The organism is Stieleria neptunia (assembly GCF_007754155.1).
Classification (GTDB): domain Bacteria; phylum Planctomycetota; class Planctomycetia; order Pirellulales; family Pirellulaceae; genus Stieleria; species Stieleria neptunia.
In genome coordinates this window covers 8,130,395-8,245,737 of record NZ_CP037423.1, presented here as the reverse complement: position 1 = coordinate 8,245,737, position 115,343 = coordinate 8,130,395, and the positions used below count along the sequence as shown (strand labels likewise).

The following is a 115,343-nucleotide window of genomic DNA, read 5'->3' as shown; positions in this document are numbered from 1 at the left end:
ATTGACGTCGCCGAACGTGACTCCCTGGGCGAAACCCGTGTCGCCGGCGTCTGTCGTGTGCGTCACGTCGGCAAAGCGGCCCCCCAGATTGCGAAACATCGAATTATTGGGCGAATCGAATTGTCCGGGCGTGCCGCCCGCGGCGGCGACATACAGATCGGGCCATCCGTCGAGGTCGTAGTCGACGGCGCAGCCCCCCGATTCCATCTGCGCATACAAGGGAACCCCGTCCGCTTCGCGACGATGCCACCGGGCGTTGGCTTCGGTGACCAAGCCCAATGCTTCCGTCTCGTCCCGCAATACCGGTTTGACCGACGGTCGGATCAGTGCGTCCGATCGGTTCGACGTCGGACTTGCGATCAGGTCGGTCTCCGGCATCGGATAGTGACGGAGGTCCAGGTTTGCCAGCAGCGGGGGCGGGGCCTGTCGCCAAGGGGTGTCCGCGGTGAGTCGATCGACAATCGATTGCCGCATCGCGCGAACGGACGCGGCGTCGTCATCTGGGATCGTCATCGCGTACGCGGTCCAAGCCTCCGCCTCCCACAAGCGTCCCAGTTCGACGAGCGTCTTGGACATTTGGATGATGATCGCGTTGGAGCGATTTCCGAGTTTGTACAGTCGTTCCTTCTCTTGGCTGAACCGGCTCAGCAGTTGGGCGCGTTGATTGACCGCCGTGATGGTCGCTTTGTCGATCGACGCTCCGCTGCGGCGGAGTTGTTCAAGAGTCCGCGCGAGCTTTGCCAGGACCTCGCCGACATCCGGGTTCTTGCGAACGGATTCCAGGTAGGCCCTGGCGGCCTGTTCACGGTTTCCCCTTCGTCCCGCGACATCGCCAAGCAGTGCCCAGTATTGCCAGCGGTCTTTGGTTTCGTCGGTGACGCACTCCAGCCATTCGCCGATCCGATCGAGTTGATGCGAATACACGATGTACTGACCGAACAGAATTTGGGCGGGCGTGTAATTCGGGCTGTGCCGCAGAATTTCGAGAATCGTCTCTTCGACTTCGTTCCATTTCCCCAAGTCGACGTTTGAACGAACCTCGGCAATTTTCAATCGTGGGTCGTCCGGGTTTCGATTTTGCAACTCCTTCATCGAATGGGTTTCCATGTTGCGTTGCTCGATCGTGGCGAGCGAAAACAACAGGACGCGATCAAACTGGCGCTCGCGAACAAGGATTCTGCCATGCGGGGTTGCGCGATGGTGGTCTTCCGCGTTGACCAAAAAATCAAACAGCAACCGTCGCGATTCATGCCTTTCGGGATACGCGGCGACGACTTGATCCAGCAGCTCGATCAGTTCGAACAACCGCCCCGTTCCCACAAACGCCAGCACGGCGTTTTGGACCAATTGTTCATCGGCGAATCCGTCCGCGACGGCGGCTTCGGCCACCAGCTCCGCGGCGACGGCCGGCTGGCCGGTGGCGAACGCGACGTCGGCAGCCAGGCGAAGGATCGCGACGTCATTGGGATACCGCAGCAACGCGGCGCGGGACAGTTTTTCCGCCGTCGCGTGTTCACGCCTGTCCATGGCATGCCGAATGCGATCGATCGCCGCGTCTCGGGAGTCGCCCTTCGCCATCGCTTCAGGCGACTCTGTCTCCTCCGTCTCTTGGCGTGACAAAGGATCACCCGGTCCGCCGCAGCCCGTCGAGAGCAGCAGCGCGAACGTCAGTGTGACGAGGCCCGGGGGCGTCTCGATGATCGATCTCATGACAGGACCTCTTCGCACTCTGTGCTTAGTAGTCCTTGATCCCTTCCTTGGCTGCCGCTTCCATTCCGGCCTTCATTTGGGCCTGCTCTTCCTGCAGTATTCGGTTGTACTCGTCGACATCCGATTGCTGGGCCCCCTCGACGACGCTGGTGGTGCCTTCGCTCCCGCATCCGACGGCCAGCAAGCACGAAGTCGCGAGGATCAGTCCGTAAAAAAGTTTTGACATGATACGTGGTGTAAGGTTTGAAAATGAAACGTGGATCGCAGCGACGCGGCAGACGCGTGCGCTGATCTGATCTGATTTGATCTGACAGAAAATAGATTGCCGCCCGGGACGCGAGCGGCAATCCACGAACGCGCTGTTACTGATTCAGCTGCTCTTCAATCGTCTCGTTTGCGGCGCGGGTTCCGAGTGCACCCCACAAGCCGTACGGACTCTTGCTGCCTGGATTCCGGTACGCGTTGACGCCGAGCGCATTTTGGTCCCCCGACTCGACCGAGTCGGTCATGAAGATGACCGCACCGTCGGCCATCAGGATATGAGCCCCGCCCTGGTGTCGGCTGGACGCGGTGTACCAACCCGAATTGCCGGAGTTCTGCTCGGTGCAGATCGGGTCGTTGGGAGGCGACGCGGTGAAGAAACCGGACGAGTTGGGGATATGCTCAGCCCAGCGGAATCCGCGGCCGCTGGTGGCGCCGACGGTCGCCGTGGACGGTGCCCAAAAACGCGGGCGTTCGGGATCGACCAATGAATCACAATCGGTCGGCGGGAAGTTGCGGATGAAGGACCACCCACGGTTGGTCGCGATCGTTCGAGTGTCTTTGTCGCCCAGGTCGGTCGCGATCTCGCCGGCCGCGACCGTGTTGGAAAGCCCGTCAAGGATGTCACGGAACTTCGTCGATTTGTGGGTCACGAACACGCCGCGTCCGGCCCCATTGATCTCGATCGAAAGTGTTTGGTTCGGGCGGCCGAGCGGTGCCGAACCGTTCCCCCACGCACCCTGGTGAGCCCGTTCGGCTGAATCGCCCAGGCAAGCGGCGTAGTTGGTCCGTCCCAACGCCGGCAAGCCGACTCCGGGGTCGCTGGGGCATCGAAGCGTTGGAATTTCGCTGGCCCATGGCGTGTAGAGGATCTCATCGGGAGTCGGCCCCATCGGGGAAAAATTGGCACCGTTGCGAAGCGCCTCGGCACCGCCATTGCCGCTCGCATTGGGAGGCGAGTTGCCGAGCGAGTCGCGGTTGCCGGGATTCGAAATCTGATCCCAAATGGCTTGTTGCTCCATGAACGGCGTCAATCCGACCAGATAGCTCAAACGACCGTTGTTCGAAATCTCCGAGGGACGCCAGATGTGCCGGGTGATGTTGTCGGTGGTGCCGCCGCCATGCATCGGTAGGCTCTTGTACGCGGCGTGATAATTGTGCATCGCAATTCCGATCTGCTTGAAATTGTTACTGCAACTCATGCGGCGCGCCGCCTCCCGCGCGGCCTGGACGGCGGGCAGCAGAAGCCCCACCAGAATCCCGATGATGGCAATCACCACCAACAGTTCGACGAGCGTGAATCCCTTGCGGGCAGGTGTCCGAATCATCGTAAAAAGCCTCTGAATGTTACGGAAAGAAGATTGCTGTGGACGCAGGGCGACGCCGCTACAATTGACATCGTGGAAAACGATGTAGTGGAAAGAACAGGGCGTTGATGCGCACAGACAAGATGAGAATGAGCTAATATCACCCCTTGGAGCGTTTTTTACATAGCCAATTTCAACCGGGGATAGCTATTCTTAAACTGAAGAAACGATGCGAGAATGGAGGGATCCGGTCGTCTTTTGTGAACAATTGGAGGTGTCTCGATGGGCAGTGATCCTGAGTTCATCTCGCGGCAGACCAAGGAATCGAAGCGTTTTTACCTCGATTTGAACCCGCCGCCGGACCAGCGGCTGTCGGTGGTTTGCGGTGGCGTGGAGCGGATGTTGCCGGACTACATTGTGGAACGTTCCGGCTTTCCCTACTTCGGGATCGAGCTGGTCACCGAAGGCCACGGATGGCTCAAGTTGCAAGGCAAGCGTTTTCGTCTTTCCCGCGGCGTGGTGTTCGCTTACGGCCCGGGTATCCAGCATCGCATCGAGAATGCACCGCCTGGCGCGATGCGAAAATACTATCTCGACATCTCTGGATGGGAGGCGCCGTCGCTGGTTTCAGCGGCCGGCTTGCTGAGTGGAAAACCGGTGATCACATCCCGTGTCGGAGAATTGACCGAGCTGTGGGACACGATCGATCGTGAAGCGGGTGAGAACACGCGTTTTTCACCCGAGATTTGCCAGCTTGTCACACGCACCCTGCTGATCAAGATTCGCCAGCGGCAGATCACAACCGGCGAAAAGTCTATTCCAAAGTCCTTTCAAACCTACGAGCACGTCCGCGCGTTCATCGAGAAAAACTATCTGGATCTTTCCACGATCGAACAGGTCGCCCAAGCCTGTCAGATCACGCCGATCTACGTGTCGCGTCTGTTCAAGAAACACGCCTCGATCGGAGCGTATCAGTTTCTCATTCGACTGCGGATGCACCATGCGGTCGAGCTGTTGCTGCACGAACAAATGAAAGTCAGGGATGTCGCGGACGTGATGGGCTTTGCCGACCCGTTTCAGTTTTCCAGGGCATTCAAGCGTGTGTATGGAGTCGCGCCGTCAAACCTGGTCAGTCGACATCAGAGTTCATCGCTGCCCGAGCCGCGTTGATTCGCGCGGATCATCGTTTGCAGTGGCGGTGGATCACGTGGACGAAGAATCGAGCTTGGAGGACGTCCTCACCTCGGGTGACTTCGATGTCGCCGCCGCTTCGCAGCGGCCCAGGGCGGCTAAAGCCTGCACATTAGCGCATGTTGGTGTCTAGCCTTCAGGGGCCGTCCAGCTTAGGACGATCACTTTGCGGATGTACGACGGCCCTTCCGGGCCGTCGTCCGCTGGACTCCCGACGACGACCTGGAAAGGACGTCGTACACCCCTCCGCCGACCACCTCTCACCCATTCGGTCAGATCATTCAGATTCGTCACGTTTCGCATCGCTCCTAAGCTGGACGGTTCCTTCAGGCGATTCTCGGAGTCGCAAGCTGGAAGCTTACGCCACGGTCATTCCGTGGCGTACAGGACGCGGTCGGCGCCGGCGGCGCGGGCCGCGTCGTAGGCGGCGACCGTGCGATCCATCGTCACTTCGGCCTCGGGGTCGATGATCACCGGTGGCTGCACGCCCAATGCGATCACTTCGGCCAACCGTGATTGCAACGCCTCGACCGATTCGATCCGCTGGCCGCCGAATTCGATCACGGGCAATCCGTTTCGCACCAACAATTTGACCACGATCTCGTCGAACGCTTCCACCGGAGGCGGCTGGTCGGTGTTGGCTTCGCTGCCGCCGGCGGGGACTTCGGCCAGGGCGCTCGGCAAGTCGTACTCCGGGGTCTCGAAACTGCTGGTCCAGACGAAGAAGATCAACAGCAAAAAAACGACGTCGATCATCGGCGTCATTTTGACTTCCAACGCACCCGTTCGACCATGGCTGGGTAATCGCATGGCGCTAACCCTGTTCCTTGACGGCCAATTTGATGTCCAGCAACCCTAGCTCGGACGATGCTTTCAAGATCGGCTCGATGTTTCCGTACGGGACGGCGCCGTCGGTGCGGATTCGCAGCGAAGCCGATTCGCCGTCACGACGTACGACGTCATTCAGGATCGCGTCGAGCCCGGCTTCGTCCAGGATCTTGCCGCCGACAAGGATTTGACGGTCACGGTTGACGGTGATGGTCACCGAGACCGGATCGATGCTGAGCGGATTGTGCGTCGAGGCAACGGGCAACTCGACGGGCAATCGCGATTCCTGACGCGCCAGATGGCTGGACACCAGAAAGAAGATGATCAGCAGGAATACGACGTCGATCATCGGCGTCATGTTGGCACCGGTGAAGGGTCGGTTCTGCTGATTGGGGATCTTCATCCGCTCGGCAACCTGTTGATTAAAAGCCGAATGGTCACTCGATCAGCCCGTTCGCGTCAACATCCGACCTGCTTCGGAAGTCACCCTCCTGGCAGGAGGGTCGAGCGAAGCGAGGGGAGGTCGATTGGTTGTGACGGAGTGATTTCGAGCAACATAGACCCTCCCCGCGTCGTCGTAAACTCCTCCGCGACCCTCCCAGGGGGAGGGTGACGTCGACTCTTGTGACTGGTGTCGATACCGATGCCCAGGGGGAGAGTGACGACAACCCGTGGAGAACGCATCAACCTCCGGCGGCTGCGATCACGGCGTCTTCGTTGATGCCGAAGTGCTCGTAGACTTCTGAATAAGGTCCGCTGGCGCCGTAGCCGGACATGCCGACAAATTTGCCTTGCAGCCCGATCCAACGGTCCCACGACATTCTCAGTCCCGCTTCAACGGCCACGCGGTTGGTGACTGCCGGCGGCAACACTTGATCTTGGTAGGCTTGGCTTTGCTCGGCAAAGATGTCCATGCAAGGCATGCTGACGACGCGGACCTTCTTGCCGGCTGCGGTCAGTTTTTCGGCCGCCGTGACGCACAATCCGAGTTCGCTGCCGCTGCCCATCAAGATCACATCCGGTGTGCCTTCACAGTCCGACAGCACGTAACCGCCCTTGGCACATCCCGACGCGGCGGCGTACTTGGTTCGGCACAGCGTGGCCATGTTTTGGCGTGACAGCACCATCGCGGCGGGATGATCGGTGATCTCCATCGCGGCTCGATAGCACTCGGCGACTTCGTTGGCGTCACCGGGGCGGAACACATTCAGTCCCGGAATCGCACGGCACGCCGAGAGGTGTTCGACCGGTTGGTGGGTCGGACCGTCTTCGCCGACGCCGATCGAATCGTGCGTCAGGATGTACAGGATCGGCTGGTGCATGATCGATGACAGACGCATCGCACCACGCATGTAGTCGGTAAACACGAAGAACGTCGCCGCATAGCCGCGCAGCCCCGTCAGGCAGATGCCGTTGACAATGCCGGCCATGGCGTGTTCGCGAATGCCGAAGTGCAGGTTGCGACCGGCATACTGACTCGGCAAGAAGTCTCCGGCACCGTCGAACTTCAAATCACTCTTGTTGCTGGGTGCCAAGTCGGCCGAACCGCCGATCATGAAGGGCACGTTCTTGGCGATCGCGTTGAGCACCTTGCCGCTGCTGTTGCGGGTCGCGTCGCCTTTTTCGCTGGCTTCGAATTCCGGGATGTCTTTGTCCCAGCCCTCGGGCAGCTTGCGATCGAAGATCGCTTGCAACTCGGCCGCCTTTTCGGGGTTGGCCGACTGATACGCCGCCCAGGTTTCATTCCATTTCTGGTAATCGGCGGCACCGCGCTGGCCGAGGTTGTTGGCGAAGTGCTCGACCACGCCGTCGGGGATGTGGAATTTTTCTTCGGGCGGAAAACCGTAGGCTTTCTTGGCCAGTTCGACTTCGTCCCAGCCCAGCGGCGCCCCGTGTGCGCCGTGTGTGTTTTGCTTGTTCGGGGCACCCCAACCGATGATCGTCTTGCAGATGATGATGGTCGGCTTGTCGGTGCAGCTGCGAAAGTTTTCGATCGCCTTGGACAGGTTGGACAATTCGTTGACGTCGGAAACGTGGATGACGTTCCAGCCGAGGCCTTCGAATCGTTTGCCGACGTCTTCGGAAAACGACAAACTGGTGTCGCCTTCGATCGTGATGCTGTTGTCATCGTACAGCCAGCACAGGTTGTCCAGTTTCAGGTGCCCGGCGACCGAAGCGGCTTCGCAGGCGACGCCTTCCATCAAATCGCCGTCGCTGCAGAGGGCAAAGACGTTGTAATCGAACAGCTTGTGTTGGTCGGTGTTGTAGTTTTCGGCCAGCCACTTTTGGCTCATCGCCATGCCGACGCTGTTGCTGACGCCCGCTCCGAGCGGTCCGGTCGTGGTTTCGATTCCCGCCGCTTCGGCGTATTCCGGGTGCCCGGCACAAACGCTTCCGATCTGACGAAAGTTCTTGATGTCGTCCAGCTTGATCGACAGTTCGTCCAGGACCTTGCCGTCTTTGTCGGTCGCTTTGACGCCGGCCAGGTGCAGCGTGCTGTAGAGCAGCATCGACGCGTGACCGCAGGAAAGGACAAACCGGTCACGGTTGGGCCAATTCGGATTCGCCGGATCATATTGCATCGTGTGATTGAACAACTGATAGGCGATCGGGGCCAGCGCCATCGGTGTCCCGGGGTGACCGCTGTTGGCAGTCTGGACCGCATCCATGCTGAGGGAGCGAATGGTGTCGACCGCGAGGGTCTCAAGATCAGTCGATGCAACACTCATTTTGCGTGGTCTATTTCGTCGAGAGAGGAAGAAAATTTCGTTTCGGCCAGCCGCAAAAGGTACCGCGTTTGTGGGGATTTCGAAAGGGTCGACGGACAACGGTCGCGTCAACACCCCGCTTTTCCCGGTCCAAACGCGTGATTTTTTTGAAAATCGGACGGAGATTCCGATCCCCCGTTTGCCGGCGAGCAAAGCTTGCGAAACCCCTCCCCCGCTCCCCCCGCGGGCGGAGGCCATCGAGATCACCGAATCACCGTTATGAGAGCTCTCACCATGCGCATCTTGCACTCAGCCATTTTTACGTTCGCCGCCCTTCTCGGTAGTCTTGCCGTTGCCGGTCAACCCTCGATCCTGGTCCCCGCGGATGTCAAATTGTCCGCCAACGTTGACGTCCAACGGATGAAAGCCAACCCGCTCGGCCAGCAGCTGATCGGCGGTTTCCTGCAATCGGTGACCATCGATCGCAGCGGCACGAAGGTGTCGGTCAGCGTGGAGATCACACAAGACATGGTGGCCGAACAACTGTCCGCCGCAATGGGCAACTGAGCGATCCGGTGAGTGATCCAACTCGCTCCGACGCGCTTGCGAACCTGTCGATCGGAGCGAGATTCGCTGGGATCCGACCCGTCCTCTGCTTGTGGACTTGTCGGCCAGTCCCCTCGAGCAACTCAAGGTATTTTGCAAGCGGCCTGCTTTCGCCTCGGGCGTAAGCGACCGGGAACACCATGATTTACGTGGGCCGGCGGGCCGACAGGTTCTTCGCTGTGGTGAGATAACGAGGGCTTTTTCTCGTAGCGATCACACTTCCTGGAAGATCACGATCGGATCTTGGTTGAAGTCCGTGGCCGCATCGATATTCAAGACACCACCGAGCGTGCTGTAGATCGCGGTGCCCAGATTCGCATCCAACGCGAGGTTGTCTTTGAACTTGCTGGCAATGACGTCGACGACGCCGCCCCGATTGAAGATGCCGCCACCACGCATCGCCGCGACATTTTTCGACAGTTTGGTGTCTTCAGTTGTGAGCGTTCCACGGCTATAGATTGCGCCACCATCGCGGTCCGCGGCATTGCTTTTCAAGTCGCTTGCGACGATCCGCACGATCGTGGTATTGTCCAGCGCGGCAATTGCACCACCGTCGCGATCGGATTGATTGTCTTTAATCGTGCTCTCGATCACATCCAGCGTACTGTTGATTCGCATCATGATCGCGCCGCCATCACCGCTTGCGGTATTCCCCTGTAAAGAGCTGTCTTGAATCACAGTGGTGGATGATCTCTCAACAAAAATCGCACCGCCAGACCCGCCGGACCAATTGTCTTTCAAATGGCTGTCTCGAATCAATAGATTGGTTTCACGAGCCCGGATGGCACCACCGCTTAGACCGGAACTGTTTTCCTTGAATGACGTGTCCACAACGGTGAACGCTGAAGTTTCTTCGGAGTAAACTGCTGCACCGCCACCCCTCGCGACGGAATTGCCTACGAAGCTACCGTCATCAATGTCGATCGTCCCAGTCTCATTGCTGTAGATTGCACCGCCGGAAAGACGCGAGGCGTTGTCGCGGAACAGGCTGTCCAGCACGCTTAGGAATTCCGCCTGCGCTGAACCAATGGCTCCGCCTCCGGTGAGAACGGAACGATTGTCCTCGAATTTGCTGTCTTCGACTCTCAGACCGCTCCCAGCTTGCTGATGGATCGCGCCGCCTCGGCCCCTATTGCTCGTATTGCTGGTGAACTTGCTGTCGGTGACCAACAAGTCAGTGTTTTCGCTCTGAATTGCACCGCCCCGATCGTCAGCGAAATTGTCTTCGAACTTACTGTCATCGATTGAACTGGGAAGTGCCGATGTGAGCAGCACGGCGCCGCCATTGCCCGCTTGAGCTGCATTGCCGACGAACTGATTGTCACTGACCCGCAACTCGCTACTAAAAACGAAAATTGCACCACCGGCAAATTGCGTGGTGTTGTTTTCGAACCGGTCATCTTCCGACACCACGGTACCACTACCGGAAAAAATGCCTCCGCCGGCACTGTTGGAACGGTTGTCGATCCAGTGGTTGTCTTCAGAAACGAAGGTGCCTTCGTTATAAATTGCACCTCCATCAACGCCCGCCTGGTTTGACTGCAACGTGCTATCGGTAATGGTGAATTGGGCGAGATTGAAAACCCCACCACCCTGGCTGGACGCACTGTTGGATGTTAACTCGCTCTCCTCGATGCTAAGGGTCCCAAGGTTGAAGATGCCGCCGCCGAGGTTTGAACTGCCGCCCGTGATCTCCAGTTGCTTCATCTCAACAATGCTAGGGGCGTCGATCTGAAAGACGCGACAATTTCCACCCGCATTGATAACTGCCGTTCCTCCGATTCCCTTCAGTTCGACTCTTCCACTCGAGTCAGCAATCGTCAGTGGGCCAAGCGACAAATCATAATTGCCGTCCGGTATCTTAATCGTGTCGTCTCCAGGATTTGAGGCTGCGATCTCGATTGCTTCGCGCAAACTCGTTAATCCGTCTACTGGATTCACAACGTCGTTGAAAGTATCAACGGTTACCGCCAATAGATAGCGGCGTTCCATCGACTCCAGGCTCAATCGACGCGTACGATTTGAACTCGCATGATTGCGGCGACGTGATGAAAGTGTCTGACGAACGATTCCGATACGAAACATAAGTTGTCCCTTCGCTAAAGAATGCCCCTGAACGGGCGCGAGTCCACGTCCATCACTTCCGCTCGAAACGCACGTTCCAGCATCCATAATGTTCGCGCACAGGTTACACATCAGATTAGAAGTCGATGCAATATAGCGAGTGAATCCGACGGCATGTCAAGAACCGAAACTGATTCATCACTTTTGTCTTATGATTCAGCGGGACCGAAAGGATGCCAATAACGCGAACCAACTGTCGAAACATCACGTTGGCGATGATTGGGACAGACGTTCATGTCAGAATCGGATGGACGCAATTTCCTTCATCAATAGTTGCCTGAGTTAGCACCGCCGGAACAATAAGTGTCGGGTTCAAAGGTAGCGGAAGTCGTCGAGACTTTTGCGAGCCGCCGGCCCTCTCTGGCGTTTGCTTGCTGCACAAACGCCATCTCTCCCAGAGGGAGAGAGTCTAATTGGTTGCCAAGAGATGCCGTTATACAATCGATATCCCGAAAGGATCACAGCCAGTAGCCGGAGGTCAGCGCAGCGCCACCTCCGGGCCACGCACCCAATCCTCCCCTCGACCCCGGACGGGGTCGCAGCGAATTCCCGCACCGCCGCACGCAAATCACTTGCACGCAGTTCATCGGCGTCGCGGTGCATGCCGCGTCTTGATCTCATTGGTGCACTTCAAACATCCTAAGACGCTCGACTCCCTTCCTAATGGTCATCCGCATTCATCTGAATGACTTGAATGTGTCGGAGCCAGCTTGCAGCTCAAGACGAACGTTCCAGTCAAGAAAACGCAGGTGCGGAAGCGAGCCATTCAGGGCTGCCGTGATGGAACCGCGGCACCGCGGGATGTCGGTTTAGTCGGGATCAGCTGAGTCCATGGTGAGCCGCTGGCCGTAAGGCCTCGGGCGGGCGTCGCAGTGCCATGGCCGCTTTCCAGTCGCAGTGCCCGGCCGCTTACGCGTCGCGGCTCACGAGAACGACAGCCCGCTCGTGATCTGCCGCTAAAAGATGCTTCGCTGCGCGGTTAGAGCGGCAGGGCGCAAGCCCTCCGGTTCCTCATCTTTAATTCGTGCACCAGCACCAAGGCGTAGCAGGCGATGTGAGCGGCGATCAGCCAGCCGTAGTCGATGCGAAAGCCTTCTGCCAACGCCATGCCGCCGATCCCGATCATCGCACCAAGGATCATCGGGTGGCCGATGGTGCCGTACGGAAATCGGTCCACCCGCTGTGGTGCGTCGAATCCGAGTTCCGCCGAAAACAAGGTCCGCCGCATCCCCAGCACGCGAGCGGCGTAACCGGCCAGTGCGAATCCTGCCACCACCAACGCCAGCGATCCGTAGTGATGGTCAAAGTGCCAAGCGTACAGCCCCAAAAGCTGCGCCATCGCCAGCGTTTTGAAAAACATCGCGTCGCGGCGAAACGTGCCGAAGGAAACCGGTGTCCGTTCTTGCAACGTGCCGACGTAGATCGCGTAGTGCACAAAACTTGTTGCCGCAATCAAGATCGTGGCGTTTCCAAATGCGACACTCAATAACATCGCCGTCGCGACATAGGCCAGATTGGTCCAGCCGCAAAACCGCACCGCCAGTTCGAACAGACGTGTCCAGCCGAGCACCCAGCGGGCTTTGATCGCCAGCAACGTTCCATTGGGATTGATCGTCTGGACGAACAGATTGCGGGCACGGATGTCGTACCAGGTGGTCAATCGCCCCAACAGGTTTCCGTACCAGCGCATGCCGCGAGGGTAGGCGACGAAGTGTAATTTCAGGTTGACCCGGGGCACGGTTTGGCGCGCATCCACCTGACGCGTGATGTAGTGCAATTCGCGATTGAAGTCGAACGCGACCGCGTCGCCGTGTTGCAGACGATGGCTTTCCGGTTCACCGTAGTCTGGATGCGACATCGGAAAGTGGGTTGTCACTTCCAGGTTCTGGTTCAGCGACAACATGCATCGGTACAAGCGTGCTCCCGGAAAGATCGCCCAGGGACCGTCGACATGTCCCATGTAAAAAACGCTGTCCGAAGACGTCGTCTTCGGTGGGCCGGTGACGTACAACTCGTTCATGCCACCGACGGGCTGGACGTCATATCCGCTGCCGTGAAACGAGCGAATCCTTTTCATCAGCGTTTGCGAGTCTCCCAGTCGCCGAAACGACTCGGCCGCACCTTCCGACAGATCGGTGTGCCACCAGTGCGTGCTTTGGGAAACGTTCGGCTGTTTCTCGCGGACCCACTGCAGGATCGTGGCGAAGTCGGATTCATGTTGCCGGCCGGTGAGTTTTGTTTTGAGCACGGCCTTGCGGGCGACCAGCAACCGCAGCGGCGATTGGCGCCAGCGACCGGCAACCGCAATCAAAACTGGCAAGAGCAAGAGCGTGTGCTCGACGAAACGTTTCCACCAGCGGTTCGAATCCCGGTACGTGCTTTGAAACGTCGGCTCTCTGGCAAACCAGTGTGCGAGGTCTTGTCCGATGTAGCCGGCGACGACCGCGGCCACCGCCCATCCGAGAGGCGGCGTGATCAGAACGGCCGACGCGGCGATCATCGAAACGGCGACGGCGTGGATGCCCGCGATCCCCGCAGGCACCAACGCGACAACGACCGCGATTTGGATCGTCGCAACCAGGGCCACCGCGATCGGGGCCACCGCGATCGGGCTGAGCCCTGCGACAAGCGCGTAGACACCGAACAGGCCCAGGGGCGTGGTGAACAGGTGCAACGCCACATTGATCGGACGCCGATGGCAGCGGAGAAACCCACGACACAGTCGCGTCCAATCCGCCGCGACCGTCGATCGATCCGAAGGCCCGCCGCGGGAGGGTTGCAGACGAGACGCTGTGGCCTGATCGTGACAGATGCCATGCGGTCTTGTTGCCGCCGGGACAAGGGTCTCAACGGACATCGGTGCCTCGCTTCGTCCCGACAAACAAATAGTAAGGCGCTCGGATCAACGGCAGATAGGGAACTTTTCCCAGTCGCTCGCTGAAACGCGTGACCTCAAACTTGCGGTGCAGCATCGCGGTGTGATCGGGGCTTAGAAATACATTATCCGCACCGAACCAATGGGTCCAGAACGATCGGCGAAGCCAGTGATGTTGTCGATGCCCGTGGGCGGCGTACTTTCGCGACACATAAAAATCCACGACACCGATCACGCCGCCCGGTTTCAAGATCCGATACGCCTGTTCGATCGCTTCGAACCAGTCGGGGACCATGGTCAGGGAATAGGAAAACGTCACGATGTCGGCGCTTTCATCGGCTTGATCCCAACGCGTCACATCGGCCAGTGCAACCTGGGCATTGGTGATTCCCGCGTCGCTCAATCGGTCGCGTGCGACGTCCAGCAACGACGGCGAAAGATCGACCACATGAATGTGCCTTAAACCCGCGCAGCGATCACCGGCCCGCAGGATGTTCTCGCCGGTTCCGGCCCCCAGGTCGGCCCAAACCCCACCGATCGGAAAATCCAGGCCGTCGATCAATTCGTCACGACCGTGTAGCAGACGTGAACGAAACGAGTCGTAGTCGGACGCCTGGCCGCTGTAAAAACTCTCCAACCGCTCGGCGTGCGTCTTTCCCCGCACCGGATGAGCCAGCAGGTGCCAGATCACGCGCAGGTCGCTGGCCCAGGCCGATTTCTGGGCCACGGTCTGTTGGTTGCCGGTGCCCTTGGTGATGCCCGTGCTGCTCATGCTGCGACACCGTTCAGATCGGCGATGTAGAAGCTGCCGTAGGTGTGGACACGATCGGTGACATGCAACTGAGCCGCCAATTCTTTTTGGTAGCGAAGCAGTTCTCCCAGTTGGACGTGCGCGCCGTTAGCTTGGACCGTCACGGGATCGACGAAGTCAACATCCAGTGCCGCACTGCGCCACAGGATCCGCGTGTGTTGGGCCGATCGGTCGATGATGCTTTGCCATTCCGCGGCCAGCAAATCGGGGTGTCGTTCGTACAACCAATCCATGTGGTCCAGCAAGACGAATCGCGAGACGGGGGCGTCATGGACGCGCAGAAACGATTCCACCGTGTTGTTGTGGGTCGTCACGCGGTCCACCAATCCGCTGCGGAGTTGAGCGAACCCCTCAGGCGTCAGATACTCCGGGCAACAAGACGGCGTGTAGCTGCCGGTCAGATAGACACGCCAAAAGTAGTTGTCCTTCAGCGGGATCTTCTTGAACACCGTCTCGATTCGATCTTGGATAAAACGCCCGATGCCGCCGGGATAGCCGCGGTCGATCTGCATCCGCTGACTTCGCGGGACACCCAGCATCGCCAACGTCGTGTCGCGACGCAGCACCCATCGCATCGGTTTGGAGAACAACTGCTCCGAGACGCCGCGTGCGTCGTAGATCTCGGCTTGCTCCTGGACCGTTTCGGCCGAAAGGATTTCTTGAACGGATTCGCGCAGCCCCTGCGGCCGGTTGAGATAACCGTTGATCATCCAGGCAAAGAAGCCCGACGTTCCCCGAAAATAAAAACTCTTGCGTCGTGCCGACCCGTCAAAGAAGTCGAGTCGTCGATCCCAAATCGCGCGATCGGAACCACGCAGCGCCGGACGCACACGATCGTGGTAGATCGAGTGCCAGTTCGGGTGCAGGCCCTTGCCGAAAATCTCAAAGAAATCTTCGTACTCCAACGTCCGGATGGCGGCCATTTTCAGTTCCAACAGCGCGTTTTGCATCGCGTTCATGTCGACCGCGTGCACCGCCCTGGGGGCCTGTAACGCGTAATCGAGCGCGTTGCAGCCCGCCGACGTGATGACCAGTACCGTGTCCTCGGCGCCGAGGTCGAGCGCGCGACGATCAAGCCGCGGATCTTCCCAGCAGGTGTTGTAAACGAGGTTTCGCTGATGCACTGCGTTGAAGCAGCGTTTTCCAATCCATTCCGTGATCATTCCGGTGGTTTCCGTTGGCAAGGGTGTGTGTTGGGCGACGATTCAGTCGATGGAGGAAACGACACATTCGCGATCGGGGTTCGCTGCCGTGTCGTCAAAAACAGATTCGTTGGTGAGCGGCTCCGGTTGAAACACCGCTCTGGCGACCGGGGCCGACTGTCGTTGCCCGAGTTGCATCACTTGGGAATCGCCGTAGCGGCTGACGAGTTCCAGGTTGCCGTTGTGGCGTTCGACCAGGCCGGTGCAGTTCTCGACCCAGTCACCGGTATTGCAGTACAGCACCGAATCGGACCGTTTCATCACCGGCGTATGGATGTGTCCACAGATCACGCCGTCGCAGTCTTGTTGATGAGCGTGGTGCATGATCTTGTTTTCGTAACGGCTGATGAATTTCACCCCGCGTTTGACGCGGCCCTTGATCACCGCGCACGCACCGTACGGGTTGCGGTCGTGGTGCAGAAATCGATTCTTGACCCAGCGGTTGAAGCTGAGGCAGGCGTCGTAAAAGCTGGAACTTCCTTTGGAAATCCACTGCGCCCGGGTTTCGAAAAAATCAAACAGGTCGCCGTGTGTGACCAGAAATCGCCATCCGTGGAGCGTTTCCAAGATGAATTCGTCGGCGATGCGGACATCGGGAAATCCGGCCGGCATGACGCTGCGAAAGGACGCTTCACGCAGGAATGAATCGTGGTTGCCGGGGGTGTAGTGCAGCTGCGTCCCTTGCTGAACCAAATCCACCAAATGGCGGATGATGGCGTCGCAGGGTTCGGTCCAGTGCCAACCCGAATTGATTTTCCAAGCGTCAAAGAAGTCGCCGACCAGGAACAATTTTTCCGGGCGATAACGCTGGAGAAACGCCAGGCATTCTTCCGTGCGTGCGTGTTTGCATCCCAAGTGGACATCACTGACAAGCAATGTCCGTACTGAAAGCGGTGAGGTCCCACTCATGCCGATAACGCCTCTGCTCCTTGCGGAGTCGATGAACAACCGATTCCTTAGACAGGGGCAGAGCGTATCAGAAGAGTGTTGATATCTTGTTAATGCAGGGCGCAGCTTCGCGGAAGAAGTCATCTATTTTCAAAGCATGACAAGGCACTTGCAGCACGGATGCTCCCGGTTTGATCGCCCGATGGACCGAAGCTTGGTTCACCGCAAGCGACAAATCAAATAGACTTGCAGAACTCTCTGCACTTAGCGTTGAGTGCGGTGCCCTGAACCCTAAGAATTCCTGGGCCAAGTCCGTCATTCGAGTCAAACGCCATAATCGCATGAAACTCTATCAGTACGATCAAGCTGAGATTGAATCCGAGGTTGCAGAGTCTGCTGAGAATTTCGATCCGGCGGACTACTTTGCAGGCCTCCGACTTAGAATCGCGATCAAAACCGGTGTCGGGCAATTGATCGAAAGTGTTTCGGAGTTCAGCTACGACGAGACGAAGCCAGAACTCGAGCAGGGGCTCAAGGCACACGATGACATGGTGACGGCGTTTCTTGAGCGAGATATTCTTCCAGATCGACGACCGTTTGAGTCTGAGTTATGGCAGAACACGACGACGCGAGAACTCGTGCAAACGGCCCTGGTGTACTATCACGCGCGACTCGGAAATGAATCCGCGGTTGAGCGAATCAATCAATTGCTTCGCGATGGACCACACCATCAACGGTATGCATGCTTGGTCCTCTTGGAAGGCTTCGAGCTTCGGGACGTGCCTGATTTGCCGGAGCCATGGGTCGAATCGCTTCAATCGCTGGTTCGGCAGCGACCACACTTGTTGAAATTGCTTGCGAGTATTGCATCTGCAAAGAAGCTTCAGCAGTTGGTGCCAAGCCTTCTGAAGGCGCGCGATGGAATTGATCCTGACCAGGCAAATGAGATTTCTCTGGAAGTCATCAAGGTGTTGTCGGACAAGAATCAGCGACTGGGAATCCTCAACGAGCTATTGACGTCGCTCGATCATCGAGAGCTTCAATCCTGGTTTCGTGAGATTTCAGAACTGCATGATGACGGTGAGGATGCCAACTCGAATTCCGAAGTCATACGGCCAGTCTTGAATCAGATTTTTACAACCTTCTCAGAATCGGAATTTCGTGAGTTTCTGAATTCGTCGCGTGCCACAAATTACCCCCAGTTCGCGGACGAGGATCACCTCGAAATCCTCCGATCCATTGTCGCGACTGCGCAGCCGTCGATCGCAGAAGATCGCGCCGCATCCCGTGCGGCTGAAGCAATTGTACGTCTCGATCCAAAACGTGATTTGAACCTCTTATTCGCATCGAAGAATTGCTTCAACGTCTTCGCGAAGAAATTAATCGGCACTCTATCCGAAGACGAACCGGAGACCATCAACGCGATCGCCGCAGAGTTTCTTTCGAACGATCAACCTTACCACAAGCGACTTGGACGAGAGAGCGTCCTGCTTTTGTGGAATGAATGTGGGCCGCGTGGCAGGGAATTGCTCGTTAAACATCTGAGTTCCGTGTCGCTGGAAGGCCTGCAAGTCTTGGTGTGGCTGGCGGAAGAGTTCACGGTGCAAGACGCGTCGTCCCTGATTTGCAAGTTGGGCTTCGCGGAAATGGATCCCGACGAGCTGATTGAGAGGGCCCAGGGGAAACATCGGCTGACCCCAGGCCCATCCTCCGTCTTCACAATGATGCACATCTGCAATCGTTTGTGCGCGTTCGATGGCGAGTCCGGACAGATCCCTCCCGCCTACGATTTTCTGATCAAGACATTTTGCAGCGCGACGAACGGTCAGTTGTACGCCGACTCGATCGATATCGCTCCCGTGAACGAGGACGACGAGTACAGCGGCTGGAATATCTCGATGGTCTGCAATGGTGAGCCCTGCAAATTCAAGGTCGGCAATACCGGAGACTGTTACGATGTAGCCCCGGTCGAAAAAGAGCTGCATCGCGTTGCCAGAAAGCTAGGCATCAAGGAGCGATTCCACCTTGTGATCATGGAGTCCGGGAGCCAGTGCTGCGAGTACTTTTGGGGCAAGAAAGCAGCGGTGACAAAGCTTGCTGATCGAACTGCGATACCGCGGGCCGCACTGACCATTGATGGAATGGGTGATGTTCGCCAATCATACGTCCAGCGGATCCACAAAGCGATTGATTCTTAAGGATCGCGAAAAATCAATGGGGACGGGCGCAATACGATTGCCTTGGTTCCCTTTTCCCCAGCAAAGCGACCATCAGTCACCACCATTTTTTGACCACTCCACACGGTTAGGACCGTCGGAAGAATAAGTGGCGGGGATTGATTGTGGGATAGGCTTCCAGCCTGTCGTTTTCGCCATGACAGGCTGGAAGCCTATCCCACTTATTCTTCCGACGGTCCTTAGTAGACCTCTTCGCATCTCTTGGCAAGCTGGCACCGCGATTTGATGCCGGAGGCAGCTTCGCGGAAGAACTCATTTGTTTTCCATGAGTCGCTGTTGTGCGATGTCGATCAACGGCTTCAGGTCGGAGTTGTCGCCGTACAGTTCAACCAGGCTGTACCAGATCTTGCGCGCCTCGACGACTTGGTTTTCACTGAGCAATTGATCGGCTTCGTCCAGTCGTGCCTGAACGATCTTTGCCGCATCGCTTTCGACGGCAGATTTTTCTTCCAGGATCGCGATTTGAAACCGCGCCGCATTGACGGCGGTTTCGTATTCCGGATCGTCTCCCAAAACCGTCACCATGCTCCGGTACTTGTCGATCGCTTTGGCGAAATCGCCGTTGGCGGAAAACTCTTGCGCCTGCTTGTGCAACAGTTCGCCTTGGTTTTTGATCGGCAGGTTGTTTTTGATTTTGACCGACAACTGGTGCAAGAACTGTTTGACGTTGATCACGTCGACTTGTTGTTGGGCCCACTCGGCGTTCGGGCCGTCGGGAAAACGCACCAGCAGTTCGCGGAGCGGTTCGTCTTCCGCTTCGGCCAACGCCTTGCGCGTGTCCATCGCGATCAGACGTTCGGCGCGATCGCGGAGGGACTGTTCACTGGCGGGCCAGGCGACGTAGGCCAACAGCATCAACAACAAAACCAGGCCGCCCAGCAAGAACCAGGGCTGGTCGTGCCAAACCGTGTTGTCGGGGACTTCGTCTTCTTCCTCGATGGCATTCAGATCGATGACGCCACGTCCCAGCAACGTGCGGGCTTCGTCTTTGTCTCTTTGGTTGGTGACCTGCAACGGGCTAAATCCGCTGCTGGTGTGTTCGGCAACACTGGTGCGTGAGAGAGATCGTTTGCGGACTTCCACCAACGCCATTTTGACGGCGGTCGCGCTGGGCGGTCGGTTGGCCGGATCTTTTTCCAGCAATCGCATGATCAGCTTGTCGAACCAAATCGGACACTGCAACACGATCGATGCCGGTGTCGGCGGTTGCTCGTGCTGCACGTTCTCGCGGACCTCTTGCATCGTCTCGCCGCTGATCGGCAGGCGTCCCGTGATCGCCTGGTACAGCAACACGCCCAAGGCGTACAGGTCGGCGGAGGGTTGTAGCGGCGGCACCGAGTTGCTGACGACGGTCGCGACGACTTCGGGTGGCTGTCGGGCCACTTGATCGATCGAAGGCGGACGAGGCGTGCGAAACGGTGATCCGAACCGATCCGTGCGGAGATCCAGCAACACCGGTGCGAAGCCGGCAACGATGACCTTGTCAGGACAAATCGCGCCGTGGACCACGCCCTGGCCGTGCAGGTATTCCAACGCATCGGCGATGCCCTGGGCGATTTCCAAGACGTTTTCCCACGACAGTCGTCCCGTCCGCTCGATCTGGCTGGAGAGCGTTTCGCCGTCGACCAACTCATACGCCAGATAAGCGTCGGTTTCCTCAAACCCGCCGCCAAAACATTTTGCGATGCCGGGATGCGAAAGCGTCTTCAATTGCTCCCACTCGTCGGCCAGCGCACGCCTCGCTTCCGGCGTGCCGCCAAAGGGTGCCGAAAAAATCTTGACAGCGATCGATTTCTTCAGCTGCACATGGATCGCACGCCACACCGCACTGGTCGACGGATGGTCGCCAAGTTTCGATTCGATCGCGAGCGGGCCGAGGCGGCTTCGGGGCATCGTGGTAATCGCTGACTGAGGAGACGCAAGAATGGAATTCATAGCATAACCTCTGATGGCAAAATGTGGATGGCGCGAAAGAGGGGCGAGCGGATTGGGGGCAGGGTGACATTGCGTGACGTAAGCTTGGGTTCCGGCCAGCCTCCGATCGATGCGGTCGACGGCTTTGCCGAATCTGCCAGTTCTGACGATCCGATCGCCACCCGACACTTCGCAACACCACATGACGATTCGCCACCGCTCCTTGCGCACGGTCTTGTTTTCTCTGGCTGTCATCACAACGATTTCAGCAAACGCACAAACCAGTTGGGTCTCGGCCCAGCAAAACGATGGTTCGACGACCGCCCATCCTCTGGGGATCGCCACGCCCGCCGATCCCGATCGTGTGGTCGGGAACGACGCCTGCGTCAAATGCCACGCGTCAGAAGTCAAGGTTTGGCAGACGACGCCGCACGCGCTGACCTTTGACCAATTGCATCGCAAACCCGAAGCCAAGCAAATCGCATCCAAGCTGGGCCTCCGTTCGATCAAGCACTCCGGGCGCTGTGTCGCCTGCCACTACACCCAGCAATCTGACGCCGCTGGCCAGTCCGGTTCCGACGCGACGCATCACGTCGTTGCCGGCGTCTCATGCGAATCGTGTCACGGCGCCGCCAAAGACTGGCTGGATCTGCATCACCACTATGGCGGCGAAACGGTCACGCGTTTGACAGAATCTGCCGAGCACCGCGCCGAACGGATCGCGCAAAGTATTCGGGCGGGGATGCGCAATCCCGCCAATGCGTACCTGGTCGCGCAAAGCTGTCTGCGGTGCCACACCACGGCGGATGAGGAGTTGGTCAATGTCGGCGGTCACCCCGCCGGGTCACTGGACTTTGAATTTGTCTCCTGGAGCCAAGGGACGATCCGCCACAACTTTGTTCACAGCGACGGCAAGCAGAACGCGACGAGGACGCCCGAGCAGTTGCGGGTGATGTTTGTCGCCGGCATGATCGCCGAACTCGAGTCGTCGCTGCGGGCGACGGCCGTTGCGACCCAAAAAGCGACCTTCGCCATGACCGTCGCACAGCGCGCCAGCCGCGCCTCAAAGCGACTGCAAAGCGTTGCGGCCAAAGTCGAAGAACCGATCCTGGATCAAATCTTGAAGGTCGTCGCGGGCATCAAGCTGAAGCTCAACAACGAAGCCGAATTGACCGCCGCGGCGGATCAGATCGCCACGCTCGGCTACCGTTTCGCAGCCGAGTGCGACGGCCAAGGACTCGCCAACCTGGACCCGTTCATCCCCACGGCCCGCAAGTAACGCTGTGGTCCAAGCCTCCACAGCTTGCTAAAAGTGGCGTAAGCTTCCAGCTTGCGTCCCGGCAAGCTTCAGCTTGCCCCCCACCTCACGCCAAAGCTTGCGAAGCGGCAAGCTGGCAGCGTGCCCCACTGCAACCTGCAACGTGTTGACTCGTTCCCAGGTTCCGCCTGGGAACGCGATTCAACTCCGGCCCCGCCGGCGGACCGGAGAGGCGGAGCCTCCAAGACAGTGTGTTCCCAGGCGGAGCCTGGGAACAAGTCCGAACGTTAGACGAAGGCGCAACATGACATTCAGCATGCCCTACCGCGGCTGGCTGGGCAGGTTGGTGGCGATGATGCCGTCGTTGCCGTAGTTGTCGACTTCGTTGACGGCCAGGTCTTCGCTGTACTCCCCGGTCTTCACGATCACGATGTCGCCGGCTTCGTCTTCTTCGACCGCCGCACCGTGGTGTCGTGTCAGTTCCAACGTCGCGAGGAACCAGCCGATCAACGCCGACTTGTGGATCCCGCCTTCGACCAGATCCATCAATGCCACACGTTGCTGTGCCGCGAGGTGCGTGTGGATCTTTTGCATGTAGACGTGGATCGGGGTGTCATCGTAGATGACTTCGGTTTGCGGGGGGCCGGCGGATTCGCGCATGATCCGTCCGAAGGCGCTGACCAGGTCCCAGATTTCCAGATCGGCGATCGGTTGATCACCCGGGTCGATGCGGCGTCGCGGCAGATCATCACTCATCCGCTGGTAACGCTGTTGCCAACGGCCCGCCATTTCATCCAGCACCGCCGCCGCGTCTCGGATTTCTTTGTATTGCAGCAGTCGTTCGACCAGCTCGGATTGCGGGTCTTCGATCTGCTCGTCCTGCTCATCGGCGTCGACCGTTTGCGGCAGCACCGCTTGGCTTTTGAGTTCGACCAGGATGCTGGCCAGTTCCAGAAAGTCGCCGATGTCGGCCAGGTCCAATTCCTGAAGCAGTTCCAGGTAGTCGCCGTATTGATCGATCACTTTGGAAAGCGAGACCTCCATCAAACTCACCTCCTGGCGTCGCGCCAGGTAGAGGAGCAAGTCGATGGGACCGTTGTAGACAGCGAGTTCGACGCGGAATGGCATGGCCTAAGTTTAGCCTAAACCGCCAGTTGGACCAAATCTTTCGGCCCGGTGTGGCCGTCCGCCTGGATCGCCTTCTGCTCCAGTTCTTCGTCGACCAGGTTGTAAAACACGTCGCGTTGGCGCGGTTGGAATCCCAATTCTTCGATCGCCTGGCGAATTTGATTCAACGACATGAAGTGGACAGTTCCGGCTTCGGCGACGACGTTTTCTTCAATCATCAAGCTGCCCATGTCGTTGGCGCCGAACAGCATCGCCAGCTGTCCCATCTTCAAACCCTGCGTCACCCAACTGCTTTGGATGTTGGCGACGTTGTCCAGGAACAAGCGGGAAACGGCTTGGGTCTTGAGGTATTCAAATGAGCCCGACGCCGCGATGTGGCTCATGTCGGTGTTGTCCGGTTGGAACGTCCAGCAGATGAACGCCGTGAATCCAGCGGTCTCGTCCTGCAGGTCGCGAATCCGCTCGAGGTGCTCGATCCGTTCGGCCAGGGTTTCGACGTGGCCGAACATCATCGTGGCGGTGCTAATCCCGCCCAGCTGGTGCCAGACCCGCATCACGTTCAACCAATTGTCCGAATCGACTTTGCCGCGGGTCAGTTCATTGCGGACGCGGTCGACCAGGATCTCAGCGCCTCCGCCGGGAATGCTTCCCAGGCCGGCTGCTTTTAGCCGCGACAGGACCTCTTCGATCGGCAGGTTGTTCACCTTCGTGAAATGGTACAGCTCCGGCGGGCTAAAGCCGTGGATATTCACCGACGGGAACGCCGATTTGATGTCCGAAAGTAACTCTTCGTACCAATCGAGTTTGAACTTGGGGTGCAAACCGCCTTGCATCAGGATTTGGTTGCCGCCGACCGCCACCGTCTCTTCGACTTTGCGGAGCAGTTCTTCCCGCGGCAGCACGTAGCCTTCGTCGCTTTTGGGGCCGCGATAAAACGCACAGAAGTGACAGACGGCGGTGCAGATGTTGGTGTAGTTGATGTTCCGATCGACGTTGTAGGTGCGATACGGTTCGGGGTGCATCCGCCGCGAGACCTTGTCGGCGGCCGCGCCGATGGCGGCCAAGTCGTGGCTTTCCAACAGCGCCAGGCCTTCCGATGCCGAAAGTCGCTCGCCGGCAACCGCTTTATCCAGAATGTCCGTGATCATGATTCTTCAATCGATTCAGTAGTTTTCGTGTCCAGCAATCCGAGTTCTTCGCAACCGTCGCGAAACCGCCGCAGTCCCGCCAGCTCGGATTCGCCCAGTTGAAAGTGAAGGTTCTCGGCAAAATAGCGATACAGGTCTTCGTTTGTCAGCCCGTGTGCCGCCGCATGGGTTTGGGCGATCGATTCCATCGCATCCACGCCCGCATCGCGACAACGTTGCAGGATGTCGACCAGATCATCGGTGTTGATCCCGGGTCTGGCCACCCACATGGCGAAAACGAAGGGGGTTTCGGTGTAGCGGCACCAGCGGTCTCCGAGGTCCCAAATCTCATTGTAAACCCCCCGCTCGGGATGCATCGCCCGGTCTCCGATGATCAGCACGGCGTCGGCGTCCACCGATTCCGGTGACTGTTCCATCGACAGAACCGTCGTTTCGGGTTTCAGCCCGTGCATCTGCCAGAGCAACACACGGACCATCGCGGCACTGGTGCGGCTGCCTTCGTCCAGGGCGAGCCGCTTGATCTGCTTGACGGGCACTCGGCTGACCAACCGCACGCTCCAGACCGGCCCGCGACAGGCGATCGCGGCGTCGGAGACGATTCGATAGTCGTCGCCGCGAAAGTATTCGACCGAGGGGATCAGCGCGACGTCCAATTCGCCGTTGCGGAGCTGACTGGCCAATCGGCTGGGCAAGTTCAACGTCAACGAGTCACCGGGGCCAAGGGCGTCTTTGAGCCCGTGGATCAGCGGTTTGGTGTTTAAATAAGAAACGGCGCCCAGGCGAGTCATTGATTCCGACCGAATTTCAGTGGTGACGACGCGAAACGGTAAGTGGACCGTCGTAACGACGCGAGCGCAACACCTTAGCCGATCAATCGCCGCTCGCCGAGGTCATGATGTATTCAACCCTCCCGTGTGGAGGTCCTGCAGTTTGAAAGTCACCCTCCTGGCAGAAAGGACGTCGTGCAACGATCCGCTGAGCGTCTCTCCGTCAAACGACGAAAGCGTCCGTGTCTGTCGCATTTCGCATCTTTCCCAACGTCTACCCGCGAAGCGAATGATGTTGGCAGATTAAAATGGACACGCCGATTCGACTTGGATCAGGCGGCCGTTGGACGGGTCGTGAAATTCTAAGCGATGCGCGTGCAGCAGGATGCGGTCGGTGTGCTGTTTCGTCGCACCGCCCTGTTTCGCACCGCCCTGTGTCGCTCCGTAGGTTTCATCGCCGACGATCGGGTGGCCGCGTGATGCGGTTTGCAGCCGCAGTTGGTGCATGCGTCCGGTGATCGGGCTCAGTTCCATCAGGGTGCGATCGGCGGCCAGGTCCAGCGAAAGCGTTTTGACGACCGTGCTGGCCAGTTTTGCGCCGGGTGCTGCTTCGTCACAGACCTCCGCCCGCGGCTGGTCGTTCACCTTGCGAATGAAATCGTCCCACTGCTGAGGGCCTGTTTGGCCCACCTTGCATTGACCTTCGACCACCGCCAGGTACTGCTTACGAGTCTTGCGGCTTGCGAACTGGGCCGAAAGCAATCGCGCGGCTTTTTTGGTCAACGCGACCAGGATCACACCACTGACGAAGCGATCCAAGCGATGCGGAAAGGAAAGGTAGCGATCGGTGCGTGCGAATTGTCGATGCAGCCGACTTTCCAAGCTATCGATGCCCGCCGGTGCTTGAGTCGATAGACCGGCCGGCTTGTTGACTGCCATCATCAGATCACTTTGCCATAGCAATTCAATGTCCGATTCAGCCATCTGTGATCGAATCCGTCATGGGGAAGTGCGTCGACAGAGATTCAGCGATGCAGGTGCATCGCACGTGGTGGATCAAGCGAACTGTCGCGTTGGTCTCGGAAAAGTGGGATAGGCTTCCAGCCTGTCATTCCAGCATCAGCGATGCTGTGAAGCCCATTGAACCGGTTGAAGCACCGCAAACACAAGACGTTGCTCCGCGCGTGTCACGTTCAGCGCATAAAAAAACGAGAGATCCCGGCCACGACAAAGAGAAGTTTCAATCGGAATCGCAACTTCGCTTCGTACACGAATCTCTCGCTCATTGAAGTTGTACGCGTTGTCGCACATCAGTCAAGAGCGACTGGTGCGATCGGATTAAAAAAAATGAAGCGTTGGTGAGATGATTTCAACGACAATCTTGGACTTCCAACATCACTTCACGCCGTGCCGCGCGCGTGGGCGGCGCGCAACCGGTTAACCTTTATGACGGTGATTCCGTTTGAACGATTCCCGGCGTCCAAACACTTCCTTCTCTCGGCCAACGCGACATGCCATCGGCTCTCGAACTCTCCGAAACATCGCACTTGCACTTTGTCACCGGAACGCTTGCCCAGCATGCTGTCCGCGAGATCGTTGACGCGCTTGCCGGACGGCATGCGTTTGACTATTCGATCGGTGTCATGCCGATCACCGTTGCCGCATTGATGACCCCGAAATGGCTCGCGCGGAAGCTGGATTTGCCCAAGCAAACGACTCATTTGATCGTGCCCGGGTTTTGCGAATCGGGAATCGAAACGTTGCGCGATCACGTGGCGGCCGAAGTCGTTGTCGGACCGAATGATTGTCGCGACATGGCGGAACTGTTTGGGGAATCACGTTCGGAAATCGATCTCAGTCGGTATGACATCGAGATCATCGCGGAGATCAATCATGTGCCGAGGCTGAGCCGGGATCAGTTTTTGACCACGGCATTGCAATTGATCCGCGAGGGTGCGGATCGAATTGATGTCGGGTGTGATCCATCCGCACGCTTTGAATCGATTGCGGACTACATCGGCGCGGTGGTATCGCAGGGCGTTCCGGTTTCTGTCGATACGTTCGATCCATGGGAAGCGGAAGCCGCTTGTCGCGCCGGTGCGTCGTTGGTGTTGAGTGTCAATTCCCAGAACCGGGAGCATGCGGAGCGCTGGGGCACGGAGGTCGTCGTGATTCCTGATTCACCAACCGATTTGGCCAGTCTGGATGAAACGATCGAGTATCTGGCGCGGCGGAACGTCCCGATGCGATTGGATCCGATTTTGGAGCCGATCGGTTCGGGGTTGGCGGCCAGCATCGTGCGTTATTCGGAGGTGCGGCGGCGCTATCCGGAGTTGCCGATGATGATGGGCATTGGCAACGTGACCGAATTGACCGACGCCGATTCGGCCGGCATCAACACGCTGCTGTTGGGGATCTGTCAGGAGCTGAGAATTCAAAGTGTCCTGACCACCCAGGTGATCAATTGGGCGCGTTCTTCGGTGCGCGAGTGTGACCATGCCAGGCGTCTGGTGCACGCGGCGGTCCAAAACGGCATTCCTCCCAAAAACTTGTCCGACGAATTGGTGCTGCTGCGTGACCGAAGGCTGCGTTCATTTCCGCAGGACACTTTGGAGGGGCTTTCCGCGGCCATCAAGGACAATAATTATCGATTGTTCGCCCAGGATGATGCGATCCACCTGGTTTCGCGTCAGATCCATCTTTGTGAGCAGGACCCGTTTTTGCTGTTCGAGCGTTTACTGAACGCGCCGATAGCCGACAACGTGGACCGCGGGCACGCCTTTTACCTGGGGTACGAAATGGCCAAAGCATCGATCGCTTTGACCTTAGGAAAGCAGTACGAGCAAGATCGCGCACTTAATTGGGGGTTCCTGACCCGCCGCGAGGATTTGCACCGAATCGCTCGCACCAGCCGTCATCGCAAGGAGCCATAATTGCATTCACCCGCAACTGCGGGATTTGGGACCAACTCTCGCCTTTTGAATCTGGGCGGGCCGTGTAGACTGTAGTGTCCAAATGTAGCTGGCCGGTCAGGACGGAGAGACCGCAGAACGCTGCGTTTGATTTTGCCCCTCTCGCTATTCATAAAACGACGGACCGTCGCGACGATGGAATCCACCACACGATTCGAACCCAATCCAACGGTTACTTTTCGCGGCACCGTCAACACCAGCGGTGACGCGAAGCTCGTTCATTGGTATGACCACCTGATCGAGCGTCAGAAGGTCAGTTGGACGGGGCACCATCACATGCTTCGCCTGCTCGGCCGTGGCGGTCAGGGCGAGGTCTATCTGACGGAGTATCGCGGGACCGACGGGTTCACCGTCCCGGTCGCGATGAAAGTGTTCTCCCCGGAGCACTATCAAAGCGCCCGCGCCTACGACGAAGCGATGCGGCGGATCGCCACGATCGCCTCCAAGGTCGCGTTGATTCAGCACGACAACCTGCTGGCGGTGCAAAACTTTTTCGAACGTCACCGGATCCGCATCATGATGATGGAATGGGTCGACGGCTATGACCTTCGCCAGCTGCTCGCACCCAGTTGCCTGAAACTGTTGGGCCAGCACTTGGACAACCGTCGATTCAAGTACATCAACGACGTGATCATCACCAAGGGACCCGACCACTCGCGATTCAAGGCCGGCATCGCGGTGGCCATCATGCGTGAGTGTCTGGCGGCACTGGCGGCGTTGCATCGCGAAGGGATCGTGCATGGCGACGTCAAACCCGCTAACATCATGCTCAAACGTAGCGGCCACACCAAATTGATCGACTTGGGTTCAGCGATCGAATACAAGAATCCGCCCCGCGAACGCGAGTGCACCCCGATGTACGCGGCGCCGGAGATCTTGGAAAACGAATTGGCGACCCCACGCAGTGACCTGGCAAGTGTCGGCTACGTGTTGATCGAACTGCTCAGCGGACGAAACATTTTTGCGGGCAAAGAAAGCCTGCGTGATCTGGTGGAAGCCAAACTCACTTTGCCGTCGCGACTGGAAGAAGTGTTGCCGGTGGACATCAGTCGCAACGAATTGTTGATGAATTTTCTGGTCGGATTGATCTCGCCCGACCCGAATTTACGATTCCCCAATGCCGAAGCCGCCGAGCATGTCGATACCGGTGCGGCGGCATTTCATCGACAGTTGGTCATCGGTGACATGTCGACCGAATACAACAATGACATCCGGCTGTGGCTGGAAGAACTCCGACGACTCGAAATCGAATTGTGAATCAAGAACACTTGGACCTGGCGATCACGGCGGCGAAGGCCGGCGCCGTGGAATTGCTGAGCCGATGGGAAAACCGAACCGTCTCGGAAAAAGCCCCCAAAGATCTCGTCACCGATGCGGATCTGGCATCACAGAAAGCGATTCGCAAGATCCTGATGGAGGGTTACGACGGCTATGCGTTCGTCGGCGAAGAAGAGGGTGAAAATGATCCTCCCGCCGCGGTCCGCAGTGGCGACGCCGACGCGCCGCCGTGCTGGGTCGTCGATCCGCTCGACGGAACCGTCAATTATGTGCATCGCTTGCAATCCTTTGCCGTGTCGATCGGCCTGTACCACGCCGGAAAAATGCGGTTGGGCGTGATCCTGGATCCCGTTTCCAACGAACTCTTTTCCGCCGTCGATGGTGCCGGCGCACACCTCAACGGGCGGCCGATCCGAGCCAGCGATTGCGAAGACTTGTCCCAGGCGCTCGTCGCCTGCAGTTTTCCCGCCGGCGTCAAAGGGGATTCACCGGAAGTCACCCGGTTCGTCAAAGTCCTGGAGCGTTGCCGGTCACTCCGCCGCCTCGGCTCCTGTGCACTCAACATGTGCTACGTCGCCGCCGGACGCCTGGACGGTTACTGGGCGACCAACGTCTGCCCCTGGGACTCCGCCGCCGGAACCGTCATCGCACGCGAGGCCGGGGCACAACTGACCGCCTATGACGGATCCGAATTGGACGATTGGTTGCCCAAGTTCTGTGTCACCGCGACCAAGCCGATGCACGAAACCATGGTCGGCCTGCTCGGCAGCGATTGATCGGATTTGACTCTCCGGAGACCGAAATGGAATTTGACGTCGAAAAACTGACGCTGCAAGAAACCTACCTGCGGTTGGTTCAATTGATCACGCCCCGGCCCATCGCCTGGGTGTCGACGCTGTCAGTCGACGGCGTGCCCAATTTGGCGCCGTTTTCTTTCTTCAGCGGCGTCGGCGCCAATCCGCCGACGGTCTGCTTCGCCCCGGCCAACAACGCCCAAGGCCTGCCCAAAGACACCCTGGAAAACGTCCGCCGCACCGGCCAGTTCGTGGTCAACATCGTGACCGAGTCGGTGGCCCAAGCGATGCACCGAAGCAGCGACGAAGTGGGCTCGGAAATCGACGAGTTCCAGCACGTCGGGGTCGAGCCGATCGACTCGGTCAAAGTCCAACCGCCCCGCGTAAAGTCCTCGATCGCCGCCATGGAATGCACCCTGCATTCGGCGATCACCCTGGGCACCGGCCCCGCCGGAGCGAACCTGGTGATCGGTAACGTCGTCTATTTCCACGTCGAAGACAGCCTGGTCGACCAAAAAGCCCTGCACACCATCGCACGCGTCGGACGCCGCGAATACACCAAAGTCGAACAGACCTTCCGTTTAGAGTGAAAACAGCGGGTTGCAAGTACTCAGTACTCAGTACCCAAACACCGGAGGGCTCGCGCCCTGCCGCTAACAAATCGTTCACGGCGTAAGGCGGAGCCTTGGAACGAGGGTCATGCTCCCATCATTCTGCCATCCCTCCCCTGATTCCCGCCGAAGCCACAAACCGAACAATCTGCTCGGCGATCTCGCCGGCTCCGGGCGACTTCACCATGCTGTGATGATGCCCGCTGACCGTGCTCACGGTGACCTCACCGGTCCAACGTCCCCAACCACGATCGGGGCGCTGATCGGCCTTGCCTGGAACATCCCGCGGACGCAACAGCAACACCGGCGCGTCCATCGGTTGAATCTCATACCCTTGGCAAAGCTCCACATGGTGGGCGAACAACCGCTGTAGATCGGCGATGGCTTTCTGGACGACCGCCGTCGGTGTGTCCTCTTGCAGCACGCCCAGTCGCTGCGCGTGTTGATACAAAAACGGCAATTGCTCGTCGGCGGAAAGTTCACTGAGTTCGTCCAGCGACAGATCCAGACCATACTCCAGTCCCGCCGAGGCCGATTCCGGATCGCACCGCTCGGGAACGGTGGAATCCAACAGAATCAATCCGGCCAGATCCGCGCCGCCGGCGGCAAGCTGCCGCGCGACTTCGAATGCGATGACGCCGCCGAGTGACCACCCGCCGATGAAATAGCGACCCGACGGCTGGCGACGCCGGATCGATCGGACATAGTCGCTCGCCATCTCGCTCAACGTGCTCGGCAAACGTTCCGCGCCGTGCAGCCCCCGCGAACGAATCGCCACCAGCGGCTGATCCTCGGGAAGCCTCCCGGCCAATTCGCGGTAACAGACCACGATGCCGCCCGGCGGGTGAATCATGAACACGGGGGCCGCATCATCGGATCGTTTCAGTTCGACCAACAACGCATCCGCATCCTTCTCCGATTCTGTTTCATTCGCCGAAACGGCAGGACGACATTCGCGGATCGATGCGTCTCCGAAACGGTCGCGAAGGCTCGCTTCATGCAGATCCACCAAACGGCTGGCGACCGAACGGATGTCGCCCAAATCGAACAGCAGCGCGGTGGGGATCGAGAAACCGAGCTCATCGGACAGCTCCGACGTCAACACCGCTGCCTGCAACGACGTTCCACCGGCTTCGAAAAAATTGACGTCGATCCCGATTGAATCTTGCTCCAACGCGGCGGCGAACCGACGTTCCAAAAACGTTTCGAGTGCGTTACGCGGTCGCAGCGAATCGTCGACCGACGTGTCGTCGGACACCGGTTCCGTTAGCCGCTTGCGATCAATCTTTCCGTTCGCATTGAGCGGAAGTTGATCGAGCACGTGGATTGTTGCGGGCCGCTTGTACGGGGGCAGGCTGGTCGAAAGGTGACGGTTGAGTGATTCTCGCTGGGATGCATCCACCCCGGCGACGAAGGCGGCAAGGCGTTCGCCCCGCGATCCGGGCCGGATCACTTTGACCGCCGCACGCTCGACGCCGGGGAAACGTTCGATCGTTCGCTCGATTTCTTCCAGTTCGATGCGATAACCGCGCAGCTTGATCTGATGATCGACGCGTCCCAGAAACTCGATCGTGCCATCGCCGCGTCGGCGACCGAGATCGCCCGTCAGATAAACTCGGCTCGGCTTGCCGTCGCCGTCGCGGATCTGTTGCGACGCGAGGAAGGATTGTTCGGTCAATTCGGGTTGATTGAGATAACCGTCCGCCAAGCCGCGACCGCTGATCACGATCTGTCCCGGAACACCCACGGGGACCGGAGCCAATTGCGTGTCGACCAGATGAACGTGCACCCCATCAATCTCGCGGCCGATCGGAATGCGACGATCCGGCGGGACGTGGCTGACGCGATGCGCGGTGACCTGGCATGCGGCCTCGGTCGGACCATAAAAATTCCAGAGTTCACAATCCAGTTTGGAATGAATCCATTCCGGCAACTCGCTCGGCATCGCTTCGCCCCCGGTCCAAATCTGACGCACCGACGTGCACTCGGCAAATCGGGGATGCGCCGCGATCGCCCGCAAGACGCTGGGCACGGTCTGCAGAATCGTGATGCGATCGCGCAAGATCTGTTCGATCAATTGGTCCAGGTCCAGGCGGTCGATTTGATCGGGCCAGACCAGCGACGCGTTCTGTTGGGCGGTGGTCACGACCAGCGGCAACGTCGCATCGAACTGATGGGACAGCAGAACGAGCGCACGGTCGGACGGTGAAAACGGCGTCGCACGCTCTTGCCAACGCATCGCATTGCTGATCGCGGCGTGAGAAACCATGACGCCCTTCGGCCGTCCAGTCGAACCCGACGTGTAGATCACATAGGCCAGGTCGTCGGGCGTACAAGGCAAACACGTCGAAGTGTCCTGGTGATCCACTTGGTCTACCGAAACGATGTCCGCGCCGAATGCGTTTGCCCAAGGATCGTTCGGGGCGGCAACGACCGTTTTAATCACCGCATCGTGTCGGAGCACCTCGGATGAGACCGCCGGTTGATCGGCGTCGATCGGAATCGGCGTCGCTCCGCAATACATCACGCCCAGGATTCCGACCCAAGCATCGCGACCGCGTTTCATGCAAACGGGAACCAATGCACGGGGTTCGACACCACGCCGCTGCAGAAGTGTCGCGAATCGTTGTGCGGCGGCCACGATCTCGTGATCCGAATCGCCCAGCAAGTCGATCAGGGTCTCGCGTTTGTGGTCCGAATCATGTGGGGCCGCGGGCTGGCAACCGGACCAGGGGACATTTTTGACCGGCTGTCGCGGATCGGCGACCAGCTGATCGGACAAGGCAACAAACTGATTTGCCATCGAATCGATCGTGTCGGCGGCAAACAGGTCGCGGCAATAACAGATCATGCCACGCAATTCGTCGCCATGCAGTTCGAAGACAAACTCGACGTCGTAGTGACAGCTCGTGTGCTGGACCGGAAAACTCTCTTGTCGCATGCCGGCGAAGTCATCGAAGACGTGATCGTTGCCGATGACGAAACCCGCACGACCTTGTTCGCTGGCGATCTGTGATTTCTCGAACGTGCAGGAGACTTGGAACAGCGGGTGGCGACGCGGGTCACGCCCGACGCCACTGGCGCGAACGATTTCAGCCAGCGGCAACGATTCGCCCGCCAAGGCGTCGATCATGTTTTGTCCGACCGTCGCGATCAATTGTTCCAGCGTCGGGTTGCTGGACAGATCAACCGTGATCGGAAGCAGGTTGACGAAGAAGCCGACCGTCTTTTCGAACTCCCGCTGGCTCCGGCCCGAAAACGGTGTCCCGATCGAAAACGAATCCTGGCCCGCAAACCGTCCGACCAGCACCTGCAGCAACGCCATCACGACGACGTTTCCGGTCACGCCCAATCGCCGCGAAAGCGCCGTGACCTTGGCGCCCATTCCGGGCGGAAAATTCAGCGGAACCACCGACGCACGGTGCGTGAACGACGCCGGACGTTCAAAATCGGTCGGCCACTCGATCACCGCTGGGACAGCGGCCAATTGAGTTTGCCAATATTCGGCGATCTGCTCGCCACGGTCGCTGGTCACCAGATCGGCTTGGGCGCATACGAAACGTTCGTAGTTGCACGGCGCCGCTGCCAGATTCGGTTGCCGACCGTTGGCCAACGCGGGATACAGTTGACGGATTTCGTCCATGATCAAAACCAACGACCAGAAATCGACCACGATGTGGTGCGTGGTCGCGACCATGACGACATCATCGGCGGCGATTCGAAACGCTGCCAGACGAAGCAGTGGGCCACGTGTCAGATCGAACGGCCGGTTGATCTCGTCGGTCACCCATGCGGCCAGTTCGGCTTGGCTTGCCGACGGCGTCTCCACGACGCGAAACTCCGGCGTCAGCGTGGTCTGGATTCGCTGCACGGGCTGATGCGTCGATTCCGATTCGGCAAACACCGTCCGCAACGCACTGTGCCGATCGACCAACGCTTCGACGGAACGCCGCATCGCATCCAGGTCGATCGCCGAGCGAAACCGCGACGGCAGCGCGACGTTGTACGCGGTGACCTGAGGAGCCCGCTGGTACGCATACCACAACGCTTGTTGACCCGCCGAAAGCGGAAACTCGCCGGAATCATGCGGCTGCCGTTCGCGCTGCGCGGCCGCGTTTTGCTGCGCGGCCGCCTTTTGCTTCAATAAACGGGCTAGCAATTCGCGTTTTTGTTGGCCTGACAGACTGTCCAAAGCGTCATTCACGAGGCTGTCCGGGGGCGGTGCCGTCAAGCAGTTGTGCCAACAAGGCGTCGACGTTGGCATCCGACATCGCCGGTAATTGTTCCAGCAATTCTGCCGCCGTCGCGCCGCTCGTCTCCGCGTCACCCGTCTCTGCGCCATCGGACTCCGCGTCGCTTGTCGCCGCTTCATTCAGCTGCGTCGTGCCTGTCTCGATGATCGTTGAAACGCTGCGGCAGACCTCTCGCAAGCTTTCGCTGCGCATCAATTCGGAAATCGGCAAATCAATCTCCAGTCGGCTTTCGATCCAGTTTCGCATTTCCACGGCCATCAGCGAGTCCAATCCCATCGACAACAAGGGCCGATCCCAGGGCATGTTCTCCAGGGCGATCCCCAGCAACGAGGCCGCCTTGAATCCGATGATTTTAGCAACCATCGCGTACCTGGCGTCGGCCGTCGCGTCGCGAACTTCTCCTGCGGTGGCCAAAGGGTCCCCGTCGCTTGTTTCTTCCGCCATTCCACGCAACAAGTGTGCAAAACGTGGTGACACCTCTCCGGTGATGCCCAGCCCTCGCCAACGCGTCCAATCCATCCGCAACACGCTCTGTTGGACGGCGTCGGTTTGCATCGCCTGTTCCAAACAACGCATCGCCTCGTCGGCGGAGAACGTCAACACGCCCTGACGCTCCAGACGCTCGCTCAGTTCACCGCGCTGGGCCAGATAGCCGACTTGCCCGACGTGCCCCCAGTTGACGGCCAAACCTGGCATGCCGAGTGATCGCCGATAGTGGGCCAGCGAATCCAGGAACGCGTTGGCCGCAGCGTAATTCGCCTGACCGGCGTGCCCGAACACACTCGACAGCGACGAAAAGAGAACAAAGTGATCGAGGTCGTGTTCGCACGTCGCCGCGTGCAGGTTCCAACCGCCCAAGACCTTCGGGCCGAGTACCCGATCCAGCGTGGCGCGGTCCAGATCGACCAACAAGCGATCCTCCAGAATCATCGCCGTGTGAAAGACCCCGGCCAGCGGCGGACAGTCGCGATCGATTTGATCGACCACCGATTGCACCGAATCCGTCGACGTCAGATCCACCGGCATCACCCGGACATCAATCCCAGCCGCCGACCACTCGTCCAATACCGATTGCGTGTCCCCCGCAACGACCGCGCTGCGTCCGCCCAACACCAAGTGCCGCGCACCGCAATCGACCAGCCACTGCGCCACGCGCAATCCGAATCCGCCCAATCCGCCGGCGATCCAGTACGTTCGTTCGGCCGACAATCGGAGTGGCGCGTACTGTCCGGCAAACACGTCCGACGGGGCGTCGCGATAATCCACGACGACCTTGCCGATGTGTTTTCCTTGCTGCATGAACCGAAACGCATCGCGAGTTTCATCGGCCTCAAACGACGTCTCCGGCAGCGGCGCCAGCTCACCGGTATCGAAACGCGGCACCAGGCGACGAAGCATCTGGCCCATCCGTTCGGGTTGCTCGCGAAACAGTTGATCCAGGTCGATTGCGAAGAGGGCGAGGTTGTTTTTAAAGATTTCCAACCCCAGCGAGGCGTCGGCATAGATGTCGCGTTTTCCGATCTCCAAAAAGCGTCCACCGGTTTTCAGAATCGACAGTCCTTTCGTGATCGCTTCGCCGGGCAACGAATTCAGGATCGCATCGACACCTTCTCCGTCGGTCTGTTCCAGCGTCTCGCGGGCGAATTGAAGATCGCGCGAATTCATCACCGTTTCGGCACCGAGCTGTTTCACCAACTCACGCTTTTCATCCGTGCCGGCCGTGGCCAATACCCTGGCGCCGGCCAGTTTGGCCAGTTGCATCGCTGCGATGCCCACGCCACCGCTGGCTGCATGAATCAGAACACGTTCGCCGGGGCGGATGCGGGCGCATTCATTCAACGCATACTCGGCCGTCAAGAACGCGATCGGGATCGTGGCGGCTTGCTGATGCGAGATCGACTTCGGTTTCGCCGCGACCAGGTGTTGGTTGACGATGACATGGGTGGCGAACGATCCCGGCGCGACGGCGATCACTTCGTCGCCGACCTTGAACTCGGTGACACCGGGCCCGACACGTCGGATTCGCCCGCTGCATTCGGCGCCCAGCACGACCGGTCCATCGGGCAATCCCGGATACAGGTCCAACGCCTTCATCACGTCGCTGAAATTCAATCCCGTCGCGAGAACCTCGATCTCAACCTGGCCGTCGGCGGGACGGGCCGCAGGGACGGATTCGTATCGCAGTTGGTCGATCGACGACGAATCGCCCAGCCGCAGGGCGCTCGGGATGCGACGCCGGCTTTCCGGATGAAGCGGTTGTTCCTCGGCCGGGACGAAGCGACGGACCCATCGGATCGAGTCGCGAATCATCACTTCGTCTTCATCGTCGATTCGTTCGACCAACTCCGCCAGCAAGTCATCGGCAATCGGTGACGCGATATTCGGCGATTCGGCGGGTGCTAAATCAATCAGCCGGGTTTTGAAACGACCGCATTCGCTGGCGATCACCCGTCCGAAACCGATCAGCGGACCGGCCGCGACCGAAATCGGCAGCATCGTTTCGTCGGGCGGCTGGGCGCCACAGGTCACGATCGAAAGTCGAGCGATCTTGGATTGTCGGTTCGAATCCGCGGCCGATTGCCAGGCAGCGACCAAGTGCATCGGCGCCAGCGTCGTCAGAACGGTCGACTTGTTCAGCGTGTCGCCGGCGAGTTCAACGTTGTCGGGTGCATCCAGACCCCATAAATAGACCGCATCGGTCACTCCATCACCGACGTCCGTCAGCAATCGATCGAATTGGTCTCGGTTCTCGGGATCGATGATGAACGAGTCATCGCGCAGACGCTTGAAGTTGGCGCCGTGCTGAACGGTGACGATTCTTTCGTCGGCGGGCAATCGGTCCAGCAGTTCATCCGCCAGTCCGCTTTGGTCGCAAAAGACCAGCCATTTCCGATGTTTCGTGTCGGTGTCATGCGGCTGTGTCGGCGCCGCGGGTTTCCAAACGTATCGGTACAACAATTCGTCAACAGAACCTTCCAGGTTGGTTCGCGTCACCGATACCGATTCGAATCCACGGATCGCGACGCAGTGGTTTTGATCGGCGTCGTAAATGTCAATGTCGGCGACCATCCGAAAGTCGTCTTTCGAGATCAGTCGCACGTGCGCCGTCAACGGCGAACACGCTTTGCGGAACACGTCAAACGATGCGATCTGTTGGGGCAGGTACAAGCCGTCGATGACGTCGTCAAAATTCGGGCTGGCGATGATCATGCCGTGAAAGCAACTGTCCAAGAGCGCGGGACCAAACCCGAGCGGATCGGCGACATCCTTCGCATCCTCCGCGGCCGGGAAATCGACCGTGACGATGGCTTCGAATGGGCCACGCCAGCCCCCGGTGACGCCGCGGAAACGTGGCCCGTAGTTCAGGCCCAGCTGATCGCAATAGCGGTAAAGCCGATCGGAGGACACCGACTCGGTGGCTCGCCGCCGGGCATCTACCAAGGCGGAGTGATCCGAACGCCGCGCACCGGCGGTGCTGCTCAAGTCCGCGACGGCTAACGGTTGCCAGTTCGATTGATCGATGCCGCTGCAAGAAAGCGAAATCTGTCGCCGCTGTGTCTGATAGTCGACTTGAATGCGGACCGGAGCGTCCTCGCCGAGCAGACAAGGGTTTTGCAATCGAAATCGTTTCAGCGAGACGGCATCCGATTCCCCGACGATCGTGCCTGCGGCGATGGCCAATTCCAACATCGCTGCGGCCGGCATCATGCACGCGTTGCGAACGCGGTGATCGGCCAACGATTCCTGCAGCCGAAGATCGATGCGGGTTTGCCAGCTGGGGTTCGGGCCATCGATCCGTTGTCCCAAGATCGGTTCACCCGGGTTTGCCTGGCGACTGAGTTTCGATTCGTGCGATTCGAACCAGAGCGATTGCTTGTTCATCGCCATGGCGGGCAATTTGACGAACTCGGCATCGGCCGGCGCGTTCACGTTCCAGTCGATCGGATAGCCCCAGGCATACAGTTGGCCCAACGAGTCTGCGATTTGAACGGCATCGTCTTTCTTTCGACTCAGCGATGCGACTGCCAAGATCGATCGGTGATGTTTGGCAAAGCATTCGGCGATCGCGTAGCGCAAAACGGGATGCGGTCCGATTTCGATCGCCAGCTCGACGCCTTGATCGGCCAGGATGTCCATCGCGTCGGAGAACCGCACGCTCTTGCGAACGTTGTGCCACCAGTACTCTCCGTCGACTTCCGTGCCCGGCATCACGTCGCCGGTCACCGTGGACACAAACGGCGTGTGCGTCGGCTTGGGTTGAATCGTTGCCAACGATCGCAACAGTTCGTCGCGGACGGGATCCATTTGGACGCTGTGAAACGCATATTCGACTTCCAGACGTCGACAAAAGATCCCTGCCTGGTCCAGCCGTTGATAGAGCGCTTCGATCTCGATGGCGCATCCCGACACGGTCAGCGACGCCGGGCCGTTGATCGCGGCGATGGAAACGTTGTCGCCGAGTTTCGCGATCCAGGGCTCGATTTCATCGGGCGATAGTCCCACCGCGATCATCGCCCCCTTGCTGGTCGCGGCGTCCATCGTGCGGCCACGATGAATGGCGACCAAACAGGCGTCGGCAAAATCGAGTGCCCCGGCGACGTGGGCCGCAGCGATTTCTCCCACGCTGTGACCGACGATGATCGACGGGCGAATGCCTTTGGATTCCCACACCGCCGCCAACGCGGTCTGCAGAGCAAAGAGACTCGGCTGCGCGATCGCGGTTTCATTCATCCGCGATGCGTCTTCATCACGGCACAGTTCATCGATCAACGACCAACCGACGTGCTTCGAAAATTCCTGGTCGCAGCGCTCGATCGTGTCGCGAAAGATCGGATCGGATTCCAATAGTCCGCGTCCCATCGCCCACCACTGCGGACCCTGCCCGCTGCAGACGAATGCGATCGGCGGCGGGGTGTCGTCTTGGCCATGGGCATTCAGGTGCGCACGCCGGGCATGGGAATCACAGTCGCCGGCGATGTCGCGAAGCTGCCTCACCCAATCGCGACGGTCGCTGCCCACCACCACGCTGCGCCAATCGTGATGCGTGCGCCGACGCGCCGCGGTTGCCGCGACGTCGGCCAAGCAAACGTCGCCTTGATCCAGCCAGTCGGCCAGTTGCGAAGCGGTCTCGGCCAACGCAGTTTGGTCGTGCGCCGAAATCGGCAACATCAACGGCGGGGTGTCAACCGCTGGTGTTGAACCTTTGGGAACGTCTTGCGGTGGTTGTCCCACGATCACATGGGCGTTGGCGCCGCCGTAGCCGAAACCGTTGATTCCGGCCAACCGAGGTCCGTCACAATCCCACGGTTCGGTCGAACGGGGAACCCGCAATCCGTTGGCGTCGAACTGGATGTCCGAGTTGGGCGTTTCGAAATTCAGGTGCGCCGGGATGCTTTGATGCTTTAGCGACAGCGCGACCTTGATCACACTGGCGATCCCCGCGCCCGCTTCCAGGTGACCGATGTTGGTTTTCACGCTGCCGATGCGGCAGACGTCTGAGCCGGGGCGTCCGTAGCAATGCGAGATCGCGCGGGCCTCGATCGGATCGCCGATCGGGGTGCCTGTGCCGTGAGCTTCGACGTAGCTGATGTCTTGACCGGTCAAGCCCGCCGTTTGTAGGGCGGATTCGATCAAGGATTGCTGGGCCGTCTGGCTGGGCACCGTCATGCCGTCGGTGCGGCCGTCTTGATTGGTCGCCGAACCATGAATCACCGCGTAGATCGAATCACCATCGGCGATCGCGTCATCGAGTCGCTTTAAAAGCACCATCCCGGCGCCTTCGCTGCGGACGTAACCGTTGGCCGAGGCGTCAAAGGTCTTGCAGCGTCCATCGGGGGAAAGCACCCCGAGCTGGCTGAACGCGACAAAGAAGTCGGGCAGAATCAGCGCGTTGACGCCGCCGGCGAGCGCCATGTGGTTGGCACCGGACTGCAAATTCTGGCAGGCCATGTGGACCGCGATCAGCGATGATGAACACGCCGTGTCGATCGCGACGCTTTCGCCCCGCAAGTCGAAACAATACGAGATGCGATTGGCCGCGATGCTGCTGCTGCCGCCGGTGTTGCTGTACGGGCCGATCACACCGCGGTCACGGTAACTGAGCGCACCGACGGCGTAATCGAAACTGGAGATCCCGACGTGAACGGAAATCGGTCGGCCGGCCATCGATTCCAGCGGCACCCCGGCGTCCTCGGCGGCGCGATACGCGGTTTCCAACAACATCCGTTGCTGGGGGTCCATCGAAGCCGCTTCGCGCGGTGAGATCCCAAACAGCTGCGGATCGAATTGGTCGATGCCGTCGACGTAGCCCCCCCAGCGGCTCTGGGTTTTTCCCGGTCGGGCCTGTCCCGGAGCGTAAAACTTCTCCAGACTCCATCGGTCTTGTGGCGTCAATGTGATGGCATCGCGTCCCATTTCGAGCAGCCGCCAATAGCTCTCGGGGGAGTCGCAGCCACCTGGAAATCGGCATCCCATTCCGATGATGGCGATAGGGCGAAAGTCGTTCGTCACGGGTTTGATCAAGGTGCGGAGTCTGGAAATCGTAAGGGCCGATATCGTCGGGGGCATGCCGACCGGGCCACAAAACACTCTCGTCGGATGGCGAGTGGTGTGCCGGCCGCAACAGCCCCTGCGTCGAAAGCGGGGGCATCGCTTAAGTCGTACTGACAAAATTTAAGCGTCGGGGAAGCGCGAGACGACACGATGGTCCGTGAACCCGTGTGCTAACGCTGTGAAGCAATGCTTCACAGCGTAGCCTGTGTGCCTTCCCCCCTCTCCGTGCGACCGCAAGTGCCGTTCCACTCGTCCGAAATCGGTGCCACCGATCATCCGGTGACGCCCGTCAAGAGTTTCGCAATGCTTCGGTCGGCATTACCGAAGCGGCACGTTTCGCTGGCAACAGCGCCCCGAGCAGCCCGATAAAGACCGCCAAAACCGTACCTTCCAACAACGTTGCGGCGTCGATTGCCGGCACCAGCACCCCGCGAACCGCGGGATGTCGGCTCATTGCATCGGTGGCAAGGATTGCGAGGCCGCCGCCAAAAAAACTGGCCAGCAACGCCAGCATGATCGATTCGGAGACGATCATGCCGATCACACGCCGCCGCGGCCAGCCGACGGCGCGGAGCACGCCGATTTCACGCGTTCGTTCCAAAACGCTGGTCATCATCGTGTTGAGCGTCCCGATCGCCCCGATCGCCAGGGCGATGATCGATGTCATCCAGGCCATCGCCGCCGCCAGTTGCATCCGGGTGTCGGTCCCCACGAATTCATCCGTCGTCATGGCGTGAAGCCGGCTGTCGATCCCGTGAATCTGGTCGACAATCGATCGCGCGTCACCACGGTCGACCGCCCGATCCAGCAGCACGTTGATGTACGTCACTTGCCCGTTGCGGTCGGAAATCGCTTGCAGCTGATCCAGTGGCATCACCATCGATCCGTTTTCCCATACGCTCGAACTTTCGAAAATCCCGTCCACGACGTACGGCTCTTCGAAAATCATCACGTTCTGGCCGACCGAAATCCCCGCGCGTTCGGCCAAATGAATCCCCAGGGAAAGCTGCTTCGGCGGCGTGTCCGTCGAGCCAGCTTTCGCTCCGGAACGCCGCTCGCGCCAGCGAAAATCATCGCGCAGCCAGCTGTCCGCCGCGATGCCCATCGTGGGGACGCCGAAAATTTGCTGGTCTTCCAGCGAGAGCGTGTCCAGCAGCACGCCGGCGGCCTTCGCCACGCCGCCGAGCTGCTCGATTTGCACGATCGCCGCTTCGCTCACGCTGCTGCTCAAGCGGTCCGCGGTGCCCTGACGGGAGACGACGATGTCGATCGAGTGGGATTCGTAGATGTCCGCGAACGACTCGGTGAATCCCTTGGCGATCCCCCGCAGCGCGACGACCGACGCGACCGCCATCGTCAACGCGATCAGGGTCAGCGCGGCCCTTAAGGGGCGGCGAGTCAGGTTTTTCAGGATTAACGCGCTAAATCGCATCGTGTCGGGCGAAATCGGGAGATTGGTGTTGCAGCGGACGTCCCGCAACCGGCAAAAGCAAAGTTTGGCCGGCGGAGCCCAGTGCTGCGTCAACTTTTCAACGGAGGGTGCCGCGGAAAAGGGGTCAGGTACCAAAAATGCGAAGCACCCTGCGAGCCATTTGGTTTTTGGTACCTGACCCCTTTTCCGCTCGACAAACGCAACCCGAACATTTGACGCTGACACAGCACTAGTTTCACCGATTTTACCCAGCCTGTCGATTCACCTACACCATGACCCCGCACCCGATCGACAACGCGGAAACGCCAAACAGATCTTCGCCGTCAATGACCGGGGCGTGCAGTTTTGAAAGCCGCGCTCCTGGCAGACCTCGGTGTCGACACAACTCACCATGGCTCCCTTCTCCCCCACAAATCGTAACAAGCTTGCTTGTCGATTTGTGGGGGAGAAGGGCTGGGGATGAGGGGGCTGGTGATCGGTTTTGCAGCCCACATCGATCGTCCCGAAAGTCGCTAAGCCTTTCGGGGCGCCGGCCCTCTCTGGCGTTTGCTTGCTGCGCAAACGCCGTCTCTCCCAGCGGGAGAGAATCTAAATCGGTTGCCAAATCCTGCAGTAATAAAATTGACGTCCTCCGGGGGCGGTTAAACTGTTTTTTAACCTTCCGGCCGTATTCGCTTCGCTCGACCGCCGGCTACTGTCTGCCATCCCATTCGGGATGCAAAAATGAAGGTAACCCGAAGCCCCCGGCCCCTCTCCCCGAAGCGGGGCGAGGGGAGCCAGTGTGTCTCAACGTGACGGGGGTCGATCCCACTGCTTCACCGCGTTCCCGATGGCGGGGCGATCCCACGCTGCTCCTGTTGCTCCTCGCCGTGTTGCTTTGCGGCGGTTGCGGCAGCAAGGTGTTTCGGCACAACGGCGCGGTCAACATGGCCGGCGGGTTCAACATGACCGGCGACATGACCGTCGACGGCAAGATGGACATGGGCGAGTTAAAAACGACGGTCAGCTTGAGTCCCAATAGCCGCGCGACGCCGCTGACTCCCATCGTCGTCTCCGGCCAGCCGAAGCGGACCGGAAAACTCGCCGTCTTGGACGTCGACGATTTCCTGGTCGATCGCAACGTCGGCGGGATCGGATCGATGGGCGAAAACCCGGTCGCGTTGTTCCACGAAAAAATCGACGCGATTCGAAACGACAAAAACATCAAAGCCGTCGTCCTGCGGATCAACTCCCCCGGCGGCGGCGTCACGGCGTCGGACATGATGTGCCATGAATTGGCACGGCTGAAACAAGACCGCGAGCTGCCGATCATCGCCAACATCATGACCGTCGGAACCGGCGGAGCCTACTATCTGGCCAATCACTGTGACGCCATCATTGCGCATCCGACCAGCATCGTCGGTGGCATCGGTGTGATCTTGAACATCTACAACCTGCAAGACACGATGGGCCAGTTCAACGTCCTGGCGTCGCCGATCAAGAGTGGCGAAAAAATCGACGCCGGAACACCCGAACGTCCGATCGAAGCCGACGAGCTGGCGATGCTGCAGCGGATCGCCGATGGATTCCACCAGCGGTTGATCGATCAAGTCAAATCGAAACGCCCGCAAGTGGCCGCGTCCGAGGACCAATGGTCCGACGGCAGCGTGATGACGGGAAGCGAAGCCCAGACGCTGGGGTTGGTCGACGGCGTCGGCTACATCGACACGGCGGTCGAGATGGCCAAACAACGCGCCGGATTAAAACCCGACGACCGCGTCGTGATGTATCGGCGTGAAAACGATCCCGCCTACACGCCGCTTGACGTCTCGCCCAACCAACCCGTCTTCAGTTCGCTGATCCCGCTCCGCGTCCCCGGGCTCGACCGCAGCACCATGCCGACGTTTCTATACCTGTGGCAAAGTGATCCGGCGATGGCGAGCCTGGCGCGACCCTAACGGCGACCGCCTGCGTAGCAAGTCGCTATGTCAACTTCCGATCACAACCCTCCGATCCAAACGCCGAACGCCCCCTCGCTCCTCGGCGACATTCAAAACCCCAAACTGATTTGGGCCAAGGGCGCGCTCTTCCTCGTGTTGGGCATGCTTTCCGCCGCGATTTTGGTCGCCCGAATGCCGGGGCTGACCGAGATCGCGCTGCTGTGCATTTGCATCTGGGCGTTCTGCCGAGCCTACTACTTCGCGTTCTACGTGATCCAGCACTACGTCGACCCGACCTACAAATTCGCCGGCCTCGGTTCCTTCGCAAAATACATCTGCAAACACCGGCGACCAAGCGACAGAGATTCAAGAAACGACCAGTCGATCAAGTGATCCGCGACGCGTAAGCGGCCGGGCATCGAACGTCTCTTCCGTTCGCCCTCGTTGCGAGGCTCCGCCTCGCAACGCAATGTCCGCGTGGCTCGGGACGTCGATTCTTTTGCTGCAGGAGTTTGCATCCATTTAGATTCTCTCCCTCTGGGGGTTCTTCGCGGATTTTAATGGGTGCTCTCGAATACTCGGGGAAGGTTTTTTGAGGGATGACTGCGATGTCCGACGGTTCTGTTCGGTAGGATGGCGAAGCCAGGTGAAGCGGAGGCGGGCTCTGCTCTCAAGGAACTTCCTACCCAGCTAGTTCATTGGGGACCACTCGCAGGTTGAGTGCAGCTGCCCGTTTCGCCAGGTTTTCCATTGCTCGCTTCTTGTATTGCTGTTCGTAATAGTCGTTGCCGACATCGACATATTCCCTCCCGTACTTCAGCATCCCATAAACTATTTTCGCGAGCTTGTGGGCCGTCGCCGTGATCGCTTTGGGTGAACCAAGACGGGAACGGATCCTGCGAAAGAACGCTCCTAAGGCGCAGTTTGATCGTGCCAGGGACGCGGCGGCTGTTCGAAGTGCGGCGGCGGCTCGGTTCGCACTTGTACGTGTTTTACCACTGAGCAATTTCCCACCTGTCTTCTTACTGCCCGGACATAGGCAAAGCCAAGAAGTGAAATGCTTCTCTGTTGCCCACCTACTCATGTCGGTACCGATTTCAGAAATCAGTGTGATTGCGGATTGACCGCTAATCCCATCAATGGTCGTCATGTCGACGCCCAGCACCCGGTAGAGCTGATTGCGCATATCGAACCGGGGGCTATTGCTTCCAGCTTTAGGAGCCTTCAGCTTCGGCAGAATCTCACCGTCACTTCGGTCGGAAAATGTACCCAAATGTTCTTCAAGCTTGGAATCGACTTCCGACAGTTTGGAACCGTAAAAACGGTACAGTTCCAGAGCCTGTTTTAACGCAAATACATGTTCTTCACGCCAATTGCCTTCCAGAGCTTTCGCGATCGTCGACTCGTCATTTTTGCACCTTGGATCGCGAAGTTTTGCGAGTAGGTGAGGGTCTCGACTGCCCGCAACAATGGCATCCAAAATGGCAAGGCCAGTGGTGCCGGTGATGTCCGAAATGACGTGATGGAGCTGGACATTCATTTCCATCATCGCCTTCTGCATCCGTTGGATATGCTCGCTCGCGTTGGCGACGAGCATGGCTCGTTGCCGCATGTAAGAACGCAGAACACAAATTGCCGCACTCTTCCAACCAATCTGCGAGCGACGCCAGATCGGATGTAAAGGTGCCGAAGCAGCGAACGTGTGATGAGTCGCGATCGGAGGGCACGGCAACATAGTGCTGGGTCGAACCAATATCGATGCCGGCAGCGTTCAAGTTGATTGTGTCAAGTGATTGTGGAACGGGTGCGTTGTCAATCGGAAACCCACCACGTGATCGACGCTTAGGTTTCCCAGAGGATTTCTTCTTGGCCATGGCGGAACTCCGAAAGGTGACTTCAACGGAAAAACGCGGCAGGCGCGGGAGTAGGGCTCTGTTATTCTCTCAAACGGGGTCAACGCCGTGAGGCGAGCCACCAATGTCATTTTCAAGCAAACTCCCGGGACCAGGCTGAGAAGCGGGCACGAAGCACCACGTAGAGAACGGCCTCCACGACCCGCCGCGTATCCGACATGATAATCCTCACACCCAGTTCCTCGGAATCATTTGGTCACTTGTGGCCTGCGGCGGCTGAGGAGCAACCCGCCAAGGAATCACCTGGTCTGCGATGCGCCGAAGGTGCTTCGTGCCCTCCGCCGGCCCCCGTGTCGGCGGAGGGTCGTTCGAACCGAGCGTTTGTCCTCGAACCTCCATTCGGGCATCGCAGCAATGCCTCGAAAAACCTGGGTCCTGAGCGATTAGCCACTAAAATCCACGAAGCCCCCACTGGGAGAGACGGCGTTTGCGCAGCAAGCAAACGCCAGAGAGGGCCGGCGGCTCGCGAACGTCTTAGCGCCTTCCGCTACGGTCAAATCCGTCACTGATACAATTGACGTCCCCTGCCACCCGCGGCGCGTTCCACGAGGCGGATGTCGCAGATCCCCTAAAAGCGGAGGGTCTCCAACCCTTTCACGATGCAAGCGTCTCATTGGGACAAGGGATTCGCAGTACGATTTGGGATACGATCCGCTGATCAAGACGCGAATTGCAGCGTGGCGCCGATGAACCGCGGCCGAGTGAGTTGAGGAACCGAAAATCAGTCGGTGCGTCGTCACTGGCAACGTCACGACAACAATTCGATCCGTCCCCACTTCGTTATTTTGATCATTCTGCCCCGAATCATTCTGCCAACCTCCTCCGCATCGTCTTACGCCCATCGTCCTGCCCCACCCCCCAGCGCCCACCAGCAGGTTTCGACGACATCAATGCTTAACGCCCCGCGAAAAACCTCCATGATCTCGGGGCCCGACAGTTCCGCCCGTCGCTCGCAACTCACCTTGTAACGCAACTGAGCCACAATGCGGTCCAACCGCTCGCCGGAGTCTCGATGAAAGCGTTTCTGATAATCCGAAAGTGCTTCGGCGATCTTTAGCCGTTTCCAAGCCGGCGCGCCCTTCTTTTTTCGGTCCACCAGAAATTCGAACACTTCGGCCTGGCCAAAACACCAATTCGAATCGCCACCGGCGCCATGAAAGATTGCCAGCGTTTGATGCCAAATCAACGCCCAGTCCGGCTTTCCGTCCCGCTGCGTCCCGCCACCACTTTGCCTCGCCACCGGCCTGGCCCCTTCTGCGAAACTGGATTCGATGCCCGCTGCAGAACAGCCTTTCTCGGCGGAGGGGTTCCGGCAGCCCCAATGGGTTGCAGCCTTTTCAGAAAACAGGATAATTCGACGATCACTTATCGCCGAGCCGGGGATAATGCCGCCCAATTCTTATCCACCTGGGGAATAAGGCGGCCGATAAGACCCCCGGCCCGCAAGACCGGGTAATAAACAAGTTATCGGACTAAATTCGATTGATGACGAATCCATACCAATCACCAGCGGCGGAACGTGTCCAATTGGCACCGAGGATTCACACCTTTCGATTCATCGCGATTCTGCTTGCCTGCTTCGCCGCCATTATCGGCTATCTCTACCTTACGCCTTTTCTGACCTCACCGATGGCAGTGTGGGGATGGCAGAATTGGTGTTTCGGATTTGCGCCAGCGGCTTACCTTCTATTTTGTGCCGCCGTGGCGGTGCCAACCGAATGGTACGCGAAGCCAATTGCCCTGCGTTTGCTACCACTGGTGCTGTCTCCACTTCTCCTGGTGACGTGCCTGATCGGATTTGTGTTCTACATCGACGCTGCAAACATTTTTACCGCCGTCTACATTTTGCTCGGTCTCCTATGTCCCGTGATCTGGATATACTTTGCGTTGTCCGTTCAGCGCACCTTTGTGCTTCTTCGCAGTGGCCGATAATCATGTCGTGCAACGGAGCACGGCAAGGCGCGATTACAAATGGTCGCCACATTGGCCGTGCCCGCTGACAACTGACGTTCGTCGTATTCGAAACTCTTGAGCCACTAAAGTGTTCAAAAGAAATCAACAATTTCCGTGCATACGAGGCAAGAGATGAACTCCTTCCGTTTGGTCACATTGATCTTTCTATTTTCCGTCACCTCCATCGCAATGGCGGATGAAGGATTGCAACGAGAGCCATCAGATGGTGGGCGATTCTCGCTTCTCCCGTATGGCGATACCATCGTCATGCTGGACGCGATTTCCGGTGACACTTGGATACTTGAAAAGAACGACAACAAGACTCCCATTTGGATACCAATTCGAAAAGTTTCGCATGAGATGACTGATGCCGTCATCGCAGCTCGAGCGACGTCAAAGGATGAGTTGAATATTCAGGTGATGCCGGAACTAGGAACGATGATCCTGCGAGGGAAAAAGGAAGATGTCCAAAAGACGATGGATGCGTTGAATCGGAACGAATCTGGGAAATCGAAAGCGGAATCAGAAAACTAAATGTATCGACGAACCATCCGATGCAATCGAGCGCCGCAGTCGGGCGATATAGAGTTGAGGATCATCCGTCGCCGCCGCTGATCCCGAACGTTCCTCGTAAGCAGCGAGGCAGTTCCAGGCATCAGTCTGACTTGCCGGATTTATTGGGCCGATTGTCTGAGCGTCGCACTTTTCCATCGCGTGCTTTCCGCGTTGAGCTTTCGGCGTCGGACGGATTCGGCCGATTGATCGATGCCGCACGTTGCGTCTGATTGCTTTGGATCGTCACGGCCCCTTGGCTGACGCAAATCGGAGACTTGGTCCGAGCCGCGACGGACCTGCGTGCGGTCCCGATGGATCGCCCGTCAAACTCTCCACGTGCCATCATGCCCGTTCTCTTTTCGTGTCTTCTCGTGTTTTTCGTGGCGATCAACCGCTGTGTGGTTCCGCCAAGTTCGTGCCGCTCGTTTCGCGGACAAAAATTTGCGTCGTCTGTTTCGCCGCGGTATCCTCTTGCATCCGTCGCAGCCAACGCTGCCGCCGAGCACTCGACGAGATCCGAGGAACAATGCCGTGCACCTGAGCACTCGATCGAGTCAGTTTTGAGTTCAAGATTTTCCGCTCGTGCCAGGTGACGGCGGACGTTCCTCGTAAGTAGCGAGACGACTCCAGACGTCGATTTGTATTGATGGATTTACTGGTCAGATTGTCTGAACGTCTCGCTCTTTCGGTGGGCGCATGCATCGTTGAACTGCGGGCGACGGATGGTTTCGCGCGATTGATCGATGCCGCATGACGTTCCATCTCGCTTTGGGTCGCGACGTCGCCTGATGAGAATTGGCAAAGGTAGTACCCGCCGCAACGGACCTGACGTGTGGTCGACTACAAGGCCGCTTCGGCAGCTCTGTGCCGGCGCTGACGCAAAGCTGCATTCCGCGTTCATTGATGCTTCGCGTTGAAACATTTTGCTATCACACAAGAATTTGCCTCGGCAGATCTGTCACGCTATCCTGAGTCCGCCGGCCCGCGTTACACGACATGCCCGAACAACGATGAAGACAGTCAGAATCGAGGAACAATGCCGTGCACCTGAGCACTCGATCGAGTCTGTTTTGAGTTCAAGTGTTTCCGCTCGTGCCAGGTGACGGCGGACGTTCACGCTGCTAGCCGACGCCTGACGACAGCGCCCACTTCTTCTCTGTGTCCCTCTGCGACCTCTGTGGTTGCTCATTCACACACGGTTTGATTGGTGCGCTCGAAGTGCGCCCTCTTGATCTCATCGAACCTCTGTTTCCTGGGATTCGCATTTGATGTCACGGTTCGATAGGTGCGCGGTCGACTCGACCGAGGAAGACAAACCGACGCCTGTCGAATTTAACACTGACAGCCAACGCCTGATGTGCCGACCGCTGGTTGGGATGTCAAATTTCCCTTGGCCATTCCAATCGGCTACATTGGCAATCAGCGACGATGGCTCAAACTGTCGTCGCGGCCGGACGCGTGAACCAAGTGGTGCACCGCAGTCGGCGAGTTAAGTTTGTTTTTGAGTTCAGGTCATTCGCGCCGACGCGGTGACCACAGCCGTTATGCGTACCTGGAGCCCCAAGATGCGCGTACCAATTTACACATTGGTTCTCATTGTGACTTGTGGGATCCAAGGCTGCAGCTTGACGGTGTCACCGCTAACGCTCGAAGAAAAGTTGATTTTGCAATCTGCTGATCTGGATGATTCGCTAGTCGTTTGGTCGAACATTGACAAAGTCCTGATCGTCGAGGTCGACGGCAATGACCTGGTACCCGACCAGAGACCAGCAACCGTAGATGCTTGGATTTCAGCGATCAACTCGTTGGAGGCACGTGGTTACATTTCAAATGAGGGACACAAGGGTGGACACTACGAACTCACAAACGCCGGGAAAGCAGCAGCCGAAACCACGCGCATCTCAAGCTCCGAGTAATTGAGCCGGACTGACGCATAACCATCGGATGCACGACGAGTCGGCGAGTCCGGTTTGATTGAAGTGGATGATCTCTCGCGCCGACCGCGTGATCCTTTCCGTTCCTCGTAAGTAGCGAAGCAATTCCAGACGTCGATCAGTGGTGACGGATTTACTGGACAGATTGCCCGAACGTCTCGCTCTTTTGGTGGGCGCTTGCATCGTTGAACTGCCGAAGTCGGATTGTTTCGCTCGATTGATCGATGCCGCATGACGTTCCATCTCGCTTTGGGTCGCGACGTCGCCTGATGAGAATTGGCAGCGGTAGTACCCGCCGCAACGGACCTGACGTGTGGTCGACCACAAAGCCGCTTCGGCAGCTCTGTGCCGACGCTGACGCAAAGCTGCATTCCGCGTTCATTGATGCTTCGCGTTGAAACATTTTGCTATCACACAAGAATTTGCCTCGGCAGATCTGTCACGCTATCCTGAGTCCGCCGGCCCGCGTCACACGACGTGCCCGAGCAATACGAAGACAGTCAGAATCGAGGAACAATGCCGTGCACCTGAGCACTCGATCGAGTCTGTTTTGAGTTCAAGTGTTTCCGCTCGTGCCAGGTGACGGCGGACGTTAGCCGATGGAGCTCAGCGAATGCGAACTCTTGAAGAATTTCGTGAAATCACAATTGCTCAACTTCGCGACTCCCTTCACCGGCCTAACCAGTACGGCTGCGAGGGTCGAACAGCCGATAGTTTCTTTTCCCAAATCATATGGCAGATCTGTTGGATTAATGAACGCGAGACTGACTTTGCTCGCTTGGTCGAAGGAATGCTGCGTGGTCCAATGCGAGTCTACGGTCAATTCTTTGACCAGCATCTAAGTATCCCTATCCCTGACCGTTTCAGCAGCGAAATAGCATCCGCATACGCCCAGGCAGCGTATCGAGTGGGATGTTACACGCCCGAACACATGCTGACTGACCAAGAATTCGATAAACTGAAAGGTGCACTCGATCGAAATTTCATGATGGCTGATCATACTATGTCGGAGATCGTGTCCCGATTCGGTGAGCCCACGCTTGATTCTCTCGGCTGTCAAACGATAGTTCACTGTTATGGATCCTACGATAGAAACTCAAGTTGGATATATTTTGACTACTCGCGTTGCTATCCAGGCACATACGAATGGTTTGAAGATCCCATATTGAGAGACATTCGCAGAGACAAGAATAAAATGGAATTGCTGCCGTTTGGTGCGTGGTTTCGCAAGGGCATCGACAATGCAGACGGCTAACAACGCGATGATCCGGAGTCGCGTTCGAGTTGATTCAAGACTTACAATTCTTGTCGTCGCGACCCGGATATCGCTGACCGTTCCTCGTAAAGACCGAGACGACTCCAGACGTCGATTTGTATTGACGGATTTACTGGACAGATTGCCCGAACGTGTCGCTCTTTCGGTGGGCGCATGCATCGTTGAACTGCGGGCGACGGATGGTTTCGCTCGCTTGATCGATGCCGCATGACGTTCCATCTCGCTTTGGGTCGCGACGTCGCCTGATGAGAATTGGCAGCGGTAGTGCCCGCCGCAACGGACCTGACGTGTGGTCGACCACAAAGCCGCTTCGAAATCTTTGTGCCGGCGCTGACACAAAGCTGCGTTCCGCGTTCATTGATACTTCGCGTTGAAACATTTTTCTATCACACAAGAATTTGCCTCGGCAGATCTGTCACGCTATCCTGAGTCCGCCGGCCCGCGTCACACGACGTGCCCGAGCAATACGAAGACAGTCAGAATCGAGGAACAAAGCCGTGCACCTGAGCACTCGATCGAGTCTGTTTTGAGATCAAGTGTTTCCGCTCGTGCCAGGTGACGGCGGACGTTCCTCGTAAGCAGCGAGGCAGTTCCAGGCATCAGTCTAACTTGCCGGATTTACTGGGCCGATTGTCTGAGTGTCGCACTATTCCATCGCGTGCACACCGCGTTGAGCTTTCGGCGTCGGACGGTTTCGGTCGATTGATCGTTGCCGCACGTTTTGGCCGATTGCTTTGGATCGTCACGGCCTCTTGGCTGACGCAAATGGGAGACTTGGTCCGCGCCACGACGGACCTGTGCTGTGATCCCGATGGATTGCCCGTCAAGATCTCAACGTGCCACCATGCCTGTTCTCTTTTCGTGTCTTCTCGTGTTTTTCGTGGCGATCCACCGCTGTGTGGTTCCGCTACGTTCACGCCGCTCGTTTGGCAAACAAAAATTTGCCTCGTCTGTCTCGCCGCGGTATCCTCTTGCCTCGGTCGCATTCAACGCTGCCGCCGAGCACAAGACGAGAATCGAGGAACAATGCCGTGCACCTGAGCACTCGATCGAGTCTGTTTTGAGTTCAAGTGTTTCCGCTCGTGCCAGGTGACGGCGGACGTTCGTCGACTGATCACTATTGGCCCCAGATGTGTGATGCGATACCCTGACCGCGGAATCACTTTCTCACACACCAACGAAGGATTGAATCATGAGACTGCCCACAGTTCTGCCATCGGTAATCCTAGTACTTGGGCTAACGGTTTTCGCGATTCAGCGGGACTCAATTGCTTCCGATAGCGTGGTAGAGAAAGCAAAGCAAACTCAGACAAGGGTTTACAAGGTTAGTGATCTTCCCGTGTGGACGTCCGAGAAGGAATATGATCCATCGGTACTGATGCGACTGATTCAGGCCTCAGTGTCTCCATCGGACTGGAAACCGGGTAGCGGCGATTCGACAATGGCTCCATATCCGCAAAATGCTTCGCTCGTGATTTCAACACGACTCGAGAATCATGACAAGATCGTTGATCTTCTTGTGTCGATGCGTCCCAAGAATTAGCTGACAACTGACGACGAACCAAGGGATGCAACGGAGCGGCGGTGGTGCAGTTTCTGGTGGGATTAGTGTCAGCTCCCGCCGCCCGCTGATCCCGGGCGTTCGCCGACTGACAACAGCATCTATAGACCTGACGTGAGAAGCACTACATGAGTCGCACTGCCATCGAGATGTTCAGCACACTGGGCGTCGGTGTGCTGTGTATCGTTTTGGGCGTGATGGCACTTGCGATCTTTTTCACGGTATTGTCTCGCATCAACAGTGGCGGCGCGAAACCAGATACGATGTCCGTTCGCGGGGTGCTAAAGAAGAACACTTGGGCAACCGTTCACATGACCGGTTCCGAGACATTCGATCGTGTACGGTTCGTAGGGTTTACGAATACCGAAAGCATCAAGACACACTTGCCGTATGAACTAAACGGCATGGTGATCCTGGAAGACGAGGATGGGCGACGCTTTATGGTGCGTGCTAAGGCAATTCGTATGATCGTTGTTGAACCGGAAAGGGAATCGCACGATACTGATGGTTCCGCCTTGTGACGTTCCATCGGGGTGCGAAGAAGCGGCGAACCAGGCGATGCACCCAAGTCGCGGCGTCGGCGTTTTTGACAATGGACAATCTATCGCCGCGACTGGGTGATCGCGGTCGTTATCGCACGAAGAAATATGACAGCACTAGCAATCTTTTTCTGCTTTGCCATCGCGCAAGCCGATGACGAGTTGGTTACACGACTTGCGTCCGACGACGCTGCCTCAGCATCCGCTGCATACGACTCGCTGGCCGAACGCGGTGTCGACGCTTTCCCAGCGCTGGCGGCACGGTTGGACGACGAGACAGAGGCGAATTACGAAGTATTTCGCAACCCAACCGTCATGACGAAGACAAGGCGGGGATGGGCCATCTACAAACCAAACGTTGGCGATGTTGCATTCTTACTGATTCAACGCCAAATCGAGGGCACGTGGCCTGGGGCGTTCAAGGATCACCATGCGATTACCCAATCTAACGCAAAAGACTGGATCACAAAACACAAAGGACTCACGCTTAAGCAACTACGGATACTTGCAGTCACCGAGTCGCTTTCTTCCGTCGCACGAGAATTGGCCAAAGATAGCTCCAGTGATCTCAACACGAAATGTCTCGCCTACTTAACGGAACGACTGACCAAACTTCAAGAGGCGAAAGACAAGCGATAACCACGCGATGATCCGAAGCGGCGGAGTCAGGTTGGTTTGGCCATCGCAATGTCGTTAACCGCTGCTCGGATATCGCCAACGTTCGGCCGCCTGAACGAACCTTCGTTGATTCGGCGTTGTCCTTGACCGAACACACTTTTTTTGTTCCCGATTCGTGACGCCAGCCGTGCCTCAGAAACAGTTAACTGCGAAATGTGAATTTGAGTCCGCGTCAGCAGATGACCTGTTCGACGCCATTGAATCTATTTCTGGCCGGTACGGTCAGGGCGTCGTGGTAGAACCGCCGGGCGATGGTCCTGACAACCCGCTGTCATGGTCGATTCAGGAGGTGAATCGTGCCGGCGTTGAAACTGATACTTTGGAATGCGGAAAACTCTGCACAAATGCGATGCTGAACGCCCGGCGTGCTTTAGCCTGCTTGGTTGATTGGTACGTTGCACGCGATTTGGGTGAACTCTGCAAGAACCCTCCGGGATCGCCGAAGCAAAAAGCAGAATTTCTTATGCGACGGGGCGTTATAGACGAACTAAGCACGTCAGCACGAGTTATTCGGCATAACTTTCAAGTGATGGCATGTAGGTTACCTCACCGATTTCGCATAGCTTCGTCGTCAGCGTTTGTAACAAGGTTTTGAATCGTTCCCAGGCCGTGGCGGGCATTTGTTGATACTTTAGTTGCCTCCATAGTCGCTCGATCGAATTCAGTTCGGGACTATACGGCGGAAGATGATAAACCAGCAGCCCACGCTCTGCCCAGCGTTCGATCGATGCTTCAAAAGCTCCGCTGGTGTGGCAAGATGCATTGTCGAGGATGACCACCGTTGTTTGGTCAATCGTCTCACAAAAATCATCCATGATTTCAATGACCGTTTGCGTGTTGACGTACCCTTTGTGAAGATAGGTATGGGTGGTTCCATCTTGATGCTCAAAGCCAAGTGCCTGAACCGTCGCCCCATGGGCGCCGGTGACTGGCACATCGGTCCGTTCGCCGATGGGAAGCCATCCGTATGGCACCACGCCCTTAAGCGAAAATCCCGCTTCGTCAAAGTATACGACATCCAGTTCAGGTTCATTGAGCAACTCGGCGAGTTCCTCTTGAGCCAACCGGAAAGCCTTTTCGTCTCGTTTTTTCCGCAGGCTGCGCCGAAACCGCTTCCAGCTCAAATTGAATCGTCGGGCGTAACGACGCAGCGAATGTCGGCTGATCGATTTGCCGGTCCGTGTTCGCAAACGCGACAGGACTGTGGCAGGCCGGGAGGGAAATTGCCGCAACAAATCTTTGAGGATTTGCTCTTCCTGTTCATTGAGCTTCCTCGGTCCGCCTGGTCGCTTTTCGTCCAGCAGGGCGTCTGGTCCGTCTTGTTCAAAGTGTTTGATCCAAGCTCGCACGCTGTCTCTACTGACACTAAGAATATCGACGATCTGCTCAATTTCGTATTGAGCATCGCTCAGAAGAATCGCGTGTGCCCGTATTCGTGTGTAATGGTTTGGATGCTGTTTCCAAAGCTCAATCAGACGGTCACGTTGCTGCTGGTTCGTGATTTTCGCGAAAACGGTTGCAGGTCTTGCCATGGTAAGTCTCCCGTGATTGTCGGGAGGCACCGACCTTGCCAGGCCCGTCCGACGACCGGACAATTAGCTAGCAAAAGAACGAACCGCGCCCATCGTGACAAACCTGCAAAAGCCTTGCCAATTTCCATGAACTACACATGCTCACGTGCTTAACGTCGCGAGTCTTGGCCCGCGCAATCGGCAAACGGAATCGGGTAGAGCACGATTACATTGTCCCTGAGTTGGAGACCGCTGAAGATGTGGTTGAACTTTTGCGACGGACGATGGCAACAATTCGTCAGCATTCCGACCCATCTCATGGGCCTTGGATTTTCGGCATTTTTCTTGGAGGGCATGGGGGTGGGGAAAACGGTCGATATGCAACATTCGGAGGATGGAGCGAACCACTGGTTGTTTTCTCCCGGTTTGATCCGCGTCCATGGGTTGGCGTTGTTTTGCCGGATGGCGAGACGAACGCTCTGATTCGGTACACCAATCTGGCGGACGTTACGCTTGATCAACTGCTAAGTCTTCTTTCTCTGGCCGAACAGAAATTTGGTCACGTTTCGTCTTTTTCTGATGCACAATCCTGTCAGGTGATGGCTAGTGAACTTGGATTCGTGTTGCCATAACGATTGCCTTGCGTCGTCAAACTTAACTTGGCGTGCCGAACCAAGCGATGCACAACGAGCGGCGAAGTCAAGTTGGTTGGAGTGGGTGATCTCTCGTCGCCGCCGTGTGATCGCCGCCGTTCCTCGTCAGCAGCGAGGCAGTTCCAGGCATCAGTCTGACTTGCCGGATTTATTGGGCCGATTGTCTGGGCGTCGCACTTTTCCGTCGCGTGCACACCGCGTTGAGCTTTCGGCGTCGGACGGTTTCGGTCGATTGATCGTTGCCGCACGTTGCGTCTGATTGCTTTGGGTCGTCACGGCCCCTTGGTTGACGCAAATCGGAGACTTGGTCCGCGCCACGACGGACCTGTGCTGCGGTCCCGATGGATCGCCCGTCAAGCTCTCCACGTGCCATCATATCCGTTCTCTTTTCGTGTCTTCTCGTGTTTTTCGTGGCGATCCACCGCGGTGTGGTTCCGCCGTGTTCGCGCCGCTCGTTTCGCAGACAAAAATTTGCGTCGTGTGTTTCGCAGCGGTATCCTCTTGCATCGGTCGCATTCAACGCTGCCGCCGAGCACTCGACGAGATCCGAGGAACAAAGCCGTGCACCTGAGCACTCGATCGAGTCTGTTTTGAGTTCAAGATTTTCCGCTCGTGCCAGGTGACGGCGGACGTTCGCCGACACTGTCGATTCCGCACGACCACTGCAAGAGATGGAAACCCATCAAGCAATTGGATACGTAGTTGTTGATTGCCTGGCCTTTGTCGGCGCAATCGGCATTTTAACTGGGCGCGGAATTCGATCGACGCTTACACTGCCAGCACGCGTTGCATTCTTATTCTTTCTCGCATTGTGCCCATTCTTGTTTATGGTCGCTTACGCACTGCTCGGAGCGTTCGACGAAATGCAACCGACTTTGTGGTCGACAGTCAGGATATTGGTCCTGACACCGCTATTGTCTGCTTGTGCAATACTCGGGATGTACATCTCATGGGCGGCCGCCTACTCCTGGCTCGTCACGGGGTGCGAAAAGATTTATTCACGGTGTCGCGGTTGTCCGACGCCACAGGGTCGGGATCCGCAGAACTTTAACGGATCCCACACAAGCTCCGAGGTCGATAGTAGACCGTCGGGCATTGGCACGGGCGGCGAACCAGCGGATGCACGTGAGTCGCCGAGTTGAGTTTTTTGAAGTGGTGAGTCGTTCGCGGCGGCCACGTGATCCGTATCGTTCTCGCTCCCAAATCGTACTCGTACTCAGGCGTCAGCCGGTACTCCTACTCGTACTCGACTGGAAGGCAAACAAACCGATGCCGGACGCCCACGCTGCTGAACGTTGTGACTGAACTCGGCCCACCTGATGTCATCGAACCTTCGTTTCCTAAGATTCGCATTTGATGTCACGGTTCGATAGGTGCGCGGTCGACGAGGACAAACCGACGCCTGTCGATTCGAGTAGGAGTACGAGTACCGCGGTGCTGAGCACGAGTACGATCCAAGACAAACCGACGCCTGAAGTGCCGACCGTTGATTGGGATGCCGAATTTCCCTTCGCGATTCCGATCGGGTACATTGGCCGCGAGCGACGATGGCTCAAGCTGTCGTCGCGGCCGACCGCGCGAACCAAGTGGTGCACCGCAGTCGGCGAGTTGAGTTTGTTTTGAGTTCTGGTCGATCGCGCCGACGCGGTGACCACCGCCGTTCTGGCATTGAAAATCGTACTCGTACTCAGGGCGCCGCCCGGTACTCGTACTCCTACTCGACTCGGGGCACCAATGACCGAACCCATCTTCGACCACGATCGACTAGACGTTTACCGTTTCTCTATCGAATACGTTGCTTCGTCATTCGCCGCCGCGAGAGATTTGAGCGGCTGTCATCGCCACGCTCGTGATCAATGGCTTCGCGCCGCTCAATCCATACCGCTGAACATCGCCGAGGGCAACGGGAAGCGAAGCCTCAAAGATCGTAGTCGATTTCTTGACATCGCTCGTGGCTCGGCGCTGGAATGTGTCGCAATTCAAGACGTGCTTGCCGCAACCGATGGACTGGATGTTGAACGCCACCACGAACTGAAACGTTCGCTTCATCGGATCGTTTCGATGCTGACTCGGTTGATCGCGAGATCCGATGCCGTGGCCGAATCGCCGGTGGAGTACAATGCAGGGACCGAGTACGAGTACCGCGATGCTGAGTACGAGTACGAGTACGATCAAGGCAGGAAGCCAGAACCAAGCCGTGCACCTGAGGACGGCTTGCGCGGTTTCACAAGTGGAAAATCACTCGTCCGTCCCAGGTGACGGCAACCGTTATGCGTCAAATCGCACACTCCTTCCGAACATGAAATTTCCACGTCTTCAGAAACTCATGCAGCGTGAGGACATGTCTGACAAATTCCAGTTCTGCTGGTTTCAGACATATCCTCCAGTTGGCGAAGATGATATCGCCGCACAGAAAGCAGCACGGCCATGGCTGCCCGATGACTACCTCGAATTCTTACGCCTAACCGACGGCGCAGTGCTCGAAATGTTTGTGCTGTACGGTATCGCTGAGGGGCACACGCATTCGATAGAAAACAAGGACTTTTACGTCGAACCATATGGGAAAGCCGACTGGTTCCCTGTCGGTCACGATCCTGCTGGTGACGCTTTTGTCATTCATCGGACTGGAAGCATCGCAACAATTGGCAGCGATCCACCACCTGACGAACCAGTTCCTCTATGTGAAAACTTCCACGAACTGATCGAAGATGTTTGTTGTGGACCGCGGTACATCGACTACTTTGGTGGACCACCTGGCGAACGCGAATGGCTCGACTACTTGCGTGGTCAGGGCTGGGTCAATGACGCATAACAAAAAAATGCACCCGAGTCGCGAAGTCGGGCGTTTTGAAAATGGAGAATCTCTCGTCGCGACCGGGTGATTTTGGTCGTTCTGCTAATACTTGCACGCAATGCCTGGGAATCCGCTAAATCGATTCGACTCCGATTGGGAGGAAAAGATACGGGTTCACTTCGCGGACCACATTCCGAAACCGATTCCCGATCGCAACACGATCGTAACTGGGTACGTCGTCGCAAATGCTCCATTTGGCATCTTCGTCGACATTGGCTATGGCGTGCCAGCAGTCCTTGGTGATGTTTACATCGGACACGACCAGCAGCAAAAGATGGATCCACATTGGACGAAACCATTAGGAACGAAGATTTGCGCGAAGATCGGAGACGACACAGGCCAATATCCTAAGCTGCACCAATGGGACTACGAAGAGTGGGGACCGCAACACTTAGCTGCTGAAGTCTGATGCTTGGATCAACTGCGTAGTATCATGAATCACACTGCCGGGAATCGCAGAACCATGGGTTGGACGCGGAGGCCTCGGAAGCGTCTTTTTGAAATGGTTGATCTTTCGCTCGGCCCCGGTCAACCCTGCCGTTCACGCTGGTAACCCACGCCTGACGACAGCGTCCACTTCTTCTTTTGCGCCTTCTCGCGTTCTTTTGTGGCAATTGATTTGCTGTCGTTTGATCGTGACCCGAAGGTCGCCCACCGGATGTCATCGAACCTCCGTTTACTGGGTTTCGCATTTGATGTCACGGTTCGATAGGTGCGCGGTCGACTCGGCCGGCGAAGGCAAACCGACGCCTGTCGATCGAGTACGAGCACGAGTACCGCAATGCTGAGTACGAGTACGATCCAAGACAAACCGACGTCTGAAGTGCCGACCGCAGATTGGGACACTGGATTTCCCACGGCGATTCCGATCGAGTACATTGACAAAGAGCGGCAATGGCTCGGGCTGTCGTCGTGGCCGGACGCGTGAACTATGTGGTGCACCGCAGTCGGCGAGTTGAGTTTGTTTTTGAGTTTAGGTCCATCGCGCCGGCGCGGTGACCACCGACGTTCTGCCAATTGAAAGCGTTTATGTCACCTCTACCTTCTCTGGATCGATCTACCGCGAAAATCTGCCGACTTGACGAGCAGGGACACGATCAGCGTGTCGTTGACCGGAGCCATTCGGATTGCTTAAATCTAGTCTGGCCATTAACCGTAGCCGCATGGTCCATCACGGAACCTGACGTTGCTCAATCCAGACTTCAAAGACATGTTGTCCGCGTTCATCGACGCGAAAATTGAATTTCTTCTTGTGAGAGCCTACGCGATGGCCGCCCATGGATACCCTCGCGCAACGGGGGACATTGACCTTTGGGTGCGGGCGGACGCCGCCACCGCTCCAAAGGTTTATCAGGCGATCGCCGAATTTGGCGCTCCGGTAGAGGGTTTGGACGTTTCTGATTTGTCGGAGCCTGGGATCGTCTTCCAGATCGGCGTCCCTCCGGTTCGAATCGACATTCTCACCCAGATCGATAGTGTCTCATTTGACGATGCGTGGCCAAACCGGATTTCTGTCAATTGGGACGGACTAAGCATTCCCGTGATTAGTCTTGGCGACCTCATTCAGAATAAACGCTCAACCGGACGAACGAAGGATCTTGCTGATGCCGAACAGTTGGAGCCGGACGCGTAAGATCAGCACGACTGGCAGAACCATGGGTTGTTACGGAGCGGCGGCAACCCGTTTTTTTGGTTTGCGAGCCAACCGTCGCCGCCTGCAAAACCCTACCGTTCTGTGAAAATCCTTCTTGCATCAACCTATGGAACACTGATTGTCTGATATACCGCAATTGTTGATCGTCGGCGGGCCGAACGGACCGGCAAAACGACCGTCGCGATGCAATACGCGACCGCAGAATCAATCCCATACTATGGCGCTGACGCGATTGCTGCCTCGATTAATCCCAGCGATCCGACATCTGCTCGCGTCGAAGCGGGGCGAAAGTTCGTTAGGTCCGTCGCCGATGCCATTGCGAGTAACCGATCCTTAATCGTGGAATCTACATTGTCCGGCCGATCATTTCGCAAATGCATGAGCGACGCTGGCAGACGTGGCTATGAGATTACCATCGTTTTTGTATTCGTCGATACGGTCGACGTTTGCGTCGCACGTGTTGCCGAACGCGTTCTCAAGGGCGGTCATGATGTTCCCGATGCCGACATTCGACGCCGCTATTATCGTAGCATCCGAAACTTTTGGACGCTTTACCGCAATCTGGCTGATAGTTGGGTCGTGCTGTACAATGGCGGAAGCCGCATCCAAGATGTATCGGTTGGGTCGCGGAATGAGCTGACGGTCCGAGATGCGACGCTCCACACAACTTTCATGACCTTGGTTGAATCGTCGGATGATTAAAAAACCTAGCTTGACCGCCGAAAAGTACGCTGCGATCGACGAGCTTGTGCGACTGGGAAGCATTGCGGTAAATGAGGCTCAAGACGAGAGCAGGCGTTTGGGGGTGCCAAACGTATATTCTATCAATGGTCGTTTATATTACGAGACTGCGTCCGGCGAGCTCTCCGCATCAGAGCCCAGCGTTAGCACCACAGAACAATGCCGTGCACCGAAGGACGGCTTGCGCGATTCTTGAAGTGGAAAATCAATCGTCCGTCCTCGGTGACGCGGGCCGTTCCCCGACCAAAGAATAGTGACTCGCTCTATGGATGTTTCCAAATCACGAACACGCGTATTCCGGTACTCAATTGCGACGATCTTACTGTTGGCTGCATGCGTTGCGGGGTTGCTGGCGGGCTACCGGACCGGATTTAGCAACGGTTACTCCAGCGGAATTGAGAAACGACGATCAGAGCTCCCCATCGTGACGATTTACGACATTGGTAAACTCTTTGGCGAATCTCAGCTACAACAATCTCAACTAGATGACGCCGGAATTGGTCGGCTCGACTTGGTTTTCATGGCAATTGAAACAACGATTGAGCCTGGCACCTGGGAGTCAATGGGAGGCGACGGCACGATGCGCCCGATGGGAGAAAATGCTATCGCCGTTACACAGCGACCCTACGTTCACGAACAGATCTCTGACTTCCTCAACAAACCTGACATTGCAAGAAAAACGATTGGCTACGCGCTACAAGAATCTCAGCGAATGGCGGCGCTGCGGACTTCCGGCCAGCCAATGGGAATGGGAATGGGAATGGGAATGGGGACGATGGAAGTTTCCCCAGGCAGCGACCAGGGCAATGACGGCGGGGAACAATGAATTGCACGGGAGGACGGGAGTCGCGGTTTCTGGTCTGCTTGCGAGTCGTTCGCCCGTCCCGCGTGATTTCTACCGTTGAACTTAATCGGCAGCGACTTCATTGGCGTGACCGTTTTCTCTTGTCAGTGCGGTGAGTGTGTGAGGGTCACAACGTGTCTGTCTTTCGGCGCGCCTGTAGGCGCTTTTGCGGTTAGCCAGTTGTGCGCGCTAGGCGTTCTTACGGTCTCTTTCTTGGTGCCTTGCCTTGCGTTTTAACTTGCGCTTTTTGCTCGTTGACGCACCCTTGTTGTGTTCCCCGCACGCTGCGGCGCGAACTTCTTTTGAACTCTGTTTCACAACAAGGACAAGCAACCGTGATGTCACACAAAAAACGAACCTGCAAACTCACCAAGCGACTCGCCGAAGACATGTTGATCCGCAACATGGCCGAAGCCACCATCGACGCCTACACCTATCACGTGCGAAAGTTTGCCGACTTTATCCAAAAACCGCTCGACCAGGCAACCGTCGAAGACGTTAGAACCTTCCAGCTCCATCTGATCCGAGAACGAAAGCTTGCCTACGGCTCTGGGCACGTGAAGGATACACGACGGGCGGTGAGTCGATTCAAGTTCCGTTGACTCTTTCGACCGCGGAGTTCATTCGCCGCTGCTGCTTGCACATCCAGCCCAATCAGCTAACCAAAACGCGTCAATTCGGAGGTTGGTCGAGCACGAAAGCGGTGGCGTATCAGCAACGCTGCCTTGCCTCCCTGAGTGCAGCCGACGGTGCGGAGGCTCGCATGGCCGTGATGGCTGCGGTGGAAGAAGCGGAGGCCGAGTTGGAGACCGAGCCGGAGCGATGCTGTGAGCACTGTGGCAGCGAGTCGCTTCGTCTGACGCACGAGTATCCGAAGCGATCCTGGAGCGAGATCTTGGGACGCGATTCGGAGTGTAGCCCAGGTTGGTACCGTGAGAGCCAAAAACTTGATGAGATTCGGTTCTGGGACGATGCGATGGGGGAAGGTTTTTCGGAGTGGTACGAGTGGTATCTGAAAAGTGGCATTGAAAGTGCAGGAGAGTCCCCGGGCATGGGCGCCATGACCGAGACGACCGCAGAAACTGGCATGCAGCAACTCATGCTGTTCTAATAGCGTCCCCCAGAAGCGGCCAAGTCGTGCCGACAAACTTCAACGCACGATCTATCCGTGTACTCCGTACCCGGATAGATCGCATTTCGTTCACCGACTAAAAATGAAGATTTCCATCGCCTTAAGTTTAGCGCTGCTTGTAGTCGCTTGCCCTGTTGCCGGCGATGAGCCAAAGGAGTTGCTGACACAAACTCGCGACGCCATGTTTCAACCGCACCCAGACGGAAAACGTTGGTCCGGGGTCTACGCATCGACAAGCGAAGTTGGGATGTTCACGTCGACGGTGCTAGTGATTGATGACGGCTCAGTGGGGCACATTGCCTACAACATGAAGTTTACGACAGATGTTGGCAGTGTCGATGACATTCGACAAGACACGCTGCACGGCACTGTGCTGACCGATAAAGACAAAATCTACGTTCCGCTTGCGCATGGAAGAAAAAGGGATGGTCAGATTTCATTGATGGCGAGTATCTCTCGATATACGCGTGTGGAAATCAATGGCAAAACCGTTTTGCTTCGAGACGACGCTCTTAGAGCGTACAAGAAAGACAAAAAGCTATACGATTACGGAGTCCTGATACGAGTGGCCGACTATCGGGGGATGCGCACGATGTTCGATATCGAAAAAATTACGCATCCGTCGATCAAAATTCTCTACAAAGACAAATCGAAGACGTGGTCCGATCCGTTTGTTGCGGGACCGAACGACGGCGGGTAACAATCGGATGCACGACGAGTCGGCGAGTCGGGTTGGATTGCAGTGGTTGATCTATCGCGCCGACCGCGTGATCCGTAACGTTCGCTGACTGAAGGCATCATATGACATTCCTTGATCCTCGCTGGGATGAACTCACCGATGCCGAATGGGATCAATTCGCTATTGCTTGGAATGCTGAACTCAACGGAAGTGAAGAATCACATCCGCTTCCGCGCCTTCCTTGGTTGCTCGATGATCCGCCGAGCGGCGCAAGCGACTTCGTCGTTCCAATGAACTTTACGGCATCGCCGAACGCTCAATGGAAATTCATTCTTGCTGCGTACTCGCACGGAAACGTGGATACTCACGGACACCTCGCAGCGGGACCAGTTGAGCACTTGCTTGGGAATCACGGAAATGACTACATCTCGGTTGTCGAAAAATCAGCCGCTGAAGATCCCGGGTTTGCTAATATGTTAAGGGGTTGCTACCAATATCGAATGACTGCGGACGTTTGGCGCCGCCTGTGCGTTGCTCGCGGAGAAAGCGGCGAACCAGACGATGCACGTGAGTCGCCGAGTTGAGTTTGTTGAAGTGGTGAGTCGTTCGCGGCGACCACGTGATCGTTACCGTTCCCCGATAAAGATTCCTTGAATGCGTTACGTCCTCTGTTTTGTCGCGGTCTCACTCGGTTTTGCGTCTGTCAATGCGCAAGAGCCTGCGGCAGAAGGCAATCCATTTGGTCCAGTTGAGGACGCAGTTGACGATGCAACGACGAAAGGCCAGACCATCCCTGGTTCAGTAACGTTTGCTTTCGATGGCGGAACGTTGCGATGTACGTTTGGTGTGTCAGATCGGAATGCGACACCTCACGTAGCGATGATCGTTTTTCCTTCGGCCGCAGACGCCATGGTCAAGCGAACGGGGATTTCCATCGAACGCGAGCGAGATAGGGCAATCGTTCTCTCATCCGCCGATGGTAAATTCGTTCAATTGACCTCAAAATCGGTTTCGGCATGGTCGAGAGTCCGCATCGCTGAAATGAGCGGTAGAAGGTCATCGGTCGCTGAAAACTCATTTGTGTCCGCCGCGGTCCATGCGTTGTCGAATGATTTGGCTGTTTCCGTATGGGGCTCCGACGCCCAAGACGCACTTGAGTCAGGCCACTGGTGTAAACTATTCGATAAGCAAGTGGCCGCTGCAAGTGAGGACTCATTTGGCGATCCATTCGGCGGCGACCCATTCAAATAACCAAGAATCACGGGGAACCATGCCGTGCACCGAAGGACGGCTTGCGCGGTTTTTGAAGTGGAAAATCCATCGTCCGTCCTCGGTGACGGCTACCGTTCCCCGACTGAGCAAAACCTCAATTCCAACCGCTTCCCATGTGCGAACTAGTTTTTGAACTCGAAGAGTCGTTCGGAATCGAAATCCCTGACGGCCCAGCGGCGGACATTGTCACGGTCGGCGATCTTTATGCCTTTGTCTTGCTGGCGACTGCTAGTCGTACCCGAAATCCTGAAGCGTGCCTCTCCGCTCGCGTTTTTCACTCTCTGCGGCGCCATTTGCTGCTTCACTCTCACGACCTACCCTCACCGACCGCTCGTCGAATCTCTCCTTCGACACCGCTCCTTGAAGCACTTCCCCGAGCCAAACGCCGTGAAGCATGGGCACGCATGGCTGACGACTTGTTGATTCGGCTTCCTCCGTTGTGCCGCCCTCGATACGTCACCTTCGTTGGCTTCGCTGTTTCTCTTGCCGCATCAATCACTTTCTTTTTGATGCTTGGTAGTTCGACATTTTCAACACTGGTCTCTGTTGGATGCTTCGTTGTGACAGCAGCGATTATCTTTTTCGCCACACGACCGCTTGCGACACTACCGGATGCCACATTTGACACGCTTCGCGGCTTGACCGAACAAGTGCTGGCTCGAAATGTCACGAAGCTTGCAGACCGGCACAACGCTTTTAGCCATCGTGACGTTTGGACCATTCTGACACTAATATTGATGGATCAGCTCGGTGTTGACCGCAATAAGATTACACCTGATGCTCACCTGATTCGTGACCTTGGATACGAATAAACGGGGAACAATGACATGAACGGGAGCACGGCTTGCGGTGTTTTTCGCGATGGAGAGTCAACTCTCCGTGCCCCGTGATGTCCGCCGTTCCTCGATGAGGAGCAGTTGATTGTCACGACCAAAGACAATCGTGTTTACGCGTGGACGCTGGGACCGAATCTTTGCGATTGCAACATTGGTCGCGTCCAGTGCTGCGCTTTTCTGCATGTATCTAACTGGTGGATTGCGTTTTCTCGTCGTGCCTGTTGTTTTCGTTGGCATGTGGCTCTATTTCCGACGATCAACACCGAGATCAGGCATACGTATGGACACGATTGAAGGAAATCCAGCGACGATTCGACTATTGGGTTGGTTGGGACTCATCTTGGTGTGGACCGCTTGCTTCTTCGTGTTCGACACTTTCGTTCTGGGTAACTCGTTTCATGGACCTCTGTCTTGGTATCATTGGGTATTCCTGATGACTACCGTAGCGGCCATGATCATTGGTTGCGGGCTGATCGGACCCATCTCCGCACATCACGATTCCGCAGCAGAGAACGACGAACCATCGGATGCACACGAGCCGCCGAGTTGAGTTTATTGAAGTGGTCAGTCGATCGCGGCGACCGTGTGATCCGTAGCGTTGAACCTAATCGAATTGCTTACCGCTTCGGCGGTTGATGTGCGGTCGCGGCGGGCTCAGGTTGCGTGGGACTCCGGGCCGAAAAGCTGACGCCAGATTCTTGAATCGACTGGCCGTAGGTCGTCCGCGTTTTGGTGCGACCAGCGTCTTGATCTGTTGTGGCCCAACGTGTGATCCTGCGGCGCATGACTCCCCCGTCACTCACGTTGTGTGGACCGAGGGGGTTTTTCTTTGACGAAGAGACGAATCCGACTCTGCACACGCTCACGCCGATCCTTGGGAGTCGAGCGCCTTCAGATGTTTGAAGTGCACCAGTGAGATCAGAACGCGGTTTGCACCGCGACGCCGATGAACTGCGTGCAAGTGATTGGTGAAGCGGACGGTGTTCGGAGGGCCAGGTCGTTCGGCGTGACCAAGAGCCGTGTAGTGCACCCTTGTGAGAGATTGCGTCGGCATTCTCCCCAACCTCCTCAACGGGAAGAGGATTGGGGGGCATTCATGATGATCCGCGGGGGATGCATCGGTCGGAGATGGAGGTAGGGGAATTTTGGGTAGGAAAAGAGAGCCGGGTGTTTGTCTTGTGTGTCGTTTTTCGGGTATCCGTTTTCCTACCCGAAATTTTCCTACCTTCCTGCTGCGTTCTGTGGGTTTGAAAAACGACTTGCCGACAGTGATCGCTCCCGATTTGTTGGTGGGTCTCTGGGATTCCGAGCAGCAAGCCGAGACGCTCGCCGGGATGCTGGGATTTGCTGCGACCCCGTCCGGGGTCGAGGGGCGGATTAGGGAGTGTGTTCCGGAGGTGGCGCTGCGCTGACCTCCGGCTACTCGCTGAAATCCCTTCGGGATACCGTGGACGCTGCGTCGGTGGCATCGCGATGGGTGAAGGTTTTTCACACTTGGTACGACTGGTCGTGCGAAAAGTGAACAAGAAAGTGCAAAGGAACGAGAGTCCGAACCTGACCGTCCTCCCGCCACCCAGTTCGAGTTCGCCTGGGCCAGAGAAACTGGCACCGTCTGGCAGGATCCGCTCTAATCAGGTCCTGGGACCGGCCCATTGAAGAGCGACAAAGTTCTGGCACACGATCGATCCCCGTTCCTCCGCGTGCGCGGATAGATCGCAATTCGTTCGCCGACCGCCGCGTACCTGCGTTTTCTAAACATGCCGACACTATTCCGCTTCGCAGCCTTGACTTGGTTTCTGTGTGTTGCCAACGCTTTGCTCGCGCAAGACCTCGATGACTTATTCGCGGGCTCCGAGGCAGCGCCACTTTGCGAGTGTCGGCATCACACGTTCAGTCTGGAAAACCCACCTGATTGGATGCCGAATGCTGTGAAGAATGCTATCGCGGCTGCTGCTCACTCTGATAAAGCCGAGTGGAAGGGAGCTGTTCTATTCTGTCCCACAACAAATGCAGTGATTGAACGGATTCCCCTCAAACGTGCCTACCGCTTTCTGGTGTGCCCTTCCGATTGGCAAGGATTTAAACCGAAAAAGGTGGCCAAGAACAAGCTGATCGAAAGCGGGATTCCGATTGACAAGATCAGGGCTATGTTTCAGAGCACTGTGATGGGACCGATCGAGGTTTCGTTCAGAGCACGCCACCGTCGTAGTATGATGGGACGCATCGAGACTGAAAACAAGTCACGAAGCGGCGGACCAGACGATGCACGTGAGCCGCCGAGTTGACTTTATAGAAATGGCCAGTCGTTCGCGGCGGCCACGTGATCGTTACCGTTCACGCTGCTAACCGACGCCCGAAATAGTGACTGCTCAGTGTTTGCCAAATCCAACGGGATCGATGGAGCGGATTTGGCTGGCGGTGCGATGTGTCTTAGGCCCGGAGGGCCGGTAGAGTGTCTGTCGGTGGCGTCAGCCACCGGGGGCGGATTCCAAGGGATGCTCAAGGCCCAGCGGGCCGACACAATGCCCGGGCTTGGAGTGGACCGGGGGACCCATTGTGCCGGCCTTCCAGGCCTCAGCAAATCTGTACTTTCGATACCGGTGGCTGACACCACCGGCAAGCATTGTGCCAGCCTCTCCGGGCTTCATCGCGACTCCACAAAGAGATCGGTACAGCAAGGGGAGTGAAATTTCCCACGGCGATTCCGATGGAGTACATTGGCCGTCAGCGGCGATGACTCGGGCTGTCGTCGTGGCCGGACGCGCGAACCATCCGCCCGCACACGCAGGCACGGAGTCGGCGTCCATTGAAAAAACAATGTCGTTCGCCGAACATGGAAAACGTGAATCCCTACGATCCGCCGCTAGCTGAGTCGCACGAGATTGGCGACGTTGATTCGAGTTCTGTCGGCACCATTACCTCCCAATTCTCGTTCACATCGCAACACCTGGTCGACACGCTTACGCGATTCCGGTCGCAACATTCGGGACGCCGGCTGTGGCGTTGGTTTCGATGCGTTGCTGCGCTCATTTTCGTAATCGTCGCAATTGTCGGACTGTTCATTCCACAATACTTCGCCTCGGCTTTCATGTTTGCTCTCGCGATCTTTGCGTTCTTTCCGCACAAGATTGACGACTATCTTGCCACACGCAATTTTCGCAAATCACCGCACTGTAATGCTCAGCAAATCATTCACCTGTCGGGTGACGGATTTCGCGCCGAATCTGAAATCGAGCAAACCGATCTCAAATGGGCAGCTTTTTCAAAGGCAGTGATCTTCCATGATGGCGTGCTTCTTTACCGCGGGCCAAAAATGGTAAACTGGGTTCCTGACGCTACACTCGATAGTGCCGATGGGCCGTTTCGGATACGCAAGCTTGTGGCTGAAAAACTGCCGACGAACCATGTCGTGAACCGGATCGACCGATAACGCTTTTGCAAATGGACAATCGTCGGCGGTCGCCCGGTTACGACTGCCGTTCGTCGGACACCGACGCTGCAACATGACCTACAGTGAGATTCAATCCGACTCAATTCTCGCTATACTTCAACACGTCATGGAATGTTGAACATCCAGTCGAGGTTGTGATTGAGGACTGGGGCATTGATCGCATACGTTGAACTTAATCGAATTGCTTACCGCTTCGAAGGTTGACTTGCAGTCGCGGTGGGCTGAGGCCAGCGTGGGACTTGCGACCGTAGGCTGACGCCAGCTTCTTAAATCCACTGGCCGTAGGTCGTCAGCGTTTTGATGCGATGAGCGTCTTGATCTCTTGTGGCCCATCGAGCGATTCAGAGGTGCTTGACTCAAAGACGAATCCGACTCTGTACCCGCTCACGCCGTTGCTTGGGAGTCGAGCGCCTTTGGATGTCTGATGTGCACCAATGAGATCAAGACGCGGCTAGCACGGCGACGCTGATGAACGGCGTGCAAGTGATTGGTGAAGCGGGGATTCTGATGATGAATCGCGGATGAAGCATTGGCTGGAGATGGAGGTAGGAAGATTTTGGGTAGGAAAAGAGAGCCGGGTGTTTGTCTTGTGTGTGGTTTTTCGGGTATCCGTTTTCCTACCCGAAATTTTCCTACCTTCCTGCTGCGTTCTGTGGGTTGCGAAAACGACTTGCCTCCAGTGATCGCTCCCGATTTGTTGGTGGGTCTCTGGGATTCCGAGCAGCAAGCCGAGACGCTCGCCGGGATGCTGGGATTTGCTGCGACCCCGTCCGGGGTCGAGGGGCGGATTAGGGAGTGTGTTCCGGAGGTGGCGCTGCGCTGACCTCCGGCTACTCGCTGTGATCCCTCCGGGATAGCTTGGACGCCGCGACAATCGACACGGCCTCTTGGCTGACGCAAAATGGAGACTTGGTCCGCGCCACGACGGGGCTGTGCTGCGGTCCCAATGGATCGCATGTCAAACTTTCCGGTCGCCACCATCGCTTTTTCTTTTTGTGTCTTCTCGTGTTTTTCGTGGCTACCCACCGCTGTATCGGTTCGCCAGACTCGTGCCGCTCGTTTCGCGGGCGAGAATTTGCTTCGTCTGTCTCGCCGCGGTATCCTCATGCATCGGTCGCATTCAACGCTGCCGCCGAACACTCGACGAGATCCGAGGAACAATGCCGTGCACCTGAGCACTCGTTCGAGTCAGTTTTGAGTTCAAGTGTTTCCGCTCGTGCCAAGTGACGCGTACCGTTCGCCGGCACGAGTTCATTCCGACCTGACGCTGCACACCAAGACTCCATTCGACGCCGATGCAATTCAAACCTCCTGGTGGTGAACTAACGTTTTGGTCTGCGGTTTGGGTTCTCTTCGGTATTGCTGCGTGTGTCGCCGCTACGACAATGGGTTTGACCGGATACTACTTCATTGGTGCTCTCGTCGGCTTACCCGCACTTGGAATGTGGTTCGACCAACGCTGGTGTGGTTACCTGCTCGCGGCAATTCTCGCGATAACGATTCCCCTTGCTCTGATCGCATTGGTCACGGTTGACAATACCCTATCCCAACGTGCGTATCGCCTTCTCCGCGTGGGAATGGCCGGGTACTTCGCGTTTATTTCCTACCAATGGGCACAAGAGGACTGAAGGTCTCGCTCGCAACCGTCGATTACTCTCGTGCGATGTGACTGCTAGAACGTTCTCAATGTCGTAATCGCTGACGTTGAACTTAAACGAATTGCTTACCGCTTCGAACGTTGACGTGCGGTCACGGTGGGTTGAGGTGGTGTGGAACTCACAACAGTAGGGCTGACGCCAGCTTCTTTAGTCCTCGGGCCGTAGGTCGTCAGCGTTTTGTGCGATAGCCGTCTTGATCTCCTGTGGCCCATCGAGCGATCCTGAGACGCTTGACTCCCCCGTCACTCGCGTCGTGTGGTCGAGGTTGTTTTTCTTTGACTCAAAGACGAATCCGACTCTGTTCACGCTCACGCCGTTGCTTGGGAGTCGAGCGCCTTTGGATGTCTGAAGTGCACCAGTGAGATCAAGACGCGGCTAGCACGGCGACGCTGATGAACGGCGTGCAAGTGATTGGTGAAGCGGGGATTCTGATGATGAAGCGCGGAGGAAGCATCGGCTGGAGATGGAGGTAGGAAAATTTGGGGTAGGAAAAGAGAGCGGGGTGTTTGCCGGGTGTGTCGTTTTTCGGGCATCCGTTTTCCTACCCGAAATTTTCCTACCTTCCTGCTGCGTTCTGTGGGGCGTGGTCCGGAGGTGGCGCTGCGCTGACCTCCGGCTAATCGCTGTGATCCCTCCGGGATAGCTGGGACGCCGCGATGGGGGGAGGTTTTTCGCACGTGGTACGACTGGTACCTGAAAAACGAAGATGAGAGGTGCAAAGGAGTCGTAGTCCGAGCCGGATCGTGCTGCCGCCACCCATCTTGAGTTCACATGGGCCAGAGAAACTGGCACCGTCCGGCAGGATCCGTTCTAATCAGGTCCTGTGAGCGGCCCGCCTGCAGGCCGACAAAGTTCTGTCGCCCGATGGATTCTCGTTCCTCCGTGTGCTCGGATAGATCGCGATTCGTTCGTCATGATCGAGAAGATGAAAACATTGCCAACAATCGTGCTGTGTCTTGCGGTTTCATTCATGGTGCTCGGATGCGGAAGTGGCATTGATTCCGCAAAGGCCGCAACGGAGTTCAATACGGCAAACAGCTTACGGGAGACCGATAAACCAAAGGCGATCGAGCACTATGGTGCCGCGATTCAGGCTGACCCAAGCATGGACGAAGCCTACTTCAATCGCGCCCTAACGTACGCCGAAATCGGTGAAGTCGCGAAGGCGGAATCGGACCTACAGTCACTCAGAGACCTAAAGTCCGAGCATGCAGAAACGCTAGACGGGCTGCTCAGTGTGGTCCGACAATGAGGAGCGGTTTTCGAACCGCTTGCTCGTGACCGACCAGGGCAATGAAATGACAAACCATCGGTTGCAACGTAGGACGCGAGAAAGCGATTTTGAAGTGGGCAATCTCCCTCGCGTCCCGACTGAACCGTACCGTTATCGCACAGAATTTCCCCCACCCATGAACATTCTTTGGCGTTGGTTCCACCGTTCCGTCGTCGCAAGCTTGAGGGGTTTCAAATGTGGCAATTCACTTTCCTTCTCTTGATCTTCGCTTTCGTTGTTGGTTGCGAGAACAACAACACCGAACGCGGTTCTCAAGTATCGACGGCATCTGCAATCACAAACGAAAAGGCAAATCGTGTTCGGGAACAGACCAGCGAGGCGGACATTCGCAAATTGATAGAACAGCTGGTGTATTCTGATGACGAGGCCAGCAACCAGCCTGTTGTCAATCCCAATATCAAAATTGCCGACTCCAATGGGAACGTCCGCCCAATCAACGGTGATTCTGAAGACGCCGAAAAGAAACGCCAGAAGTTTAACTCGTGCCAAGAGGCATTTACCAAGCTCTATGAGCTGAAAGATGCTGCGATTCCATTATTGGTCGAACATCTCGACGACAAACGTCAGTCGATCAATTTTCGCAATCACTACATGGGAAACTCCGTCGGTGACGCCTGCTTTTGGAATATCTATTTCCAATTGGTTGATCAACCAAGAGACTATTCCAAATACGGGTACAGCCGAAAAGGGCGTGACGGCGAGAATCATCCTAAACCGTATTGGGAAGGAACGCCGTTCGATGATGCGGGAGGCCTGAAGGAGTGGCTAGATGCAAACAAAGAACTGAATTACTTGGAAATGCAAATCGAATGCGTTCAATGGCTGCTCGACCGAGAGAAACTGATCGGAGCCTCGGATGCCGACAGCTATTTCCTCAATATTCTTCCACTGGAAATCCGAATCTTGGAACGCCGGTTGGAAAACGGCGACGACGTGAAAGCTGAATTGGATCGTTTGATCGAGATTCGAGACAAACGATTGGAAGATCAGATACCCAAGAAATTGCTACCTGACAACTGACCCGAAATGATCGCAGGGTACTGCCGTGAACCGGAGCGGCGAAGTCAGGTGAGTTCAAATTGACAATCTTGTGTCGCCGCCCGGTGACGGCCGACGTTCGCCCCAAAGAGGTTTGATTTGACAGTAACCGCACAGCAAAATGAAAAACGACGATTGCGGCGAGGGAACGGACTTGAAACGCTTGTCGACATGGTGGCAACTACGTTTCTCATTCTCGGCTCCATCGTTGAGACAAGCCGGTAGGAATCGGATGAACCGTGCCATGCACGACGATTCGCCGAGTCGTGGACATTGAAGTGGATGATCACTCGCGGCGACCGCGTGATCCGTGCCATTGAACTTAATCGAATTGCTTACCGCTTCGGCGGCTGATGTGCGGTCGCGGTGGGCTGAGGTCGTCAGGCTATCGCCAGCTTCCTCAAGGCGAAGAGGAGCGGGGGTTCTGATGGTGAAGTGCGGGTGTTGCATCGGCTGGAGATGGAGGTAGGAAGATTTGGGGTAGGAAAAGAGAGCCGTGTGTTTGCCGGGTGTGTCGTTTTTCGGGCATCCGTTTTCCTACCCGAAATTTTCCTACCTTCCTGCTGCGTTCTGTGGGGCGTGGTCCGGAGGTGGCGCTGCGCTGACCTCCGGCTACTCGCTGTGATCCCTCCGGGATAGCTGGGAGGCCGCGATGGGGGGAGGTTTTTCGCACCTGGCACGACTGGTACCTGATAAGTGGACAAGTCAGTGCAAAGGAGCCGTAGTCCGAACCGGACCGTGCTTCCGCCACCCAGCTCGTCGTCGCCTGGGCCTGAGAAACTGGCACCGTCTGACAGGATCCGCTCTAATCAGGTCCTGTGACCGGCCACCCGAGGGGCGGCAAAGTTCTGGCGCACGATCTATCGCCTGCCTCCACATGCGCGGATCGATCGCGATTCGTTCTACCATCAGACCAATGCTCGTTCGCACGCTACAGACTATCGCGTTGCTTACAGTCGCTTCTGTGATTGCGCTAGTGATCTACTGTGGTTCAATCGGGATTCGATCGGTTGATGACTTTCACGACTATCGTGCGATGCAATCCGTGGATGATCCGATCGTTGTCGCGCTTGCGGAAGAGACTTTGACCGCTGGAGCTACGACGCAAGAAATGCTCGCAATTGCGTCACCACAGTGGTCCGAGAGCTACGGACGCTGCGTTGTCTATGGCTTCACACCTGAGCGCAGCTACGATCATCAAACGATCGTGACGGTTGACGGTCGTGTTGCATCCGCACGTGTCGGTAGCTGCACTTGGCAATGGTCGTTTTTTGACAACACGCCCATCGGCGTTGCGGAAGCAGTTGGCCACGTGCGCGGTTTACGTGATACCATGGAACGCATGCCCGAATATGCCCACTATATGCAACCGCTGCTTGATGAACAGCTCGACATTCTTGGTGTCCATGTTAACGTCACCAACGAAGAGGCAGTACTATCGGTTGCAACGGAGCCGGGCTTGCAAGATTTCACAAATGGAAAATCAATACTCCCGGCCCGCTGATCGGTACCGTTTTGCAGCAACGTTGGAATGCACACCTTGAAAACGTTCGACACGACAATGCCAGATGTCGACACCTTGATTGAACTCATTCGTGACCATCGGACCACGGAAGCGTTGGAAATGCTGAAAGCGTCTCCAGCACTGGCCAGGGAGCACTCCGATCGATTGGGACAACTTCACGGCGCTACACCGCTTCATTGGGCCGCGCATCGGAATGCCACGGAAGTCTGTCAACGTCTCATCGAACGAGGCGCAAATGTGAACGACTCGGCAAGTGATTGGTGGCTGACTCCTCTCTCGTGGGGCGCTGACGCTGGTAGCGCCGAAGCCGTTGAGCTACTGCTGAAGCGCGGTGCCGACGTCAATCAAGATGCCATTGTCGGAACAACGGCGCTTCACGCGGTCGCGATGGGTGGGGCAACCCAGGGCAAACGCGATCCGGACGCGTATGAAAAAACCACTGAAATACTGATCCGCAATGGTGCAGACATCAACCGGCGAACAAATCAGCAGCGAACGCCGTTGGATGAAGCGATCGACAACGAAAATGATGCCGTCGCAAGTATATTGCGGCAACACGGAGCGCTGACGTCGAAGGCGTCAACCTGAAAAAAGTGCAACAATGCCGTGCACACGGAGCACGGCTTGCGAGGTTTTGCAGGTGGAAAGTCGTCTCTCCGTGCCCGGTGACGACCGTCGTTGAACTGAATTGAATTGCTTTCCGCTTCGACGGTTGACGTGCGGTCGCGGTGGGGTGAGGACAGCGTGGGAGTCCGGGCGGTAAGGCTAACGCCCGCATCTTGGATCCACTGGCCGTTGGTCGTCTGCGTTTTGGTGCGACAAGCGTCTTGATCTCTTGTGGCCCATCGTGTGATTCAACGGCGCATGACTCCCCCGTCACTCGCGTCGTGTGGTCGAGGGTGTTTTTCTTTGACTAAGAGACGAATCCGATCGAACGCACGATGCGCCGTTGCTTGGGAGTCGAGCGCCTTGGGATGTTTGAGGTGCACCAATGAGATCAAAACGCGGTCAGCACTGCGACGCTGATAAGCTGCGTGCAAGAGACTTCAGAAGCGGACGGTGTTCGGAGCGGCAGATCGTTCGACGTGACCCGGCGTTTTGTGGTGCGTCATTGCGAGAGGTCACGGTGGCGTGCTTGCCAACTTCCTCAACGCGAGGAGGAGCGGGGGTTCTGATGACGAAGCGCGGATGAAGCATCGGCTGGAGATGGAGGTAGGAATATTTTGGGTAGGAAAAGAGAGCGAGGTGTTTGCCGGGTGTGTCGTTTTTCGGGCATCCGTTTTCCTACCCAAAATTTTCCTACCTTACTGCTGCGTTCTGTGGGGCGGAAAAACGGCTTGCGGACAGTGATCGTTACCGATTTTCAGGTCGGAATTTGGGGGGCCATTGAGCGGGAGGCTGAACACGGCGGGGTGCCGGGATTCGCTGCGACCCCATCCGGGGTCGAGGGGAGGGTTAAGGGCGTTGCCCGGAGGTGGCGCTGCGCTGACCTCCGACTACTCGTTGTGATCCCTTGGGGATAACGACAGGATTCCCCGTTTGCGTCGTGTCGTTCACTACACGTCCACGAGGCGCTACGCCACGTCGGGAAGAGACGCTGCGCAGAGGCGGAACCGAGCGCATGCAGGATGGAGCGACTACAGGATGGAGTGACTGTTTAGGTCCAGCCGTAGAACCGCTCCTGCATGTCCTTCGTTTTGACCTTGATGGCATTGCCGTCTTTGTCTTGGCTGTCGACCACGCGGTGCGTGTATTTGCCGCCGGACCAGTTGTAGTACTGGGCATACATGGAGGCTTTGTAGCCGAGCACACAGCTGGCTTTGACGCCGCTCTTCCATAGTTCTCGAGCCAGCAGTTTGGCGAAGGGCGGTGAGCCCAGTGCGCTGTAGCAGACGTCGCAGGCGATGGTGCCGACGTAGCGTTTCTTCAAGCCCTTTTGGAACATCAGCTCCACCACTTCGGTGTAGCTGCGGTTGGCGCCACCGGTGCCGTGATCGGCGGCGATCGAATCCCAGCCGATGTTACCATGGCCGGCTACGCAAATTCGTGTGCCAAAGCCGAAGCCGATGTCAGCGAGAGGCTTGCCCGGGCTATCGAGATAGACGATGGACCATTTTCGCTTGTGATGGCTCGTGCCGCGATTCGCCTGGTTGATTTCATATTCAGTCTTGAAGTTCCCGGCCTGGGATTCGTTCCAAGGGATGAATGCCAAACGATCCGTTGCCATGATACTTGCCTATGATGTTGTTGAACTCTGCGCCTGTACAGGTTTGCAATGCGCGTGACCAGGATTGCAGTGGCGACGCACTGTCGATCACCACCACTTCCTAGATTGCGTGTGGCGGACCCCCATGTCAAGACCCGTTGGCAACCGTTCTGCGACAGATTGGTGGGGATCCGTCTTCTGCGAGTCCTCTGCGACAGATTTTGCCAAATCACCGCTCCGGGGCAGCGGATTTGTTTATCATGAACGCTGACGAACGAAGTTCTGCTGGACGAGGGAATCGGCACCTTGGGGCCACTCAGACGACGAAGACGAATGATCCGCCGGGCGATGATCGCCACGTCGTGTTCGATCATGGCGGGCTTGATCGCGTCGTGGTTTGTCGCCGGCGCTCTGGTCGCGCCGAGTCCTCGTGTGATCGGCGATCCGCCACGCGAACTGAACGCGACCAGTTTTACCGTGAACAGCGAGTCTGGGTCAGTGGTCTCGGGCTGGCAGACGCAGCCCCACTCCGGCAACGGAGTGATCGTCTTGCTGCACGGCATCCATGGTTCGCGTTTGTCGATGTTGGAACGTGCGCGAATGCTTCATGACGCGGGGTATGCGACGGTGATGATCGATTTCCAGGCACACGGCGAGAGCCCCGGAGACACCATCACCATTGGATACCTTGAGCAGCACGATGTCCGTGCCGCGGTTGAATTCGCACGACGCGAACACCCGGGGGAACCGATCGGCGTGATCGGTGTTTCGTTGGGAGGGGCGGCGGCTTTACTCGCGTCGCCGTTGCAGATCGACGCACTCGTGCTCGAATCCGTCTATCCGAACATCCACGACGCCATCCACAATCGTGTCGCCGCCAAGCTTGGCCCGCTTGCGTCGATTCCCGCGTCGATGCTGCTGCTGCAGTTTCAACCCCGCTTGGGTTTTTCGCCGCAGGAGCTTCGGCCGATCGACCATCTCCCCGGCGTCGGATGCCCGGTTTGCGTCGCTTCGGGATCGGAAGACCGGCACACGACGGCGTCAGAAACGCAAGCGATGTTTTCCGCCGCACCAGAACCGAAACGGCTTTGGTTGGTCGATGGGGCGGAGCACGTGGATCTGTTCCGAAAGGATCCGATCCAGTACCGAGAACGGATCGTCGGTTTCTTCGACGAGTACCTGCGCGGTGATCGCGAGGCTCCGGCGAGCCCCGGGGTGTTTGGGAAACGATGAGGCACCGGAGGGCTCGCGCCCTACCGCTAACAAGAACAACCCGGTTGGCGACTTAGTATCGAACGATCAACTCGGTTTGCAGCCGGCCTTCGATCACGTCTTTGAATTCGGTCAGCGGGAATTCGTATGCGATGCCCCATTCCGTCTTGGCGTTGGGTTTGAATTTCAAGCCGACGTTTTGCGTGACCAGATCGTTGCCGGTCACGTCGCTGGTGGAGAGATTGAACAAGTCTTGTCCGGCAACACCCAGCGCCGCGCCGCCTTCGGCGCTGTCGATCCAGTGCCACCACGCGACCTCCGTCACGAAGTAAGTTTTCTCGGTCAGCTTGAGGTCGAAGTGGTTGGACCAATGGATCGATTCTGACTGCAGGAACCCGTCGCTGGGAACACGCCAGCCGAAGGCCGACATCAGGTGGGCCTTGCCGCACATCAGCCGTTGACCACCGGTGGCGAACAAATGGAACTCGCCATCGCCGACGTCTTGCAACGCATCGCTGCTGCCGATTGGCAATTCATACGTGCCCCCGATCGAAGCGATCGTGCCGCTTTGTGTGTCGCGCAGAACGTTGTATTTCAAACCTGCCGTGACCGAAGCCCAGCCGTCATCCAACAGCGTGTCCAACGCTCCGTTGGTGTTGTCCCAAATGTAACCGTCCTTGGTCCCGATCAAGCTCAGTCGTTCGGTCAGCGCGATGCGGAATTGCATGGCGAGCAATTGAATCGATCCGCCGGCGGGAATGTTGTTTCCGATCCGATCTGGAACCCAGTGATTGACGAAGATCGGACGGATTTCGGTGACGGTTCTTGGGTCTTCGAAGTGAACGAAGTTGATCATCGGGCTGACGAAGTCGTCAAAGCATCGGTCACTCGGTTTGATCAGGCCGCCCAGCAGTCCCGGGTCACAGCAGCTGGAAACACAGCTGACACATCCGTCGCAACCCAGTCCGCTGCCGTCGGCCGCGTCGCAACACAGCGGGTCGCCGCAAGCACTGCCACAGGCGTCTGCGTCGCAGGGTGCCGTGACACATCCGGCGTCACAGGCGGAATGGTTGAACAAACCAAGCCCGCCGGCATCGGCATGGGAAGGCGAGCCGGTTGCGGCGGCGGCCAGTCCCAGTACGAGTGCGACGAATTTGGGCCGAATGAATGGGGGGATGAGTGAATGAATCATGGTTCGCGTCCGTGAGAAAAGTTCCGTCGATTGTCTTTTCTCTTCGGAAAACGCACACCCGTTCAGGCGACAGCAAAAACTGGAGGGCTTATCAAGTCCCCAAATCCTACAGTTTGATGGTGTCAGCGGTGAAACCCGCATGAATTGAAATTCAATTCCAGGCCAAACGTCGACAGTCTGTGACGTAGCGGCACGTTTGAGGCTCGGGCACCCGTTCCCAGTTCCATCTACGCTGGGTGTCTTGTGTTAGCGGTCGGGCACGCGAGCCCTCCGGTTTTTCAATCTTGAACCGGGCGGCTCGCGGGCTGTTGATATCGCAACGAGCGGAATAGAAGGGTCAGATCTCTTAAGGTGGGACAGGCTTCCAGGCTCGTCATTTCAGCATCGACAGGCTGGAAGCCTATCCCACTTATTTTTCCGCGGGCCGTCGGCACTCCCGAGCCGGTTTGCCTACAGCTCACGTAGTCGGATGTTGCGCCAGGAAACCTGGTAGGGGCCGGTGCCTTTCTTGATCGAGTGGACTTGCAGACCGATCACGCCTTCCGCGTCGCGGTCGTCGGTGAAGTCGGCGACGGGAACGCCGTTGACGAAGCTTTGGATCCGATCACCTTTGGCGACGATGCGAAATTGATTCCACTGACCGGGCTTGTAAACGGCTTGCTTTTCTTCCGCGTTGACGGTTTCATCCAGCCACTTCGTCCGTCGGCCTTCGTCCCAGAAATTCCCCGAACAGCCGTTGGCTCCATTCGTTTTCCCGGTGATCTCGCATTGGTAGCCGTACATTTCACCCTGTTCGCGGATGCGATCGGGTTTTGATTCTTGAGGCGTCGGTTTGGGATAAAGATGGCTGCGAATTTGCACTCCGGAATTGAGTTCTTGGTCGCACTTGACCTCAAATTCCAACTCGAAATCCCCGTACGGCCCCTTGGTCAAGAACGTGTTTTTTCCCGGCCCGGTTTTGCCGGTGATCACGCCATCGCTCAAACTGTAACTCGCCTCCCCACCGACTTTCGTCCAGCCGTCGAGTGAATCGGTGCCGATCAAGGACACCCAATCGCCGGCCGAAAGGGAGAGGGCGGAGAGCATCAAAAGAACAAAGGTAGCGGATCGCAGAAGCATTGCGGCGGCCTCGTGGGGGTGGGGGGGAAATCGGGTGATGGACAGGGATGGAGCCCCCACCATCATACCGAGTTCGATTCGGCGTCGCGTTTGATCCCGCGCAGCATGACGGGAAAGACCAGTCCGTGCAGCGGGAGAACGCTGTACCAGTAGGCCAACCCGAGCAAGCCACTGGGGCGAAACCTGGCGGTCATCGTGACGACCGTGGAATCGTTTTCCGCCGGAGTGAGTTGGAAATCGAGTTCGGCGTCACCGGGCAGTTTCATTTCCGCCCTCAATCGCAGTCGCCGGTTGGATTGGTGAGCCGTGACCCGCCAAAAATCGACCGCTTCGCCGAAATGGAGGTCGTCCGGGTGGCGACGTCCGCGCCGCAGCCCCGGGCCCCCGACCAGTTGATCCATCCAGCCACGCACCCGCCATAGCCAGCCGGCGCCCCAGTATCCGTGACCGCCTCCGATTCTTTCGATCACGCGAAACGTTTGTTCCGGAGAGGCGTCGACGGTGATCGAACGCTCATCGAGCTTGGTGGTCCCGCCGGCCCAATCGGGATCGCCCGGCATCACGCCGGCGGTCGACCAACGGGTTTCGATGTCGTGAGTTTCAATTTTGCCCAGCGCGGCGTCGAGTGCTTGTGGCACATTCAGCAGCGTTCCCGGCATCAATTGTTTGGCCACATCGTTACGGCACACCGTGCGGTTGCGAAGTCCTTCGGCAAGTGGGCGTCCGATCGCGCTGCTGACGGGCGTGACCAACGAAATCCACAGCGAACTCAGTCGCGGCGTCAACACGGGCACGGGCACGATGATGCGTCGCGGCAGCCCGATCGCCTTGGCCATCGCTTGCATCAGTTCACGATACGTCATCACGTCTAATCCGCCGATATCGATCGTTCGCCCACGTGTCTCTGGGACGCCGATGCACTCCACCGAGTACCGCAACACGTCACGAATCGCGATCGGCTGAGTCTCCGTGTTGACCCATTTCGGCGTCACCATGATCGGCAGCCGTTCGACCAGGTACCGCAGGATTTCGAACGATGCCGAACCCGACCCGATGATCATCGCGGCCCGCAGCACGGTGACGGGCACCGTGCTGGTTTGCAAAATCTCGGCCACCTCGCGACGGCTTCTCAGGTGGTGACTGAGATCGGGACCGAGTTCACCGAGGCCTCCCAGGTAGACGATCTGGCGACACGGCGATTGATCGATTGCCGCAACGAAGTTTTCGGCCAATTCACGATCGCGCTGTGCGTATTTGTCGCTGGCGGCGATCATGGAATGCACCAGGTAATACGCCACGTCGATGTCGACGACCGCCGCCTTGACCGCTTCCGGGTCTTGCAGGTCGCCTTCGAGCACCTGCAATCGCGGGCGATCTCGCCAACTGAATTTGGTCAGTTTCTCCTTATTACGGACCAGACAACGCACGGTGTGGCCCTCGTCCAAGAGCAACCGCACCAGCCGGCCGCCCACGTAACCGGTCGCCCCACACACAAGAATCGTCAACGGTGGCATATCCATAAGATTTCTGCGGCGAAGGGCAAAGTGGTTTAAAACGGCACGGAGCGATGAACTGGGAGTATCGTAGACGAGAAGGAAGTGGCCGTTTGGGCGCGAAGGAGGACTTGGTGAGTCGCCGAAATGATCTGCCCGTAAGTCTGGCGGAACGTCAGGCTGACCCCGAACGGCATCGCTGTGACGCATTTTTTAGCGGCAGGGCGCGAGCCCTCCGGTCTTTCACGGAGTTTTTGAAACGCAACCGGACGGCTCGCGGGCTGTCGTTTTAGTCGGGTTCTGCGGAGTTAATGGTGAGCCGCTGGCCGTAAGGCCTCGGGCTTTCGTCGCAGTGCCCGGCCGCTTACGCGTCGCGGCTCACTAAATCGACGGCCCGCTCGCGCCGTTCCGCTAACACCTCAAGAAACACAGTGGGAAAATGCTACTCGGCGTTGACTGCTACGGCCTGATTTCGTCTGGGCAGGATGGCGCGTACGGCTGCTTGCCGCAGCCCGCACGGTCGACCGATGGTCCGCCGCTTCTGCAATACGAAAGTTTTGCCAAACTCAGCAGAGTCGTTGGGAAGCACTGAGACGCAAATCGGTAGCGACTAGACTCGTTGATGTGGGGCACTTTTGTTTTCGTTTTGCTCAGCGAGGTTGTCCGCCATGGGATCACTCAAACGACGCCGCAAACCAATGGCAGAACGTTGGCGGCGCCGCCGCGCCGGACGTCTCGAAGTCTTGGAGACGCGTTGTCTGTTGGACGCCGCCCTGGGGGCCCCGTCACCTGTGCTGGACATCGACTCCAATGCGTTTGACAGCACCAGCGTGCTCGTGCGGTTTCACGCCGGTGCGGCGACTTCGTCAAGCGACCCGATCACCGAGTTTTCGTCGTTGCCGGGGCTCAAGCAGGTCGGGTTACCGCAGGGGCTTGATGTCGACCAGTCGCTCGAGTTTTATCGACATCATCCCGGCGTGATCTATGCCGAACCCAACTACCAGATTCATCTCTCGGCGGTCCCCAATGATCCGGATTTTGGCAGTCTGTGGGGGCTGCACAATGATGGACAAACCGGTGGCACCGCGGACGCCGACATCGATGGAAGCGAAGCGTGGGAGATCACGACGGGCGACGCGAGCACGGTCGTCGCGGTGATCGATACCGGAGTCGATTATCTGCATCCGGATTTAGCCGCGAACATGTGGTCCAACCCGGGTGAAATCGCCGGTGACGGGATCGACAATGACGGCAACGGCTTTATCGACGACGTTCATGGGTTCGACTTTGTTTCCGGCGATGGGGACCCGATGGACGACCACAATCACGGGACACACGTGGCCGGCACGATTGGCGCGGTGGCAAACAACGGGATCGGCGTGGTCGGCGTCAGTTGGAACGTGCGAATCATGGCCGTCAAATTTTTGAACGCCTCCGGAGGCGGATCGACGGCCGCCGCGGTTAGCGCCATCCAATATGCGGTCGACAACGGTGCCACGATCTCGAACCACAGTTGGGGATTCAACGGCAACGCGTCTCAGGCACTCGCCGACGCGATCGAGTACGCGCGGGCGGCCGATCACATCGTGGTCGCGGCGGCGGGCAACGGCGGCGGCGACCAAGTCGGCGACGACAACGAGGTGCGGCCCTTTTACCCCGCGAACTTTCCCCATGACAATCTGATCGCGGTTGCGGCGACCGATCACGACGATCAATTGGCGACATTCTCCAACTATGGCGCCACCCAGGTCGACCTGGGGGCGCCCGGCGTGGGCATCTACAGCACGACTCGAAACAACACGTACAGCACGTTCAACGGAACCTCGATGGCGACGCCCCATGTCGCCGGTGCCGTCGCGTTGCTGCGAAGTCAGCATCCCGATTGGCCGTCAGAGAAGATTCGTGATCGCATTCTGGATACGGTTGATCCGATCCCCGCCCTGGAGTCACGAACGACGACGGGCGGACGATTGAACGTCGCCACGGCGGTGGCACTCGATTCCGACGGACCGGTCGTCGTGGCAAACGTCCCCGCCGGCGAGGTGATGAAGGTGCAAGATCGACTTCGCATCACCTTTGACGAACGCATCGACGTCGATTCCTTTACGACCGATGACGTGGTGGATTTCCAAGGGCCGCTGGGATCGATCGTGGTCAGCGGAGTGCAGCCTGTTGCGAGTACCGCCGGGCGAGAGTTTGAGATCGCTTTTCAACCGCAAACCGCACTCGGCGACTACGTGATCACCTTGGGGCCGGAAATCGCTGATCCGTTCGGCAATGCGATGGACCAAAACGGGAACGGAATCAACGGCGAAGCGACGGCAGACCGATTCATCGGCGGCTTTACGATCGTGCCCGACACCGTCGGACCGTTTGTCGTCGCCGCCTCGCCCGAAGGCGCCGTCAATGTTCCGGTCAGCCGGGTGCGGATCACGTTTGACGAACCGATCGCCGTTGATTCGTTCGGGATTGATCGGATCAGCGAGTTCGTCGGACCGGCCGGACCGATCAGTGTTTCCGCGATCGAGTCGGTTTCGGATACCGAGTTCGACGTCGTTTTTCCGACGCAGGATGTGCTGGGAACGTATCGACTGACAATCGGCGGCGCGATCACTGATCCGGCCGGGAACTTGTTCGATCAGGATCAGGACGGCATCGGTGGCGAAACGGACGACGATCGGTATGACGTTGAATTCACGCTGCAAAAATGGTTGTACGCGGACCGAGTGATCGAGTTCAGTTCCCAGTACACGACCACGGCCTGGTCAGCTGCCCAAGCACTCGGGGCGCCGGATACGTTCAGCTACGGTGATTTGCAAACGGCTTGGGCGCCGCGATCGGAGAACGGGACCGAGGAGTTTTTGACGGTCGGATTTGCAGAACCCTTGCTGGCCAGCGGCGTCGTGATTCGGGAAACGTTTGGAAATGGATTCGTCCGGCAAGTCGAAGCCCGCAATGCGACGACCGGAGCGTTCGTCACGGTGGCTGAGCCACAAGACAACAGTTTGGCCAACGTCCCTTTTGATTTCCTGGTGACGTGGCCGCAAACCAACTATCCGGTCGACGCCGTGCGGATCACGATCGACACCGATCACAACCAGAACGCGTACGAGGAGATCGATGCGGTTCAACTGCGCGGTGTGACGGTTCCAGACGCCGACGGTGCTCGGATCCTCGCATCGACGCTCCAGGGCAGCGTCAACGGTCCGGTCAGCCGTGTCGAACTGACGTTCGACGAGCCGATTCAGGACGGTTCTTTCACGCTCGACGACGTGTCCAGCTTTGTTGGCCCCGACGGCGCGATCCAGGCCACTGCGGTCAATCGACTGACCAGCACACGGTACGAAATCACCTTCCCGCCACAGACCACATTCGGCGATTACTCGCTGTTGATCGGACCCGATGTGCTGGACCTGGAAGGGCGGCCGATGAACCAAGACCAGGATGCGATCGATGGAGAACCGTTGGAGGATGCCTACGCCGTCCAATTCACGGTCGAACTGTGGCAGTTTGCCGAGTCGGTTGTCGATTTTAGTTCTCAGTACAGTCCGACGTCGTGGTCGGCCGAACAAGCACTCGGGGAATCTGACACGTTGGTCTACGGTGACTCGCGGCAGGCTTGGGCGCCGCGGACCATCAATGGGACCAGCGAAACGCTGACCGTCGGATTCGAAACGCCTGTTCAATCGACCGGCGTGATCATTCGCGAAACCTTCGGCAACGGTTTTGTCACGGCGGTGCATGCCCGTGATGCCGACAGCGGCGTGTTCCATTTGGTTTCGACTGCCCAGGATGACAGCCAAGCGGGCACGCCGGTGGATTACAACGTGTCGTGGCCGATGACCGACTACCTGGTCGACGCGGTTCGAATCACCGTCGATACGGATCACTCGTTGTCGTATGAAGAAATTGATTCGGTGCGATTGCGGGGCATTGTGCCACCGGATACGTCTGGCCCACGCGTGGTCGCCTGGTTGCCCGACGCCGGGCATCCCGGACCGGTGGATCATGTGGAATTGACGTTTAACGAACCGATCGTCGGGGAGAGTCTGTCGCTGGACGACATCGCATCGTTTGATGGCCCAGGCGGCCCGATCACGATCGACTCGATCGAAACTGTTTCCGAGACGGTTTATCGGGTCCGTTTCGCAACGCAGACCGATTGGGGAACGTATTCGTTGGCCGTCGGTCCCGATGTCGTCGACCTGGCAGGCAACGCGATGGATCAAAACGGCGACGGTGTTTCCGGCGATCCTTTCACCGACATGTTTGAACTGTCGTTCGACCTGGAGCTTTGGCAAGACGCGAGTGCCGTCGTCGATTTCAGTTCGCAGTATAGTGCGACGTCGTGGTCCGCGGCACAAACCCTTGGACCGCCGGACACGTTTGTCTACGCCGATCAACGCACCGCGTGGGCCCCGGGTTCGGTCAACGGGACGACCGAAACACTGACCGTCGCGTTCGACACTCCCGTGTTGGCGATCGGCGCGATCATTCGCGAAACCTACGGCAACGGATTTGTGCGAACGGTGGAAGCCCGTGACAGCGATACCGGCACATTCCACATCGTGTCGACCGAAACCGATGACAGCCAGCCGGGAACGCCAGTCGACTACGTGGTTTCATGGCCGATGACGACCTACAACGTCGACGCGTTGCGGATCACGATCGATACCAGCCATTCATTCTCGTACGAGGAAATCGATGCGGTGCGTCTGCGTGGCATCGTCGCACCCGATACCAGCGGCCCCCGGATCGTCGCAACGGTTCCCGACGCAACGCATTCCGGGCCGATCGACCGTATCGAGGTCACGTTCAATGAACCGATCGATCCCAACAGTTTCACTTCGGACGATGTCGTCGGCCTGTCCGGTCCCGGTGGAGCGTTGGCGGTCGAGGAGGTCGTCCAGCTGAGCGAAGACACCTACCAAATCCGGTTCGCGACACAAACCGACTTCGGCGTCTATGCTTATTCGATCCGGCCGGAAATTCGCGATGTGGCTGGAAACGAGATGGATCAAAATGCAAACGGCGTCGGCGGCGAATCGGTGGACGACGTGTTTTCCTCGTCGTTTACGGTGGAACTCTGGCAATACGCCTCGACCGTGATCGACTTCAGTTCCCAGTACAGCCCCTTCGGATGGTCAGCCGCCGATGCGTTGGGCGAACCGAACACGTTCGACTATGGCGACGCCAGAACCGCGTGGGCACCGCGTTACGCAAATAGTGGTGATCAAACCCTGACCGTCGGGTTTGACATTCCGGTCTACTCCTCCGGCGCGGTCATTCGCGAAACGTTTGGCAACGGATTCGTGCGCGGGGTGGAAGTCCGGGATGCGGTCAGCGGACAATTTCACGTGATGCCGATCGGTCCCGATCCCAGCCAGCCTGGCACGCCGGTGGACTACGATGTGTCGTGGCCGCTGACCAGTTATCGCGTCGACGCGATTCGTATCACGATCGATACGACGCATTCGTCAAGTTATGAAGAAATCGATGCGGTGCGTTTGAAGGGAGAGTAGGCAGATGGGCATGCTGTGCATGCCGATCGCCTACTGGTCCGTCTAGCGGTAGATGTCGCGATTTGTACCCCGGCGGAGCCCTATGCCGTGAATGATTTTAACGGCAGGGCGCGAGCCCTCCGGTGTCTTGGCGCAGTTGCGGAACCGGAGGGCTTGCGCCCTTCCGCTAATGCCTCGTCACATTCGCTTGTTCCTGGCGGAGCCTGGGAACAAGTCGCAAAGTGACGGATTTGATCGTAGCGGAAGGTGCCAAGAGTTTTGCAGCGTGAGCCCTCTCTGGCGTTTGCTTGCTGCGCAAACGCCGTCTCTCCCAGAGGGAGAGAGTCTGATGGGTTGCCAAACACTGCCGTTAGACAATCGATCTCCCCAACGCGACTCACTGTTAATTCTGGCTGACCTTGATCAGTGTCAACTCGTTCCCGGCTTCGTTGTAGGTGACCTTGTCCATCAGCGTGCTCATCAGCGCGATTCCGATTCCGTCTCCGGTCCCGAAATAGTCTTCGCGTGTGAAGGTGCGGGCGGAGAGCCGTTGGTTGCCGATCCCGCCGTCACGAATGACGAACCGCGCCGTGCTGTTGGTGACATGGACTTCCAGCACGATCTGTCGATCACGATAGGGCGACTCGGAACGACGTTGGGAAATCAGTTCCTTGAGCCCTTCCCAGCCGGCGGCGCGACTGCGATCGAGTTCGTCACTGGTCAATTCCAGGTTGCCGTGCCAGATCGAGTGGAGTAGCGCTTCTTCGAGAGCCACGCCGACACGGATGTGCTCGGTCTCGTCGCTCAGTTCCAGACCGCCAATGATCTGCTGAACGTAATCCAACAGCGCGGGGATCTTGTCGGGATCGTTCTCCAGATAGAACGTTGCTTCGACCTTGCCATAAAACTTGGTCGACCGGTTGCGATTGCGGTTGGCGCGGGCACGGGCCAGCACGCGGTAGACGGTTTCCACCAGTCGTTCCACGCGTTTGGACTTGGGGACATAGCTGGCCGCGCCCTCGTACAAGGCGTCGACCGCCAACGATTCATTCCCGTAGGCAGTCATCAGCACCACGGGAATCTCGGGAAACTCGCGGCGCGAAGCCCGCACCAATTCCAATCCATCCATTTCGGGCATGACCAGATCGGTGATGACCAGGTCGGGAGCCGATTGACGCATCTGCTGCAACGCGTCGAGACCGTGTTCGGCAAAGATGATTTGAAAGCCTGGCTGATCCGCAATCAGGTCGCGCGTGAAGTACCTGTCGACCGGAGAGTCGTCGACGATCAATATCGTGGTCATTGAATACACCTGCATGTCGAGGGAACGGTCTCCGTGACGATTGCCCGGAACCACGCCGGTAACGATCTATGCTAGTGGATGGCCGCAACAAAAGCACGAAAAAAGGGTGCATTCCACAGTTCCGGGGGAGGTCGCCACAGGACTGGCCATTCGCACACTATTGGTTTTGGGGCGAAATCGTCACATCGGACCCGTCGTCAACCCGCCACCAATACGAGCCAGTCGAAACCGACTTCAAAAAAATCGCCATTCGGTGCGCAACACGATTTCTCCGGAAGACTCTGGTGTAGGTGAAGGGGACGCGTGTCACGGGGATCACGACGCTTCCCCGGATCAGTCCGGCGACGTGACTTAGTCTCTGCAATGCAGCCAGGAACGAAGCGTCTGTGAATGCCGGCTTCCCTGTTTCCCAAATTCGCAGGAGCCTGACGATGAGCTTTTTCTCGAGAGTGTCAGACATCATCAATGCCAACGTCAGCGACATGCTGGATCGGGCAGAAGACCCCGAAAAGATGGTCAAGATGTTGATCTTTGAAATGGAAGAACAAATCGCCGTCGCACGAGAGGGTGTGGCCAAGGCGATTGCCGGTGAAAAGCAACTGGAGGCGAATCTAGAGAAGAATCGCGGTCTGGCGGAGCAGTGGCGTGGGAAAGCCGGAGCGGCCGTTGGTCGTGACGACGAAGATCTGGCGCGGAAGTGTTTGGCTAGGAAAAAGGAATACGATCAGATCGCCGCCAGCTTGCAGCCTCAATGGGAAGCGGCCCGCCGGACCAGCGACGCGCTCAAGTCGGACTTGCGACGCATCGAAGAAAAACTGGAGGAAGCGGTTCGCCGTCGCGACAGTCTGATCGCTCGCCAGATGGCGGCCGAGGCGTCGCGCGAAGTCCAGGGCGTTGCACCTTCGATGAATCGTGTCCAACGCAGCTTTGACAAATTCGACCGCATGGAACGCAAGATCGAAGGCATGGAAGCGGAAGCGGCGGCCTATGCAGAGCTGTCCGATTTGTCGTCCGATCTGGATCGCGATGTCGAACAGGCCCAGCGTGATGCGGAGGTCGAACTGGAACTGGCGGCCCTGAAGCAGGAAGCGAAAACAAATTCTGGTTGAGCGGAGAATCAATCGGAATTTGGGAAGGATGGCAGAATGATGGGGGGGCCGAATGATGGGGGCACGTCGGCTGGCGTCCCATGCCACCAACGGAGTGTTTCGTGTTAGCGGCAGGGCGCGAGCCCTCCGGTCTTGCGGCACCGGACAGCCCGCTCGCGCCGTTCCGCTAACAGGTTTGATTCAACCGGTCGCATGATCCTAACGTGAGCCGATCCTTTCATGAATGCTGCCGACCTCGCTTGCCCCCACTGCAGCCATCGGAACTCCGGCTTTCGGTTCTGGTGCGAACGCTGCCGGGCTCCCCTGCCGCATCCGGCTAGCGAGCCGACGCCGGGTGACATCATTGCGAAACAGTCCGAGAGGAAGCAACTCTACGGGCGCGTCTTGGACGACCTGGAGCAACTCGAACAGTCACGCGAAGTGCCGCGGGATCAGACCGAGGCGGTCAAGGCGTTCTATCAAACGCAGGTCGATCAGATTGAACATCGCCAAGCAGAGCGATCAAAGGCTCGCTCGATTGACAATCTGATTCGCGGCGCACGCGTTGCGGCGCACGCCGGACGCTACCAACAAGCCGTCGAGACCCTACGCGCATTCGATCAAAAACATCCCGGCGTCTTTCCGATCGAATCCCTGACGCAGGAGATTCAAGCCCGGGACGTTCAAGAGCGGGCCGAACGTGAAGTCGATATTCCGAAATCAACGCGTTCATGCCAGCCCGGCGCGTTAGGGAGGAGCGGCTCGTCGCCCCTTGCTAACGCATGCGGGCTTCAATCGACAGCCCGCGAGCGGGAAACCAAGGCGACCGAGGCGCTCCCTGCTGTCGAAGAGGAGCCGGTCGCGCCCCAGCCGGTCGCGCCCGATCAGCCGGTTGTACCGCAGCTGGTTGTGCCCGCTGACGAACACGCTGACGAGCATGCTGCGGTGCCTGGAGTGAGTCCGTCACTGACACCGTCAGCGCCGACGTCGGCCGGTGCAACGGTGCGGCGAAGTTTTGACGTCGAGGAAGAAGAGATCCCCAGTGCGACGCAGCGATTGATCGATTCGGCATCGCAATGGTCCACGGTGCTCAAGCCGTTTCTGTTGGACAACGTCGGCTGGTTCGTCGGTGCGTTTCTGGTGATCGCCGGTTTTGTCGTCTTGATCGTTTCGTTCTGGGGCAACATCGAGCAGAACCGGGTTCTGATGCACTCGCTGGTGTACCTGTCCCTGGCCACGACGACCGGCGTGTTTTTCGCGATGGCGTATTTCATGCGGTTGAAGTACCCGCAACTGGAAAGTTCCAGCAACGTGCTTCTGGTGATCGTTGCGCTGTTGATCCCTTTGGTGTTCGCGGCCGCGGTGTTAACGACGTTGGTGCCCGGTGCGACCGGCGACGTCATCATCCAAGCCGGCATGAGGTAAATGATGAATCCACTGGCTATCGCTATCGGGCTCGTGTTCGGTGTCGTCTCCGCAGCGGCCTTTTATGGCGTCTCGATGATCACATCGGGTTTGTTCGCCCGGCCGTTCTATCGGACTTACTCACGGGTCTTGATCGGCATCTGTTGTGTGATGTTGCTCGCACCGGGTTTGCGCCTACTCGCTTCGTCGAATCCGATGGCGGGAGCGATCGGATTGGCGATGGCTCAATATCTGGCGATGGCGATTCTGGGTTACGGGGTCTACCGATTCAATCGCGACTTCATCAAACGCGTCTTTCTGCGGCGACGGACCACGACGTTCTTCATTTTCGGCACGCTGGCCTACGCGACGGTGGTGACGCTGACGTTTCTGCACGTTGCGGTCGGCGGCACACCGTCCTGGGCGGGCCACGGACACGGCTCGATCACGGCGGCGCATTATGGACCGCTGCTCGTGTTGCTGGCCGTGATGCTGTTCGACACGGACAACCGATTGAAATCGTTGCGTGATGAACGCCGGCGCTTCAGCCGATTCACGTTCGTCGGTTATGCGATTTCCTTTTTGGGCGTTTTGGTTTCCACGGTTCCGTTTGTTGCCGACGCGTTGCATCGACTGAGTTCCCTGGCGGTGGATTCACCGTGGATTCAGAGCGTGAGTTCGGCGGAGGCGTTGTTGATCGCGATCGGTTTATATGGTTGGCTGGTTTGGCGTTACGAATCGATCCCGCCGTTGTTTTTGTTGCTGCTGGCGATCATTGCCGAATACCATGTGCTGGTCACTCAGTGGGTGCTGCAAGCGTTCGGGCCGGAAAGCTGGGGTCTGGCATCGTTGCCGTTGTTTGCCGGGATCACGTTGCTGGACCACTACTTCAGCCATTGGGATCAGCGAAAGCGGGACGCCGACCAATGGCGGATCGTTGCGGGTGAGCGATCATCGATGGCATCGATCGAAGCACTGCGATTTGCCACGCCATTTCGGATCGTTCAATGGGGGTTAGCGGCGGCGCTGTTCGGTGTCACCTTTTGGACGCATTTCTACACCCCGGATGTCGGTCCGAATTGGCTGGGTGTCACGTTTGCCGTGTACGGCGTTTTCTTTTCGCTGACAGCGTTTGTCAGACGGCAACCTTCGCTGGTCTATCTGGCCGGCGGCCTTGCGGGGCTTGCCGCGTTCTTTGGCGTCGCCCCTGCCGGCGGCCCCGTCGCGACGGTCGTGCTGGCGGGTATCGGTTCGTTCGCCGGACTGCTGGCCTGGGTGGGTGAGCGACGTGGACTCATACGCTGTTGGAGGACGCCGCTGGCCGATGTTTCGATGGTCGCGTCGGTGCTGGTCATCGGCTTGGTGTTTTCACGCCACATCATCGGCGCTGATCCGTACCACTTTCACGCCGTCGGAGTGCTGGACGCGATCGCCTTGGCGGGATCGATGTTGGGCTGCATCGCGTGCGCGGTGCAGTATCGATCGCAATTGCCGATCTATTTTCTGATGATCGCCGCGATCACCTTGATTCCGGTATGGAGTGCGGGCCTGGGGCTGTTGGCCGCGATTGCCGCCACGTGGATCGATCACCGGTTTACACGAGATGGCCGCTTCAGGGTGGATGATCGAGTCCGTTGGTTCGATCGAATCGATCTGCCCCTGGCTGATGAATTGCCAGGACTGCTGTCGCGTCCCCTTTCGCTGGGTGGGATTCCGTTGGCGTTACTGGGGCTGGCGATTTCGATCGTGCATGTGATGCACGCTGATTTTTCCGTCGGTGTGTTGTTGGGGGCCGCGATCGCGGCGTCGGTGCTGTTGTTGCTGACACGCAATTACCGCCAGCCTTGGCTGTACATCACGGGCATTCTGGCCACGTACTTCGTTGTCGGTGCGGTTGCCCAGGGACAGTGGTTCACAGGTTGGCCGGTCGATGAAACCGTGGCCGGTCAGCTGACGATTCTCTCAGCGGTCTCGTTGCTCGGATGGCTGATCGCCGGCGGTTATGCGTGGTGGTGCACGGCACGGCTGCGGCGTTGTGCGGAGGAGAAGGAGCCGTCGGTTGTCGCCGATCGGGCGTATTACAGCGGTTGGCTGTTTCATGTCACGGCGCTCGTCGCGCTGGTCCCCCTGGCGGGAAACTGGGCCATCTGGCTGCAGACTGAGATGCCGTGGTGGACGATGGTGTCGGCTTCGTTGGTGGCGATTCTGTTTGCACGGGCGGCATCGGTCTACCGGACTCAGTTGGCAACCTACTGCTCGTTGACCGCCCTGACGCTGGCGGTGTTCAGCGGGATGGAAGCGGCGGCGTGGTTCGCACCCGAGCCGTCGACCCTCCTCGCCGGTCTCAGTCTTCTCGCCGCCCTGGTTTCTTGCTTTGGGGGCCGGCGGCGATCGGATGCGGGGCGATCGGATGCGGGGCGATCGAAGCAGCCGTCGACGTCGTGGCTGGCCGCCATCGAGGCGCTGCCGGCGGGCGGGTTGGAACTGTGGATCCGCCCCTTGGCCACCTATGCGTTGGTGTGCAGTCCGATGGCCGTGCTGGCGTCGATGTACAGCGATGCGACATGGTCGTTGAGTCATCTGTGGATCCGGCCAGCGCCGCTGACGTTCGCCCTGGCAAGCGTCACGTATCTGTTGAGCACCCGTGCTTGTCGCGTTGGGGCCATCTACATCGCCAGCGTCACCATGGCCATTGCGGCGATTCATTCGGCAGCCCAAGTGGGGTTGAACGCAGGCTGGTTCGATGTGGATGTCAGTGGCGTTCACATTTTGGTCGGGGCCATCACTGCATTGACGAGTTGCTTGATCGCGAGTGCGTTGACCTGGGCAATCAACCGGCGGCTCTCACGCGTCGACGAACCACTTCAGTCGGTGCTGAGTGCCAATCGGGAGTTTTACTGCGGGATCCTGCAGCATCTGGCGTTGCTGGTGGCCGCGTTTTGCTTGACCGGTTTGGCCGGCAAGTGCTTTCTCGATTCGGGATCGTTTGCGGCTTCGGCGTCCGTCCAGCTTTTGACGGCGTCGGTCCTGGCAACCGCATTTGCAGTTTCCGGTATCGTCTACCTGTCACGTTTGCAATCGTATGCGGCGTTGATTTCGATCTTGATCGCGGTACTGGCCGGAGTCGCCATGTGGGTCGGTCCGTCCGAACACTGGGCCCAACACTGGGCCGACCAAACGCTTGCGGTGGCGTTGACGGCGACTGTCTTTGGCATCGCGTCGTGGTCCATGGTTCCTTCGGGTCAAACCGGCGCGGTCGAAGAAGACGAGACGCAGGGCGTCGGCATGGCGTGGCGATTCAACTCGTGCTGGGAGCGTCCGCCGCTACCCTTTGTTTCGCGCGACCGAACGTTGTGGGCCCAGCCGCTGGCCCACACCTCGACGATCGTGGCCGCGGCCGCGCTGGTGCCGCTGGCGACGCTTTGGGGGCAAACACCGATTTGGATGGTCGTGCTGCCCGTCTTCCTGGCGTCGTTGGTTTGGTTGATCGCCACTTTTACTTACGGCTTCGGCATGCTCGCGGGTCTGGATCACGTTGCCAGTCCATCGGGCAGATCCAACGCTGGATTGCGATCCGATTTGACCGAACGCCGATTGCTTTATGCGGCGTCCGTTCTTGCGTTCGGTGCGGGCGTTCACTTGACAACGCACTTGTACACATTTGCGACGTTCTCTGATTCGATGGCCCTCGCCTGGCACCTCGCCATTGCAGCCGGTTTGTCGCTCTTGGGATGGTGTGTGGCAACGATGATCGCCGCGCAACGACCGGTTCCGATCGACACCGACGCCGAAACATCACGCAGTCGCGAATCTCGAGAGCTTTACAGTGGTGTCCTGCAACACGTCATCGCGTTGGTCGGAGTTTGCGTCCTGACGGTGACGATGATGCTAGGTCTGATCGATGAAAACTTCGCGCCTCCGCTGGCGATCGCTTGCGGCATCCTGGCAGTGTTCTTTGCCTTGTCAGGAGCTACGTATCGAAGTCAGGTTGGTAGCTATCTCTGTCTGGCATCATTGGGGTGGACGGTCACGCAGCTGACCACGACGTTCCCAGATGGTTGGGGGCCGGTCGCAGCCATGATCGCCACGTCCTGTGGATTGCTCGGATTGATATGGATGGCGATTGCCTGGGGCAACCTTCCCGTGGATCGTCCCCCACAATTGTCCTCTCCGAGGCATGGGTTGTTGCCCACCGCATGGCTTTCACCTCCGTTGCCGCTTCGCGGTGATTCGTGGCCATCGCTGTGGTTCAATCCGTTGCGTCAGGCTGGGCTGCTGTTTGCTCAGATCGGCGTCACGATGGTCGTGTCCAACATCGTGTGGCATGGATCGTGGGCGGGCTGGGCAATGCCGGGTTTCGGCACACTGATCGCTGCTGCGATGGTCTGTGCCATCGGTGCAAAACTTTATGACAGCGCCGTGTTGACCTACATCGCCGCCGTTCTGATTGCCGGGGCCGTTTTTCCGTGGTTCCCAGCCGTCGCGGAGTCGGATCCGGGCCTGGGCGTCGTTTGGTCGCTGATCGCGATCGTTTTCTGGGGAGTCGGCTATGGTGTCGAACGATTCACCAGTGCCGCCTTGGCAGATGACACGGACGGACCGGCCGAACTTCCGTTGATGCGTGTTTACGAGCGCCCGCTGATCCGGTCCTCGGCGGTGCTGGCGATCATCGCGATTGCTCACAGTCTGTACGCGTGGAAGGTTGATTCAGCGTCCGCTTCGCTGATGCCGATGCTGGTGGCCGGCGGCGTCGGCACGTTGACGCTGTTGTTGGGCGCCCGCTCGATGAACGTCTTGCACCGGTTTTCGCTGGGGCGGCTGCTGGTCTACCTGGCGTGTCTGGCGGTCACGGTGTGTGTCTTGGTTGTCGCGTCCACCCACGCCGGCCTGGCGTCGATCGGTCCCGCCGCGGCATGGACTGCCGTGATCCTCTCGGGACTCGGTTTGTTGACGATGGAATGGGGACGAATGGAGAGCGTGAAGAAACCACATCGAGCGGCCGGCATTTTGACCTTCGCCCGACCACTGTCCAATTTTGGTGTGGGACTTGCGATGGCGGCGTCGCTGGCGGCAATCCTGGTCGCGGTTGGTACGGCCGGCTATGACACGGGGCCGCTGCTGATCACGAGTCTGGCGCCTTGGTTGCAGCGTCTGGCACTGGGCCCGATTGCGGTGACGTTGACGTTGGCTGCGGCGGTCAGTTTGCTGACGGTCCGGGCATCACGCAACGCGATCTGGTTGGACGTGGCCGTGGTGCTGGGAAGCACCGGCCCCTTGTTGTTGGCCAATCAAGCGATGGATGGGTCGGCAGCCTCGTTGATGTTGATGGCTTTGATCACGATGAACGGACTGGTCGTCATGGCTCGCCTGGTCCAATTCGGATCACGGCGTTTCCAGGTGTGGTTGGGGCTTTCGGATGCGTGCTGTGAACGCTCGTTTTATCGCTGGCCGTTGGTGGTCGCGTCGGGATGTTTGGTCGTGCAGTCGGTCAGTCTGTTGCTGATTCGTTCGGGCGTGGCGGAACCCGACCCCAACTGGAATTGGTTGTTGGGCGGCGGACTGTGCGCCGCGCTGTTCTTCCACGTCATGTACCTGCGGCCACATGCGGCGTTGTTGCACCTGATGGTTGCCAGCACGGTGATCAGCTTCTTCGGGGCCTGCCTGAAACGCGGTTGGGACGTCACTCCGGATGTCGCGTTATCGGTGATGGGCTTTGTTTGGGGGATGATCGCGGTTCAATTTCATCGTGACATCGGAAAACGCGTCTTGTCGATACTTCGCATGCCGATGCCAGCGGCCGAAGAGGCGGCTGCGGCTCGCGCTTTGGTCGGCTGGGCCATCGGGATGACCAGTTTGGCCGTTGCAATCACGTTTCCGATTTTTCGGATCGTTCGTCCAGAGTTTCCGAACTTGTCCGTCACGTTACTTTTCGCGTCGATCAGTTGCCTGTTGACGGGCGTGAGTTGGCGCAACGTCTACGCCACCATCGCGTCGGCGATCTTGTGGCCGACTTGTCTGGTGGCGACCGTCGTGCTTTACGTGGACCCGATGCTGTCACGCGACTTTGCCGCACTGGCAACCGCCGGATTCGCATTCGGTTATGTCGCGATCGAGTTCGTCTTTCGGCGCCATGCGAGTTTCAAAGCCGGGACGTCCGATGTCTCGGCAGACGACTACACCCGAGATGTCAGCCGGTGGATGATCACGCTTTCCAACGTGATGGCGTCGATCGCGGTCGTGATCACCGCAGCGTCAATGACGATGTTGGCCCCGTCGCCCGTGTTCGCCATCGCAATGGCGTTGGTCGCGGTCAGTTGGTTGTGGATGGCTTGGGAATCGGGACGGGAGTGGTTGGTCTATTTGTCGGTCGCCGCGACCTTCACGTCGTTGATTTACCTGTGCACTTCACTGCTGGGAATCACGTTTGAACGCAGTACCATTGCGGCATTTTTCGTCGTCGGTTACAGCTTTGCGCTGTACGGGCTGAATATCCTGATCGGTCGCACGCAGAACCCGCGGGCCGGTGTGTTCTTGAATCCGACCTATCACATGGCGCTCGTTTCGCCCGTCGTTTTGATGCTGGTGACGCCACTTGATCAGAAAGGGGTGGCCGCATTCACGTCTCTGGCGGCCGGTTCGTTCTATCTGGTGGTTTCGCATCGCACGCACGCTCGATGGACGATGTACATTGCCGCAGCCCTGTACAATTTGGCGATCTATCTTTGGATTCCCGAAGCCGAGCAATTGACGGGGCTGGCTCAGGTCTATGTGATCCCGGCCGCCGTCACGGTGTTGATCTTTGCGCAGTTGCATCGCAACGATTTGGAACCGCGAGCACTCAGTGGAATTCGGTCGACAGCCGCGGGCGCTATCCTGGCGGTCTCGACGTTCGAGGTGTTCTTCCAGGACGACGCGGGGTTGACGCAGTTTATTGTCGTCCTGATGCTCAGCCTGATCGGAATCGCGGCGGGGATTTCGCTACGGATTCGGCCGTTCGTTTCGATCGGGATCGCCTTTCTGGTGATCAACGTTCTGGGCCAGCTCGGGTTGCAATTCCACCGCGAAGGAGGCGTCATTCGGGCCGTGATCCTGATCGGCTTCGGCGTGCTTGTGCTGATGGCGATGATCTTTTTCAACATCCACCGAGAACGGATTCTGCGTCGTTACCGCGGGTTTGTTGCCGATGAGAATTGGAGCTGAACCATTCTGCCCCGAATCATTTTGCCTTCCTTCGCGAGCGTTTCATCCTGCAATCACTCCGGACTTGCCATCTGGAACGTCTTGAGCAAGAAGTCGACTTGCATTTGACGGATCTCGGGCTCAGAGAACTTTGGACCGCCGTGGCCGGCACCTTCGATGATGTGCAGGGTGCTGTCGACCTTGGCCGCTTGCAACGCCTTGTGCATCAATTCACTTTGGTTCGGCGGCACCGTGCGGTCGTCGCTGCCGTGGATGATCAGGAAGGGGGGATCGTCCTGGTCGACATAGGTGATCGGGTTGACTCGTTTGATGCCCTCGGGTTTTTTCAGCACTTCGCCGCCGCCGAGTAGCTTCGATTCGGGGGAACCCGCTTCGTTATGGCGTTCGTATCCCGGCGTGGTGACAAAGGTCTTGAAGTCGGTCGGTCCGTAGAGGTCCACGACCGCGTGGACTCGGCTGGATTGATCCGGCCAGCCCCCGTTGCCTTCGAGTTCTTTGACGCCGCCGGAGGTGCCCAGTAGTGCGACCAGATGCCCGCCGGCGGAGCTGCCGCCCACGGCGATTCGGTCGACATCGAGGTTGTACTTGGCTGCATGGGCGCGCAGATAGCGGATCGCGCACTTGCAGTCTTCGATCTGGGCCGGAAAGGGGGCTTCGCCGGTCAAGCGGTATTCGATCGTGGCTCCGACGAACCCGCTGCGTACCAGCGGAAGGACTTGGCGAACGCCACCGTCTTTCGTGCCGCCCTGCCATCCCCCGCCGTGGATCCAGACGTACACCGGCAGCGGCTTTTCAGACTTTTCCTTCGGCAACACCAGATGCATCGTCAGATCACGCCCTCCGCCGGTGCCGAAAACGACGTCGCGCTCGACGGTGACATCGTCCGGCGTGTTCAGCCGACCGGCATTACGGCGATTCGTATTGGGGCGATTGGCGATTGGAAAATCCTCCCGGGTCAGCACGTCATCTCGATTTCGATCGAGACGCTGAAACAGCCGCGGTGGGCCTTTGAATTCGTCCTTGCTCACCTTTCCATCACGATTGGCATCTTCGCGACGCAGCACTTCGGCAAACGGAATTCGTGGCGTTTGAGTTTGGGGCGTTTGCCCTTGGGGTGATTGTGCTGGGGGTGATTGTGCTGGGGGTGATTGTGCTGGGGCGTCAACGGCATCCGCTAACAAAACTCCCAGGCACAGGATCATGGTCAGGACAGATTGTAAATTCATGGGTCACCCGTCGCTGCTCGCGACGCCGGAGAGTTCGTTGAAAGTATATGGGTAAAGGTCGTCGTCGAGCGACAAACCGAGTCAGAAACAGAGGTTGATACCCAATATAACTCCGGCCCGATGGGTTCGTGGTGCTGGAGGCGGCCATGAAATGCCACGGCATCACGACCGCATGCGTGCGCTTCCGAGACACTTGGATTCCCCTGCAGTCGATGCACTTCACTTCCGAGCCACGGCGATCTCGCCCAAAGCGAACTGGGCAAGGCAAAAGTAGACCAAAACAACGGCCGCGTGTCGAAAAAGTTGGGGGCCCCATTTTTCCATCGTCGTTTCATGAACGACCCGTCCGTGAAGTCGCGTGGTTGCCCAATTGGCAGCGGTGTGGTGGAATCAGCTTGCAAGCAGGTCGTCAGCGACCTCATCGCCACCAACGACGCTTGATTAGCAGGCTACCCCGCGCATCACGAGGATCGCACCCGGGAATTGCAGCAATCAAGCGGTTCTTGGATAGAGATAAGATAGCTGTGCTCGACGGCGGTGGGAACATTTGGCATTTCTAGCAAATTAATCATGACCATTCAACTTCGAACTGAATCTCCATCTGGCAACGTGCAATTGCTAGAGGTGGAGCAATTCATTGACGTGCTTCGCAATTCGGAAGACGCTTATTGGCTGACTGGTACCGGCGAGATTGAAGCATCGACCGTTGATCGCAAGAATGGCTTTCTCCTTGTCAAAAGAATTCCTCGACAGATGTTTCGTTTGGCGTGGTCGTCCCCCAAGTCTGATGGGATATCGGTAAGGGTTTTTCGCCCGAATCAGCCGGGATTGGTCGCCGTGTTTACCGGCGGCGACTATTCTCTCGAACCGACAAGCCTGTTTGCCAAAATCGGGGAGATTGAGTCAGAAATCCGAGTTTTTGCGAATGGCGATTGGGTTGGAACCAAAGAGGGATGGGTGAACTGGCAAGATTTGAATTTCCCGCAACAAGGCGAACCCATCAGCGATCTAGCCAATTTTGATACAGAGATAGACCAATAGCACGTCAGCAGGAAAGTTGCGGTGTAATCGTGTGAGCCGTGCGTGCTGGCGCCCGAGAAAGTAGGGTTCTTCCGCGACTTGAGAGGCTGCTCCCGGATACTCGGGGAAGGTTGTTTGAGGGACGGTCGCGGTGAAGTCGATGGCTTAACGGAAGACATGCGTGGTTTGATCAAAAAAGGGGGGGCGATGGTGTCGTTCGACGAGGTGTCACAAACAAATGCTGCCGGTGACATCGAGAGACTACAGGGCTATTTTGCGAGCGGTTTCGATGCGAACACGACGACAAAGACTGAGAAGTGGACGCTACTTCACAAAGCTTTGCTCTTGCCCCATGCGGCTACGAACCCAGATCTGATCGCACTGCTGATCGATTCAGGCTGTCATGTGAATGCCGTCGATGCCAGTGGAAACACGGCACTGCACTATGCGGCAAGAAAGTGTGACGAGGCGTCCATTGGGATCTTGTTGAGCTCCGGTGCGGACCCGAATGCGGTCAACAGTGAAGGCCGGACTCCCCTTCAGAAGCTCCTGGGGTCAGGGAGATATAGCGTTGAGGCTGTCCAGGAATTCCTGCAAGCAGGAGCTGATCCTGATCTTGGCACGCCGGGCAGTGCGAGGAAGCTTGCGTCGGCGCTAGAGGATTCAAAGGTTATCGAGTTGTTCGACAAACGAAAGCCGGATTGATGGACCTGATCGGGGCAAGGTCCTGTTGGGCGGAGCGACGGCACTGCAGTGGGTTTCGTCAATTCGCGAGTTCGGTAAAGTGGACCGAAGACTTATGCAATGATCAATCCTTCGCGACTTGCGACGCTTTTCAGCCTATAGGACTAAACGCATGGTGCCCGACCAAATTCTAGACGACGTCTTGGATGGTAACTTGAAGGAGTTGTCAGAAGGACTTCGCAAAATGAAGGATGTCAATGCAGTCACGGATGAAGATCATTGGAACCTGCTGCATCTTTCTTTGGTGTCGATCTACGAATCCCCATCTCACGAAGCGTTAGAGTTATTGGTTGCGAGTGGAGTGAACGTCGATGCTCAAGATCAAGAAGGGTTTACGCCCCTACATTTCGCCTCTCGAAAGAAAGATCTCTCCTCCATGGAACTGCTGCTTCAAAACGGCGCTGATCCAAACCCGGTCAATGCCCAGGGAGTCACCGCATTGCAGCTCTGCTTGAAAGAAAAGCCCGTGTCGATTGAGGCTGTCAGGGTACTGTTGGAGTACGGCGCGGATCCAGACGCAGGAGAATATGGTTCGGCACGAAAGCTGGTTGACGGAGCCGAGTTTCCTGAGAAGAAGGCGGTCCTCGATCTCTTCTCAAAAACAAAAGAGCGAGGTGATTGAGCATGCATTGGTTTCGCCACGATGTCGGTACCGGGTATTTGATCGATCCCGCGGAACCCGCCGATGGAGACAAGGTAGAGATCCTTGAAACTTGGGAGCGATTCACATTTCTTCCAAAATCATTTTTCGGTTTGGTCAACGATCACGGACAAACGTTTCAGTTCCGTCGAGAGCTTGACGGTAGAATGCTTTTCGACACGCCGGACGAGTCGCTGGGCGGTTCACGGCAATCGTTCGGAACGCTTGAGGAAGCACGTGATTTGATGCTCCAGTTTCTCGACTCTGGACAGCTTCCAGACCGGGAGGGGATGGTGTTTCAAAGCTGGCACTAGGTAGCAGGACGGGTTCAAGCTCAAATAAAACCCCCTTGCTCTTTACGTGACTCGTTGGTGTCTAGCCTTTAGGCGATTCCCGGTCGCTGCTACACAGCGACATTGGGCGGCTCAAACCTGCACGCCAACACTTAAGCCCGTGCCCTTCAAGTTAGAAGTTTTCTCCGTCTTCCGGAGATGAGGAGGGTGGGCTTGAATCTGCTGAGATGGCAGAAAAACGAGGGGCAGAAAAATGGGTGGGGGCTGCGGAGAGAGCGGGCGACAAGAAAATGGCTGACAAGAAAATAGGTCCTGGAAAGAGCTGAACGTGCAGATGCTGTGCGGCGCCCAGGTATGACTGAGTAACGCCATTGGAAACTGCTGCAGGCGTTCCGTCTTCTTGCCACCGATTTTCTTGTCCTTCTGTTTTCCGAGTCTCCCGTTTTTCTGCCCGCCATTTTTCTGCCATCCCGGTCGCGACAACGCAGCGACATTGGGCGGCTAAAACCTGCACACCAACATTTAAGCCCGTGCCATTTACCGGTGGCCCCTTTATCTTACTACGGCTAAAAAACGGGGGCCGCTTGCCCTTGCGCGACTGATGTCATTGCCCGGCCTGCGAAGCTTCGTGCGGCGAAGATAGCTTCCCGAGGATCTTCTCGGTGTCGATTCGGAGTTGATACGAAGCAGGTCCTTCCGGAGTATGCCCCTGACCGGGGATCGTTGTGAGTTCGACGCTCGGGACGCCAGAGGCACGCATCCGCTGGACCGCCGCGAACACATTGGCGATCGGGATGACTTCGTCCTTCTCACCGTGGAAAAAGTGAATCGGCGGAAAGCCCGGGCCGGTTTGCACCTCCGGCCAGACGGCTCCAAAATTTCCCACCACGACGTCGGGATAACCCTTTTCGCACAGCTCCGCGGTGGCTGCGGTGGCAACGTAACAGCCGAGTGAATAGCCGATGATCGCGATTCGATCGTGATCGCGCTTTTTGACTTCCTCTATCGCATCGCAGGCGATCGAAACCCATTTTCTCCAATCCTCAAGGCGGATCCTTTCGATCTCGTCCACATCAAGTTTTCCGTTCTTCAGCAGCATCAAGTTGTCGTAATCAAAGTCATCGAAATAACGCACGAAGAAGGTCGGATGCCCGCGTTCGCTAATCGCTTTCGCATTGACATAGTGAACTGCCCTTCTGACCAATGGCGTTGCTCCCTCCACGCCATGAAAAATGACGACGGCCGTGCCATTGTCTGCGTTTTCAGGTGGAGAGAAATAGTCAATCGCGATAGGGCTGCCGTTGGGGCCAGTGACCGTGAACGTCCCGTCAGGACGCGGGGCCGGAAGGTAGTAGCCGACCGCCAACGCGGCAGCGATGCAGACCATCGAGGTCGCCGTGAGAAAGGCGGTCCATCGCCATGGTCGGACCGTATGGGACAGTTTGACAGTGGTCATACCACCGACGATCAGTTGGAGCAGTGTTTGAGCGACCCACACGAAGATCACCAGCGTGGGGACTCGCAATGCAAGGCAAACGGGAATGGATAGCAGTGCGGCACCGGAGAAAAAGGCAGCGATCATCATCAGCGCATGTTGTCGTCTGCTCCCATCTGTCTGTTGAGGACCAAACGCGTTGTACCAGACGCCAAGGAGAACGCTGGCACATAGGGCCTGGACAAAAGTTTCTCGCAAGCCGAATCCCCACCAGGATCGGAAAACTCGGGCGTCGACGAACGCGACCGTCACCGATGGCAGCAGCAATGGCACGGCGACCTGCACGATGACACCTGCTAGCAGCATCATCGCGAACGCCGTCGCCAGCTTCGCCGCTTCTCGACTCAATCTCCGGGCCATTTCAAGTGCTCATCGAGCGATCAGAGTAGAGTTGTGCTTTCAGCTTCTGGTCGACCAAGCCAAGTTCTTCCTGGATGTCGCAGACAACGGACTCGACAAACGGTTGCCACTGCGGATTCGTCAGATGAAACTTGTCCGGATGCTTTCCATGAAACGTCGTACTCTTGTTCTTAGTGTCGATCGTCATTGCAACGCCCTGCAAGGGTTGCTTGAGTAGGGGAACGAGCGGGGGGCAGATTGATTGTCCTGCGAACCACAACCAATGGCAAGCCTCGCCGGGCGGATCGATCACATTTTGGCACCGCAAGCTGGAAGCTTACGCCACTTGTTCTTCCGACGGTCCGTGAGAAGAGGTAGGAAAATTATGGGTAGGAAAAATCTCAGCTTCGACAGCTGATCCGCTGGTCACGTTTTTTTCAGCATCCATCTTTCTTGCCCAAAATCTTCCTACCTTCAAAACTCCCCACGGCTCTTACCCAGTCTGTCAAGCAGGCCGACTGACTCTTCCACACCTGCTTAGAGAATTAAAGGGGAAGGGGGTTTTATTCGGGGCATCGTCACGGAAGACAACTAAGACACGGTGCCCGAATGCTTATTAAAAACCCCCTTCCCCTTTTTGGCTGCCGGGGTGGTTCGATCTGGCTCGGTAAGACGTTCGAGTCTCGGTACTTCCTGGACGGCCGTTTTGCTCATCGTTAGCGTCCTGGTTGAATCAGCGACAGAATTTCCATCGCATATCTTGAGGCCAGGTAGTTGTCATTGACGCCGAACAGGCGGAGCTTGTTGCCCAGTCGATCGTCGCTCGGATCGATGAACTCGGTTGGGATTCTCATTGCGTTAATTCTTCAAACGTACGGTTGCCGATGCGGTACCGTTTCCAGTCTTTGAAATCGAAGTGCCACCATTCATATTCGTAAACGGTAAACCCTTCCGATTCCATTGTGCGACGCAGCAGTTGCCGGTACCAGCGTTGACGCGATGTTCCGCCGGGGTATTGCGGAAAGGAACGCGGTGAGAACTCGTCGTAGCCGGCGACCATTTGAATCGGGTTGCCGGTTTCCAGGTCGTAGAGTGTCAGGTCCACCGCGCAGCCGCGATTGTGTCGCGAGCCGTTGGCGGGATTGGCGACGAAGTCTTTGAGGTGGCCGGGCGTTGCATCCCAGAACATCTTGGTGACATGCCACGGGCGATAGGCATCGTGAATGAGCAACCCGAGCCCTAGCGGTTTGAGTTTTGCGTTGGCGCGAGCCACGGCCTGGGCTGCAGGTTTCTGCATGAACGCCTTGGGTTGGCGGTAGAACACGGCGCCGGTGAAGTTGTTTGTCGTCGCGTAGCGAATGTCTAACTTGATCGTTGAATCGAGCGACACCAGTTCGATGAGGTCCGCTGCGCGAAAGTCGCCGGGTTCTGGCGGCGGCGAAGCGGCCAAAGCGCCGGCGCGCAAGTCGTCAATCGGTTGCACGGGCACAATCTTGAACGTCTCGCCGTCATTCGTGCCGACCTCGCGTCGTTTGAAGACGACTTCGGCGGCATTGACTTGCGTGGCAACGCCGTCGGCATCGCGTGTAAAGTTCAGCGATTCACCGTGATAAAGTCCGTAATCGGGAAATTCAAAAACGTCATCACTCACCTCCGTCAACGGGTAGTAATAGAACCATTCGATCAATGCGTAGAGTTTTCCCTGTTGCTCCAGGATGTACAGCGTGTTGTGATCCCAGCCATACTCGCCGATCAGCCCACGCCATCGATCGGGGATGTCGGTCGGGGGTTCATCGGGCAATCGCTCGTAGGTCGTGTCTGCGATCACAATCTCGGAATAGCCATTTCGAACGACTTTTGTCCCGAAACCGATCTCGTCGTCGGTCACGATGGAACCGTCGTCGGCCGACGCGCGCAATTCGTATCGGAAGGAACCCCGCTGCATGAAGACGTCGCCGTTGATTTCAGTGATCGTGGTGATTCGGTCGCCGTCGCGTTCTCGATAGGTGCCGATCAGTTCGGCCGCGCGTGCCGGGGGAATCGGCGCGGTTGTGGGATAGTCGGGCAACGATCGACTGTCCTGAGTGGCGACCATCAGCCGCAGGGCGTAGTCGGTCAGCCGCCCGACCATTCCGTTGGTGCCATCGAGTGAGGACGCGGCGGCAACACCGAGCTTGCGTTTGGGCAGTGATTCTAGCTGTGTCGAGAATCCGTACACCGCGCCGCCGTGTCCAATTTTTGTCTCCCCGTCCAAATCACGGATATGAAATCCCAGCCCGAATCCCTGCGGTTTCCCGTCTTCATCCTCGATCGGTGTGGTCATCATGCTGAGGGACCGGCGATCCAGGATTTTACCGTCGGGCGTGCGGCCTTCGTTAAACAGGCAAGAGAGAAATTTGGACAGGTCCAGGACGTTGGAGTACATGTTACCGGCCGGTCCGGTTCCCAGCAGAAACGTCGGTGCCTGGAAACGCCGCCCGTCGTAGGTCCGCATCCAGCCGCTGGCCAGCTTGGGGTCGATTGCCGGCGTGACCACAAAACTGCTGCTCGTCATCCCCAGCGGATCAAGAATGGTCTGCCGGACGCGTTGCGGGTGTGACGTGTCGATCTGTTGTTCCAATACGGCTCCGACGACCGCGAGCGCCGCGTTGGAATACTTGGTTTTGGTTTCGGGTTTGTAAACCAGCGAGGTCTTGTTCAGGCTTTTGACGGTCGCGGCGAGAGTCGGTTCGTCGGGATCGAAGTAGTTCCCCACCGGCGATTCGCGGACAAGACCGGAACGATGCGACATCATCTGTCGCAATGTCTGTGGAACGTCGTACGGATTGTTCGGCTTGAAATCGGGCAGATACGTCTGCACGGGAGCATCGAGATCGATTTTGCCTGCTTCGACCAGTTGCAGCACCGCGATGTCCGTGAACAATTTGGAAACCGAGCCGACGCGATAGACCGTTTCAGCGGTCGCCGGCGTCTCGTTTTCGGCATCTTGAAATCCGAATCCGTCTGCCCAGACAATCTGGTCACGATCAACCAACGAGATTGAAAACGCAGGCAATTCCTTTTGTTCGACTTCAGCACGAACGGCGGCCCGCAACTTTTTGATTGCCGGTTGGTAGTCGTACTTCGGCGGATCGACGAGATCAGCAATCGCCACTGCGGTTTGCATCAGGCTCAGCCGCTGCAGGTTGCTCATGATGGCGACGCACGTGCCGGTATCTGGATACAGCAGCAAGAAGGTTGAGGTGCCGGATTGGGCGCCACCGTGCCAAACCGCTTTTCGTCCCGACTTGCGACCCACGCTCCAACCCAGTCCGTAGTTCGTCGTTTTGCCGTCGGTCGTTTTCTGGCGGGTCCACATCAGATCGCGGGTGTCTGAATTGAGCAGTTTTCCTTGGTTCAGGGCCAACGCAAAACGGACCAAGTCAGGCGCGGTCGAGAGCAGTCCGCCGCCGGGGATTTTCATGCTCGTGTCGTGCAACGTCGCGTTGTACAGTTCCCCTTCAACCAGTCGATGGTCGTCTGGCAGCGTGGTCAGTAGCGACTTGGTGGCTCGGATGTAGCCGCGGGCGCGATTGGGGATGATGGCGAACGTATCGTCGGCCACCGTCTGAGTCATCTCGGCGGGCTGAAGCACTTTTTCGTGTAGCAACGCCATGAATTCCGCTTCGCCGGCACCCTCGGCGACGGAGCCGAGCAGGTTGTAACCGAAGGACGAGTATCTGTATTTCGAGCCCGGTTCATGAATCAGCGGATCGTCGGCGAAGGTTTTCAGGGCCGAGGAGAGGCTGAAGAAGTGTGCGGTCGAAGAGGATTCCGCGGACGATTTGTAATGCCGAACGCCACCCAGATGACCGAGCAATTGACGCGTGGTGACTTGCCAACGTTTTTCGGGATAGTCCGGCACGTAGGTCTGTACCGGTTCATCGAGCGTGAGCCGACCGTTTTCCATCAACGACAGGACGACTGCGGCGGTCATCGGTTTAGCGATCGATGCGGTTCGGTACCGCGTCGTCTCGGTGGCCGGAACGGAGTGTTCCACGTCCGCCAGCCCGAACCCCTTGGCGTAAATCAATTCATGATCCTGAGCCACTGCGATCGACATCCCGGCAACCCCTTGGTCCTGCATCAAACGCTGGACGATGTGATCGATCTGCGTTAACGTCGTCGACCGGGCCTGTTGAGCGCTGAGAGGTGCATGGAAAAAGAAAACAACCATCGCTAGCGACAACCACATCACCACTTTTGCACCGGCAGGCTTGTGTGCAGAGATCGTGTCGGGGGCATCGAACCAACGTCGTCGGATTTGCGATCTCACAAACATGTTGCAGCGGGCCTGGATCGGATCGGGGTTACGCCAGCGGCGCGTGGGATTTTTGTTTTGATTGAAATTGTAATCGACAGCCGGCACAGCGAAGGAGCGGTGCGACGCTTGGGCATTTTTTCGGTTGCGATGTTCCGGTGCCGGGTCGTCGTGGCAGCGGCAGAGATCGACCGTCGGAGGTGACAGCATTCCAGCAAGCGCGGTGCGAACCGGGAACGATTCGGTCGAAACATGCGGCGCGATGGCTTGGCCGGCCAGCGACTCCGACGCCGGTCGATGGTTGGCAAGCTCGCCATGGGCTACCATATTGGTTCGTCCCACCCTTTTGCCCTTCCCCAGTCGAACATCGACATTCGCTTTATGTCCATTGACACCAACCCCACGCCTGGTCGTTCTGAACCATCGGAGACGTCGGTGCTGTCCCATCGTCGCATTGCGATTCTCACCGATGGTTACTCGACGCCGTTCGTGGCCAAGACCGCGATCAGTCTGCTTCGTTATCGCACCGCGGATGTCGCCGGCCTGATCGATGCTGCGGCGGCGGGTTCGACCTCGCAAGAATTGCTGGATGTCGGTGGTCAGATTCCGGTTGTGAAAGCGTTGTCTGATGTTCCGGATGCGGATGCGTTGTACATCGGCATCGCACCTCCCGGGGGAAAACTGCCAGAAGAGTGGCGTCCGATCATCCTCCAAGCACTCCGTCGCGGGATCGATGTCGTTTCGGGGCTGCACGATTTTTTGACCGAGGATGCGGAGTACATCGACGCGGCGGCGGGATCCAAGAGTCGCTTGATCGATGTCCGTCGCAATCGATTGAAGTCGACGGCGGATTGCCACCGGTTCCGCCCCGGTTGCACCCGCATCCATACCGTCGGCCAGGATTGCAGCCTGGGCAAAATGGTCACGTCGTTGGAGGTCCACCGCGGATTGGTCGATCGCAAGGAGAACTCCAAATTTTTGGCCACCGGTCAAACCGGCATCATGATCTCTGGCGAAGGCGTGCCGATCGATTGCGTGGTCGCGGATTTCATCAGCGGTGCCGCCGAGCAACTGGCCCGGCAAAACGAACAGCATGATTTCTTGCTGATCGAAGGCCAAGGCAGCATATCGCATCCGGCGTTTTCCGCGGTAACGTTGGGGTTGTTGCACGGCAGTGCGCCGGACGGGCTGATCTTTTGTTACGAAGCCGGACGCACGCACGTCAAGGGACTCGATGACATCCCCATTGCGCCGATGAAAGACCAGATGGAAGCGTATTTGGTTGCAGCGAATTTGCGGCATCCGTGCAAGTTTGTGGGCATCGCGATCAATTCACGTCATTTGAACGACGAACAGGCGATCGCGGAAATCGAGCGTGCCGAGGCGACGTTTGGGTTGCCGGCGTGCGACGTCTATCGCACCGGTGCCGACAAGTTGGTCGAAGCCTGTCTCGGATTGCGAGCCGAGGTGCTGGGCCGATGAAGCTGACCGCGTACCGATTGAAGCTGCCCCTGAAGCACGCGTTCACGATCGCACGCAGTTCGATCGAGACACAATCCAGCTTGATCGTGGAACTGGAGCATGGGGGCGTCCGCGGCTATGGCGAAGTGACCGAAGATTCGTTCTATCGTCACAGCTACGATTCGATGATCGACTCGCTCCAGCGGATTCGTCCCGCGTCACTCGATCGGTATGCGTCGACGTCTCCTGCGGAACTGTGGCCGCTGATGCGAGACGAGACGGCGGGAGACATGTTTGCGTTGTCGGCGCTGGACATGGCGGCGCACGATTGGCGCGGCAAAAGCCTCGGGATCCCGGCCTGGCAGGATTGGGGGCTGGAATGGAACGACGGCGTGGATTCGAGTTTTACGATCGGAATCGACACACCCGAAACAATGATCGCAAAACTGCGCGAAGAGCCGGGGTGGAGGGTTTATAAGATCAAGCTCGGCACGACGCGAGACATTGAAATCGTGACCGAGTTGCGACGCCACTGCGACGCGGTGTTCCGTGTCGACGCGAATTGTGGTTGGACTGCGGACGAGGCGATTGCCAATTCCAAGCCATTGGCGGACCTGGGAGTGGAGTTCATTGAGCAACCGCTGCCGATTGACGCGTCGCGTGAAGACAAGCAACGGGTCTATCGCGAATCGGTGCTGCCGATCATTGCCGATGAAGATTGTCAGGTGTTCGAGGACGTCCAGCGCTGCCGCGGTCTGTATCACGGCGTCAATGTCAAACTCTGTAAGTGTGGCGGCCTGTCCCCGGCGCTGCAAATGCTGACAACCGCCCGCCAACTGGGCTTGAAAACGATGATCGGCTGCATGGTCGAAAGCTCGGTCGGAATCAGCGGCGCGGCGCAGTTGTCGCCGTTGTTGGATTTTGCCGATTTGGATGGGGCAGTGTTGTTGGCAGACGAACCCTGTGTCGGTGTGGCGGTCGATCTGGGCAAGATTGTCCCGTCCCGGTTGGCCGGTTGTGGCAGCGATTTGAATCGCGAGCGGTTGCCGGAGTTTCTGGCGTCGCCGCCGGTCGTGATGGGCTAGGGCGTAGGGCATGCTGTGCATGCCGGCCGTCACGCACAGCGTGACCTACGGGTCTGCCGTCACGCACAGCGTGACCTACGGGTCTGCCGTCACGCACAGCGTGACCTACGGGTCTGCCGTCACGCACAGCGTGACCTACGGGGCTGCCGTCACGCAGAGCGTGACCTACGCAGGCAGCCGTCACGCACAGCGTGACCTACGGAGGCTGCTGGCCCGCGACAAAATGGGCCCACACCTTGCGTCCCCGTTAAGTAAAATGCGGCGAATCGTGTTCCCAACGGAAATCCCCTGTTCAACTATTCGAAGAGCTGATCGTGAGTGCCCCTGCCCGTTTTATCTTGCATCCGACTGATTTTTCGGCCCAATCGCATCTGGCATTTGCCCACGCCTTGCGGTTGGCGCTCAGCAATGAATCGACGTTGTCGTTGTTGCATGTGGGAGACGATGCCTATGAAGACTGGGATCGCTTTCCGGCGGTCCGAAAGACACTGGTGCGTTGGGGGTTGATCGCACCGGACGCCAAACGTCGCGACATTCAAGAAAAGCTCGGTGTCGGTGTGGAAAAGGTGATCGCCGAGCAGAAAAATGTCGTCGAGGCGATCACGGGTTTTTTTCAAGAACGCCCGATCGATTTCATGGTGCTCGCCACCTCCGGCCGCGACGGGCTGGCATCGTGGTTGATGCCATCCAAGGCTGAGAAGATCGCGCATCAGACGCATGTGCCGACGCTGTTTGTCCCCGCCGGTGGGCACGGCTGTGTTTCGTTGGAAACCGGCGCCGTTAACCTCGATCATGTCATCGTGCCCGTCGATCAGACGCCCGACTCCAGTGAAGCGATCGAGCGCGGGCTGCGAGCGATTTCGGCATTTGGAAGCGAAAGCGCGAAGCTGACACTGTTTCACGTCGGCTCGACGTCGATGCCCGATGTCAGGGTTCCCGATGGCCCCTGGCAGGTCGAACAGACGGTGGTTCCCTCGGGCGATCCGGCGACCGAGATCATCGCACTGGCGAGCGAAACGAAGGCCAACCTGATCGCCATGGTGACCGACGGGGCGCACGGATTCATGGATGTCTTTCGCGGCACGACGACTGACAAAGTCGTCCGTCACGCACCCTGCCCCGTCCTGGCCATCCCGACCAACAACTGATCACCAGTGGCCTAAACTGCCAGCCGTGGCGTAAGCTTCCAGCTTGCGCTCCGCGTGTGAAACACGCGAGGCTTCCAGCTCGCGCTCCGCGATCGTCAGGCTGGAAGCCTATCCCACTGTTCGCCCTACTGGGCGAACTCGACGAAGCCGAAAAAGTCGGGGTGGTGGAAGCGAGGGTAATTGCGGTCACCTTGCGACCATTGGCTCTTGACCGCCATGTTGCCCTCCAACCGATTCAGGTTCAACCGCCAGCGGTCGCCGACCTCGGGACGGCCCGCCGGCAGCACGTGTGGAAACAATCGGAATGGAATGGCGACTTCCAGGGTCCATCCACGGTCGGTGTCGCTTGAATCATTCAGTGTTCCGTCGACAACGACCGCGCATCGAATTCCATCCGGGTTCCACTCCTCGCCAGGCTGCTTTCCCAGCGGGCGATAATTGTCGAGCTGGGTTCCCAGCGCGTTCATTTCCAGGTTGAAATAGTTCTCGGGATGATCGAGTTCGGGTGACGCAAACACCTCCACGCAATCATCGCGATAAACGTCGCTGTCGCGTTCGGTTCGCGTCGCCGCCACATCGCTGTCGGTGCAATGGAACGAAACGTAGAGAAAGCGATCGTCCCAAAGCATTTTGGCGTCCGTTTGTTGTCTCGGACCATCGCCTTCGTTCCACCAGGTAAAGACAAACTCGCCGACCGAGGGCGCCGATTCCCACGCGGCTTCATTTCGTTTTCCATCGATGACCACCGGCTCGGCTGTCCGCCGGATGATGGCCCGCCTGTGTTGCAGCGGTCCGATCTTGCGTTGTGATTGCAAATAGGCCAACAAGTCGGCCGCCTGCTGGGGCGTCATGCCGGAGAGCAACTGGTCGGGCATCACGGACTTCGATGAGGGTTCCATCAGCTCGATTTCGTCGGTCGCAAGGGTGTGTGACTTTCCGGTCGCATCGGCCAACGTCAGTTGCTCCGCTGTTTCCTCGGTGACGATTCCGACGAGCACTTCGCCGTCGCTGGTTAATAACTTTCGGGCACGGTATGGCGCGTCAATTGTTTCTGATGGTCGGACCAGACTGGCCAACAATTCGGCGGGTGTCCTTTGGGTTCCGATGCCGCTCAGGTCGGGGCCGACGTTCTGTCCGATCGCTCCGATGCGATGGCAGAGGCGGCAATTGACGTCGTTTGCTTTTTCAAACAGGTGCTTGCCACGCTCGGCCGACCCTTCGATCGCCAACAGAGCGTCTTCGTCGATCGTTGCCCCCAAGCGGGTGACACGTTGGTCTTCGGGGAGATAATGTTCAAACAGATCTCGAACCAGCGGATCATCGCTCTGGGTCGCTCGCCGAATGATGGCACTGCGAAGCTCGTCGGTCGCGGTTTGTTGGCCGCAGGCCAGCGACAACGCCAACGCTCCTCCGGGCGACTCAAGCATGCGGTTCAATTTGTGGTCAAAATCATCGTCCAGTTCCAATCCCTGTATCACATCGGCGACGTTGTTGTCGGTCCTGTCCGTGTCGTTCATCGAGGCGATCCAGTCATGCAACAGCGTCACGC

Annotated in this window: 81 protein-coding genes and 1 pseudogene (2 of these 82 running past the window's edge); 49 read left to right on the top strand and 33 right to left on the bottom strand. The window is 57.8% G+C overall.

Annotation, left to right across the window (positions count from 1 at the left end):
• From Enr13x_RS28740 to Enr13x_RS28730, 3 genes are all read right to left on the bottom strand, one after another.
• On the bottom strand, positions 1 to 1,710 hold the 5' portion of the coding sequence (locus Enr13x_RS28740; protein WP_145390300.1) for a CRTAC1 family protein. It extends 1,329 nt beyond the left edge of the window; only the first 1,710 of its 3,039 coding nucleotides appear in the window; the start codon lies at positions 1,708 to 1,710; its stop codon lies beyond the left edge, outside the window.
• A gap of 25 nt (positions 1,711 to 1,735) precedes the next feature.
• Entirely contained in the window at positions 1,736 to 1,936 is a 201-nt protein-coding gene (locus tag Enr13x_RS28735) for a hypothetical protein (RefSeq protein WP_145390299.1), read from the bottom strand.
• A 136-nt stretch (positions 1,937 to 2,072) separates the two neighbouring features.
• On the bottom strand, positions 2,073 to 3,299 hold the full coding sequence (locus Enr13x_RS28730) for a DUF1559 domain-containing protein (protein WP_145390298.1): 1,227 nt from the start codon (positions 3,297 to 3,299) through the stop codon (positions 2,073 to 2,075).
• Between the two features lie 261 nt (positions 3,300 to 3,560).
• Here Enr13x_RS28730 and Enr13x_RS28725 point away from each other — a divergent pair, with 261 nt between their 5' ends.
• Positions 3,561 to 4,448: an AraC family transcriptional regulator gene (locus Enr13x_RS28725; protein ID WP_145390297.1), complete on the top strand. Its 888-nt coding sequence runs from the start codon at positions 3,561 to 3,563 to the stop codon at positions 4,446 to 4,448.
• Between the two features lie 390 nt (positions 4,449 to 4,838).
• Here Enr13x_RS28725 and Enr13x_RS28720 read toward each other — a convergent pair whose 3' ends face one another.
• The 3 genes from Enr13x_RS28720 to tkt all read right to left on the bottom strand — a co-directional run bounded on the left by Enr13x_RS28720 (position 4,839) and on the right by tkt (position 8,026).
• Complete coding sequence (locus tag Enr13x_RS28720) at positions 4,839 to 5,279, bottom strand: ExbD/TolR family protein (protein WP_145390296.1); 441 nt, start codon at positions 5,277 to 5,279, stop codon at positions 4,839 to 4,841.
• Between the two features lie 4 nt (positions 5,280 to 5,283).
• Positions 5,284 to 5,700 carry an ExbD/TolR family protein gene (locus Enr13x_RS28715; RefSeq protein WP_145390295.1) on the bottom strand — a complete coding sequence of 139 codons (417 nt, stop codon included), beginning with the start codon at positions 5,698 to 5,700 and terminating at the stop codon, positions 5,284 to 5,286.
• A 280-nt stretch (positions 5,701 to 5,980) separates the two neighbouring features.
• Positions 5,981 to 8,026 (bottom strand): transketolase, encoded by a 2,046-nt coding sequence (gene tkt, locus Enr13x_RS28710; RefSeq protein ID WP_145390294.1) that lies wholly within the window; start codon positions 8,024 to 8,026, stop codon positions 5,981 to 5,983.
• A gap of 273 nt (positions 8,027 to 8,299) precedes the next feature.
• On the opposite strand from tkt, the gene Enr13x_RS28705 reads away from it, so the two are divergent.
• Positions 8,300 to 8,572 (top strand): hypothetical protein, encoded by a 273-nt coding sequence (locus tag Enr13x_RS28705; protein ID WP_145390293.1) that lies wholly within the window; start codon positions 8,300 to 8,302, stop codon positions 8,570 to 8,572.
• Between the two features lie 252 nt (positions 8,573 to 8,824).
• On the opposite strand, the gene Enr13x_RS28700 is transcribed toward Enr13x_RS28705, so the two are convergent.
• From Enr13x_RS28700 to Enr13x_RS28680, 5 genes are all read right to left on the bottom strand, one after another.
• Positions 8,825 to 10,696 carry a right-handed parallel beta-helix repeat-containing protein gene (locus Enr13x_RS28700; RefSeq protein WP_197455423.1) on the bottom strand — a complete coding sequence of 624 codons (1,872 nt, stop codon included), beginning with the start codon at positions 10,694 to 10,696 and terminating at the stop codon, positions 8,825 to 8,827.
• 1,018 nt (positions 10,697 to 11,714) lie between these two features.
• Positions 11,715 to 13,592: a methyltransferase gene (locus Enr13x_RS28695; RefSeq protein WP_145390291.1), complete on the bottom strand. Its 1,878-nt coding sequence runs from the start codon at positions 13,590 to 13,592 to the stop codon at positions 11,715 to 11,717.
• Complete coding sequence (locus Enr13x_RS28690) at positions 13,582 to 14,382, bottom strand: class I SAM-dependent methyltransferase (RefSeq protein ID WP_145390290.1); 801 nt, start codon at positions 14,380 to 14,382, stop codon at positions 13,582 to 13,584. The genes Enr13x_RS28695 and Enr13x_RS28690 overlap by 11 nt, the downstream gene beginning before the upstream one ends.
• The gene (locus Enr13x_RS28685; RefSeq protein ID WP_145390289.1) at positions 14,379 to 15,584 is read right to left on the bottom strand and encodes a DUF3419 family protein; all 1,206 of its coding nucleotides are present in this window, start codon (positions 15,582 to 15,584) and stop codon (positions 14,379 to 14,381) included. Before Enr13x_RS28685 ends, Enr13x_RS28690 begins: the two co-directional genes overlap by 4 nt.
• 42 nt (positions 15,585 to 15,626) lie before the next feature.
• Positions 15,627 to 16,532, bottom strand: a complete 906-nt coding sequence (locus Enr13x_RS28680; protein ID WP_145390288.1) for a UDP-2,3-diacylglucosamine diphosphatase — start codon at positions 16,530 to 16,532, stop codon at positions 15,627 to 15,629.
• A 320-nt stretch (positions 16,533 to 16,852) separates the two neighbouring features.
• Between Enr13x_RS28680 and Enr13x_RS28675 the strand changes: the two genes are divergently transcribed.
• On the top strand, positions 16,853 to 18,709 hold the full coding sequence (locus Enr13x_RS28675) for a hypothetical protein (RefSeq protein WP_145390287.1): 1,857 nt from the start codon (positions 16,853 to 16,855) through the stop codon (positions 18,707 to 18,709).
• Positions 18,710 to 19,000: 291 nt separating this feature from the next.
• On the opposite strand, the gene Enr13x_RS28670 is transcribed toward Enr13x_RS28675, so the two are convergent.
• On the bottom strand, positions 19,001 to 20,641 hold the full coding sequence (locus Enr13x_RS28670; protein WP_145390286.1) for a serine/threonine protein kinase: 1,641 nt from the start codon (positions 20,639 to 20,641) through the stop codon (positions 19,001 to 19,003).
• Positions 20,642 to 20,864: 223 nt separating this feature from the next.
• Here Enr13x_RS28670 and Enr13x_RS28665 point away from each other — a divergent pair, with 223 nt between their 5' ends.
• Positions 20,865 to 21,941 carry a cytochrome c family protein gene (locus Enr13x_RS28665; protein ID WP_145390285.1) on the top strand — a complete coding sequence of 359 codons (1,077 nt, stop codon included), beginning with the start codon at positions 20,865 to 20,867 and terminating at the stop codon, positions 21,939 to 21,941.
• 300 nt (positions 21,942 to 22,241) lie between these two features.
• On the opposite strand, the gene Enr13x_RS28660 is transcribed toward Enr13x_RS28665, so the two are convergent.
• The 4 genes from Enr13x_RS28660 to Enr13x_RS28645 form a co-directional block, all read right to left on the bottom strand.
• On the bottom strand, positions 22,242 to 23,048 hold the full coding sequence (locus tag Enr13x_RS28660; protein ID WP_145390284.1) for a segregation and condensation protein A: 807 nt from the start codon (positions 23,046 to 23,048) through the stop codon (positions 22,242 to 22,244).
• Between the two features lie 14 nt (positions 23,049 to 23,062).
• Positions 23,063 to 24,196, bottom strand: coding sequence for a cyclic dehypoxanthinyl futalosine synthase (gene mqnC, locus Enr13x_RS28655; RefSeq protein ID WP_145390283.1), 1,134 nt, complete (start codon positions 24,194 to 24,196; stop codon positions 23,063 to 23,065).
• Positions 24,193 to 24,984 carry a menaquinone biosynthetic enzyme MqnA/MqnD family protein gene (locus Enr13x_RS28650; RefSeq protein WP_145390282.1) on the bottom strand — a complete coding sequence of 264 codons (792 nt, stop codon included), beginning with the start codon at positions 24,982 to 24,984 and terminating at the stop codon, positions 24,193 to 24,195. Before Enr13x_RS28650 ends, mqnC begins: the two co-directional genes overlap by 4 nt.
• Before the next feature lie 282 nt (positions 24,985 to 25,266).
• The gene (locus Enr13x_RS28645) at positions 25,267 to 25,947 is read right to left on the bottom strand and encodes an RluA family pseudouridine synthase (RefSeq protein ID WP_231743837.1); all 681 of its coding nucleotides are present in this window, start codon (positions 25,945 to 25,947) and stop codon (positions 25,267 to 25,269) included.
• Positions 25,948 to 26,474: 527 nt separating this feature from the next.
• On the opposite strand from Enr13x_RS28645, the gene Enr13x_RS28640 reads away from it, so the two are divergent.
• The 4 genes from Enr13x_RS28640 (at position 26,475) to Enr13x_RS28625 (ending at position 30,597) form a co-directional block, all read left to right on the top strand.
• A complete protein-coding gene (locus Enr13x_RS28640; RefSeq protein WP_145390281.1) occupies positions 26,475 to 27,896 on the top strand; it encodes a DUF6513 domain-containing protein in 1,422 nt (473 codons plus the stop codon).
• Between the two features lie 174 nt (positions 27,897 to 28,070).
• Positions 28,071 to 29,192 carry a serine/threonine protein kinase gene (locus tag Enr13x_RS28635; RefSeq protein WP_145390280.1) on the top strand — a complete coding sequence of 374 codons (1,122 nt, stop codon included), beginning with the start codon at positions 28,071 to 28,073 and terminating at the stop codon, positions 29,190 to 29,192.
• Positions 29,189 to 29,989 (top strand): inositol monophosphatase family protein, encoded by an 801-nt coding sequence (locus Enr13x_RS28630; protein WP_145390279.1) that lies wholly within the window; start codon positions 29,189 to 29,191, stop codon positions 29,987 to 29,989. Before Enr13x_RS28635 ends, Enr13x_RS28630 begins: the two co-directional genes overlap by 4 nt.
• A 26-nt stretch (positions 29,990 to 30,015) precedes the next feature.
• Positions 30,016 to 30,597, top strand: coding sequence for a flavin reductase family protein (locus Enr13x_RS28625; RefSeq protein WP_145390278.1), 582 nt, complete (start codon positions 30,016 to 30,018; stop codon positions 30,595 to 30,597).
• Positions 30,598 to 30,715: 118 nt separating this feature from the next.
• Here the strand turns inward: Enr13x_RS28625 and Enr13x_RS28620 are convergent, their stop codons facing one another.
• From Enr13x_RS28620 to Enr13x_RS28610, 3 genes are all read right to left on the bottom strand, one after another.
• Positions 30,716 to 34,822: a non-ribosomal peptide synthetase gene (locus tag Enr13x_RS28620; protein WP_197455422.1), complete on the bottom strand. Its 4,107-nt coding sequence runs from the start codon at positions 34,820 to 34,822 to the stop codon at positions 30,716 to 30,718.
• Positions 34,815 to 41,381, bottom strand: a complete 6,567-nt coding sequence (locus tag Enr13x_RS28615) for a type I polyketide synthase (protein WP_197455421.1) — start codon at positions 41,379 to 41,381, stop codon at positions 34,815 to 34,817. The genes Enr13x_RS28620 and Enr13x_RS28615 overlap by 8 nt, the downstream gene beginning before the upstream one ends.
• A 331-nt stretch (positions 41,382 to 41,712) precedes the next feature.
• The gene (locus tag Enr13x_RS28610; RefSeq protein ID WP_145390275.1) at positions 41,713 to 42,855 is read right to left on the bottom strand and encodes an ABC transporter permease; all 1,143 of its coding nucleotides are present in this window, start codon (positions 42,853 to 42,855) and stop codon (positions 41,713 to 41,715) included.
• An 857-nt stretch (positions 42,856 to 43,712) separates the two neighbouring features.
• On the opposite strand from Enr13x_RS28610, the gene Enr13x_RS38340 reads away from it, so the two are divergent.
• Together Enr13x_RS38340 and Enr13x_RS28600 are read left to right on the top strand one after the other, a co-directional pair.
• Positions 43,713 to 44,792, top strand: coding sequence for a S49 family peptidase (locus Enr13x_RS38340; RefSeq protein WP_197455420.1), 1,080 nt, complete (start codon positions 43,713 to 43,715; stop codon positions 44,790 to 44,792).
• 27 nt (positions 44,793 to 44,819) lie between these two features.
• Entirely contained in the window at positions 44,820 to 45,167 is a 348-nt protein-coding gene (locus Enr13x_RS28600; protein WP_145390273.1) for a prolipoprotein diacylglyceryl transferase, read from the top strand.
• A gap of 289 nt (positions 45,168 to 45,456) precedes the next feature.
• Here Enr13x_RS28600 and Enr13x_RS28595 read toward each other — a convergent pair.
• Together Enr13x_RS28595 and Enr13x_RS28590 are read right to left on the bottom strand one after the other, a co-directional pair.
• Positions 45,457 to 46,591, bottom strand: a pseudogene (locus Enr13x_RS28595) (transposase).
• Between the two features lie 928 nt (positions 46,592 to 47,519).
• Positions 47,520 to 47,927, bottom strand: a complete 408-nt coding sequence (locus Enr13x_RS28590) for a hypothetical protein (protein WP_145390272.1) — start codon at positions 47,925 to 47,927, stop codon at positions 47,520 to 47,522.
• Positions 47,928 to 48,172: 245 nt separating this feature from the next.
• Here Enr13x_RS28590 and Enr13x_RS28585 point away from each other — a divergent pair, with 245 nt between their 5' ends.
• The 5 genes from Enr13x_RS28585 (at position 48,173) to Enr13x_RS28560 (ending at position 55,144) form a co-directional block, all read left to right on the top strand.
• Complete coding sequence (locus Enr13x_RS28585; protein ID WP_231743836.1) at positions 48,173 to 48,619, top strand: hypothetical protein; 447 nt, start codon at positions 48,173 to 48,175, stop codon at positions 48,617 to 48,619.
• Positions 48,620 to 48,772: 153 nt separating this feature from the next.
• The gene (locus tag Enr13x_RS28580; RefSeq protein ID WP_145390271.1) at positions 48,773 to 49,174 is read left to right on the top strand and encodes a hypothetical protein; all 402 of its coding nucleotides are present in this window, start codon (positions 48,773 to 48,775) and stop codon (positions 49,172 to 49,174) included.
• Positions 49,175 to 51,742: 2,568 nt separating this feature from the next.
• Positions 51,743 to 52,384 carry a hypothetical protein gene (locus Enr13x_RS28570; protein ID WP_145390269.1) on the top strand — a complete coding sequence of 214 codons (642 nt, stop codon included), beginning with the start codon at positions 51,743 to 51,745 and terminating at the stop codon, positions 52,382 to 52,384.
• 1,710 nt (positions 52,385 to 54,094) lie between these two features.
• Entirely contained in the window at positions 54,095 to 54,487 is a 393-nt protein-coding gene (locus Enr13x_RS28565; protein ID WP_145390268.1) for a hypothetical protein, read from the top strand.
• A 126-nt stretch (positions 54,488 to 54,613) separates the two neighbouring features.
• Positions 54,614 to 55,144, top strand: a complete 531-nt coding sequence (locus Enr13x_RS28560; protein WP_145390267.1) for a hypothetical protein — start codon at positions 54,614 to 54,616, stop codon at positions 55,142 to 55,144.
• A gap of 545 nt (positions 55,145 to 55,689) precedes the next feature.
• Here the strand turns inward: Enr13x_RS28560 and Enr13x_RS28555 are convergent.
• The gene (locus Enr13x_RS28555; RefSeq protein ID WP_145385672.1) at positions 55,690 to 56,715 is read right to left on the bottom strand and encodes an IS630 family transposase; all 1,026 of its coding nucleotides are present in this window, start codon (positions 56,713 to 56,715) and stop codon (positions 55,690 to 55,692) included.
• Between the two features lie 263 nt (positions 56,716 to 56,978).
• Here Enr13x_RS28555 and Enr13x_RS28550 point away from each other — a divergent pair, with 263 nt between their 5' ends.
• From Enr13x_RS28550 to Enr13x_RS28450, 22 genes are all read left to right on the top strand, one after another.
• Positions 56,979 to 57,326, top strand: a complete 348-nt coding sequence (locus Enr13x_RS28550) for a hypothetical protein (protein ID WP_145390266.1) — start codon at positions 56,979 to 56,981, stop codon at positions 57,324 to 57,326.
• 1,377 nt (positions 57,327 to 58,703) lie between these two features.
• A complete protein-coding gene (locus Enr13x_RS28545) occupies positions 58,704 to 58,970 on the top strand; it encodes a hypothetical protein (protein ID WP_145390265.1) in 267 nt (88 codons plus the stop codon).
• Between the two features lie 111 nt (positions 58,971 to 59,081).
• Positions 59,082 to 59,606, top strand: a complete 525-nt coding sequence (locus Enr13x_RS28540; RefSeq protein WP_145390264.1) for a four helix bundle protein — start codon at positions 59,082 to 59,084, stop codon at positions 59,604 to 59,606.
• Positions 59,607 to 59,646: 40 nt separating this feature from the next.
• Positions 59,647 to 60,159, top strand: a complete 513-nt coding sequence (locus Enr13x_RS28535; protein WP_197455419.1) for an SMI1/KNR4 family protein — start codon at positions 59,647 to 59,649, stop codon at positions 60,157 to 60,159.
• A 100-nt stretch (positions 60,160 to 60,259) separates the two neighbouring features.
• Positions 60,260 to 60,610, top strand: coding sequence for a S1 domain-containing protein (locus Enr13x_RS28530; RefSeq protein WP_145390262.1), 351 nt, complete (start codon positions 60,260 to 60,262; stop codon positions 60,608 to 60,610).
• A gap of 372 nt (positions 60,611 to 60,982) precedes the next feature.
• Positions 60,983 to 61,129 (top strand): hypothetical protein, encoded by a 147-nt coding sequence (locus Enr13x_RS38335; protein ID WP_197455349.1) that lies wholly within the window; start codon positions 60,983 to 60,985, stop codon positions 61,127 to 61,129.
• 258 nt (positions 61,130 to 61,387) lie between these two features.
• Entirely contained in the window at positions 61,388 to 61,834 is a 447-nt protein-coding gene (locus Enr13x_RS28525; protein WP_145390261.1) for a hypothetical protein, read from the top strand.
• A gap of 156 nt (positions 61,835 to 61,990) precedes the next feature.
• Positions 61,991 to 62,557, top strand: a complete 567-nt coding sequence (locus tag Enr13x_RS28520) for an AAA family ATPase (protein ID WP_390621119.1) — start codon at positions 61,991 to 61,993, stop codon at positions 62,555 to 62,557.
• A gap of 463 nt (positions 62,558 to 63,020) precedes the next feature.
• A complete protein-coding gene (locus tag Enr13x_RS28515; protein ID WP_145390259.1) occupies positions 63,021 to 63,422 on the top strand; it encodes a hypothetical protein in 402 nt (133 codons plus the stop codon).
• Between the two features lie 356 nt (positions 63,423 to 63,778).
• On the top strand, positions 63,779 to 64,042 hold the full coding sequence (locus Enr13x_RS28510) for a phage integrase N-terminal SAM-like domain-containing protein (protein WP_231743835.1): 264 nt from the start codon (positions 63,779 to 63,781) through the stop codon (positions 64,040 to 64,042).
• The gene (locus Enr13x_RS28505) at positions 64,039 to 64,551 is read left to right on the top strand and encodes a hypothetical protein (RefSeq protein ID WP_145390257.1); all 513 of its coding nucleotides are present in this window, start codon (positions 64,039 to 64,041) and stop codon (positions 64,549 to 64,551) included. Before Enr13x_RS28510 ends, Enr13x_RS28505 begins: the two co-directional genes overlap by 4 nt.
• Before the next feature lie 103 nt (positions 64,552 to 64,654).
• Positions 64,655 to 65,272: a hypothetical protein gene (locus Enr13x_RS28500; protein ID WP_145390256.1), complete on the top strand. Its 618-nt coding sequence runs from the start codon at positions 64,655 to 64,657 to the stop codon at positions 65,270 to 65,272.
• Positions 65,273 to 65,373: 101 nt separating this feature from the next.
• Entirely contained in the window at positions 65,374 to 65,835 is a 462-nt protein-coding gene (locus Enr13x_RS28495; protein ID WP_145390255.1) for a DUF6869 domain-containing protein, read from the top strand.
• A 70-nt stretch (positions 65,836 to 65,905) separates the two neighbouring features.
• Entirely contained in the window at positions 65,906 to 66,502 is a 597-nt protein-coding gene (locus Enr13x_RS28490; protein ID WP_145390254.1) for a hypothetical protein, read from the top strand.
• Positions 66,503 to 66,636: 134 nt separating this feature from the next.
• On the top strand, positions 66,637 to 67,335 hold the full coding sequence (locus Enr13x_RS38330; protein WP_197455418.1) for an acyl carrier protein: 699 nt from the start codon (positions 66,637 to 66,639) through the stop codon (positions 67,333 to 67,335).
• Positions 67,336 to 69,116: 1,781 nt separating this feature from the next.
• On the top strand, positions 69,117 to 69,644 hold the full coding sequence (locus tag Enr13x_RS28480) for a hypothetical protein (protein WP_145390253.1): 528 nt from the start codon (positions 69,117 to 69,119) through the stop codon (positions 69,642 to 69,644).
• A 557-nt stretch (positions 69,645 to 70,201) separates the two neighbouring features.
• Entirely contained in the window at positions 70,202 to 70,789 is a 588-nt protein-coding gene (locus tag Enr13x_RS28475) for a YcxB family protein (RefSeq protein WP_145390252.1), read from the top strand.
• Positions 70,790 to 72,105: 1,316 nt separating this feature from the next.
• Complete coding sequence (locus Enr13x_RS28470; protein WP_145390251.1) at positions 72,106 to 72,438, top strand: hypothetical protein; 333 nt, start codon at positions 72,106 to 72,108, stop codon at positions 72,436 to 72,438.
• A gap of 955 nt (positions 72,439 to 73,393) precedes the next feature.
• Positions 73,394 to 73,720: a tetratricopeptide repeat protein gene (locus Enr13x_RS28465; RefSeq protein WP_197455417.1), complete on the top strand. Its 327-nt coding sequence runs from the start codon at positions 73,394 to 73,396 to the stop codon at positions 73,718 to 73,720.
• Positions 73,721 to 74,110: 390 nt separating this feature from the next.
• On the top strand, positions 74,111 to 74,782 hold the full coding sequence (locus tag Enr13x_RS28460) for a hypothetical protein (RefSeq protein ID WP_145390249.1): 672 nt from the start codon (positions 74,111 to 74,113) through the stop codon (positions 74,780 to 74,782).
• Between the two features lie 934 nt (positions 74,783 to 75,716).
• On the top strand, positions 75,717 to 76,304 hold the full coding sequence (locus Enr13x_RS28455; protein WP_145390248.1) for a hypothetical protein: 588 nt from the start codon (positions 75,717 to 75,719) through the stop codon (positions 76,302 to 76,304).
• A 36-nt stretch (positions 76,305 to 76,340) separates the two neighbouring features.
• A complete protein-coding gene (locus Enr13x_RS28450) occupies positions 76,341 to 76,913 on the top strand; it encodes an ankyrin repeat domain-containing protein (RefSeq protein ID WP_390621011.1) in 573 nt (190 codons plus the stop codon).
• A gap of 1,069 nt (positions 76,914 to 77,982) precedes the next feature.
• On the opposite strand, the gene Enr13x_RS28445 is transcribed toward Enr13x_RS28450, so the two are convergent.
• Positions 77,983 to 78,552 carry a hypothetical protein gene (locus tag Enr13x_RS28445; RefSeq protein ID WP_145390247.1) on the bottom strand — a complete coding sequence of 190 codons (570 nt, stop codon included), beginning with the start codon at positions 78,550 to 78,552 and terminating at the stop codon, positions 77,983 to 77,985.
• A gap of 312 nt (positions 78,553 to 78,864) precedes the next feature.
• Between Enr13x_RS28445 and Enr13x_RS28440 the strand changes: the two genes are divergently transcribed.
• Positions 78,865 to 79,764 carry an alpha/beta hydrolase gene (locus Enr13x_RS28440; RefSeq protein WP_145390246.1) on the top strand — a complete coding sequence of 300 codons (900 nt, stop codon included), beginning with the start codon at positions 78,865 to 78,867 and terminating at the stop codon, positions 79,762 to 79,764.
• A 52-nt stretch (positions 79,765 to 79,816) separates the two neighbouring features.
• Here the strand turns inward: Enr13x_RS28440 and Enr13x_RS28435 are convergent, their stop codons facing one another.
• The 3 genes from Enr13x_RS28435 to Enr13x_RS28425 form a co-directional block, all read right to left on the bottom strand.
• Complete coding sequence (locus tag Enr13x_RS28435; protein WP_231743834.1) at positions 79,817 to 80,935, bottom strand: hypothetical protein; 1,119 nt, start codon at positions 80,933 to 80,935, stop codon at positions 79,817 to 79,819.
• 450 nt (positions 80,936 to 81,385) lie between these two features.
• Complete coding sequence (locus Enr13x_RS28430) at positions 81,386 to 82,054, bottom strand: 3-keto-disaccharide hydrolase (RefSeq protein WP_197455415.1); 669 nt, start codon at positions 82,052 to 82,054, stop codon at positions 81,386 to 81,388.
• 62 nt (positions 82,055 to 82,116) lie between these two features.
• Positions 82,117 to 83,559, bottom strand: coding sequence for an SDR family oxidoreductase (locus Enr13x_RS28425; RefSeq protein WP_231743833.1), 1,443 nt, complete (start codon positions 83,557 to 83,559; stop codon positions 82,117 to 82,119).
• Between the two features lie 656 nt (positions 83,560 to 84,215).
• Here Enr13x_RS28425 and Enr13x_RS28420 point away from each other — a divergent pair.
• Positions 84,216 to 89,069 carry a S8 family serine peptidase gene (locus tag Enr13x_RS28420; protein WP_145390243.1) on the top strand — a complete coding sequence of 1,618 codons (4,854 nt, stop codon included), beginning with the start codon at positions 84,216 to 84,218 and terminating at the stop codon, positions 89,067 to 89,069.
• Positions 89,070 to 89,451: 382 nt separating this feature from the next.
• On the opposite strand, the gene Enr13x_RS28415 is transcribed toward Enr13x_RS28420, so the two are convergent.
• Positions 89,452 to 90,351, bottom strand: coding sequence for an ATP-binding response regulator (locus tag Enr13x_RS28415; protein WP_197455414.1), 900 nt, complete (start codon positions 90,349 to 90,351; stop codon positions 89,452 to 89,454).
• Positions 90,352 to 90,782: 431 nt separating this feature from the next.
• Here Enr13x_RS28415 and Enr13x_RS28410 point away from each other — a divergent pair, with 431 nt between their 5' ends.
• From Enr13x_RS28410 to Enr13x_RS28400, 3 genes are all read left to right on the top strand, one after another.
• Positions 90,783 to 91,460 carry a PspA/IM30 family protein gene (locus Enr13x_RS28410; protein WP_145390241.1) on the top strand — a complete coding sequence of 226 codons (678 nt, stop codon included), beginning with the start codon at positions 90,783 to 90,785 and terminating at the stop codon, positions 91,458 to 91,460.
• A gap of 219 nt (positions 91,461 to 91,679) precedes the next feature.
• On the top strand, positions 91,680 to 92,864 hold the full coding sequence (locus Enr13x_RS28405; RefSeq protein ID WP_145390240.1) for a hypothetical protein: 1,185 nt from the start codon (positions 91,680 to 91,682) through the stop codon (positions 92,862 to 92,864).
• Positions 92,865 to 100,043, top strand: a complete 7,179-nt coding sequence (locus tag Enr13x_RS28400; RefSeq protein WP_145390239.1) for a hypothetical protein — start codon at positions 92,865 to 92,867, stop codon at positions 100,041 to 100,043. It begins immediately after the preceding gene.
• Positions 100,044 to 100,096: 53 nt separating this feature from the next.
• Here Enr13x_RS28400 and Enr13x_RS28395 read toward each other — a convergent pair whose 3' ends face one another.
• Entirely contained in the window at positions 100,097 to 101,269 is a 1,173-nt protein-coding gene (locus Enr13x_RS28395; protein WP_231743832.1) for an alpha/beta hydrolase fold domain-containing protein, read from the bottom strand.
• Positions 101,270 to 101,839: 570 nt separating this feature from the next.
• Here Enr13x_RS28395 and Enr13x_RS28390 point away from each other — a divergent pair.
• The 4 genes from Enr13x_RS28390 to Enr13x_RS28375 all read left to right on the top strand — a co-directional run bounded on the left by Enr13x_RS28390 (position 101,840) and on the right by Enr13x_RS28375 (position 103,987).
• A complete protein-coding gene (locus Enr13x_RS28390) occupies positions 101,840 to 102,310 on the top strand; it encodes a hypothetical protein (protein ID WP_145390238.1) in 471 nt (156 codons plus the stop codon).
• Positions 102,311 to 102,466: 156 nt separating this feature from the next.
• The gene (locus Enr13x_RS28385; RefSeq protein WP_145390237.1) at positions 102,467 to 102,994 is read left to right on the top strand and encodes an ankyrin repeat domain-containing protein; all 528 of its coding nucleotides are present in this window, start codon (positions 102,467 to 102,469) and stop codon (positions 102,992 to 102,994) included.
• 223 nt (positions 102,995 to 103,217) lie between these two features.
• Positions 103,218 to 103,655: an ankyrin repeat domain-containing protein gene (locus Enr13x_RS28380; protein ID WP_197455413.1), complete on the top strand. Its 438-nt coding sequence runs from the start codon at positions 103,218 to 103,220 to the stop codon at positions 103,653 to 103,655.
• A gap of 2 nt (positions 103,656 to 103,657) precedes the next feature.
• Complete coding sequence (locus tag Enr13x_RS28375) at positions 103,658 to 103,987, top strand: hypothetical protein (protein WP_145390235.1); 330 nt, start codon at positions 103,658 to 103,660, stop codon at positions 103,985 to 103,987.
• 583 nt (positions 103,988 to 104,570) lie between these two features.
• Here Enr13x_RS28375 and Enr13x_RS28370 read toward each other — a convergent pair.
• The 4 genes from Enr13x_RS28370 to Enr13x_RS28360 form a co-directional block, all read right to left on the bottom strand.
• On the bottom strand, positions 104,571 to 105,821 hold the full coding sequence (locus Enr13x_RS28370; RefSeq protein ID WP_145390234.1) for a dienelactone hydrolase family protein: 1,251 nt from the start codon (positions 105,819 to 105,821) through the stop codon (positions 104,571 to 104,573).
• A gap of 1 nt (position 105,822) precedes the next feature.
• Entirely contained in the window at positions 105,823 to 106,008 is a 186-nt protein-coding gene (locus Enr13x_RS28365) for a hypothetical protein (protein WP_145390233.1), read from the bottom strand.
• Between the two features lie 508 nt (positions 106,009 to 106,516).
• A complete protein-coding gene (locus Enr13x_RS38325; RefSeq protein ID WP_197455412.1) occupies positions 106,517 to 106,654 on the bottom strand; it encodes a hypothetical protein in 138 nt (45 codons plus the stop codon).
• Complete coding sequence (locus tag Enr13x_RS28360; RefSeq protein ID WP_197455411.1) at positions 106,651 to 110,442, bottom strand: serine hydrolase; 3,792 nt, start codon at positions 110,440 to 110,442, stop codon at positions 106,651 to 106,653. The genes Enr13x_RS38325 and Enr13x_RS28360 overlap by 4 nt, the downstream gene beginning before the upstream one ends.
• Before the next feature lie 39 nt (positions 110,443 to 110,481).
• Here Enr13x_RS28360 and Enr13x_RS28355 point away from each other — a divergent pair, with 39 nt between their 5' ends.
• From Enr13x_RS28355 to Enr13x_RS28345, 3 genes are all read left to right on the top strand, one after another.
• Positions 110,482 to 111,582, top strand: coding sequence for a DUF1611 domain-containing protein (locus Enr13x_RS28355; protein WP_145390231.1), 1,101 nt, complete (start codon positions 110,482 to 110,484; stop codon positions 111,580 to 111,582).
• Positions 111,579 to 112,646 carry a dipeptide epimerase gene (locus tag Enr13x_RS28350; protein ID WP_145390230.1) on the top strand — a complete coding sequence of 356 codons (1,068 nt, stop codon included), beginning with the start codon at positions 111,579 to 111,581 and terminating at the stop codon, positions 112,644 to 112,646. Before Enr13x_RS28355 ends, Enr13x_RS28350 begins: the two co-directional genes overlap by 4 nt.
• A gap of 314 nt (positions 112,647 to 112,960) precedes the next feature.
• Positions 112,961 to 113,794, top strand: coding sequence for a universal stress protein (locus tag Enr13x_RS28345; RefSeq protein ID WP_145390229.1), 834 nt, complete (start codon positions 112,961 to 112,963; stop codon positions 113,792 to 113,794).
• A 125-nt stretch (positions 113,795 to 113,919) separates the two neighbouring features.
• On the opposite strand, the gene Enr13x_RS28340 is transcribed toward Enr13x_RS28345, so the two are convergent.
• Positions 113,920 to 115,343: the 3' portion of a carbohydrate-binding family 9-like protein gene (locus Enr13x_RS28340; RefSeq protein WP_145390228.1), read on the bottom strand. It continues 2,143 nt past the right edge of the window; only the last 1,424 of its 3,567 coding nucleotides appear in the window; the start codon falls outside the window, past its right edge — the gene reads right to left on this strand; it ends in the stop codon at positions 113,920 to 113,922.

What these genes read in the sequence shown, in the direction of transcription:
- Enr13x_RS28465 (WP_197455417.1), top strand. Translation starts at nt 73,394, where the DNA reads ATGAAAACATTGCCAACAATCGTGCTGTGTCTTGCGGTTTCATTCATG.
- tkt (WP_145390294.1), bottom strand. Translation starts at nt 8,026, where the DNA reads ATGAGTGTTGCATCGACTGATCTTGAGACCCTCGCGGTCGACACCATT.
- Enr13x_RS28725 (WP_145390297.1), top strand. Translation starts at nt 3,561, where the DNA reads ATGGGCAGTGATCCTGAGTTCATCTCGCGGCAGACCAAGGAATCGAAG.
- Enr13x_RS28680 (WP_145390288.1), bottom strand. Translation starts at nt 16,532, where the DNA reads ATGAGTGGGACCTCACCGCTTTCAGTACGGACATTGCTTGTCAGTGAT.
- Enr13x_RS28415 (WP_197455414.1), bottom strand. Translation starts at nt 90,351, where the DNA reads ATGACCACGATATTGATCGTCGACGACTCTCCGGTCGACAGGTACTTC.
- Enr13x_RS28675 (WP_145390287.1), top strand. Translation starts at nt 16,853, where the DNA reads ATGAAACTCTATCAGTACGATCAAGCTGAGATTGAATCCGAGGTTGCA.
- Enr13x_RS28405 (WP_145390240.1), top strand. Translation starts at nt 91,680, where the DNA reads ATGAATGCTGCCGACCTCGCTTGCCCCCACTGCAGCCATCGGAACTCC.
- Enr13x_RS28470 (WP_145390251.1), top strand. Translation starts at nt 72,106, where the DNA reads ATGCAATTCAAACCTCCTGGTGGTGAACTAACGTTTTGGTCTGCGGTT.
- Enr13x_RS28435 (WP_231743834.1), bottom strand. Translation starts at nt 80,935, where the DNA reads ATGATTCATTCACTCATCCCCCCATTCATTCGGCCCAAATTCGTCGCA.
- Enr13x_RS28455 (WP_145390248.1), top strand. Translation starts at nt 75,717, where the DNA reads ATGCTCGTTCGCACGCTACAGACTATCGCGTTGCTTACAGTCGCTTCT.
- Enr13x_RS28600 (WP_145390273.1), top strand. Translation starts at nt 44,820, where the DNA reads ATGTCAACTTCCGATCACAACCCTCCGATCCAAACGCCGAACGCCCCC.
- Enr13x_RS28585 (WP_231743836.1), top strand. Translation starts at nt 48,173, where the DNA reads ATGACGAATCCATACCAATCACCAGCGGCGGAACGTGTCCAATTGGCA.
- Enr13x_RS28550 (WP_145390266.1), top strand. Translation starts at nt 56,979, where the DNA reads ATGGCAACAATTCGTCAGCATTCCGACCCATCTCATGGGCCTTGGATT.
- Enr13x_RS28670 (WP_145390286.1), bottom strand. Translation starts at nt 20,641, where the DNA reads ATGCCCCGAAGCCGCCTCGGCCCGCTCGCGATCGAATCGAAACTTGGC.
- Enr13x_RS28665 (WP_145390285.1), top strand. Translation starts at nt 20,865, where the DNA reads ATGACGATTCGCCACCGCTCCTTGCGCACGGTCTTGTTTTCTCTGGCT.
- Enr13x_RS28510 (WP_231743835.1), top strand. Translation starts at nt 63,779, where the DNA reads ATGTCACACAAAAAACGAACCTGCAAACTCACCAAGCGACTCGCCGAA.
- Enr13x_RS38325 (WP_197455412.1), bottom strand. Translation starts at nt 106,654, where the DNA reads ATGAGAATCCCAACCGAGTTCATCGATCCGAGCGACGATCGACTGGGC.
- Enr13x_RS28535 (WP_197455419.1), top strand. Translation starts at nt 59,647, where the DNA reads ATGAAATTTCCACGTCTTCAGAAACTCATGCAGCGTGAGGACATGTCT.
- Enr13x_RS28390 (WP_145390238.1), top strand. Translation starts at nt 101,840, where the DNA reads ATGACCATTCAACTTCGAACTGAATCTCCATCTGGCAACGTGCAATTG.
- Enr13x_RS28640 (WP_145390281.1), top strand. Translation starts at nt 26,475, where the DNA reads ATGCCATCGGCTCTCGAACTCTCCGAAACATCGCACTTGCACTTTGTC.
- Enr13x_RS28410 (WP_145390241.1), top strand. Translation starts at nt 90,783, where the DNA reads ATGAGCTTTTTCTCGAGAGTGTCAGACATCATCAATGCCAACGTCAGC.
- Enr13x_RS38330 (WP_197455418.1), top strand. Translation starts at nt 66,637, where the DNA reads ATGTGCGAACTAGTTTTTGAACTCGAAGAGTCGTTCGGAATCGAAATC.
- Enr13x_RS28610 (WP_145390275.1), bottom strand. Translation starts at nt 42,855, where the DNA reads ATGCGATTTAGCGCGTTAATCCTGAAAAACCTGACTCGCCGCCCCTTA.
- Enr13x_RS28380 (WP_197455413.1), top strand. Translation starts at nt 103,218, where the DNA reads ATGAAGGATGTCAATGCAGTCACGGATGAAGATCATTGGAACCTGCTG.
- Enr13x_RS28445 (WP_145390247.1), bottom strand. Translation starts at nt 78,552, where the DNA reads ATGGCAACGGATCGTTTGGCATTCATCCCTTGGAACGAATCCCAGGCC.
- Enr13x_RS28570 (WP_145390269.1), top strand. Translation starts at nt 51,743, where the DNA reads ATGCGAACTCTTGAAGAATTTCGTGAAATCACAATTGCTCAACTTCGC.
- Enr13x_RS28695 (WP_145390291.1), bottom strand. Translation starts at nt 13,592, where the DNA reads ATGTCCGTTGAGACCCTTGTCCCGGCGGCAACAAGACCGCATGGCATC.
- Enr13x_RS28650 (WP_145390282.1), bottom strand. Translation starts at nt 24,984, where the DNA reads ATGACTCGCCTGGGCGCCGTTTCTTATTTAAACACCAAACCGCTGATC.
- Enr13x_RS28645 (WP_231743837.1), bottom strand. Translation starts at nt 25,947, where the DNA reads ATGGCTGAATCGGACATTGAATTGCTATGGCAAAGTGATCTGATGATG.
- Enr13x_RS28385 (WP_145390237.1), top strand. Translation starts at nt 102,467, where the DNA reads ATGCGTGGTTTGATCAAAAAAGGGGGGGCGATGGTGTCGTTCGACGAG.
- Enr13x_RS28395 (WP_231743832.1), bottom strand. Translation starts at nt 101,269, where the DNA reads ATGAATTTACAATCTGTCCTGACCATGATCCTGTGCCTGGGAGTTTTG.
- Enr13x_RS28350 (WP_145390230.1), top strand. Translation starts at nt 111,579, where the DNA reads ATGAAGCTGACCGCGTACCGATTGAAGCTGCCCCTGAAGCACGCGTTC.
- Enr13x_RS28720 (WP_145390296.1), bottom strand. Translation starts at nt 5,279, where the DNA reads ATGCGATTACCCAGCCATGGTCGAACGGGTGCGTTGGAAGTCAAAATG.
- Enr13x_RS28560 (WP_145390267.1), top strand. Translation starts at nt 54,614, where the DNA reads ATGACAGCACTAGCAATCTTTTTCTGCTTTGCCATCGCGCAAGCCGAT.
- Enr13x_RS28440 (WP_145390246.1), top strand. Translation starts at nt 78,865, where the DNA reads ATGATCCGCCGGGCGATGATCGCCACGTCGTGTTCGATCATGGCGGGC.
- Enr13x_RS28565 (WP_145390268.1), top strand. Translation starts at nt 54,095, where the DNA reads ATGAGTCGCACTGCCATCGAGATGTTCAGCACACTGGGCGTCGGTGTG.
- Enr13x_RS28490 (WP_145390254.1), top strand. Translation starts at nt 65,906, where the DNA reads ATGCGTTACGTCCTCTGTTTTGTCGCGGTCTCACTCGGTTTTGCGTCT.
- Enr13x_RS28625 (WP_145390278.1), top strand. Translation starts at nt 30,016, where the DNA reads ATGGAATTTGACGTCGAAAAACTGACGCTGCAAGAAACCTACCTGCGG.
- Enr13x_RS28730 (WP_145390298.1), bottom strand. Translation starts at nt 3,299, where the DNA reads ATGATTCGGACACCTGCCCGCAAGGGATTCACGCTCGTCGAACTGTTG.
- Enr13x_RS28480 (WP_145390253.1), top strand. Translation starts at nt 69,117, where the DNA reads ATGCCGACACTATTCCGCTTCGCAGCCTTGACTTGGTTTCTGTGTGTT.
- Enr13x_RS28685 (WP_145390289.1), bottom strand. Translation starts at nt 15,584, where the DNA reads ATGATCACGGAATGGATTGGAAAACGCTGCTTCAACGCAGTGCATCAG.
- Enr13x_RS28705 (WP_145390293.1), top strand. Translation starts at nt 8,300, where the DNA reads ATGCGCATCTTGCACTCAGCCATTTTTACGTTCGCCGCCCTTCTCGGT.
- Enr13x_RS28355 (WP_145390231.1), top strand. Translation starts at nt 110,482, where the DNA reads ATGTCCATTGACACCAACCCCACGCCTGGTCGTTCTGAACCATCGGAG.
- Enr13x_RS28530 (WP_145390262.1), top strand. Translation starts at nt 60,260, where the DNA reads ATGCCTGGGAATCCGCTAAATCGATTCGACTCCGATTGGGAGGAAAAG.
- Enr13x_RS28580 (WP_145390271.1), top strand. Translation starts at nt 48,773, where the DNA reads ATGAACTCCTTCCGTTTGGTCACATTGATCTTTCTATTTTCCGTCACC.
- Enr13x_RS28555 (WP_145385672.1), bottom strand. Translation starts at nt 56,715, where the DNA reads ATGGCAAGACCTGCAACCGTTTTCGCGAAAATCACGAACCAGCAGCAA.
- Enr13x_RS28400 (WP_145390239.1), top strand. Translation starts at nt 92,865, where the DNA reads ATGATGAATCCACTGGCTATCGCTATCGGGCTCGTGTTCGGTGTCGTC.
- Enr13x_RS28365 (WP_145390233.1), bottom strand. Translation starts at nt 106,008, where the DNA reads ATGACGATCGACACTAAGAACAAGAGTACGACGTTTCATGGAAAGCAT.
- mqnC (WP_145390283.1), bottom strand. Translation starts at nt 24,196, where the DNA reads ATGATCACGGACATTCTGGATAAAGCGGTTGCCGGCGAGCGACTTTCG.
- Enr13x_RS28700 (WP_197455423.1), bottom strand. Translation starts at nt 10,696, where the DNA reads ATGTTTCGTATCGGAATCGTTCGTCAGACACTTTCATCACGTCGCCGC.
- Enr13x_RS28635 (WP_145390280.1), top strand. Translation starts at nt 28,071, where the DNA reads ATGGAATCCACCACACGATTCGAACCCAATCCAACGGTTACTTTTCGC.
- Enr13x_RS28500 (WP_145390256.1), top strand. Translation starts at nt 64,655, where the DNA reads ATGAAGATTTCCATCGCCTTAAGTTTAGCGCTGCTTGTAGTCGCTTGC.
- Enr13x_RS28375 (WP_145390235.1), top strand. Translation starts at nt 103,658, where the DNA reads ATGCATTGGTTTCGCCACGATGTCGGTACCGGGTATTTGATCGATCCC.
- Enr13x_RS38335 (WP_197455349.1), top strand. Translation starts at nt 60,983, where the DNA reads ATGCTGAGTACGAGTACGATCCAAGACAAACCGACGTCTGAAGTGCCG.
- Enr13x_RS28735 (WP_145390299.1), bottom strand. Translation starts at nt 1,936, where the DNA reads ATGTCAAAACTTTTTTACGGACTGATCCTCGCGACTTCGTGCTTGCTG.
- Enr13x_RS28690 (WP_145390290.1), bottom strand. Translation starts at nt 14,382, where the DNA reads ATGAGCAGCACGGGCATCACCAAGGGCACCGGCAACCAACAGACCGTG.
- Enr13x_RS28495 (WP_145390255.1), top strand. Translation starts at nt 65,374, where the DNA reads ATGACATTCCTTGATCCTCGCTGGGATGAACTCACCGATGCCGAATGG.
- Enr13x_RS28430 (WP_197455415.1), bottom strand. Translation starts at nt 82,054, where the DNA reads ATGCTTCTGCGATCCGCTACCTTTGTTCTTTTGATGCTCTCCGCCCTC.
- Enr13x_RS28715 (WP_145390295.1), bottom strand. Translation starts at nt 5,700, where the DNA reads ATGAAGATCCCCAATCAGCAGAACCGACCCTTCACCGGTGCCAACATG.
- Enr13x_RS28540 (WP_145390264.1), top strand. Translation starts at nt 59,082, where the DNA reads ATGACCGAACCCATCTTCGACCACGATCGACTAGACGTTTACCGTTTC.
- Enr13x_RS28545 (WP_145390265.1), top strand. Translation starts at nt 58,704, where the DNA reads ATGTCACGGTTCGATAGGTGCGCGGTCGACGAGGACAAACCGACGCCT.
- Enr13x_RS28420 (WP_145390243.1), top strand. Translation starts at nt 84,216, where the DNA reads ATGGGATCACTCAAACGACGCCGCAAACCAATGGCAGAACGTTGGCGG.
- Enr13x_RS28660 (WP_145390284.1), bottom strand. Translation starts at nt 23,048, where the DNA reads ATGCCATTCCGCGTCGAACTCGCTGTCTACAACGGTCCCATCGACTTG.
- Enr13x_RS28370 (WP_145390234.1), bottom strand. Translation starts at nt 105,821, where the DNA reads ATGGCCCGGAGATTGAGTCGAGAAGCGGCGAAGCTGGCGACGGCGTTC.